The 112,339-nt window shown below is 73.5% G+C and carries 109 protein-coding genes, 2 pseudogenes and 1 riboswitch (2 of these 112 running past the window's edge); of the genes and pseudogenes, 41 read left to right on the top strand and 70 right to left on the bottom strand.

Going from position 1 to position 112,339, the window contains the following annotated elements; all coding sequences use genetic code 11:
* The 9 genes in view from ACFYON_RS09220 to ACFYON_RS09180 are tightly spaced (at most 18 nt apart) and all read left to right on the top strand, a layout consistent with a single transcriptional unit that may run on beyond the window.
* Nucleotides 1-240: the 3' portion of a hypothetical protein gene (locus ACFYON_RS09220; protein ID WP_354863759.1), read on the top strand. The gene continues 519 nt to the left of window position 1, outside the view; the window shows 240 of its 759 coding nt (coding positions 520-759); its start codon lies beyond the left edge, outside the window; it ends in the stop codon at nucleotides 238-240.
* Nucleotides 237-1,808: a phage baseplate assembly protein V gene (locus ACFYON_RS09215; protein ID WP_354863761.1), complete on the top strand. Its 1,572-nt coding sequence runs from the start codon at nucleotides 237-239 to the stop codon at nucleotides 1,806-1,808. The genes ACFYON_RS09220 and ACFYON_RS09215 overlap by 4 nt, the downstream gene beginning before the upstream one ends.
* Entirely contained in the window at nucleotides 1,808-2,146 is a 339-nt protein-coding gene (locus tag ACFYON_RS09210; RefSeq protein ID WP_354863763.1) for a hypothetical protein, read from the top strand. Before ACFYON_RS09215 ends, ACFYON_RS09210 begins: the two co-directional genes overlap by 1 nt.
* On the top strand, nucleotides 2,143-2,583 hold the full coding sequence (locus tag ACFYON_RS09205) for a GPW/gp25 family protein (protein WP_354863765.1): 441 nt from the start codon (nucleotides 2,143-2,145) through the stop codon (nucleotides 2,581-2,583). The genes ACFYON_RS09210 and ACFYON_RS09205 overlap by 4 nt, the downstream gene beginning before the upstream one ends.
* Nucleotides 2,580-5,201, top strand: coding sequence for a putative baseplate assembly protein (locus ACFYON_RS09200; RefSeq protein ID WP_354863767.1), 2,622 nt, complete (start codon nucleotides 2,580-2,582; stop codon nucleotides 5,199-5,201). Before ACFYON_RS09205 ends, ACFYON_RS09200 begins: the two co-directional genes overlap by 4 nt.
* Complete coding sequence (locus ACFYON_RS09195; protein WP_354863769.1) at nucleotides 5,182-5,874, top strand: phage tail protein; 693 nt, start codon at nucleotides 5,182-5,184, stop codon at nucleotides 5,872-5,874. The genes ACFYON_RS09200 and ACFYON_RS09195 overlap by 20 nt, the downstream gene beginning before the upstream one ends.
* Nucleotides 5,871-6,791 (top strand): hypothetical protein, encoded by a 921-nt coding sequence (locus ACFYON_RS09190; protein ID WP_354863771.1) that lies wholly within the window; start codon nucleotides 5,871-5,873, stop codon nucleotides 6,789-6,791. Before ACFYON_RS09195 ends, ACFYON_RS09190 begins: the two co-directional genes overlap by 4 nt.
* Complete coding sequence (locus ACFYON_RS09185) at nucleotides 6,788-7,264, top strand: hypothetical protein (RefSeq protein WP_354863773.1); 477 nt, start codon at nucleotides 6,788-6,790, stop codon at nucleotides 7,262-7,264. The genes ACFYON_RS09190 and ACFYON_RS09185 overlap by 4 nt, the downstream gene beginning before the upstream one ends.
* An 18-nt stretch (nucleotides 7,265-7,282) precedes the next feature.
* Nucleotides 7,283-8,044 carry a hypothetical protein gene (locus tag ACFYON_RS09180; protein ID WP_354863775.1) on the top strand — a complete coding sequence of 254 codons (762 nt, stop codon included), beginning with the start codon at nucleotides 7,283-7,285 and terminating at the stop codon, nucleotides 8,042-8,044.
* Nucleotides 8,045-8,163: 119 nt separating this feature from the next.
* Here ACFYON_RS09180 and ACFYON_RS09175 read toward each other — a convergent pair whose 3' ends face one another.
* The 8 genes from ACFYON_RS09175 to ACFYON_RS09140 all read right to left on the bottom strand — a co-directional run bounded on the left by ACFYON_RS09175 (nucleotide 8,164) and on the right by ACFYON_RS09140 (nucleotide 15,751).
* On the bottom strand, nucleotides 8,164-8,778 hold the full coding sequence (locus ACFYON_RS09175) for a bifunctional 4-hydroxy-2-oxoglutarate aldolase/2-dehydro-3-deoxy-phosphogluconate aldolase (protein WP_354863777.1): 615 nt from the start codon (nucleotides 8,776-8,778) through the stop codon (nucleotides 8,164-8,166).
* Nucleotides 8,775-9,800, bottom strand: a complete 1,026-nt coding sequence (locus ACFYON_RS09170; RefSeq protein ID WP_354863779.1) for a sugar kinase — start codon at nucleotides 9,798-9,800, stop codon at nucleotides 8,775-8,777. Before ACFYON_RS09170 ends, ACFYON_RS09175 begins: the two co-directional genes overlap by 4 nt.
* Nucleotides 9,797-10,672 carry a PmoA family protein gene (locus tag ACFYON_RS09165; protein ID WP_354863781.1) on the bottom strand — a complete coding sequence of 292 codons (876 nt, stop codon included), beginning with the start codon at nucleotides 10,670-10,672 and terminating at the stop codon, nucleotides 9,797-9,799. The genes ACFYON_RS09170 and ACFYON_RS09165 overlap by 4 nt, the downstream gene beginning before the upstream one ends.
* Nucleotides 10,669-11,340, bottom strand: coding sequence for a hypothetical protein (locus tag ACFYON_RS09160; protein ID WP_354863783.1), 672 nt, complete (start codon nucleotides 11,338-11,340; stop codon nucleotides 10,669-10,671). The genes ACFYON_RS09165 and ACFYON_RS09160 overlap by 4 nt, the downstream gene beginning before the upstream one ends.
* Nucleotides 11,337-12,206 carry a carbohydrate ABC transporter permease gene (locus ACFYON_RS09155; protein ID WP_354863785.1) on the bottom strand — a complete coding sequence of 290 codons (870 nt, stop codon included), beginning with the start codon at nucleotides 12,204-12,206 and terminating at the stop codon, nucleotides 11,337-11,339. Before ACFYON_RS09155 ends, ACFYON_RS09160 begins: the two co-directional genes overlap by 4 nt.
* A gap of 55 nt (nucleotides 12,207-12,261) precedes the next feature.
* Nucleotides 12,262-13,242, bottom strand: a complete 981-nt coding sequence (locus tag ACFYON_RS09150; protein WP_354863787.1) for a sugar ABC transporter permease — start codon at nucleotides 13,240-13,242, stop codon at nucleotides 12,262-12,264.
* Between the two features lie 21 nt (nucleotides 13,243-13,263).
* Complete coding sequence (locus ACFYON_RS09145; protein ID WP_354863789.1) at nucleotides 13,264-14,607, bottom strand: extracellular solute-binding protein; 1,344 nt, start codon at nucleotides 14,605-14,607, stop codon at nucleotides 13,264-13,266.
* 97 nt (nucleotides 14,608-14,704) lie between these two features.
* Nucleotides 14,705-15,751 carry a LacI family DNA-binding transcriptional regulator gene (locus tag ACFYON_RS09140; RefSeq protein WP_355047358.1) on the bottom strand — a complete coding sequence of 349 codons (1,047 nt, stop codon included), beginning with the start codon at nucleotides 15,749-15,751 and terminating at the stop codon, nucleotides 14,705-14,707.
* Nucleotides 15,752-15,992: 241 nt separating this feature from the next.
* Here ACFYON_RS09140 and ACFYON_RS09135 point away from each other — a divergent pair, with 241 nt between their 5' ends.
* The 8 genes from ACFYON_RS09135 to ACFYON_RS09100 all read left to right on the top strand — a co-directional run bounded on the left by ACFYON_RS09135 (nucleotide 15,993) and on the right by ACFYON_RS09100 (nucleotide 25,460).
* Nucleotides 15,993-17,321: a Gfo/Idh/MocA family oxidoreductase gene (locus tag ACFYON_RS09135; RefSeq protein WP_354863793.1), complete on the top strand. Its 1,329-nt coding sequence runs from the start codon at nucleotides 15,993-15,995 to the stop codon at nucleotides 17,319-17,321.
* Nucleotides 17,322-17,337: 16 nt separating this feature from the next.
* A complete protein-coding gene (uxaC, locus tag ACFYON_RS09130) occupies nucleotides 17,338-18,771 on the top strand; it encodes a glucuronate isomerase (protein ID WP_354863795.1) in 1,434 nt (477 codons plus the stop codon).
* A complete protein-coding gene (locus ACFYON_RS09125; protein ID WP_354863797.1) occupies nucleotides 18,768-20,069 on the top strand; it encodes an enolase C-terminal domain-like protein in 1,302 nt (433 codons plus the stop codon). Before uxaC ends, ACFYON_RS09125 begins: the two co-directional genes overlap by 4 nt.
* Entirely contained in the window at nucleotides 20,060-21,544 is a 1,485-nt protein-coding gene (locus ACFYON_RS09120) for a mannitol dehydrogenase family protein (protein WP_354863799.1), read from the top strand. Before ACFYON_RS09125 ends, ACFYON_RS09120 begins: the two co-directional genes overlap by 10 nt.
* Nucleotides 21,541-22,707, top strand: coding sequence for a Gfo/Idh/MocA family oxidoreductase (locus ACFYON_RS09115; protein WP_354863801.1), 1,167 nt, complete (start codon nucleotides 21,541-21,543; stop codon nucleotides 22,705-22,707). Before ACFYON_RS09120 ends, ACFYON_RS09115 begins: the two co-directional genes overlap by 4 nt.
* A gap of 28 nt (nucleotides 22,708-22,735) precedes the next feature.
* On the top strand, nucleotides 22,736-24,079 hold the full coding sequence (locus ACFYON_RS09110; protein WP_355047359.1) for a pectate lyase: 1,344 nt from the start codon (nucleotides 22,736-22,738) through the stop codon (nucleotides 24,077-24,079).
* Between the two features lie 189 nt (nucleotides 24,080-24,268).
* Nucleotides 24,269-24,727 carry an ATP-binding protein gene (locus tag ACFYON_RS09105; protein WP_355047360.1) on the top strand — a complete coding sequence of 153 codons (459 nt, stop codon included), beginning with the start codon at nucleotides 24,269-24,271 and terminating at the stop codon, nucleotides 24,725-24,727.
* A 7-nt stretch (nucleotides 24,728-24,734) separates the two neighbouring features.
* Nucleotides 24,735-25,460 (top strand): HD domain-containing protein, encoded by a 726-nt coding sequence (locus ACFYON_RS09100; protein ID WP_355047361.1) that lies wholly within the window; start codon nucleotides 24,735-24,737, stop codon nucleotides 25,458-25,460.
* A gap of 18 nt (nucleotides 25,461-25,478) precedes the next feature.
* Here ACFYON_RS09100 and ACFYON_RS09095 read toward each other — a convergent pair whose 3' ends face one another.
* The 9 genes from ACFYON_RS09095 to ACFYON_RS09055 form a co-directional block, all read right to left on the bottom strand.
* A complete protein-coding gene (locus ACFYON_RS09095; RefSeq protein WP_355047362.1) occupies nucleotides 25,479-25,967 on the bottom strand; it encodes a barstar family protein in 489 nt (162 codons plus the stop codon).
* Between the two features lie 58 nt (nucleotides 25,968-26,025).
* Complete coding sequence (locus tag ACFYON_RS09090) at nucleotides 26,026-26,466, bottom strand: ribonuclease domain-containing protein (protein WP_355047363.1); 441 nt, start codon at nucleotides 26,464-26,466, stop codon at nucleotides 26,026-26,028.
* 186 nt (nucleotides 26,467-26,652) lie between these two features.
* Entirely contained in the window at nucleotides 26,653-29,562 is a 2,910-nt protein-coding gene (locus tag ACFYON_RS09085; RefSeq protein ID WP_387188553.1) for a M36 family metallopeptidase, read from the bottom strand.
* A 242-nt stretch (nucleotides 29,563-29,804) separates the two neighbouring features.
* Complete coding sequence (locus ACFYON_RS09080; RefSeq protein WP_354863815.1) at nucleotides 29,805-30,257, bottom strand: hypothetical protein; 453 nt, start codon at nucleotides 30,255-30,257, stop codon at nucleotides 29,805-29,807.
* 7 nt (nucleotides 30,258-30,264) lie between these two features.
* Nucleotides 30,265-30,624 carry an AAA family ATPase gene (locus ACFYON_RS09075; protein WP_387256777.1) on the bottom strand — a complete coding sequence of 120 codons (360 nt, stop codon included), beginning with the start codon at nucleotides 30,622-30,624 and terminating at the stop codon, nucleotides 30,265-30,267.
* Nucleotides 30,625-30,734: 110 nt separating this feature from the next.
* Nucleotides 30,735-31,985: a hypothetical protein gene (locus tag ACFYON_RS09070; protein ID WP_354863817.1), complete on the bottom strand. Its 1,251-nt coding sequence runs from the start codon at nucleotides 31,983-31,985 to the stop codon at nucleotides 30,735-30,737.
* A gap of 73 nt (nucleotides 31,986-32,058) precedes the next feature.
* Complete coding sequence (locus ACFYON_RS09065; RefSeq protein WP_354863819.1) at nucleotides 32,059-33,009, bottom strand: DUF7008 domain-containing protein; 951 nt, start codon at nucleotides 33,007-33,009, stop codon at nucleotides 32,059-32,061.
* Nucleotides 33,010-33,115: 106 nt separating this feature from the next.
* Nucleotides 33,116-33,961 (bottom strand): alpha/beta hydrolase, encoded by an 846-nt coding sequence (locus tag ACFYON_RS09060; RefSeq protein WP_354863821.1) that lies wholly within the window; start codon nucleotides 33,959-33,961, stop codon nucleotides 33,116-33,118.
* Between the two features lie 85 nt (nucleotides 33,962-34,046).
* A complete protein-coding gene (locus ACFYON_RS09055; RefSeq protein WP_357708008.1) occupies nucleotides 34,047-34,286 on the bottom strand; it encodes a winged helix-turn-helix domain-containing protein in 240 nt (79 codons plus the stop codon).
* 299 nt (nucleotides 34,287-34,585) lie between these two features.
* Between ACFYON_RS09055 and ACFYON_RS09050 the strand changes: the two genes are divergently transcribed.
* Entirely contained in the window at nucleotides 34,586-34,861 is a 276-nt protein-coding gene (locus tag ACFYON_RS09050) for a cell division protein DivIVA (protein WP_354863824.1), read from the top strand.
* A 149-nt stretch (nucleotides 34,862-35,010) separates the two neighbouring features.
* Here the strand turns inward: ACFYON_RS09050 and ACFYON_RS09045 are convergent, their stop codons facing one another.
* A complete protein-coding gene (locus tag ACFYON_RS09045; RefSeq protein ID WP_355047414.1) occupies nucleotides 35,011-35,556 on the bottom strand; it encodes a hypothetical protein in 546 nt (181 codons plus the stop codon).
* 360 nt (nucleotides 35,557-35,916) lie between these two features.
* Between ACFYON_RS09045 and ACFYON_RS09040 the strand changes: the two genes are divergently transcribed.
* Complete coding sequence (locus ACFYON_RS09040) at nucleotides 35,917-36,576, top strand: hypothetical protein (protein WP_355047415.1); 660 nt, start codon at nucleotides 35,917-35,919, stop codon at nucleotides 36,574-36,576.
* A 110-nt stretch (nucleotides 36,577-36,686) separates the two neighbouring features.
* On the opposite strand, the gene ACFYON_RS09035 is transcribed toward ACFYON_RS09040, so the two are convergent.
* Together ACFYON_RS09035 and ACFYON_RS09030 are read right to left on the bottom strand one after the other, a co-directional pair.
* Nucleotides 36,687-37,313 (bottom strand): VOC family protein, encoded by a 627-nt coding sequence (locus ACFYON_RS09035; protein WP_355047416.1) that lies wholly within the window; start codon nucleotides 37,311-37,313, stop codon nucleotides 36,687-36,689.
* Nucleotides 37,314-37,409: 96 nt separating this feature from the next.
* Entirely contained in the window at nucleotides 37,410-37,967 is a 558-nt protein-coding gene (locus ACFYON_RS09030; RefSeq protein ID WP_354863831.1) for a M23 family metallopeptidase, read from the bottom strand.
* 168 nt (nucleotides 37,968-38,135) lie between these two features.
* Here ACFYON_RS09030 and ACFYON_RS09025 point away from each other — a divergent pair, with 168 nt between their 5' ends.
* The gene (locus tag ACFYON_RS09025; RefSeq protein WP_387320693.1) at nucleotides 38,136-41,036 is read left to right on the top strand and encodes an AAA domain-containing protein; all 2,901 of its coding nucleotides are present in this window, start codon (nucleotides 38,136-38,138) and stop codon (nucleotides 41,034-41,036) included.
* On the opposite strand, the gene ACFYON_RS09020 is transcribed toward ACFYON_RS09025, so the two are convergent.
* A complete protein-coding gene (locus ACFYON_RS09020; protein ID WP_387188067.1) occupies nucleotides 41,015-42,796 on the bottom strand; it encodes an ABC transporter ATP-binding protein in 1,782 nt (593 codons plus the stop codon). The two genes, ACFYON_RS09025 and ACFYON_RS09020, sit on opposite strands and share 22 nt — an antisense overlap.
* A gap of 106 nt (nucleotides 42,797-42,902) precedes the next feature.
* Here ACFYON_RS09020 and ACFYON_RS09015 point away from each other — a divergent pair, with 106 nt between their 5' ends.
* A complete protein-coding gene (locus ACFYON_RS09015; protein WP_354863837.1) occupies nucleotides 42,903-43,319 on the top strand; it encodes a MarR family transcriptional regulator in 417 nt (138 codons plus the stop codon).
* Between the two features lie 18 nt (nucleotides 43,320-43,337).
* Here ACFYON_RS09015 and ACFYON_RS09010 read toward each other — a convergent pair whose 3' ends face one another.
* From ACFYON_RS09010 to ACFYON_RS08975, 8 genes are all read right to left on the bottom strand, one after another.
* Nucleotides 43,338-43,964, bottom strand: a complete 627-nt coding sequence (locus ACFYON_RS09010; protein ID WP_354863839.1) for a TetR/AcrR family transcriptional regulator — start codon at nucleotides 43,962-43,964, stop codon at nucleotides 43,338-43,340.
* A gap of 89 nt (nucleotides 43,965-44,053) precedes the next feature.
* A complete protein-coding gene (locus tag ACFYON_RS09005) occupies nucleotides 44,054-45,325 on the bottom strand; it encodes an ABC transporter substrate-binding protein (protein WP_354863841.1) in 1,272 nt (423 codons plus the stop codon).
* Between the two features lie 50 nt (nucleotides 45,326-45,375).
* Nucleotides 45,376-46,521 carry a branched-chain amino acid ABC transporter permease gene (locus ACFYON_RS09000; RefSeq protein WP_354863843.1) on the bottom strand — a complete coding sequence of 382 codons (1,146 nt, stop codon included), beginning with the start codon at nucleotides 46,519-46,521 and terminating at the stop codon, nucleotides 45,376-45,378.
* On the bottom strand, nucleotides 46,518-47,396 hold the full coding sequence (locus ACFYON_RS08995; RefSeq protein ID WP_354863845.1) for a branched-chain amino acid ABC transporter permease: 879 nt from the start codon (nucleotides 47,394-47,396) through the stop codon (nucleotides 46,518-46,520). The genes ACFYON_RS09000 and ACFYON_RS08995 overlap by 4 nt, the downstream gene beginning before the upstream one ends.
* 13 nt (nucleotides 47,397-47,409) lie before the next feature.
* A complete protein-coding gene (locus ACFYON_RS08990) occupies nucleotides 47,410-48,126 on the bottom strand; it encodes an ABC transporter ATP-binding protein (RefSeq protein WP_354863847.1) in 717 nt (238 codons plus the stop codon).
* Nucleotides 48,123-48,935: an ABC transporter ATP-binding protein gene (locus tag ACFYON_RS08985; protein ID WP_355014837.1), complete on the bottom strand. Its 813-nt coding sequence runs from the start codon at nucleotides 48,933-48,935 to the stop codon at nucleotides 48,123-48,125. The genes ACFYON_RS08990 and ACFYON_RS08985 overlap by 4 nt, the downstream gene beginning before the upstream one ends.
* A 116-nt stretch (nucleotides 48,936-49,051) precedes the next feature.
* Nucleotides 49,052-50,278, bottom strand: coding sequence for a sigma-70 family RNA polymerase sigma factor (locus tag ACFYON_RS08980; protein ID WP_355014838.1), 1,227 nt, complete (start codon nucleotides 50,276-50,278; stop codon nucleotides 49,052-49,054).
* A complete protein-coding gene (locus ACFYON_RS08975) occupies nucleotides 50,275-50,625 on the bottom strand; it encodes a YciI family protein (RefSeq protein ID WP_354863853.1) in 351 nt (116 codons plus the stop codon). Before ACFYON_RS08975 ends, ACFYON_RS08980 begins: the two co-directional genes overlap by 4 nt.
* A gap of 324 nt (nucleotides 50,626-50,949) precedes the next feature.
* On the opposite strand from ACFYON_RS08975, the gene ACFYON_RS08970 reads away from it, so the two are divergent.
* The 3 genes from ACFYON_RS08970 (at nucleotide 50,950) to ACFYON_RS08960 (ending at nucleotide 53,132) form a co-directional block, all read left to right on the top strand.
* Entirely contained in the window at nucleotides 50,950-51,696 is a 747-nt protein-coding gene (locus ACFYON_RS08970; protein ID WP_354863854.1) for a lysozyme, read from the top strand.
* Nucleotides 51,697-51,785: 89 nt separating this feature from the next.
* Nucleotides 51,786-52,460, top strand: coding sequence for a peptidoglycan recognition family protein (locus tag ACFYON_RS08965; RefSeq protein WP_355047421.1), 675 nt, complete (start codon nucleotides 51,786-51,788; stop codon nucleotides 52,458-52,460).
* Between the two features lie 162 nt (nucleotides 52,461-52,622).
* Entirely contained in the window at nucleotides 52,623-53,132 is a 510-nt protein-coding gene (locus ACFYON_RS08960) for an NUDIX domain-containing protein (protein WP_354863858.1), read from the top strand.
* Between the two features lie 34 nt (nucleotides 53,133-53,166).
* On the opposite strand, the gene ACFYON_RS08955 is transcribed toward ACFYON_RS08960, so the two are convergent.
* Nucleotides 53,167-54,333 (bottom strand): LLM class flavin-dependent oxidoreductase, encoded by a 1,167-nt coding sequence (locus ACFYON_RS08955; protein WP_355047422.1) that lies wholly within the window; start codon nucleotides 54,331-54,333, stop codon nucleotides 53,167-53,169.
* A 143-nt stretch (nucleotides 54,334-54,476) separates the two neighbouring features.
* Here ACFYON_RS08955 and ACFYON_RS08950 point away from each other — a divergent pair, with 143 nt between their 5' ends.
* The 6 genes from ACFYON_RS08950 (at nucleotide 54,477) to ACFYON_RS08925 (ending at nucleotide 60,405) form a co-directional block, all read left to right on the top strand.
* The gene (locus tag ACFYON_RS08950) at nucleotides 54,477-55,448 is read left to right on the top strand and encodes a sulfonate ABC transporter substrate-binding protein (RefSeq protein ID WP_354863862.1); all 972 of its coding nucleotides are present in this window, start codon (nucleotides 54,477-54,479) and stop codon (nucleotides 55,446-55,448) included.
* The gene (locus ACFYON_RS08945) at nucleotides 55,445-56,281 is read left to right on the top strand and encodes an ABC transporter permease (protein ID WP_354863864.1); all 837 of its coding nucleotides are present in this window, start codon (nucleotides 55,445-55,447) and stop codon (nucleotides 56,279-56,281) included. The genes ACFYON_RS08950 and ACFYON_RS08945 overlap by 4 nt, the downstream gene beginning before the upstream one ends.
* Nucleotides 56,254-56,979 carry an ABC transporter ATP-binding protein gene (locus ACFYON_RS08940; RefSeq protein ID WP_354863866.1) on the top strand — a complete coding sequence of 242 codons (726 nt, stop codon included), beginning with the start codon at nucleotides 56,254-56,256 and terminating at the stop codon, nucleotides 56,977-56,979. Before ACFYON_RS08945 ends, ACFYON_RS08940 begins: the two co-directional genes overlap by 28 nt.
* A 16-nt stretch (nucleotides 56,980-56,995) precedes the next feature.
* The gene (locus ACFYON_RS08935; RefSeq protein WP_355047423.1) at nucleotides 56,996-58,402 is read left to right on the top strand and encodes a selenium-binding family protein; all 1,407 of its coding nucleotides are present in this window, start codon (nucleotides 56,996-56,998) and stop codon (nucleotides 58,400-58,402) included.
* A complete protein-coding gene (locus ACFYON_RS08930) occupies nucleotides 58,399-59,037 on the top strand; it encodes a hypothetical protein (RefSeq protein ID WP_354863870.1) in 639 nt (212 codons plus the stop codon). Before ACFYON_RS08935 ends, ACFYON_RS08930 begins: the two co-directional genes overlap by 4 nt.
* Before the next feature lie 84 nt (nucleotides 59,038-59,121).
* Nucleotides 59,122-60,405 carry a sulfite oxidase gene (locus ACFYON_RS08925; RefSeq protein WP_355047424.1) on the top strand — a complete coding sequence of 428 codons (1,284 nt, stop codon included), beginning with the start codon at nucleotides 59,122-59,124 and terminating at the stop codon, nucleotides 60,403-60,405.
* 7 nt (nucleotides 60,406-60,412) lie between these two features.
* On the opposite strand, the gene ACFYON_RS08920 is transcribed toward ACFYON_RS08925, so the two are convergent.
* The 3 genes from ACFYON_RS08920 to ACFYON_RS08910 all read right to left on the bottom strand — a co-directional run bounded on the left by ACFYON_RS08920 (nucleotide 60,413) and on the right by ACFYON_RS08910 (nucleotide 64,290).
* Nucleotides 60,413-60,955, bottom strand: a complete 543-nt coding sequence (locus ACFYON_RS08920) for an RNA 2'-phosphotransferase (protein ID WP_387320691.1) — start codon at nucleotides 60,953-60,955, stop codon at nucleotides 60,413-60,415.
* 267 nt (nucleotides 60,956-61,222) lie between these two features.
* Nucleotides 61,223-62,272 (bottom strand): aldo/keto reductase, encoded by a 1,050-nt coding sequence (locus tag ACFYON_RS08915; protein WP_387320688.1) that lies wholly within the window; start codon nucleotides 62,270-62,272, stop codon nucleotides 61,223-61,225.
* A gap of 77 nt (nucleotides 62,273-62,349) precedes the next feature.
* Entirely contained in the window at nucleotides 62,350-64,290 is a 1,941-nt protein-coding gene (locus tag ACFYON_RS08910) for an ABC transporter ATP-binding protein (RefSeq protein WP_354863878.1), read from the bottom strand.
* 250 nt (nucleotides 64,291-64,540) lie between these two features.
* Here ACFYON_RS08910 and pgi point away from each other — a divergent pair, with 250 nt between their 5' ends.
* Complete coding sequence (gene pgi / locus ACFYON_RS08905) at nucleotides 64,541-66,175, top strand: glucose-6-phosphate isomerase (RefSeq protein ID WP_354863880.1); 1,635 nt, start codon at nucleotides 64,541-64,543, stop codon at nucleotides 66,173-66,175.
* Nucleotides 66,176-66,222: 47 nt separating this feature from the next.
* On the opposite strand, the gene ACFYON_RS08900 is transcribed toward pgi, so the two are convergent.
* A complete protein-coding gene (locus ACFYON_RS08900; RefSeq protein ID WP_355095921.1) occupies nucleotides 66,223-66,633 on the bottom strand; it encodes a type II toxin-antitoxin system Phd/YefM family antitoxin in 411 nt (136 codons plus the stop codon).
* 38 nt (nucleotides 66,634-66,671) lie between these two features.
* Complete coding sequence (locus ACFYON_RS08895) at nucleotides 66,672-67,214, bottom strand: GNAT family protein (RefSeq protein ID WP_354863884.1); 543 nt, start codon at nucleotides 67,212-67,214, stop codon at nucleotides 66,672-66,674.
* 59 nt (nucleotides 67,215-67,273) lie between these two features.
* Here ACFYON_RS08895 and ACFYON_RS08890 point away from each other — a divergent pair, with 59 nt between their 5' ends.
* Together ACFYON_RS08890 and ACFYON_RS08885 are read left to right on the top strand one after the other, a co-directional pair.
* Nucleotides 67,274-68,608 (top strand): SWIM zinc finger family protein, encoded by a 1,335-nt coding sequence (locus ACFYON_RS08890; protein ID WP_355095919.1) that lies wholly within the window; start codon nucleotides 67,274-67,276, stop codon nucleotides 68,606-68,608.
* The gene (locus ACFYON_RS08885) at nucleotides 68,605-71,130 is read left to right on the top strand and encodes a hypothetical protein (protein WP_354863888.1); all 2,526 of its coding nucleotides are present in this window, start codon (nucleotides 68,605-68,607) and stop codon (nucleotides 71,128-71,130) included. The genes ACFYON_RS08890 and ACFYON_RS08885 overlap by 4 nt, the downstream gene beginning before the upstream one ends.
* Nucleotides 71,131-71,337: 207 nt before the next feature.
* Here ACFYON_RS08885 and ACFYON_RS08880 read toward each other — a convergent pair.
* From ACFYON_RS08880 to ACFYON_RS08840, 9 genes and pseudogenes are all read right to left on the bottom strand, one after another.
* Nucleotides 71,338-71,707: pseudogene (locus ACFYON_RS08880) on the bottom strand (DNA-formamidopyrimidine glycosylase family protein); the annotation flags it as partial.
* A 32-nt stretch (nucleotides 71,708-71,739) separates the two neighbouring features.
* On the bottom strand, nucleotides 71,740-73,656 hold the full coding sequence (locus tag ACFYON_RS08875) for a TOMM precursor leader peptide-binding protein (protein WP_354863890.1): 1,917 nt from the start codon (nucleotides 73,654-73,656) through the stop codon (nucleotides 71,740-71,742).
* On the bottom strand, nucleotides 73,653-75,617 hold the full coding sequence (locus tag ACFYON_RS08870) for a TOMM precursor leader peptide-binding protein (RefSeq protein WP_354863892.1): 1,965 nt from the start codon (nucleotides 75,615-75,617) through the stop codon (nucleotides 73,653-73,655). Before ACFYON_RS08870 ends, ACFYON_RS08875 begins: the two co-directional genes overlap by 4 nt.
* Nucleotides 75,614-76,498 carry a TauD/TfdA family dioxygenase gene (locus tag ACFYON_RS08865; protein WP_354863894.1) on the bottom strand — a complete coding sequence of 295 codons (885 nt, stop codon included), beginning with the start codon at nucleotides 76,496-76,498 and terminating at the stop codon, nucleotides 75,614-75,616. Before ACFYON_RS08865 ends, ACFYON_RS08870 begins: the two co-directional genes overlap by 4 nt.
* Entirely contained in the window at nucleotides 76,491-78,077 is a 1,587-nt protein-coding gene (locus ACFYON_RS08860) for a hypothetical protein (protein WP_357708030.1), read from the bottom strand. The genes ACFYON_RS08865 and ACFYON_RS08860 overlap by 8 nt, the downstream gene beginning before the upstream one ends.
* A gap of 58 nt (nucleotides 78,078-78,135) precedes the next feature.
* Nucleotides 78,136-78,942 carry an ABC-2 family transporter protein gene (locus tag ACFYON_RS08855; RefSeq protein WP_355047562.1) on the bottom strand — a complete coding sequence of 269 codons (807 nt, stop codon included), beginning with the start codon at nucleotides 78,940-78,942 and terminating at the stop codon, nucleotides 78,136-78,138.
* Nucleotides 78,935-79,729: an ABC-2 family transporter protein gene (locus tag ACFYON_RS08850; RefSeq protein WP_354863900.1), complete on the bottom strand. Its 795-nt coding sequence runs from the start codon at nucleotides 79,727-79,729 to the stop codon at nucleotides 78,935-78,937. The genes ACFYON_RS08855 and ACFYON_RS08850 overlap by 8 nt, the downstream gene beginning before the upstream one ends.
* A complete protein-coding gene (locus ACFYON_RS08845) occupies nucleotides 79,726-80,730 on the bottom strand; it encodes an ATP-binding cassette domain-containing protein (RefSeq protein ID WP_354863902.1) in 1,005 nt (334 codons plus the stop codon). The genes ACFYON_RS08850 and ACFYON_RS08845 overlap by 4 nt, the downstream gene beginning before the upstream one ends.
* Before the next feature lie 47 nt (nucleotides 80,731-80,777).
* Nucleotides 80,778-82,127 carry a glycosyltransferase family 2 protein gene (locus ACFYON_RS08840; RefSeq protein ID WP_387188570.1) on the bottom strand — a complete coding sequence of 450 codons (1,350 nt, stop codon included), beginning with the start codon at nucleotides 82,125-82,127 and terminating at the stop codon, nucleotides 80,778-80,780.
* 258 nt (nucleotides 82,128-82,385) lie between these two features.
* Between ACFYON_RS08840 and ACFYON_RS08835 the strand changes: the two are divergent.
* A pseudogene (locus ACFYON_RS08835) lies at nucleotides 82,386-83,169 on the top strand (transposase family protein).
* A gap of 7 nt (nucleotides 83,170-83,176) precedes the next feature.
* Here the strand turns inward: ACFYON_RS08835 and ACFYON_RS08830 are convergent.
* The gene (locus ACFYON_RS08830) at nucleotides 83,177-83,446 is read right to left on the bottom strand and encodes a hypothetical protein (RefSeq protein WP_387256640.1); all 270 of its coding nucleotides are present in this window, start codon (nucleotides 83,444-83,446) and stop codon (nucleotides 83,177-83,179) included.
* A gap of 499 nt (nucleotides 83,447-83,945) precedes the next feature.
* On the opposite strand from ACFYON_RS08830, the gene ACFYON_RS08825 reads away from it, so the two are divergent.
* Nucleotides 83,946-84,377, top strand: a complete 432-nt coding sequence (locus tag ACFYON_RS08825; protein WP_354863908.1) for a transposase — start codon at nucleotides 83,946-83,948, stop codon at nucleotides 84,375-84,377.
* A 136-nt stretch (nucleotides 84,378-84,513) separates the two neighbouring features.
* Here ACFYON_RS08825 and ACFYON_RS08820 read toward each other — a convergent pair whose 3' ends face one another.
* From ACFYON_RS08820 to ACFYON_RS08805, 4 genes are all read right to left on the bottom strand, one after another.
* Entirely contained in the window at nucleotides 84,514-84,966 is a 453-nt protein-coding gene (locus ACFYON_RS08820) for a DUF4383 domain-containing protein (protein ID WP_354863910.1), read from the bottom strand.
* Between the two features lie 79 nt (nucleotides 84,967-85,045).
* On the bottom strand, nucleotides 85,046-85,447 hold the full coding sequence (locus ACFYON_RS08815; protein ID WP_387188575.1) for a hypothetical protein: 402 nt from the start codon (nucleotides 85,445-85,447) through the stop codon (nucleotides 85,046-85,048).
* Nucleotides 85,447-85,590 carry a hypothetical protein gene (locus tag ACFYON_RS08810; protein ID WP_387188576.1) on the bottom strand — a complete coding sequence of 48 codons (144 nt, stop codon included), beginning with the start codon at nucleotides 85,588-85,590 and terminating at the stop codon, nucleotides 85,447-85,449. The genes ACFYON_RS08815 and ACFYON_RS08810 overlap by 1 nt, the downstream gene beginning before the upstream one ends.
* A 64-nt stretch (nucleotides 85,591-85,654) precedes the next feature.
* Complete coding sequence (locus ACFYON_RS08805; protein ID WP_387188579.1) at nucleotides 85,655-87,007, bottom strand: hypothetical protein; 1,353 nt, start codon at nucleotides 87,005-87,007, stop codon at nucleotides 85,655-85,657.
* 313 nt (nucleotides 87,008-87,320) lie between these two features.
* Between ACFYON_RS08805 and ACFYON_RS08800 the strand changes: the two genes are divergently transcribed.
* From ACFYON_RS08800 to ACFYON_RS08780, 5 genes are all read left to right on the top strand, one after another.
* On the top strand, nucleotides 87,321-88,796 hold the full coding sequence (locus ACFYON_RS08800) for an NAD(P)/FAD-dependent oxidoreductase (protein WP_354863916.1): 1,476 nt from the start codon (nucleotides 87,321-87,323) through the stop codon (nucleotides 88,794-88,796).
* Between the two features lie 69 nt (nucleotides 88,797-88,865).
* A riboswitch (SAM riboswitch) is annotated at nucleotides 88,866-88,976 on the top strand.
* Between the two features lie 33 nt (nucleotides 88,977-89,009).
* Nucleotides 89,010-89,135: a hypothetical protein gene (locus ACFYON_RS08795; RefSeq protein WP_354863917.1), complete on the top strand. Its 126-nt coding sequence runs from the start codon at nucleotides 89,010-89,012 to the stop codon at nucleotides 89,133-89,135.
* 108 nt (nucleotides 89,136-89,243) lie between these two features.
* Nucleotides 89,244-90,098, top strand: coding sequence for an ABC transporter substrate-binding protein (locus ACFYON_RS08790; protein ID WP_354863919.1), 855 nt, complete (start codon nucleotides 89,244-89,246; stop codon nucleotides 90,096-90,098).
* Between the two features lie 38 nt (nucleotides 90,099-90,136).
* Complete coding sequence (locus ACFYON_RS08785) at nucleotides 90,137-90,913, top strand: amino acid ABC transporter permease (protein ID WP_354863921.1); 777 nt, start codon at nucleotides 90,137-90,139, stop codon at nucleotides 90,911-90,913.
* Nucleotides 90,910-91,647, top strand: a complete 738-nt coding sequence (locus tag ACFYON_RS08780) for an amino acid ABC transporter ATP-binding protein (RefSeq protein ID WP_354863923.1) — start codon at nucleotides 90,910-90,912, stop codon at nucleotides 91,645-91,647. The genes ACFYON_RS08785 and ACFYON_RS08780 overlap by 4 nt, the downstream gene beginning before the upstream one ends.
* A gap of 26 nt (nucleotides 91,648-91,673) precedes the next feature.
* Here ACFYON_RS08780 and ACFYON_RS08775 read toward each other — a convergent pair whose 3' ends face one another.
* The 21 genes from ACFYON_RS08775 to ACFYON_RS08675 all read right to left on the bottom strand — a co-directional run bounded on the left by ACFYON_RS08775 (nucleotide 91,674) and on the right by ACFYON_RS08675 (nucleotide 111,759).
* A complete protein-coding gene (locus ACFYON_RS08775) occupies nucleotides 91,674-92,594 on the bottom strand; it encodes a carbohydrate ABC transporter permease (RefSeq protein WP_354863925.1) in 921 nt (306 codons plus the stop codon).
* Complete coding sequence (locus ACFYON_RS08770; protein ID WP_354863927.1) at nucleotides 92,591-93,616, bottom strand: ABC transporter permease subunit; 1,026 nt, start codon at nucleotides 93,614-93,616, stop codon at nucleotides 92,591-92,593. Before ACFYON_RS08770 ends, ACFYON_RS08775 begins: the two co-directional genes overlap by 4 nt.
* Nucleotides 93,613-95,292 (bottom strand): extracellular solute-binding protein, encoded by a 1,680-nt coding sequence (locus ACFYON_RS08765; RefSeq protein ID WP_354863929.1) that lies wholly within the window; start codon nucleotides 95,290-95,292, stop codon nucleotides 93,613-93,615. The genes ACFYON_RS08770 and ACFYON_RS08765 overlap by 4 nt, the downstream gene beginning before the upstream one ends.
* A 107-nt stretch (nucleotides 95,293-95,399) precedes the next feature.
* Nucleotides 95,400-96,089 carry a RibD family protein gene (locus tag ACFYON_RS08760; RefSeq protein ID WP_354863931.1) on the bottom strand — a complete coding sequence of 230 codons (690 nt, stop codon included), beginning with the start codon at nucleotides 96,087-96,089 and terminating at the stop codon, nucleotides 95,400-95,402.
* The gene (gene ribA, locus ACFYON_RS08755) at nucleotides 96,086-96,715 is read right to left on the bottom strand and encodes a GTP cyclohydrolase II (protein ID WP_354863933.1); all 630 of its coding nucleotides are present in this window, start codon (nucleotides 96,713-96,715) and stop codon (nucleotides 96,086-96,088) included. The genes ACFYON_RS08760 and ribA overlap by 4 nt, the downstream gene beginning before the upstream one ends.
* A 69-nt stretch (nucleotides 96,716-96,784) precedes the next feature.
* Nucleotides 96,785-97,705, bottom strand: a complete 921-nt coding sequence (locus tag ACFYON_RS08750) for a lysylphosphatidylglycerol synthase transmembrane domain-containing protein (RefSeq protein ID WP_354864488.1) — start codon at nucleotides 97,703-97,705, stop codon at nucleotides 96,785-96,787.
* Between the two features lie 123 nt (nucleotides 97,706-97,828).
* Nucleotides 97,829-98,638 (bottom strand): class I SAM-dependent methyltransferase, encoded by an 810-nt coding sequence (locus ACFYON_RS08745; RefSeq protein ID WP_354863935.1) that lies wholly within the window; start codon nucleotides 98,636-98,638, stop codon nucleotides 97,829-97,831.
* Nucleotides 98,635-99,672: a glycosyltransferase family 4 protein gene (locus ACFYON_RS08740; RefSeq protein WP_354863937.1), complete on the bottom strand. Its 1,038-nt coding sequence runs from the start codon at nucleotides 99,670-99,672 to the stop codon at nucleotides 98,635-98,637. Before ACFYON_RS08740 ends, ACFYON_RS08745 begins: the two co-directional genes overlap by 4 nt.
* A gap of 4 nt (nucleotides 99,673-99,676) precedes the next feature.
* Nucleotides 99,677-100,075, bottom strand: a complete 399-nt coding sequence (locus ACFYON_RS08735; protein WP_030499242.1) for a 6-carboxytetrahydropterin synthase — start codon at nucleotides 100,073-100,075, stop codon at nucleotides 99,677-99,679.
* A 2-nt stretch (nucleotides 100,076-100,077) separates the two neighbouring features.
* Complete coding sequence (locus ACFYON_RS08730; protein ID WP_387188584.1) at nucleotides 100,078-101,097, bottom strand: zinc-binding alcohol dehydrogenase; 1,020 nt, start codon at nucleotides 101,095-101,097, stop codon at nucleotides 100,078-100,080.
* A 49-nt stretch (nucleotides 101,098-101,146) separates the two neighbouring features.
* Nucleotides 101,147-101,419 carry a hypothetical protein gene (locus tag ACFYON_RS08725; RefSeq protein ID WP_354863941.1) on the bottom strand — a complete coding sequence of 91 codons (273 nt, stop codon included), beginning with the start codon at nucleotides 101,417-101,419 and terminating at the stop codon, nucleotides 101,147-101,149.
* A gap of 95 nt (nucleotides 101,420-101,514) precedes the next feature.
* Nucleotides 101,515-102,570: an ABC transporter ATP-binding protein gene (locus tag ACFYON_RS08720; protein ID WP_354863943.1), complete on the bottom strand. Its 1,056-nt coding sequence runs from the start codon at nucleotides 102,568-102,570 to the stop codon at nucleotides 101,515-101,517.
* Nucleotides 102,567-103,364 (bottom strand): ABC transporter permease, encoded by a 798-nt coding sequence (locus ACFYON_RS08715; protein WP_354863945.1) that lies wholly within the window; start codon nucleotides 103,362-103,364, stop codon nucleotides 102,567-102,569. Before ACFYON_RS08715 ends, ACFYON_RS08720 begins: the two co-directional genes overlap by 4 nt.
* Nucleotides 103,361-104,143: a molybdate ABC transporter substrate-binding protein gene (gene modA, locus ACFYON_RS08710; RefSeq protein WP_387188588.1), complete on the bottom strand. Its 783-nt coding sequence runs from the start codon at nucleotides 104,141-104,143 to the stop codon at nucleotides 103,361-103,363. The genes ACFYON_RS08715 and modA overlap by 4 nt, the downstream gene beginning before the upstream one ends.
* Nucleotides 104,140-104,541 (bottom strand): MerR family DNA-binding transcriptional regulator, encoded by a 402-nt coding sequence (locus tag ACFYON_RS08705; RefSeq protein WP_354863949.1) that lies wholly within the window; start codon nucleotides 104,539-104,541, stop codon nucleotides 104,140-104,142. The genes modA and ACFYON_RS08705 overlap by 4 nt, the downstream gene beginning before the upstream one ends.
* A gap of 95 nt (nucleotides 104,542-104,636) precedes the next feature.
* Nucleotides 104,637-106,706, bottom strand: coding sequence for a heavy metal translocating P-type ATPase (locus tag ACFYON_RS08700; protein ID WP_387188590.1), 2,070 nt, complete (start codon nucleotides 106,704-106,706; stop codon nucleotides 104,637-104,639).
* A 55-nt stretch (nucleotides 106,707-106,761) separates the two neighbouring features.
* The gene (locus ACFYON_RS08695; protein ID WP_354863953.1) at nucleotides 106,762-107,145 is read right to left on the bottom strand and encodes a DUF1622 domain-containing protein; all 384 of its coding nucleotides are present in this window, start codon (nucleotides 107,143-107,145) and stop codon (nucleotides 106,762-106,764) included.
* A 76-nt stretch (nucleotides 107,146-107,221) separates the two neighbouring features.
* Nucleotides 107,222-107,887: a TcmI family type II polyketide cyclase gene (locus tag ACFYON_RS08690; RefSeq protein ID WP_354863955.1), complete on the bottom strand. Its 666-nt coding sequence runs from the start codon at nucleotides 107,885-107,887 to the stop codon at nucleotides 107,222-107,224.
* A gap of 52 nt (nucleotides 107,888-107,939) precedes the next feature.
* Complete coding sequence (locus tag ACFYON_RS08685; protein WP_354863957.1) at nucleotides 107,940-109,166, bottom strand: cytochrome P450; 1,227 nt, start codon at nucleotides 109,164-109,166, stop codon at nucleotides 107,940-107,942.
* The gene (locus ACFYON_RS08680; protein WP_354863959.1) at nucleotides 109,163-109,483 is read right to left on the bottom strand and encodes an antibiotic biosynthesis monooxygenase family protein; all 321 of its coding nucleotides are present in this window, start codon (nucleotides 109,481-109,483) and stop codon (nucleotides 109,163-109,165) included. Before ACFYON_RS08680 ends, ACFYON_RS08685 begins: the two co-directional genes overlap by 4 nt.
* Nucleotides 109,480-111,759, bottom strand: coding sequence for an FAD-dependent oxidoreductase (locus ACFYON_RS08675; protein ID WP_354863961.1), 2,280 nt, complete (start codon nucleotides 111,757-111,759; stop codon nucleotides 109,480-109,482). Before ACFYON_RS08675 ends, ACFYON_RS08680 begins: the two co-directional genes overlap by 4 nt.
* A 182-nt stretch (nucleotides 111,760-111,941) precedes the next feature.
* Between ACFYON_RS08675 and ACFYON_RS08670 the strand changes: the two genes are divergently transcribed.
* On the top strand, nucleotides 111,942-112,339 hold the 5' portion of the coding sequence (locus ACFYON_RS08670) for a class I SAM-dependent methyltransferase (protein ID WP_354863963.1). Its footprint extends 361 nt past the window's final position; 398 of the gene's 759 nt are visible here — the first part of the coding sequence; the start codon lies at nucleotides 111,942-111,944; the stop codon falls past the right edge of the window.

Genomic DNA, 112,339 nt, shown 5'->3' with positions numbered 1-112,339 from the left:
GCGCCCGGGTCGGCGGTGGTCGCCGCCGCCGACGGGGCGGCCGAGCCGGGCTGGTCCGGGGTGCGTTTCGACCTGCTCGCCCACGACGCGCTGGGTTCGCCGCTGCGCTGGCGGCTGCTCGCCGAGCACAACCGGATCACCGACCCGCTCACGGTGCCGGCCGGCACCGCACTCGCGGTACCCCCGGCCGGCGCCGTCATCGTCCCGCCCGACGCCGCCACGACGGGAGGCACACCGTGAGCCGGGCCGCCCTCGTGACCATCGACGGCCGGCCGCTGGCCGACCCGTCCCGGCTGCGCGGCATCCGCGTCGCCGCGCGGCTGGACCGGCCGGCGCAGTGCGAGCTGACGCTCACCGCCGCCCCCGGCGCGGGCCCGTTCGACCCGCCGGTACGCCCCGGCGCCACCGTCGGCGTGCGCCTCGACGGGCAGGCGGAGGCGCTGTTCACCGGCGAGGTCACAGCGGTCGAGCGGGAGTACGCCGGTGACGGCGCCGCGCTGGCCCGGATCCGGGCGTACGACCCGCTGCACCGGCTGCGCAAGCGGCAGGAGCTGCGCGTGTTCGAGTCGGTGACCGCCACCGAGCTGGCCGCCGAGCTGTGCGCCGGGCTCGGGTTGAGCGTGGCGGCCGAGGACGACGGGCCGCGCCTGGACCGGCTGCTCCAGCACCGGCACACCGACCTTGACCTGCTGTGCGAGGTGGCCGGCCGGGCCGGGCTGCACCTGAGCGTGGACGGCGACCGGGTACGGCTGTTCACGCTGGACGGGTACGGGGAGCCGCTGTCGCTGACGCTCGGCGAGACCGTGCACGCGCTGCGGGTCACCGAGAACCTGGACCGGGCGGGCGCGGAGTGCGCCGTACTGGGCTGGCATCCGCAACGCGCCGAGCCGCTGGGCCAGCGGGCCGACGAGGCGCGCAGCGGCCGGCGTATCCCGCTGCGCCCGGACCCCTGCGACGTCGGCGCGGACGGCGTCCGCACGGCCGTCGACCAGCCCGGCCGCAGCGACGACGAGCTGGCCGCGCTGGCCCAGGCCGGACTGGACGCCCGGGTGGCGGCGCTGGTCACCGCCGAGGGCACGGCCGAGGGCGACCCGGCGTTGCGGCCCGGGCGGCGGATCACCCTCGCCGGTGTGCCGGAGCCGGTCGCCGGGGTGTACGTGCTCACCGAAGTGGTGCACACGGTGGACGCGGACGGGCACCTGAGCCGGTTCTCCACCGTGCCACCCGGCCCGCCACCGACGGCCGCGCCACCGGCGGCGACCGTCACGCTCGGCACCGTCACCGACGTCGACGACCCGGACGGGCTGGGCCGGGCCCGGGTGGCGCTCCCCGCGTACGGCGACCTCGACGCCGGCTGGCTCGCGGTGCTCTGCCCGGGCGCGGGCCGGGGCAAGGGGATCGTCGCGCTTCCCGACCCGGACGACACCGTGCTGGTGGCGCTGCCCGGCGGCGAGCCGGCCTCGGGCGTGGTGCTCGGTTCGCTGTTCGGCGCGGTCGAGCCGTACGACACCGGGATCGTGTCCGGGCGCTCGCGCCGCTGGTCGATGCGGACCGGCACCGGGCAGTCGATCGTGATCGACGACGACGGGCGGACGCTGCGGCTGGCCACCGACGCGGGCAGCTTCGTCGAGCTGCGCCCCGAGCTGACCACCGTGCACGCGGCCGGTGACCTGGTGCTCTCCGCGCCCGGCCGGGCCGTCGTGGTGCGCGGCCGGACCGTGGACTTCCTGCACGCCCCGGCGGCCGAGGACGCCGAGACCGCTGCCGCGCAGGCCCGTACCCTCGCCCGTTCCGCCGGAGGTGGCTGATGCGCTGGATCCACCGCGACTCGCTGATCACCTGCGGGCACGACGGGCGGGTGCGCAACCACCCGTCCCAGGACTGGGTCACCGTCCGGGGTGTGCCGGTGCTGGTGCGGCCCGACCCGGAGGGGCGCGACATCACCGCCTGCCCCAACTACGGCCCGACGGTCAAGCCGTGCCTGCACACGCTGACCGTCACTGTGGGTTACAGCACGTGGGTGCGGGTGGACCGGCAGCCGGTGGTGCTGTCGCACCTGGACGGGCTCACCGACGGCACCCCGCCGGGCACCGTGCACCACCAGGTCCGCGACGTGCGGCAGGGATTCCTGGGGGCGGACGCGTGAGGGCGTTCCGCTTCGTCGGCGCCGGCTTCGACGCCGGCCGCGCCGGTGGTCTCGCGCTCACCGCCGCCGGCGGGCTCGCCATGACCGACGGCGACGAGACGGTACGCCAGGCGCTGTACCTGCTGCTGTCCACCACGCCCGGGGAACGGCTGATGCGTCCCGGGTACGGGTCGCGGCTGCACCGGCTGATCTTCGCGCCGAACGACGACACCACCGCCGGGCTGGCGATCCACTACGTGCGGCAGGCGATCCGGCGCTGGGAACCCCGGGTGGAGGTGCTGGACGTGGACGCCGGTCCCGACCCGGACGACCCGTGGCGGCTGGTGATCCGGCTGGACTACCGGATCCGGGCCAGCCTCTCCCCCGGCCACCTGGTGTTCTCCGTCGACCTGCTGCCCGCCGACGAGGAGACCGCAGACGAGGAGGGCACGCCATGACGCTGCCGGTGCCGCACCTGGACGACCGCGCCTTCCTCGACCTGGTCACCGAGGCGCGGGAACGCATCGCCCGGTCCTGCCCGGACTGGACCGACCTGTCCGCGCACGATCCGGGCATGGCGCTGCTGGAGGCGTTCGCCTACCTGACCGAGGTGATGATCTACCGGCTGAACCAGTTGCCGGAGAAGGCGTACGTCGCGTTCCTGAACCTGCTCGGCGTCACCCGGCACCCACCTGCGGCGGCCTGGGCGGACGTGCGCCTGACCCGCACCGGCCCGGACCACGGCCCGGTGCGGGTGCCGGCCGGCACCCGCGTCGCCGCGGCCCGCGGCGCCGACAGCCGGCCGGTCGTCTTCGTGACCACCGAACCGGCGGTGCTACCCGCCGGGGAGACCACCACGACGGTACGGGTGCACCACTGCGAGCCGGTCGAGGCGGAGCTGCTGGGCACCGGCACCGGGCAGCCCGGTCAGGTGTTCCGGGCCGCCCACGCGCCGCTGACGCGGACCACCGAGGCGCTCGACCTGCTGCTCGGGGTGGAGGTGCCGGCCGGTTCGGTCGAGTTGGGCGCGGCGGCCCGCGAGCACGAGGGGCGCACGTACGAGATCTGGCGGCCGGTGGACAGCTTCGCCGGCGTCGGCGCGCAGGCGAAGGTCTACCTGGTGGACCGGGCCTCCGGGGTGGTCACGTTCGCCCCGGCGCTGGACCTGCGCCCGGACGAGGGCGCCCCGGCCGTCGAGGGGTCGGCCGGGGTGACCACGGTGGCGGCGGCGCCGCCGGCCGGGCGGCAGGTGCGGCTGTGGTACCGCTGCGGCGGCGGGCCGGCCGGCAACGTGGCGGCGGGCGTGCTGACCAGCCTGCGCGACCCGCTGCCCGGGGTGACCGTGGACAACCCGGAGCCCGCCACCGGCGGCCGGGAACTGGAGTCGCTGGAGTCGGTGCTGGCGCGCGGGCCGTACGAGTTCTTCGCCCAGCAACGCGCGGTGACCGCCCGGGACTTCGAGATCCTGGCCACCGGCTCCGGGGCGGTGGCGCGGGCGCGGGCGTTCACCCGGGCCGCCGTCTACAGCTTCGCCCGGCCCGGCGAGGTCGAGGTGGTGCTGGTGCCGTACGTGCCGGAGGCGGCCCGTCCCGGCGGGCGGCTGCCGGTGGCGGTGCTGCGTGAGCACGCGGTGGAGGAGGCCCGGCGGCGGGTCGAGGCGGACCTGGAACGCCGCCGCGCCCTCGGTACGGCGGTTCGGGCGGGCTGGGCCCGCTACAAGGCGGTGTCCATCCAGGCCCGGGTGGTGGTCCGTCGCGAGGAGGACGTGGACGCCGTGCGCCGTCGCATCCACGACCGGCTGCACCAGACGCTCAGCCCGCTGCCCACGCCGCTGAACCCGGCCGGGTGGGCGTTCGGGGAGCCGCTGCGCGCCTCGAACGTGTACCGGATGCTGGAGCACGCCGAGCCGGGCGTGCGCTACGTCGAGTCGGTGCGGTTCGTGGTCGACGAGGCGCCCGACGCGCAGGTGCGGACCGTGGCGGTGGACCAGTACCAGGCCGACACCTGGTACGCGGGCGGCGGGCCGGTGCTGTTCCGCTCCACGAACGCCGGTGCGGGCTGGGAGCCGGCCGGCCGGTTCGACGGCGAGACCGTGGTCCGGGTGGTTCCCGCGCCCGCCCCGGTACGCCCCGGCGTCGTCCCCCGGGCCGGTTCGGTGGCGGTGGTGACCACCCGCGACGCCGGCGGCTCCCGGGTCCGGCTGAGCACCGACCTGGGCGAGACGTGGACGCTGCTGACCGACCTCGACTCCGGCGTCCGCGACCTGGCCTGGATCGACCGGGACGGCACCGGCGCGTTGCTGCTGGCCACCGACACCGGGCTGTACGAGGTGCCGCTGCTACCGGGCGCGGTGCCGTTGCAGATCCTCGTCGACCCGGCCGACGCGGATCGGGGCTTCTACGCGGTGCGCTCGTTCGTCTCGGAACGCGGCGCACCCGGCGTGGCGGTGGCCGCGCAGGCCGGATTCGGGGTGTACCTGTCCACCGCTGCGGGACGGCCCGGCACGTTCGCCCACGTCGGCCTCGCCAACGTGGACAACCGGGTCCTCGCCGTGCAGTACGACGGCCCGGCCACGTTGCTGTGGTGCGGCGCGGGCGAGCCGGACCCGAAGAAGCCCGGCCAGGGCTGCCACCGCACCCGGCTGTTCGAGTCCGACGTGAAGTGGCAGTCGATGGCGTCCGGCTGGATCGGCGGCACCTGCCGGGATCTGGCGTTCAGCGGCCCGCTCGCGCTCGCCGCGACGCAGAGCGGCGGCGTGGTCCGGCTGGACACGCTCGCCGGGCAGCCGCAGTGGTCGCCGGTGATGGTCAACTGCGGCCTGCCGCTGCGGGACCGGACCCGGTTCGTCCCGGTCGACGCCATCGCCGCCACCGCGCCCACCGGCACGTCCGGCACTGGCCGGCTCGTGCTGGCCGGCGGCGAGCGCGGCGTGTTCCGCAGCGGCGACGGCGCGGACTGGACGGCGAGCGCCAACCAGGCCACCGCCGATGTGGTCACCGTCCCCGGCACCTGGCTGCTCTGCTCCGGCGAGCACGACATCGAGGTGGTGCGGCAGGATGCGCCGAGCGGCGATTGAGCGGCTGCTGCCCGCCGCGTACCAGCGGGCCGCCGGGCCGGGCAGCGTGCTGGGCGCGCTGCTGGACGTGATGGAGGCGCTGCACGCGCCGGACGAGGCGGTGCTCGCCGACGTCGACGCGCTGTTCGCGCCCTACCGGACGCCGGACGGGTTCGTCGCGTACCTGACCCGCTGGGTGGCGATGGACCACGTGGTCGCCGCGCCCCGCGCCGACGCTCCGCTGCCGTTGCCGGTGGGCCGGCTGCGGGACCTGGTCGCGCACGGCGCGCTGCTGGCCCGCTGGCGCGGCACCCCGTACGGCATGCGGACCGCGCTGGAGCTGGCCACCGGCGTGACCGGGTTCGTGCTGGACGAGCCGCCCGAGCGGCCGTTCCACCTGGTGGTGCGGGTGCCACCGGCCGCCGCCGACCGGCTCGCGCTGGTCACCCGCATCGTCGAGGCGGAGAAACCGGCGGCGGTCACCGTCGAGGTCGTCGCCACCCCGGCCGACACGCGCCTCGACCCGGCGCCGGACGGAACCGGCCCGGCGGCCGCAGGACCGCCCGAACCCGTCCCGCCCGACCCCACGCCGGACGCCGCCGAGCCCGCCGCCGGGGTGGCGACGGTGCGCGCGGTCGGCCGGGCACACGTCCCCGCACCCCTGCCCCACGAGTCACCCGAGGAGCCGTCATGACCACCGAATGGACAGTCGTCGCCGCCGCCGAACAGTTCACACTGGACGCCCGCAACGCCGGTGAGCTGACGTTCACCGTGTCGAACCCGGGCACCGCGCCGGACACCGTCGTCTTCGACGTCGCGCCCGGGGAGGGCAGCCAGCGGGCCTGGTTCACGGTGGCCGAGCCGCAGCGGGTGGTGCCCGGGCAGGGCTCGGTGTCGTTCCTGGTCCGGCTCACCGTGCCGCCGGGCACGCCGCCCCGGCGCTACGACATGACCGGGTTCGCGTACTCGGCGAACACCGCACCGGAGGAGAGTTCCCGATCCAGCGGCCGGGTCACGTACGACGTGCGGGCCGTCGTACCCCCGAAGCGCGCGCCGTGGCCGTGGATCGCGGCCGCCGCGGCGCTGGTGCTGGTCGTGGCCGGGGTGGTGGCCTGGTTGGTGACCCGCGGACCGGACACCCCGGTGCCCCCGCAGGCCGGTGCGGTCGCGGTGGAGGCGGAGACGCTCGTCTCCGGCGCGGCGGTGCAGTCCACCGGCGCCGTGAAGGCGGAGGTGGTGGCGCAGGAGAACTGCTGCGACGTGGAGTGGTCCGGCGGCGCGCAGCTGTTCTTCCTGGGCCGGGCGGTCGGTGACCGGGTGACGGTGCGGGTGGACGTGCCGTCCGACGGCACGTGGCGGTTCTCCACGGTGCGCACCATTTCGTTCGACTACGCGAACACGATCTGGCTGATCGACGGCCGGCAGGTCGGCGACACGTTCTTCGGGTTCAGCCCGACCGTGGTCCGCACCGGCGAGGTGGACGTGGGCACCGTGGCGCTGACCCGCGGGCCGCACACGCTGATGCTGGTGGCGGTGAGCAAGACGCAGGGCACCGACAGGTACTTCGCCGGGGTGGACGAGATCCGCTTCACGCCCGTCGTCCGGCCATGAGCACCAAGCAGAAGGTGCTGCTGGTGGCGGTGGCCGTGCTGCTGGTGGCGCTGTACGTGGTGGCGGTGGCCGGGCGCCGCGACGACCCGGGTGACCCGGCGGGCGGGCCGGGGGCGCTGGCCCGGCTGGGACGCGGGACCGGGACGGTGGACCCGGCGACGGTGGCGGTGACGTGCCTGCCGCCGGCCGCCGATCCGGCCACCACCGCCGACGGGGTGACGCTCGCCTTCGGCACGGCGTGCCGGCTGCGGGTGGCCGACCCGGGAGCGCTGCGCACGCTGGTGCTGCGCGGTACGACACCGTTCGAGGTGACCGCCCCCGCACCCGGCGACGCGGACGTCACAGTCACCGACGAGGTCGCCCCCGACGCGGACGGCCCGGCGGTGGCGAAGGTGGCCGTGGACCGGGAGACCGAGGTGCTCCTGCGGTGTCCGGGAGGTGGCGGATGTTCGGTCACGCTGGCCCGGTCCTGACCGGGACGGAGACGCGGAATGGGTGAGTTGCGCAAGCCGTTCCTGCTGCTGGCGCTGTTCGCGGTGGCGCTGGTGGTGGGCGTGGAGCTGGGCGCGGCGGCGCTGACCGGCGGCGGCGACGCGAGCGGCGCGCTGCGGGGCAGCGCCGGGCAGCTCGGCGTGGAGCTGGGCGACGTCGGCGCGGTGTCCGAGCCGTCCGGGCGGGGCATCGGCTACCTGGCGCTGATCGACGTGGTGGCGCTGTGGACGACAGGGCTGTTCTGCCTGAGCCTGGTGCTGCCGGACCGGGTCCAGGGCCGGGTGCAGGGCGTGGCCACGCTCGTCTTCTCGATCGTGCTGCTGCTGGTGTCGCTGGTCCTGCTGATCGTCGCGTTCGTCGAGCTGACAGTGATGGTCTCGCTGTTCCTGGCGCCGCCGTTCGGCACGCTGGCGTACCTCGCGGTCTGGGGGTTCTTCCCGGTCGACGACGCGGCAGTGCTGCTCGGGCTGGCGTTGCTGCTCAAACTGGTCTGGGCCGCGCTGCTGCTCGCCGCCGAGCCCCGGTTCCTGCGCAACAAAGGGCTGGTGCTGCTGGCGCTGACCACACTGCTGTGCACTGTGGTGCTGCAGTTCCTGCACGGCCTGGTGCCGGTGATCCTGGTCAGCATCCTCGACGACCTGGGCGCCGTGGTGTTCGCCGTGGTGGCGTTGATCTGGGCGCTGGTGCTGCTGATCGGGTCGATTCCGGCGATCGTCAAGGCGGTCCGGACCACCACCACGTCCGGCCGTACGGTCCGGTGACCGCGCGGCCGGCGTCGGCGTGCCTGGCAAGAGCGCGGATCAGGTCCTCCTCGGCCGCCGGATCCTGGTGTCGGCTACGACGATACGGCCGTCGCGCCACCGGACCCGCCACGCGACGGTCAGGTGACGGCGCCGCCGGTCGCGAGCGTGGCCAGGCGCGGCAGTTGCGCCGGATCGGTGAGCGCCGACCCGACCGCCACCACGCGCGCCCCGGCCGCGAGGAAGTCACCCGCGTTGCCGGCGTCGACACCGCCGGTGGCCACGAACCGGGCCTCCGGCAGCGGGCCGGCGACCGCGCGGAACCACGCCGGGCCGAGGCTGACCGCCGGGAACGCCTTGAGCCACACCAGGCCGTGGTCGAGTGCCCGCAGAGCCTCGGTCGGGGTCGCCACGCCGGGCAGGTGCGGCACGCCGAGACCGGCCGCCGCGTCGGCCACCGCCAGGTCCAGGCCCGGCGCCACCGTGAACGCCGCCCCGGCGGCCACCGCCTGACCGACCTGCGCCGGGGTGCGCACGGTGCCCGCGCCGACGATCCGGTCCCGCCGCCGTCCCGCTGTCACGGCAGCGCGCAGCGCCGGCACCGCTTCCGGGGTACGGATGGGCACCTCGACCACGGCGATGCCGAGATCCCACGCCAGTTCCGCCAGCCGGACCGTCTCCTGCGGCGGCAGGTCGCGCAGGATCACCATCACCCGCGCGTCGCCGAACAGAGCCTCGAAGTCGTGCCCGCTCATCTCCCGCTCCCTCCGCTGACCTGCGCGGTCCACATCGTCTCCGACAGCGCCAGCGCACGCGCGATCGTCTCCGGGTCCGGCGGCGGCGCGGTGTCGCCCGCCACGGCCAGCACCGGCGCGGCGGTCAGGTGCCCCAGCCGCAGACAGGCTCGCAGGTCGAGGCCGCGCAGCAGCCCGGAGAGGAACCCGGCGGCGAACGCGTCCCCGGCACCGACCGGCTCCACCACGTCCACCGGCAGCGCCGGCACGAACACCGCCGGCCCGGTACGCGGCAGCGCCGTCGCGCCGACCGGACCGTCCTTGACCACCACCAGTTCCGGGCCGGGCAGCAGGTCGCGGACGGCGGCCGGATCGTCCGCCGACCAGAGCACGGCCGCCTCGTCCAGCCCGACCAGCACCACGTCGGCGCGGCCGGCCAGGTCGCGCAGGGCCGGGCCGGCCCGGCCGGCGGGCCAGAGCGCCGGGCGGTGGTTCACGTCGAAGCTGACCCGGGCGCCGGGCAGCGTCCGCCCGTCCAGCGCGGACACGAGCAGGTCACGGCAGGTGCCGGAGAGCGCGGCGGTGATCCCGGACAGGTGCAGCAGGCGCACACCGGCCGGCCCGGAACGCCCGAGGTCGGCCGGGCCGAGGCGGCTCGCGGCCGATCCGGCCCGGTGGTAGTGCACGCGGGTGCCGCCCGGCCCCGGGTCCTTCAGATAGAGCCCGGTCGGCGCGTCCGGGTCGACGGTGACCAGGGAGACGTCCACGCCCGCGGCGGCGACCTCGGCCACCACCCGCCGGCCGAACGGGTCGTCGCCGACCCGGCTGACCCAGGCAGCGCGGTGCCCGAGACGGGCCAGCCCGGCCGCCACGTTGGACTCCGCGCCACCCACGCCGACAGTCAGCCGCGTGGCGTGCTCCAGCCGCCCGCCGTCGGCCGGGGCGAGCATCACCATGGTCTCGCCCACGCAGACCACCTCCGGCCCGCCCCGGGCGCGGCCTCGGCCCGCGACAGCGGCGCCGGAACCGAGCGGCTCGCTCACCGGGCGACCGCCGCGTCCACCCGGGCCGGCACGTCGGCCGGGTCGAGGTGGCCGTCGGCGACGAGCACCCGGTGCCGGTTGTGCCGGGGCCGTCCGGCGGCGACCACGGCCGGACTGTCGAACGCGTACGCGACGCAGACGCCCGGGTACATCGCGGTGCGCACGAACCACCTGTCGCCCGGCCCCAGACCGGTGAACACCAGCGTGTACGCGCCACCGCCGGGCGCTGAGGCGGACAACGCCAGCCAGGGCGCGGCCGACCCGTTCACCGTCTCCTCGCCTTCCGCCTCGGCGGTGCGCACCAGCGGTTCCCCGTCGGCCGCCGCCCGCCAGAAGAAGCCGCCGTACCCGGCCCCGCCCGGGCGGCCGTTCGTGGCCGGGCTGCCCAGGTGCACGTCAGCGCCGGTGGCGGAGGTGAGCGTGGCGGACAGGTCCAGCCACCAGGCGTCCTCCCCGGCCGGTGCGGCGATGATCCGCCGGTGCTCGCGCAGCAGCACCCGGCCGTGCCGGTCACGCCATTCGAGGTCGTGGTCGAGCCGGTCGGCGGTCCGCTCCCGCCAGCCGGTGTGCGCGATGACGCCGTGGTCGTCGCGCCAGGTGTAGCCGGTGCCGCGGACGTACGTCCGGCCGCCCCACAGGTTGGCGCCGTCCACGTCCTGCACGGCCAGTGAGGCGCCGAGGTGCCAGACGTGGTCGGCCGGGAGCGCGTCGGTGACCGGGGCGCCGGCCCGGGTACGCACCGGGTGCAGGTAGGGCCGGGGCCCGTGGCGCGGGTCCAGGTCGGGCCGGACCACGTACCGGGCCACCTCGGCGCCGCCGACGATCAAGCACTGCTCGGCCTCGGCCTCGAAGGACCCGGCGGCGGCGGTCACGACGGCTCCGGCGCGGCGACCGGGCGGCGGGCGTCCAGCGCGTGCAGCGCGGCGAGGGCGTACCCGCCGAGGATCGGCACCGCGACCGGCGTGACCAGCACGCCCAGCAGAACTGCCAACGCGCAGACGCCGGAGGCGGCGGCCCACACGCCGGGGCGCTCCGGGCAGGCGCGCGCCACCCGGCGTGCTGCCGCCCGCCAGCCCCGGCCGCCGGTGCGGCCGACCGCGACGGTGACCAGCCCCGCGTACCCGAGCAGGGCCGCCACCACGACGGCGGTGAGCGTCAGCGCGGGCCCGCCGCCGGGCACCCGGCCGGTGGCGAGCGCGACCAGGTCGGCGGCGACCAGCCCGGCGGCGGCGAGGGCGACGGCGCCGGCCGCAACCCCGGCCGGCAGCGCGCGGCCGAACCGGGTGAGGCTGGTCCGCGCGTCGGGCCAGGCGCCGGTGACCGACCTGTCGTGCAGCGCGGCGGCGGCGGTGGCGAGCGCCGGGGCGAGCGTGAGCACCGGCAGCGCGGTGAGCGCCACGGCGAAGCCGAGCAACGCCAGGTCGGTCGCCTCGCGCAGCGTGTCCCGCCAGCCGGCGTGGGCCGGCCCGGTGTCGGGTTCGACGGGCACGGTGTCGGGGTCGGCGGGCACGGTGTCGATGGCGGCGGGCACGGCGGTCATCCCTTCAGCCCGCTGGTGTTGATGCCCTCGACGAGCATCCGCTGGAAGGCCAGGAAGAACAGGAACACCGGCAGCAGGGACAGCACCGACATGGCGAACATCGGGCCGACAGCGCTCTGGCTGGTCGAGTCGATGAACAGGGTCAGCGCCACCGGGACCGTGTAGTCCTCCAGGCTGGACAGGAACACCAACTGCCGGAAGAAGTCGTTCCAGGTCCAGATGAACGAGAAGATCGCCGTGGTGACCAGCGCCGGGCGGCTCAGCGGCAGGATGACGTGCCGGAAGACGCCGTACGGGGACGCGCCGTCGATGGTGGCCGCCTCGTCCAGCTCACGCGGGATGCCGCGCATGAACTGGACCATGAGGAAGACGAAGAACGCCTCGGTGGCCAGGAACTGCGGCACCAGCAGCGGCAGGTACGGCCAGTCGCCGCCGACCAGGCCGAGGCTGCGGAACAGGATGTACTGCGGCACGATCAGCACGTGCCCGGGCAGCAGCAGCGTGCCGACCATGACGGTGAACCACAGCTTGCGCAGCCGGAACCGCAGCCGGCCCAGGGCGTACGCGGCGAGCAGGCAGGACAGCGCGTTGCCGACGACGGTGAGCACGCTGACCACAGCGCTGTTGAGGAAGAACCGGCCGAAGCTGATGTCGAAGTTGGCCCAGCCGTCGAGGTAGTTGCCGGGGGTGAACCGTTCGGGTAGCAGACCGACGTTGTTGGCGATCTCGGCCTGCGACTTGACCGAGGTGCCGAGCATCCAGAACAGCGGGTAGAGCACCACCGCGACGATCGCGACGAGCACTACGAGCCGCAGCGCGTTCCGGCCGCTGCCCGGGCGGCGGCGGGCCGTGGCGAGCGCCGTCACAGCGCCTCCTTTGTTCGCGACTGCGGGGCTCGCAGGACCGGCTCACTCCTCGCGCTCACGCGTCATCTCCGTCCGAGTAGTGCACCCAGAACCGGCCGGTGCTGAAGAAGACGGCGGTGACCACGCCGATCGCCACCAGGAACACCCACGCCATCGCCGACGCGTAGCCCATCTCCAGGTCGGTGAAGCCGGAGATGTAGAGCTTCAGCGTGTACATCAGCGTGGAGTCGACAGGGCCGCCGGTGCCGTTGCTGAGCACGAACGCCGCGGTGAAGCCCTGGAAGCCGTTGATGGTCTCCAGCACCAGGTTGAAGAAGATCACCGGGGAGAGCATGGGCAGCGTGACCGCGCGGAAGCGCCGCCACGCCCCGGCGCCGTCCACGGCCGCCGCCTCGTACAGCTCGGTGGGCACCTGCTTGAGCCCGGCCAGGAAGATCACCATGGGCGCGCCGAACTGCCAGATCGCCAGCACCATCAGCGTCTCCAGCGCCCAGTCCGGATCGTTGACCCAGGGCAGCCCTTCGACGCCGAACAGGGCGAGGAACGAGTTGAAGGCGCCGTCCCGGTTGAACATGTTCACCCAGACGATGGCGAGCGCGACGCTGCCGCCCAGCAACGACGGCAGGTAGAACAGGCTGCGGAACAACCCGACGCCGCGCCAGGCGCGGTTGAGCAGCAGCGCCACACCGAGCGCGGCGGCCAGCTTCAGCGGCACCGCGACCAGCGCGAACGTCAGCGTGACCCGGACCGCGTGCCAGTACGACGGGTCGGCGGTGAACATCCGTTCGTAGTTGGCCAGCCCCACCCACCGCACCTCGGACAGCGGCGTGAGGATGTCGTAGTCGGTGAAGCTCAGCCAGAGCGAGAGCAACATGGGGATCGCCGTGACGCCCATCAGTCCGATGAGCCAGGGCGAGAGGAAGACGTACCCCGCCAGGCCCTCGCCGAGCCGGGCCCGGCCGGCCCGACGCCGCGTGGGGCGAGGGCCGGCCGGTCCGGTGCGCGGGGTCCGGCCGGGCGCCGTGGTGAGAGCCACGGGACCGGTCCTTTCCTGGGGTCAGGCGATCGCGGACTTGCAGGCGGTGACGAACTGCTCCGCCGCCTGAGCCGGGGTGGCGCGGCCGTACTGGGCGTTCTCGGCGGCCTTGGTCAGCTCGGACTTGACCTTGCTGTGCCCCTTGATCGGCACCTGGGGCGAGGCGCCGAACTTCTGCGCCAGCTCGGCCTCGACCTGGATGGACTGCTTCATGGCCGGGTCGGTGGCGGTCTCGCTGACCTTCGCCCGCAGGTCCATGTTCGAGGGCAGACCGCGGTCGGTGCCGAGCAGCGCGACCGCCTCCGGGTCGTTGGCCAGGAAGTTGATCACGTCGATGGCGACGTCCTTGTGCTTGCTGCCCTTGAACACCGACCAGTACATCGACGCCCGCGCCCACTGCGCGCTCGGGTCACCCGGGTACGCGACCACACCCAGCTCGTCCTTGGTGTTCTTCTTCAGGTCCGGCATCTGATTGGCCCAGACCCAGGAGGTGGCCGCCTTGCCGGTGACCACGAGCTGCTTGGTGATGTCGGTGGCGTTGCCCTCGTGGATGACGTCCGGCGTCGGGGTGGCGCCCCGGTCCCGCGCGCCCTTCCACAGCTCGAACCACTTCGTCACGTCCTCGGCGGTGAAGCCGAGTTCCTTGCCCTTGTACAGGTCCTTGCCCTGCTGGCGCAGCCACACCCAGAGCGCCTTGTAGTCGGCGCTCGGATCCTGGGTGCCGGGCACCTTCGTCTTCTTCGCCACCTGCTCGGCCCAGGCGATGTGCTCCTCCCAGCTCATCCCGGTGGTGGGCTCGGGCAGCCCGTTCTTCGTCAGCAGGGTCTTGTTGTAGACCAGGCCCTGGGTGTTCTCCCCGGCGGCCACCCCGGCGAGCTTGCCGTCGACCACGCCGTACTCCAGCAGGCTCTTGGGGAACTTCGACACGTCGAGCTTGCCGGAGTCGCGATAGCTGCCCAGGTCGAGCGTCGTGCTGCGGCCGGCGTACTCGGCCAGGTAGTTGTCGTCGATCTGGAACAGGTCGGGCGGGTTGCCGCCGGCGGTCAGCGTGGCGAGCTTGTCGAAGTAGCCCTGGTTGGCCTGCCAGGTCTTCTCGAACGTCACATCGGGGTGCTTCTTGGTGTAGAGGGCCAGGGCGTCCTCGGTCAGCTTCGCCCGGGCCTCACCGCCCCACCAGAAGACGGAGAGTTTGACCGGGCCGCCGTCGCCGCCGGCGGAGTCGTCGCCGCAGCCCGCCGCGCCCAGGGCGAGCGGCACGGCGAGCGCGACGGCGGCCAGGCCGCGGACGAGTCGGCGTCGGGTCAGGGGGGTACGGTGATCCCGCCCGGCGGGTGCGCCGGCGGTGGGGGACGTTGCGGGGTGCATCTGCGCTCACTCCTCGGATGTGGGAGGCGACGACGTCACCGGCGACCGTCCACGGGCCGCCCGGGTCCGCAGTGCTGTGCGGGCCCGGGCCACCTGGTCAGGCTCCGGTGCCGTCCCGGCCGGGCGCGGGGACGGGCCCGGTCGAGTCGCGGACGACCAGTTCGGTCTGGAGCATTACCTGTGCGGTGGTGCGACGGTCGCCGGTCGCCGCGCCCCGGCCCCGGGCGCCGCGCGGCGCGTCGGAGTCCAGTTGCAGCAGCATGTCGACGGCCGTCCGGCCGGCGGCCGCGGTCGGCGTGGCCACCGTCGTCAACTTGGGTCGGGTGAGCCGGCTCAGCGCGATGTCGTCGACGCCGACGACGCTCACGTCGTGCGGCACCCGCGACCCGAGCGCGTCCAGCCCTTCGATCAGGCCGATCGCCATCAGGTCGTTGTAGGCGAGCACGGCGGTGACGCCGCTGCGGCGTACCTGTTCGGCCAGGGCGCCGCCGCCGGTCTCGGTGGGCTGGTTGGGTCCGAGGACTGTCAGCTCCGCTCCCCCGCCCCGGGCGGCGGCGGTCGCGGCGCGGCGCATCTCCCGGGCGGTCCAGGAGCCGCGCGGGCCGCCGAGCAGCGCGATCCGGCGGTGGCCGAGCCCGAGCAGGTGCTCGATCGCGGCCCGGGCGCCCTGCCCGACGTCCATCATCACGCAGGGCAGGCCGGCGACCTGACGGTTTATCACCACCACCGGGACCTCGCGGCTGACCTGCTCGATCAGGCTGTTGCTCATCCGAGGGCTGCACAGCAGCACGCCGTCGACCTGCTTGGCCAGGGCGTGGACCAGGTCCTCCTCGGCGACCGGATCCTCGTTGGTGTCGGCCACGAACACGTGGTAGTCGCGGTGCCGGGCCTGCCCCTCCGCCGCCTTGATCAGCGGCGGGAAGAACGGGTTGGCGATGTCGGCCACGATCAGGCCGATGTTGTGCGTACGGCCGGTGATGAGGGCCCGGGCGGCCCGGTTGGGCCGGTAGCCGAGATCCTCCGCACAGGCCAGCACCCGGACCCGGGTCTCCGGGTTGACCAGGTGCGGGGCCGAGAACGTCCGGGACACGGTGGAGATGTGCACACCGGAGGCGCGGGCGACGTCCCGGATGGTGGCTGGCACGGCGGGCTCCCTCGTCCGATGTGGTGGGGGTCACGGGTGCCGCCCATTAATGCAAACGGTTGCGTCCGTGTCAACGGTCCATTGTTGCGGGTCGATTGCACCGGTGGTCCCAGTGAGCGCGTGAAACCACACCAATGTGGATGGATGGGACGGCTTGGCCGGGAACCGTTGACGACGCATCCATCGTCATGGTTTCTTCGGCTGCAAACCTTTGCAGCCGACTGCCGGGGAGGCCGACGACATGTCACCACCGGCCCGGGAACGGGTCCGCCACGCCCTGGTGGGTGCCGGGGCACGCGCCGAGATGTTCGTCCGCGCCCTGGCCCTCGACCACGCCGACACCGCCGAACTGGTCGCGCTCGCCGACGTCAACCAGAGGAGGATGGACGCGCACAACCGCTGGCTGGCCGAGCTGGGCCGGCCGCCGGTGCCCACGTACGCCGCCCGCGACTTCGCCGCCATGCTGGCCGAGGAACGGGTCGACGTGGTGCTGGTGACCAGCGTGGACGCCACCCACGACGAGTACGTGACGGCGGCGCTGCGGGCCGGCTGCGACGTGGTCGTGGAGAAGCCGATGACAGTCGACGCCGACCGGTGCCGCCGCATCCTGGACGCGGTGGCCGAGACCGGCCGGCGCGTGACAGTCGCATTCAACTACCGCTACAACCCGCTGCACGAGCAGTTCCGGCGGCTGCTCGCCGACGGCGCGGTCGGCGAGATCGGTTCGGTGCACTTCGAGTGGCTGCTCGACGTGCGCCACGGCGCCGACTACTTCCGCCGCTGGCACCGCGACAAGTCCGTCTCCGGCGGCCTGCTCGTGCACAAGTCCGGGCACCACTTCGACCTGGTCAACTGGTGGCTGGACGCCCGCCCGGTCGAGGTGCACGCGTACGGCCGGTTGTTCTTCTACGGCGCGGACGGCCGCCGGCACGGCTACGCCCGCGACTACGACCGGGCGCACGGCTCCCCCGCCGCCGACGGCGACCCGTTCGCGTTGCGCCTGGCCGACCACCAGCGGCTGCGCGAGCTGTACCTCGACGCCGAGGCCGAGGACGGCTACCAGCGCGACCGCAACGTCTTCGCCCCCGGCGTGACCATCGAGGACGACATGGCGGTGCTGGCCCGCTACGACACCGGCGCGACGATGACCTACCACCTCACCGCGTACGCCCCCTGGGAGGGCTACCGGGTGATGGTCAACGGCAGCCGGGGCCGCCTCGAACTGGAGGTGACCGAGAGCGACCACGTCAGCCCGTCCGTGGCCGGGGCGCTCAAGGGCGCGGCGCTGCACGGCGACGAGGCCACCGTGGAACAGGGCGCGGCCCGGCTCACGCTGCGACCGTTCTGGGCGCCGCCGGTGGAGATCCCGGTCGAGGGCTGGACCCGGCGCGGGCACGGCGGCGCGGACGCCCGGATGACCCGGGTGCTGCTCGGCGGCGAACCCGACCCGCTCGGCCGGGCCGCCACCGCCCGCGACGGCGCGTTGGCGCTGCTCACCGGCCTGGCCGCCAACCGCTCGCTGGAGACCGGCGCACCCGTCCGGGTCGCCGACCTGCTCACCCTGCCCTGACCGAGGAGCCCTCGCTGTGCCGATCATCTCCCGCGGCGACCTGCTGCTGCCCGCCGAGCCCGGCCTGCGCGCCCTGGCCCGCGAGCTGTACGCGCACGCCGCCGAGCAGCCGATCATCTCCCCGCACGGGCACGTCGACCCCGGGCTGCTGGCCGAGGACCAGCCGTTCCCCGACCCGGCCCGGCTGCTGATCGTGCCCGACCACTACCTGACCCGGATGCTGCTCAGCCAGGGCGTACCCCCGGCCGACCTGGGTGTGCCCAGTGTCGACGGCAGCCCGGTGGAGACCGACGGGAGGACCATCTGGCGGCGCTTCGCCGCGCACTGGCACCTGTTCCGCGGCACCCCGTCGCGGCTGTGGCTGGAGCAGACGTTCCGGAACGTGTTCGGCATCGACACGCCGCTGGGCCCGGCCACCGCCGACGCCGTCTACGACGCGCTCGCCGCCCGGCTGGCCGAGCCCGGCTTCCGGCCCCGGGCGCTGTTCGAGCGCTTCGGCATCGAGGTGCTCGCCACCACCGAGTCGCCGCTCGACGACCTGGGCCGGCACGCCAAGCTCGCCGCCGACGGCTGGGGCGGGCCGGGCGGCCGGGTGGTCACCACGTTCCGCCCGGACGACGTGGTGGACATGGAGTTCGGCACCTGGTCGGCGAACGTGGACCGGCTCGCCGAGGTCTCCGGCGAGGACACCGGCACGTACGCCGGCTATCTGGCCGCGCTGCGGGCACGGCGGGAGGCGTTCGCCGCCGCCGGCGCCACGTCGTCCGACCACGGGCACCCCACCGCCCGTACCCTCGATCTCGGCCCCGCGCAGGCCGCGGCGCTGTACGACAAGGGGCGGCGCGGCCTGGCCGACGCCGCCGACGCCGAGGCGTTCCGGGCACACATGCTGCTGGAGTTCGCCCGGATGTCGCTCGACGACGGCCTGGTCATGCAGTTGCACCCGGGCGCGGTGCGCAACCACAACCGCTGGCTGCACGCCCGGCACGGCCGCGACGTCGGCGGCGACGTGCCGCAGGCCACCGAGTACGTGCACGGCCTCGCGCCGCTGCTCGACGCGCACGGCAACGACCCGCGGCTCACCGTGGTGCTCTACACGCTCGACGAGGACACGTTCACCAGGGAGCTCGCGCCGCTCGCGGGCGGGTACGCGGCGCTGCGCCTCGGCGCGCCCTGGTGGTTCCTGGACTCCCCCGAGGTGCTGCGCCGGTTCCGGGAGGCGGTCACCGAGACGGCGGGCTTCTACAACACCGCCGGGTTCGTCGACGACACCCGCGCGTTCTGTTCCATCCCGGTACGCCACGACGTGGCCCGCCGGGTCGACGCCGGTTTCCTGGCCCGCCTGGTCGCCGAGCACCGCCTCGGCGAGGACGAGGCCGCCGAGACCATCGTCGACCTGGCGTACCGGCTGCCCAAGCAGGTCTTCAAGTTCGGAGGCGGGTCCGCATGACCACGATCGTCGACGTCGAGGTGCACGACGTACGCTTCCCCACCGCCGCCAGCGGCGACGGCTCGGACGCGATCAACCGGGGCGACTACTCGGCCACGTACGTGGAGCTGACCACCGACGGCGGCCCGACCGGCACCGGGTTCACGTTCACCAACGGGCGGGGCAACGAGATCACCTGCGCGGCGGTCCGCGCGCTCGCCCACCACGTGCGGGGACGCACCGTCGCCGAGATCGCCGCCGAACCTGTCGCGTTCTGGCGCTCGCTGACCGCCGACGTGCAACTGCGCTGGCTCGGGCCGGAGAAGGGGGTGATCCACATGGCCACCGGCGCGCTCGTCAACGCGGTCTGGGACCTGCGCGCCAAGCTGGCCGGCAAGCCGATGTGGCGCTTCCTCGCCGAGGCGCCCACCGACGAGCTGGTGGCGACAGTCGACTTCCACCACATCACCGACGCGCTCACTCCCGACGAGGCGGCGGCCATCCTGGACAAGGGACGCGACGGGCTCGGCGACCGGCTCGCCGCGCTGGAACGCGACGGGTTCCCCTCGTACACCACCTCCGTGGGCTGGCTCGGCTACCCGGACGAGCGGGTGCGCGCGCTGACCCGCGACGCGTGCGCGCAGGGGTGGCGCGCGATGAAGATGAAGGTCGGCGGGCGGATCGAGGACGACCTGCGGCGGGCCCGGATCATCCGGGAGGAGATCGGCCCGGACGCGCTGCTGATGATGGACGCCAACCAGGTGTGGGACGTGGACGAGGCGATCGCCGCGATGGGGGTCCTCGCCGAGGTCGACCCGTATTGGATCGAGGAGCCCACGCACGCCGACGACGTGCTCGGGCACGCCCGGATCGCCCGCGCGGTGACCGACCTGACCGGCGGACGCTGCCGGGTCGCCACCGGCGAGGTCGCCGCCAACAAGGTCATCTTCAAGCAGCTGCTCCAGGCCGAGGCGATCGGCGTGATGCAGATCGACGCCTGCCGCGTCGGCGGCGTGGACGAGGTGCTCGCCGAACTGCTGCTGGCCGCGAAGTTCGGCGTGCCGGTCTGCCCGCACGCCGGAGGGGTCGGCCTGTGCGAGTACGTGCAGCACCTCGCGGTCTTCGACCACCTGCGGGTCGGCACGAGCCTGGACGGCCGCATGGTCGAGTACGTCGACCACCTGCACGAGCACTTCACCGACCCGGTCCGCACCCGGGACGGTCGCTACCTGCTGCCCACCGTGCCCGGCTACAGCGCCACCATGCGCCAGGAGTCGATCGCGCAGTTCCGCTTCCCGGACGGGCCGGCATGGCGCTGACCACGGACCGGCTCGGCCTGGCCACGCTGCGCCGCCTGCCGCCGGAGTCCCGGCCGTTGCTGCGCCCCGGCACCGTGCCGGCCGGCATCGTCCACCTCGGCGTCGGCGCGTTCCACCGCGCCCACCAGGCGGTGCACACCGAGGCGGCGGTCGGCGCGGCCGGCGGCGACTGGGGCATCATCGGCGTCGCGCCGCGCAGCGCCGACGTGGTCGAGGCCTTGGCCGCGCAGGACTGCCTGTTCAGCGTCACCACGCTCGCCGCCGAGGGCGCGGCCACCCGGGTGGTCGGCGCGCTCGCCGGGGTACGGCACGCCGCGAGCGACCCGGAGGCGGTGGTCGGCCTGCTCGCCGACCCGGCGATCCGGGTGGTCACGCTGACGGTGACCGAGAAGGCGTACCGGATGGACCCGGTGACCGCCGCGCTGACAGTGGACGCGGACCTGACCGCCGACCTGACCAGCGACCGTCCTCCGCGTACCGTGCCGGGCCTGCTGGTGCGCGGGCTGCTCGCCCGCGCCGCCGCCGACGCCGGGCCGATCGCGCTGGTCTGCTGCGACAACCTGCCCGCCAACGGGCGCCGACTGCGCGGCCTGGTGGAGCAGTGCCTCGCGCTGGCCCGGGTGCCGGACGCGAGCGCCGAACGGGTGCTGACGGCGGTGACCTGCCCCGGCACCATGGTCGACCGGATCGTGCCGGCCAGCACCGAAGAGACCCGGGACACCGCGCGGCGGGCGCTGGGCGTGACCGACCTGGCGGCGATCGCCGCCGAACCGTGGTCGCAGTGGGTGATCGAGGACGACTTCCCGGGCGGACGCCCGGCCTGGGAACGGTCCGGCGCGATCCTCACCGGCGACGCCGGCCCGTGGGAGCGGCTGAAACTGCGGGCGCTCAACGGCGTGCACTCGGCCACCGCGTACCTGGGGGCGCTGGCCGGCGCGGAGACGGTGGCCGAGGCGCTGGCGCTGCCGCACCTGGAGGCGGTGCTGCGGCGGCTGGTCGCCGAGGAGATCGCGCCCAGCTTCACCCCGCCACCCGACGTCGACGTGAGCGCCTACGGCGAGCAGGTGCTCGCCCGCTTCGCCAACCCGGCGATCCGGTACCGGACGACGCAGGTCGCCATGGACGGCTCGCAGAAACTGCCGCAGCGGGTGCTGCACACCATCGCCGACCTGCGCGCGGCCGGCCGGTCCGCGCGGTGGAGCGCGCTCGTGGTGGCCGCCTGGCTGCGGTTCCTCCTCGGGTACGCCGACGACGGCCGCCCGCTGCCGCTGGACGACCCGCTCGCCGACCGGCTGCGTGCCGCCCTCGCGGCCGGGGCGCACACCCCGGCCGGGGTGGTGGACGCGGTCTTCGCGCTGCGCGAGGTGTTCCCGGCCGACCTGGCCGCCGACGACGAGGTCCGCGCCGACGTGACCGGCTGGCTCACCGCCCTGGAACGGCACGGTGTGCGGGCCACACTGGCGGACGCCCGGTGACCGGCGACGCGCCGCCCCGGGTGGCGCTGGTCGGGTCGAACGGGCACGGCCGCTGGCACCGCCGGACCATCGCGGAGCTGCACGCCGCCGGGCGGGCGCGGCTGGTCGCGCTGGTCGACGTGCGCCCGCTGGAGGCCGAACCGGACGCGCCGGTCCCACCGGAGGCCGGCGTGTTCACCGATCACCGGGCCATGCTCGCCGCGTCCGGGCCGGACGTGGTGGTGGTCTGCACGCCGCCGCACACCCACCTGCCGATCGCGCTCGACGTGCTCGCCGCCGGGGCGGACCTGCTGCTGGAGAAGCCGCCGGTGCTCGACCTCGCCGAACACGTGACGCTCGCCGAAGCCGCCGCCGCTTCCGGCCGGGCCGTGCAGGTCAACTTCCAGGCGCTCGGCTCGGCCGCGCTCACCGAGCTGACCGGCACACTCGGGCGGCTCGGCCCGGTCACCGGCATCGCCACGCTCGCCGCCTGGCACCGCCCGGACGCCTACTACGCCCGCTCCCCCTGGGCCGGACGGCGGTCGCTGGACGGCCGTCCGGCGCTGGACGGCGCGCTGGCCAACCCGCTCGCGCACGCGCTGATGCAGTGCCTCGCCGTCGCCGCGTCGGTCACCGGCGCACCCGTACGCCCGGCCCGGATCGAGGTGGAGCGCTACCGGGTCCGCCCGATCGAGGTGGACGACACCACGGTGCTGCGGCTGACCCCGCACGCCGGGCCGCCGGTGCTGGCCGCGCTCACCCTCGCCGCCGAGGAACACGTCGCCGGGGAGGTGCTGGTCACCGGGGAACGGGGGCGGGCCGTGCTGGAGTACCCGACCGACCGGCTGTGCCTACCCGGCGACGACGCCCCACGGTTGGTGCCCGGCCGTCGGGGGCTGCTGGCGAACCTGCTCGACCACCGCGCGGACGGCACACCGCTGATCGCGCCGGTGGCGCGTACCGAGCCGTTCACCGCGGTGCTGGACGCGCTGCGGGACGCACCCGTTCCCACGCTGCTCGGCGGGGACCTGGTGCGCGTGTCCGGCGACGGCCCGCACCGGGTGCGGATGGTGCGGGGCATCGGCGCGGTGCTGCGGGCCGCCGCCGAGTCCGGCGCGCTGCCGTCCGAGGCAGGCGTCCCGTGGGCGGTCCCGCCGTACGTGGTGGACCTGCCGGTGCGGTGAATGTCCCTCAAGGAGAACGGAGCGAGTCATGCGCACCCGAACCGCAGTCGTCGCGGCGCTGGCCGCCGCGCTCGTCCTCACTACCGCCGCGCCCGCGCCGGCCGCGCCCGGTGAGCCGTCCCGGGCCGCCGGCCTGATCGGCCGCCAGGCCCTCGCCGCGAACGACGGCTGGGCCGCCGCCGGCGCCGGCACCACCGGCGGGTCGGCCGCCGCGCCGGACCGGGTACACGTCGTGCGTACCCGGTCCGAGCTGGTCGCCGCGCTCGGCGGCGACAACGCCACGAACGCCGCCGACGCCACCGGAAAGATCGTGTACGTGGCCGGTGCCGTCGACGGTTTCGAGGGCCCGGACGGCACGCCGCTGGACTGCGCCGACCTGGCCGACCCGGAGTACTCGCTGCCCGCCTACCTGGCCGCGTACGACCCGGCGACCTGGGGCCGGACGAACCCGAGCGGGCCGCTGGAAGCCGCCCGGGCGCGGTCCGTGGCCAACCAGACCCGGCAGACCCAGATCAACGTCGGGCCGAACACCACGATCATCGGGCTGCGCGGCGCCCGGCTCGCCGGCCTGACGCTGATGATCGACCGCGCGGACAACGTGATGGTCCGCAACATCGAGTTCGCCGACGCCCGGGACTGCTTCCCGGCCTGGTCCCCCACCGACGGCGACACCGGCAACTGGAACTCCCAGTACGACCAGATCTCGGTACGGCGCAGCGAGCACGTCTGGATCGACCACAACACGTTCACCGACGGCGACAACCCGGACAGCGACCAGCCCGTCTACTTCGGGCGGCCCTACCAGGTGCACGACGGCTCGGTGGACGTCACGCACACCGCCAGCCTGGTCACCGTGTCCTGGAACCGCTTCACCGGCCGGGACAAGGTCATGCTGATCGGCTCCTCGAACACCGTCGGCCCGGACGTGGGCCGGCTCAACGTCACGGTGCGGCACAACCTGTTCGACGGCACGCTGCAACGACTGCCCCGGGTACGGTTCGGCCAGGTCGACGTGCACAACAACCACTACCGGCTCGGCGGCCCCGGGTTCGCGTACGCCCTCGGCCTCGGCGTGCAGTCCGCGCTGTACGCGGAGAACAACTTCTTCACGCTGACCGGCGGCGCCACCCCGGCCGACCTGCTCCACGACTGGGGCGGCACCGCGCTCACCGAGCGGGGCACCTGGGTCCGGCAGGCCGGCCGCCCGGCCCGGCCGGTGGACCTGATCGCCGCGTACAACGCCGCCCACGACCCGGACCTCGGCGGCGACGCCGGGTGGACGCCCACGCTGCGCGCCGCCCGGCCACTGCCGGCTCCGCTGGTCCCGCTCGTCGTCGACGCCTGGGCGGGTGCCGGGAAGCTGCCGCTCTGACCTGCGCCCGAGCCCTCTGCCGGGCCACCGGCTGACGTGCCCGCCCGGATGCGCGATGATCATGTCTGACGGACATCGCCGCCGGGGGAATGAACCGGCGGCGACCGGGGACAACAGGGTGAGAATCAGGCGGTGACAGCGCGAGTGGGTGCCCAGGCCCGGGGACGGGCACGGGACGGAGGGCCGGACGTGACGGGTGGGACATCCGGCGACCTCGGCCCGGTCCTCACCATCGACCTGCCGGCCGACCCGGCCCGGCTCGCCGGCATCCGGGGACGGCTGCGCGGCTGGCTGCACGCCCATGGCGTCGGCGCCTGGGACGTCGACACGGTGCTCATCGCCACCGGCGAGGCGTGCGCCAACGCCATCGAGCACGGCTACCGCTTCGCCCCGGAGGGCATCACCACGCTGCGGGCCGAGCTGCGCGGCGACCGGCTGGAGATCGAGATACGCGACCAGGGCGGCTGGCGGCCGGCCGACGGCGACGACACCGGCGACCGGGGCCGCGGGCGGCTGATCATGGCGCGGGTGATGGACGAGGCCACCATCGTCGGCACGCCGGAGGGCACCTGCGTACGCCTGGTCAAGCGCCTCACCGGCGACGTGAGCGGCCAGGCGGGCACCGGATCTAGCGAAGATCAGCTATAAGGGACGCATGGAGTTCCCCGCGTACCTCGCCACCATGCCAATGCACGCGATCACCGAGATCCACGGTGAGCCCGGCCTGCTGGCCCGGTTCCGGCTGGAGATCGAGGCGTTCGACGAGGCCGCCCGCGACCGGCTGACCGAGGCGCTCGACCTGGCCGCCGACCTGCACCGCGACGACCGGCGGGTACGCGAGCCGTACCTCAACCACCTGCTGCGGGTGGCGATCCGGCTGATGCACCACTACCAGGTGCGGGACGTGGACGTGATCGTCGCCGGGCTGCTGCACGACGCGGTCGAGGACCACCCCGCCGAGCTGGCCGGGCTCGACCCCGGCACGTACGCCGACGTGACCCCGGCGGCGCTCGCCGCGCTGTCGGACCGGTTCGGCGCACGGGTCGCCCGGCTGGTCGCGGCGGTCACCAACCCGGCGTACGACCCGGGACGGGACCGCGACGAGCAGTACCGGGAGCACGTGGCGGCGAGCCTGGAACGGGAGCCCTGGGCCCGGGTGATCAAGGTGTCCGACTTCACCGACAACGGCGTGGGCGTGATCCACACGGTCGGGCCGAAGGTGGCCCGCGCCGCCACCAAGTACCGCCCACTGGTGCCAGTCTTCCGGGACCTGGTCGCCCGCCCGGACACGCCGCTGTCGGCACCGGTCAAGCAGCACATCCTCGCCCAGCTCGACCTGGCCGAGGAACGCTTCAGCGCCATCCTCGACCAGCCCACCTGACGCCCCACGGTGGTGGGCTCAGCCGGCGGGGGGCGGGGTGCCGACCCGACCGCTGAGCACCGCGTCGACGCGGTCACGCAGGGCGCGTAGCCGGTCGGGGTGGTCGCGCAGCACCACCCGCAGCGTCTCGTGGCCACCGGCGGCGACCGCGCCGAGCACGTCGAGCATCGTGCCGAGCTGGGCGGGCGGCTCGTCGGCCAGCAGGTCCGCCGCGTCGCCGACGACCACTGTCAGCGGACCGGCGTCGAGGCGGTCGGCGAGCGCGTCGGCGAGGGCGTCCCAGTTGCGGCCGTACCAGCCGGGCAGCGCCAGCGCCCCGGCCAGCGTCTCGTGCAGCCCGGCCCGGGTGCGGCTGGCCGTGCCGGAGACCGCCACGCCGTCCGGCAGCGGCCCACCGCCTGGTAGCGGCTCACCGACCGGACCCGGCACGGTCGCGGTGCCGGCCGGCTCGGGCGACGTGCCGTCGTACACGAGCCAGGCCGGTGCCTGCACGGACGCCGCGCCCATGGATCCGTCCTTTCCCGGCGGCCGCCGGACGGGGAGTTGCCGGCCGCGCCGAGGCTGCTCAGAGCCGGTAGAAGTTGGCGTAGTGGTCGGGTGAGAACCAGGTCGCCCCGGTGCTCTTGTTGACCACGATCCGGTACGCGTCCCGGGAGGCGTTGCAGGCGCGCGGGTAGACGTCGTACTCGTAGTAGGTGGCGCCGGTGGGCAACTGTCCCTCGTAGTTGTAGAACCGGCCACCGGCGAAGTTGCACTGGCCGCCGCTCCACGAGTACCAGCCGCGGCTGGTCGGGAAGCTCCTGGCCGACCAGCCGGACCGCGCGGTGCGCGCGTCGGCGCAGCGGGACTGCGTGCAGGAGCCGTACACGGCGGCCGCGGCGGGCTCGGCGAGACGGGTGGAAACCGTGGACGGCGCGACGAGCGCGGCGGCGGCCACGGCGGTGACCAGGGCGGACGCGGCGAGGGCGCGGCGTACGCGGGCGACGGCGGCGCGGAACGGGGTCAAGGGATCCTCCTTGAACGAGACGACTGCGCATCGACCGGCATTGATGACCGGCTGCCGCTCAGTCTGTCGGGGATCCCGCCCGCCGTACAGGCCCGATCCGGCGACGACGCCGGCGAGTCGACTGTGGACACGCGATGACGGATGCGGACGGGCGACCGGGCCGCCCGTCCGCACCCGCCGGGTGGATCAGCGCGGGAACGCCTGGAACTCGGCGATCCGCACGTTCTGCGCCTGCGGGCTGGCGGTGGCGCAGTCGGTCGCCGCCTGCGGGTCGTCGTCCTGCTCACCGGCGTAGTCCGGCGCGCCCGTGCACTGGTTGGTCAGCACCTCGACGCGCAGATGCGTGGCAGTGGTACGCGGGATGTCGAACGACCGCATGATCAGCTCGGGCGCCCGGGGACGCGGCGCCACAGCCGGGAACGCGTCCGGCCGGCTGGTGTAGACCGGGCGGAAGTCCGCCGCCTCGGCGCAGGTCACCGGCCCGGTCGCGGTGCACGCCAGGACCCGGAACTGCCGAACCGCGGAGTACCGGCTCTGCGTGCCGGCGTCCGCGTCACCGGTGACCGGGGGGCGCAGCATGGCGCTCACCTGCACCCGCCGTACCCGCTGGACGCCGCCGGCCAGGTCGACGGTGACCTGCCGGCCGGCGACCGGCGCGCCGAGCGCGGCCCAGTTGGTGGCCTCGTCGTCGTCGGCGATCCGCTCCAGGTTGAGCCCGTCACCGGTGACCGTCGCGCCCGCGGCGGCCGAGGCCAGATTGGGGCGCAGGTTCACCGCCAGCGTGCGGTTCTGGCCCGCCTTGACCGTCACCGGACCGATCCGGGTGTGGCCGTGGCCGGGTGCCCGCACCACGAACTCGTACGTGCCGGGCACGAGCTCCACCCGGTCGGTGAGCGGGGTGGCCGCGTCGGTGTCCGCCACCGGCACGGCCCGCGCCTGGTAGCGCCCGACGAACAGCTGCGCCCCGGCGACCGGCCCGCGCTCGCCGACCGGCAGGAACCGCAGGGCGCCCTCACGCGCGTACGGCGAGGTGAAGCCCGGCGTGGGGTCGGCGTCGGTGTGGCCGACGCTGGCCGCCGCCTCCCCGAGGCCGCGCCCGGCGAACGCGTTCCAGAGCAGGTCCTGGTTGGCCCCGCCGAAGCGGATCCGGTCGGCGGCGAGCATCGCGTCCCGGGCTTCGACCATGCTGACCTGGCTGACCGACATCAGCAGGAAGGAGTCGAAGACCAGTTGGATCCAGCGGCGGTTGCCCGGGCAGGCGGTCACGTCGCGGGCGCCGGTGGCGCACGCCTTCTGCACGGCCGGGGTGCCGCTGCCCCAGCGGCGCATCATGGCCGCGCGGATGTCGGTGTTCGTGGCGCTCCACACCTCGCCGGAGGCGTGCACCTGCAGACCGGCGAGGTCGTAGTCGAGGGAGCTGTAGTTGAGCGGGCTGTCGCTCATGTTGTAGTTGCGGATGCCCGCGTTCGGGTCGCCGGTGGTGTACTCGCCGATGGTGAAGCCGCGCCGGCCGGGCGCGGCGTACCCGTGCTCGAACAGGTACTCCATGGCGAGCTGGTCCGACCAGCTCTCGCTCATGCCCTGCGGCGAGCTGACCCCGGCGCTCGGGCCGGCGATCATGCGGTTGGAGACCGCGTGGCCGTACTCGTGGGCGATCACCGACATGTCGAAGTCGCCGTCGACGCAGGGCGCGTAGAACGAGCCCGCGATCGGCTGCCACAGGTACATGTTGGTGGTGGGCGCGACGCCGTCCGGCGGGGTGATCTGGTTGGCGTTGTTGCGGGCCGCGAACGTGGGCGGGCCGCCGCTGACGCCGCCGGCCTGGGCGTTGCCCTGCTCGGGGTCGTTACCGAGCCCGCCGCGGCCGAGGTTGTCCTGCTGCATGTTCCAGGTGTCCTCGGTGAACCCGAGGTGGTAGGTCCAGTCGTGCATCCGGTTGTGCATGGCGAACAGGTTCGCCCGCGCCGCGTCGATGTCGTTCGCCTGCGGCGAGGTGAACACCTCAGGGTTGCAGCGCTGCTCCTGCCACTGGTTCGTCCACGGGTAGGCGTACCTGCGGTCCGGGCGCGGCGTCGCGGTCTCGGTGCCGACGCTGAACGGGTCGTTGCTGTACCAGTTCTGCACGGCGATCGCGTTGTTGCCCTTGGTCGTGCTGGTGGACTGGCCGGTGGCCGGGTCCACGTCCCACGCCGGGTGCCCGGGCACGCCCACCACCTCGGCGCAGCCGCGCGCCCGCACGGCACACCACCGCTTGCGGGTGTCGGCCGAGGACCTGTCGACCCGCGGCGAGTTCGGGAAGACCTCCCACGAGGGGTGGTCGGCGTCGTGGTCGATCAGATCCTCGCGGACCAGGACCGCGCCGTCGCGGGCGTCCACGTAGGTGGAGTAGGCCGCCGGGTCCGCGCCGGTGGTGTCCGCGCCGAGGACCACCTCCCACGCCGCACGCGGCCCACGGTCCGCGGTGGGCACCGCGACCAGTGAGGTACGCACGATCTGCGCGTCGGAGCGGCCGGCGTCGGCGATGGCGGCCTTGCGGGCCTGCTCGGCGCTGATCGTGGCCGGGGCCGGCGTACCGGCGTCACGGGCCAGCGAGGAGCTGACGTGCCACACCGCTCCGTCACGTACACCGATCGACAGCATGCCGTCGACGGCGGCCGGCAGGTCGCCGAAGCGCTGCCGGAACAGCACCGTCGCGCCCTGACCCATCGGCGCCACGGTGAGCAGTTCCAGCGCGGCGGCGCCCTCGGCGGTCAGCCCCAGCACGTCCCGGTTGGCGGCCACGTAGGCCCGCGCGGCGGCGGCCGGGTCGGCGGGCAGCCCGGTGGCCAGGGGCTTGCCGGTCGAGGTGAGCGTGGCCGGCGTACCGAAGTCGGTCCAGCGCACGCGCGCACCGAGCGCGGCGGCGCGGTCCCGCTGCCGCTCGGTGGCGGCGACGCGGCCCTTGCGGTTGTCAGTGGCCTTGCTGTCGTGCCGGTCGCCCGGCAGGTGGTCGGGTGGCGCCTGGGTACGGGTCTGTTCCCGGGGTGCCGCCTGGCCGCCGCCTGCGGCGGTCAGGACCAGACCGGCTGCCAGCAGCAGCGCGGTGGTCCCCGTCAACGCACGGGATGGTGTGCGCACGGTCCCTCCTGTCATCGTCGAACGGCGATGTCCGTTCCGCCATCCGACCAGGACGATCGACGCACCGACACCAGCCGAACATCCATAAACGTTGCTGCGTCGATTTCTCTGCGGATCAGAGGAGATGGGTCAGGCCAGCCCGCAATCGGACCGAGGCATCATCAGGGCGCTGGACCGGTCACCGCGACCAGCGCCCGTCCGGGACGATGCTCCGCGATGAACTACGCGCCGGCCGTCTGGAACATCTCGTGAATGGCGACGAACCTTCGCCGCACCTTCGCCGGATCACCCGTGCCCTGCGAGATGGCCGCCATGAAGTCGACATCCGACATCAGGCTGAGGAATTGCTTTTCAACCCGTCGATAGCGCTTGGCGAGCACGGCGATCTCCTGCGGACTGAGGGCGGCGAGGTTGACCGCGATGGCCTCAAACAATGCCTTGTTGATGGGAAACCGCCGGCTGCCACCATTACGGTCGACTTTTCGGAAAGCCCAGTTGCCGAAGATGTCGTACGAGGCATTCAACGCTTTGTCGAACTCCTCACGCAGCACCTGGATCTTCGTCGCGCCCAACCGATCGAGCTTGCGCATCGACTTGCGCAGGAAGGCGTCGAAGTCATCTTCCGCATAGGTAAAGGGATCCGTCAAGCGGAAGGCGAGGAACCGCAGGATCATCTCCCGATCAGTCCTCCTGGCGGCGGATCATCGACTGGCGCGGGTTGTCGGGCGAACGGACGGAGGTGAAGGAGAGCGCGTAGGTGTCCTGGGCTTCACCGCTGGGGCTGGTGGTCGTTTCCACCTCGATCCGGACCGGGCTGCTGGCGTCGGGGTCCCCGCGGAAATGCACCCGCGAGAAGCCACCCCGACGAGCAAGCGCAGGTTCCAGGTCACCACGGGTCGCGTCGCCGAGAAAGGCGATCACGTCGAGCAGGTTCGACTTACCCGCCCCGTTCGGTCCGACCAAGACGTTGAGCGGGGCGAGATGCACCTCAACGGCCCGCAGGCTACGGAAGTTCTCCACCGCAAGCCTGCGGAGAAACAGCGGGGTGCCGGTCAGTCACAGGCGCAGCCTACCGCGTAGGCAGACGGCAACTGTCCGCGACGCCATGCGTGAGGGCAGGTTGCGAGCGTCAGCCGCATCCTCCCTTCTGATCACGCGTCGTCCCTCTTCTCGTCGGACTCGTCGTCACCGCGCCGACGCAGGGCCCACCCGCCGACCCGGCCGGAGAGCTTGCCCGTCGCCCATTTGGCCCGACCGAGGGTGTCGTTGCCGAGGCGCTTGGCGACATCAACGCCGTCCGCTCCGGTCTCGAGCGCCTTGTCTCTCGCCTCCTTGGCCGCGTCCGTCCACCGTCTCGCCTCCGACGACTGCCGATCGCCCTCGATACCGAGTCGCCCGTGGAAGGTGACGATGGCTGTCGAGACGTGGTTGCTCGACTTCACCACCGCCGGTGAGTCCAGCGGGTTCAGCAGCACCTTGGCATTTGCCCTGCCCGCAGCCGCTTCCATGCGTGCCACCAGGCGCTCGGTGCACCGGGAGACGAGTTCGAGCCGGTTCTGCCGGGCGTTCCTCAGCCCGACGCGATGCCCGTCCAACTCGTCCGGCGACGCATCCAGTACCCGGTCGAGTTCGAGCACGGCGATCGCGTCCTGCAGTTGGAAGCAGCGGGCCAGGACGACGAGCCACTCCTGCGCCTTGGACTCCGCCTCCCTGGCCGCCTTGGCGAGATCACCGATTGCGGCCTTACGCTCAAGCTTCTCCGCGAGCGCGTCGAGCTGACGCAACGCGTACGCCTGGGTCTCCGCGATCGTCGCCGGCGCGCCCTGCACCTTCGACCACGTAACCTCGTCGACCCGACCCCGCTGCTCGCGGATGGTCATGGACTCCTCGATGACGAAGCCCACGCCGATCATCCGGGCCAGCACCGCGTCCTTCTGGGCGCGGAGCACATCGTCGACCTTCTCGTCGATCGTGGCGAGATAGTCGGTGATCTCCTTCATGCTCTGCTGCATCGCGAGCTGCGCCATGAGCCCCGCCGCGCCGGCCAGCACCGCCGGGTTGCCGACCATCGATGCCTTGTCGATCTGGAGCCATTTGTGGATCGAGCCTGGATCTCCCACCATCGCGTGGCTGACACCTGGGGTCTTGGTCGGCGTCAGACCGAATTTGTGCATGAGATGGGCCGACTCCTTTGTCAGCTGCACCCAACGACCCGAGTTGGCGGCGATTTCGGAACCAGCCTGTGCCGCTGTCGCCCCGACCTTGAGGACAGACCCGAGCCGAGGCAGCCCGAGGTCCTTCGACGGCAGGCCCTCGGAGACGAGGAAGCGCTCGACAGCCGTCGGATCTCCGATGACCGCCAGCCCGTCACCGTCGCTGAACAGCTGAATCTCGTTACCCATTCTCGGCTCCTGACAGGTGGGGAGGGTGGAGATCGAAGCTGTCCACCCTGTTCGCAGCTTGAAGTGCAGGCGGTCAGTGGTCTCGGTGAGGAGCTGGGTGCTCGTCGGCGATCAGGTCGGCGATCACCTGGCCGAGATCCTGGCCGGGGGCGTAGATGCCCGCGACGGTGAGCACGTCCGCGTCGCGGCGCAGCTCGTCGGCGAGCTGAGCGGTGGTCAGCGGGCGCGGCTGCTCGAGGCCGTCGACGTGGTGACACCACAGTTCCCGTGCCTCGCACCGGTCGAGCAGCCAGTCCCGCAGCGCCTTGTGCTGCATCACGTCCCAGCCCTCGCTGGCCCACCGCCGCTTGTACTCCGGCCGCTCTACCAGCCCGATGGTGCGGTTGCCCTCGATGACCGCGATCCGACGTTCCACGATCGCCCGGTACTCAGGCCTCCAGTACGCCGGCAGTTCGGTGATCGGCTTCGACCGGTGCCGCTCGAACCACTGCGTCTCCAGGCCCCCGTCACGCATCTTGCGTGCGAGCACGATCTCGAACGCCCGCTCCCCCAGCGCTTGCATCGGCGGCCGGACGCTCTCCGGCGCGGTCAGGTCGTCGTCGAGCAGCCCGTAGAGCGAGTAGATCTGCCAGTCCAACTCCTCCTGCAATCCGATCATCACGCCACGCACGCAGTGCCACTCGTAGCCGGCGGCATCCAGCCGCTTGCGGGTCGGCACCCCGGAGGCGGCAACCGCCACCGGGGTCACCCTGGCGAGCCGCCGCGCCAGATCGTCGATCTCCTGGCTCAATTCCACGGGGTACGCCGTTGAACGGTTGAAGACCGTCCCTCCCGGATCTGGCAGGCAGTGGTGATGCGTCGCCACAAACTCAGCGGCCAGCGACCAGGAATGCGCACGCTCATCCTTCGGTAGCCGATGGTTGAGGCGCATCTCATCGACCGAATCGGCCCGCTCCCGCAGGGCCCTTTCCCGCCTCTTGACCTGCTTCTGCAGGTCGGACAAGAGCAGTTTCCGGTCGATCACGCGAAGACCCTAGCCGTCCCGCCGCCGGGACCGCAGCACCCGTAAGTACCGATCTCCTCGACAGACCGCTACCGATGGCTTCCGCGTTCAGCTTTCGGACGTCGGCTCACACCGTCGCGTCGAGGAAGGTGGCCACCGCCCGACGGAAGTCGTGTGGATTCTCGACCCACGGCAGATGACCGGATCCGGGGAGGCTGACCCGCTCGCAGTTCGGCAGCGCCTTCTCCAGCGAGTCGACGGCCCAGCGGGGTCGGATGTCCTCGGGGCCGTCGATAATCAGCACCGGCAGGTCGAGCGCTCGGCACCGCGCCGCCAACTCGGACGTGCGCAGTTCCCGCTTGACCTCGGCGTTGACGGCCCGGTTGCAGTCGCTGTTGATTCCCAGCCATGGCGTGGCCATGTCCTCGGCGTGCGCCACGGCGGCCTCGGGGTCGGCGAAGTCGGCCGACCACTGCAGGACCGCCCGTTCGCGTTCCTCCCCCGGGGTGCGGGCTGCTGCGCCAAGCGCCTCCCACCGGTCCAGGTGCGGCCCGAGCCGCCGCCGCAGATTGCGTTCGTAGTGCGGATGCCAGCCGCGATCGGCGTCGATGCCGGTGCCGGTGACGTAGATCAGGTGACTGACCCGTTCCGGGTGCTCGATCGCGTACCGCAGCGCCAGGTGCGCGCCCCACGAGTGGCCCAGCACCGCCGTTCGCGGCCCGGCCAGGTGTTCGCGCACCGCGTCGAGGTCGGCGACGAAGCGGCCGACCGAGTACGGACCGCGCCGCTGTGAGCGTCCGCAACCACGCTGGTCCCACCGGATGACACGGGCGTGCGCGTCGAGCAGCCGGGCGACCGGGCCGAGGTAGTCCCAGAGGCCCGGACCGCCGTGACAGAGCACCAGCGGCGTCCCGGCGCCGACCTGGTCGGCCCACAGGCGACAACCGTCTTCGGTACGCACGTCAGCAGTCATCGCCGACAGTATGGCGAGTCGCACGGCTGCGGGTCGGAGGTCGAGCCCTGGGCGACCCACTGCGGCACTTCTGGACTGACGCCGGTTACGGCTCTCTCATCCAGGTCTTCGGGTCGGTCACGAAGACGCCCTTGCCCTGCTGGCGCCGGATCACCCGCAACGCTTCGAGACGCGCATACGCCATCTGCACGGTCCCGTGACTGACGTCGTAGCGATCGCGCAGCTCAGCGATCGAGGGCAGCTTCTCCCCCGGCTTCAGTTTCTTTCCCCTGACATCGGCGATCACATCGTCGGCGATGCGCCAGTAATCCGGCACTTCTCGCATGGCACTCCTCGCGTGGCGATTCGATTCGATCACACCGCGACTCGCCTAACAAGCAGCGTTGACTTACCTGACATGTCTAGATAAGTTGATTCCGGGCCGATCCTCGCGTGGCAACGAGCTCGGCTCATCCCCCGGTCGGGGCGGGTGTGCGTTCCCGTCCCGACCCTCCGGACTGCTCCGCCTCCGTACCGCCGATCCGGGCTGCGAGGGCGGAGCGGGCGGGTCGTCCGCGGCCGGCGTGCGGACGGCCCGCCCTTCCAGACCCGCCGCACCTGTCCCCTGCTCCTGGAAGGACCGCAGTGACACCGCATCGATCCGACCGGCTCCACCTGACCGGCCTACCGGCCCGGCTGACCCCGCACGAGGTGCGTACCCACGCCTTCGACGCCCGCAGGTGCGGCGTCGACCCCGACCAGGTGCGCGCTTTCCAGACCCTGGTCGCCGACGAGCTGACCGACCTGCACCGGCAGGTACGCCTGCTCGCGCAGGAGAACGGCAGGCTGAAGCGCGCCCTGCGCGACTGGCAGACCATGCACGCCCGGGAGTGCCGCCCGCCGAACGACGGCCCCTGGTAGCGGTGCGCCCGCAGCCCGGTGACCTCCTGCGGGTCGACGGCCGAGCTGACCGGCTACGTGCTCAACCGTCGTGGCACCGCGACCGCGAAGCGGGACATCTTCGTCCAGGTCGCAGGGCTGCGTCGAGCCGGCGAGCCGATGCCGTCCGATCAGTCCTGTGTGCCGGCGAACAGGGTCCAGGCGTCGATCTCGGTCGGCGCCAGCGGCCGCGCCGGCAGGTAGGAGACAAGGTCGCGGAAGTCCGCCACGGCGTTGTGTACGCACACCGCCAGCGAGAAGTGCAGCAGTTCCCGCACGACGTGCGCGTCGGGCGCGGTCACGTCGTCGAGCAGCGGGCCGCGCACGTCGAGCGCGAACACCACGTGGCAGGCGCTCTGGTCGGCCTTGACGACGCAGTAGTAGCGCCCGGCCTCGGCCAGCCGGTTGCGGATGTTCGCCCAGGCCATCGCCCCGGAGATGTCCGGCACGTCGGCGCCGGCCGCGCATGCCATCCGGAACACCCAGCGGGCCGGGTCGTCGGGTGACACCGCGCCGTAGACCAGCACCAGGCCGCCGCGATGGAAGACGGCGAAGCCCTGCACGCCGGGGGTGAGATGCAGGAAGTCCGGGGCCCAGACCCGGTCGTACTGCCGCTCGGCCAGGGACCGCACGAACTGCACGGTCCGGCCGGCGGCGTCGCGAGCGTCTACGCCCATGTGGTGTGTCCTCCCCGAAGGATGACGGAGCCTCACGCTACGAAGCGCGACGGAGCCCGATCAAGGCGTGATCATCGAGTCTGGATGGTCGGTCCCGTGAACGGGACCGAAACCGCTCCGAGTCCCACGGATAGGACTACGGGACGGCTCGTCCGATCGGTCAGCCTCCAGCCCCGCACCGGACCGGAGCGCGCAGCACCGGGCGGAAGCGCCGTGCGCGCGGCTGCACGCGTACACCGGTCGGGGTTGTTAGCGTGGATCGCGGACCGTCACGGCGGTCCGGCCACCCCTCGCCCGACGGCCCGCGCGTCCCGTGACGCCGCGGGACCCGATGCTGCGATCCGGCATGGAGGGGGTGCGATGACCGCGGTGCCGGAGGGACCCGAGCCGGCCGGCGGCAGGCCGAAGCCCGGCGCGCCGGTGGACAGCAGCCGGCGGCGGTGGGCCGGACGGGCGCGGGCGTTCGGCGAGGCGGCGCGCGTACGGGCCCGGCGCTTCTGGGACGGTGCGCAGCCGACGCTGCGGCAGCTCTGGTGGACCGAGGAGCCGGTGACGCCGGCGCCCACAGTCGACCGGCGCGTCCCGGATCCGCTCGTGGTGCCGGCGCAGGGCGAGGTGTACGTGTTCCTGGTCCGGGCCACCTACACCTGGTCGTCGGACTCCGCCCGGCCGGAGCTGTTCGGCTGGTACGTGGACTACTTCCAGCGGCAGGCCACGCAGCGCCTGCGCCGGCTCGCGGTCCGGCACGCGGTGGAGGTGCCGCCGCACCGCCCGCGCGACCTGCACGCCGCGTTGACCACCGCCCTCGCCGGCGACGACCCGCCGCCCTGGACGTACGCGCACGGCCAGGTCACCTTCACCTGTGAGCCGGACGTGACCGTGCACCTGGACGAGCGGGTGCGCAAGCTGCTCCAGCCGTACTGGGAGCAGCGCATCGCGCTGGAGTGCGAGCGCGACCTGGCCCGCCGCCGCGCCGCGTACGCCGAGGAGCACGACCGGCAGGACCAGCGCGACCGTTGAGTCGTTCACCCCGTTGGAGCCGCTGCTCCCCCCGCCCGCGCCGCGTCCGGCCCGGGGACAGCGGCCACGGCCGGACGACCCGGAGCCGCCAGAGGTCTGAGCCCGGCCGGTCAGGCCGGGACAGCGGCGCTGGGCCGGGCCTGCCGGGCGGCCAGGTACGCGGCGAGCCCGGTGCCGTCCTCGGTGGCCAGGAACGCGCCGCGTGCGTTGACCAGGGCCTCGTCGGCGTGGGCCAGGCAGCCCCACGCCGTGTCGCCCCAGGAGTCGGCGAGCTTGACCTCGGCCGGCTCGGCGCAAGGTTCGCCGCGCGGCCCGCCGATCTGGCAGTGCCTGGGAGCGCCGTCGCGCCGGGCGGCGACCCGGGCGGCCCGGCGGACCGGCGCGGGCCGCCCGTCCGGTTCGGCCTGCGGGACCGGAGCGGTCTGCGAGCGGACGAACAGAACCGTGTTGCCGTCGGGATCGACCGTGCGGCACTCCCCGCCGGGAGTGGGCTCGACCGGGTGACCGGCCGCGACGAGACGCTCGGCGGTCGCGAGGACGTCGTCGACGTGCAGGTAGAGCGCGGCCGGCGCCGGAGCGGCGTCGACGAGCAGGAGGGTCAGGTCGCCGCAGCGCAGACGCGTCCGGCCGTTCTCGCCGGGCTGCCCGGTGTAGCCGAACAACGCGTAGAACCGGCAGGCCGCGCCGACGTCCGCGACGTACAGCACCGGCACCTGAGCTTGCACTCCCCTGGGCACCGCGCCACTCTACCCACTTGCGTTCCGCAAATCACGTCTTGCAGATCGGGTTTTCGCCGCCGACGCCGAGCGGGACCCGCCGGCGCGGGCCGCGTGTCAGCAGCCGTTGGTGCTGGTCTGGTTGCGCTTGAGCCCGTCGGACCAGGTGACGCCCTGCACGACCGCCACCACGACGCTGCCGTCGTGGATCTGCTCGTAGTGCAGGTGCGGGCTGAGGTCGTACTTCGCCGACGTCGCGCCGACCCGCCCGATGACGTCGCCGCGCTTCACGGTGTCGCCCGCGGCCACCGCCCGTGAGTCGAGGTGGGCGTACCGGGTGCGCCAGCCGTCGCCGTGCCCGATGACGATGGTGTTCCCGTAGCCGGAGGTGGTGGAGTAGTACGACTCCAGCACGGTGCCGGCGGCGCTGGCGACCGTCCGGCGGCCCAGGTCGTCGGGGCTGCCGTTGGCGTCGTAGTGGTTCCAGTCGATGGCGTGGTCCGGGCTGTGCCCGTTCCAGTTGTTGCCCTGCCAGGTCTGGTCGCACAGGAACGGCATCCGGAAGCCCGGCCGGGCGGCCTGCGCCGGCTGCACGCCGAGCATCGCACCGGCGACGACGGCGACCGTGAGCACTGCGGGCACGCGCATCCGGGCCGCGGTGAACGTCAGGGACATCGACCTCTCCTCTTCTCGACAACGATGTAGATCGATGCTAGGACCGCCAATCTGTCAGGTAAATAGCTACAGAGATGAATGTCTGGGCAAAAGTTTCCTACATCCCGCCGCCCGGCGGCGTCGTTCGGCGATGGCCGGGCCGGAGCACGTACGGCAGAATCGCGGGCGATGGAGACGGCCAAGATCCTCACCGCGCTCGCCGACCTGGCCCCGGCCGGCGCCGAGCGGGCCTTCGACGTCTCCGGCGCCGGCCGGCCGCTCATCTGGCTGCCCGGGCCCGACCGCGCGCCGCGCGACGCCCGGCTGGACCGGCTGGCCGCCCTCGACGCGCTGCACCGCGACCAGCGGATCCTGCGCCGGGGTCTGGCCTTCGTCGTCGGCGGCGCCGACCTCGACGGCAGCCGCCGGCGGGTCCGCGTGCCGTTACTGGCCCAGCCGGTACGCCTGGAACGCACCAGCCGCACCTACCGGATCGTGCCGGCCGGGGACCTGGAACTGACCACGCTGATCGAGGATCGGGACCTCGCGGGCCGGCTGGAGGCCGCCCCGGGGCTGGCCGGTCCCGGTTGGCTCGGCGCGCCCGGCACCAAGGCGTGGATCACCGCCGCCGCCGAGGCCGCCGGCTTGACGCTCGCGACGGTGCAGGCGCGACCGCCCCGCCGCATCGACGACGAGACGCTCGTCGGCGTCGCCGCCGCGGCGCTCTTCACCACCCGCGATGTGCTGGGCGGCCGGCTGCGCGACACGCTGCTCGCCTGGGCGGTCCGGCCCGGGCTGGCGGACACGGCGCTGAACCGCCTCTACACCGGCCGGACCGGCGACACCGTCCGAGGTGACGGCGCCGTCCCGGGCAGCGACAACGGACGGCGCGAGGACGACGGACGGCGCGCCGGCCCCGGCGGCCGGGCCGACGAGGCGGAGGTGCTGTCGCCGCTGCCGTTGAGTCCGGCCCAGCGCGACGTGGTGCGGCGCACCCGCGTCGAACCGGTCGTGGTCGTCTCGGGCGCACCGGGCAACGGCAAGAGCCACGCCCTGGTCGCCGCCGCGCTGGACGCTGTGGACCGGGGCGGGTCGGTGCTCGTGGCCACCCAGTCGGTGCACGCCGCCGACGTGCTGGGTGAACTGCTGCGCCGGCACAGCGGCCCGGCGCCGGTGCTGTTCGGCGACGCCGAGCGCCGGGAGACGATCGCCGCCGACCTGGCCGGCGGTGCGGCCGCCGGGACGGACGAGGTGACGCTGCGGGACGCCGAGGCCGCCGTGGCTTCCGCCGACGACCGGGTGCGGGCCCTGTCGGACGCGATCACCGCTGCCCTCGACCAGGAACGCCGGGCCGCCACGCTGCCCGACTGGCAACCGCTGCTGCCCGCCCTGAGCCGGGACCTCCCCCGCCTGTTCGACCCGGACACCGACCTGGACGCGGTCCACGCCGCGCTGGCGGCGACGACGGCACCCGGCGACGGCTGGTGGCGGCGCTGGCGGCGGTCGCGGGCCGGGACACGGCTGCGCCGGCTCACCGGCGGTGACGTACCCCTGGAACGGTTGCGGACCGCGGTGGAGGCGGCGGGCGCGGTACGGGCGGCGGCCCGGCTGGCCGCCACCGGTGGCACCGACCTGGCCGACTCCTGGCGTGCCCTGGCCACCGCGGAGGCGGCGCTCGCCGAGGCCGTCGGCACGGCGATGCGCCACCGGGCGACGAGCGCCCACCGGTGGAGCGACGCGGCGCGGCGGGCCACGGGTGGCCTGGCCGCCGCGCTGCGGGCCGGACGGAACCGCCGCCGCGAACTGCTCGCCGGGCTGGACGCCCAGGCGCTGGTACGGGCGCTGCCGCTGTGGGTGGGCACGGTCGCCGACGTCGAGGACCTGCTGCCCCCGATGCCGGGGATGTTCGACCTGGTGGTGCTCGACGAGGCCGCGCACATCGACCAGTTGCGGGCCGCTCCGGCGCTCGCCCGGGCCCGGCGGGCGCTGGTGGCCGGCGACCCCCGGCAGCTGCGGTTCGTGTCGTTCGTGGCCGACGTGGACGTGTCCGCCACCCTGCGCCGGCACGGTCTGGAACGCTTCGGCGACCGGCTCGACGTACGCCGCTCCAGCGCCTTCGACGTGGCCACCGGCGCCGCCCCGGTCACCTGGCTGGGCGAGCACCACCGGTCCGTGCCGCACCTGATCGGGTTCTCCGCGCGCCGGTTCTACGGCGACCGGCTGGAACTGGTCACCCGGCATCCGCGCAACGAGCGCGCCGACGTCATCGACGTGCTGACCGTCGACGGGGCGAGCGTTGTCGACGGCGTCAACCAGGCCGAGGTCGCCGCCGTCCTCGATCTCGTACGGCGGCTCGCCGCCGATCCCCCACCGGGCGGCATCGCGGTGGTCACCCCGTTCCGCGCGCAGGCGGACGCGATCGAGGCGGCGCTGCTGGCCGCGTACGACGTCGACGAGATCGAGCGTCTCGGCCTGCGCTCGGGCACCGTGCACGCGTTCCAGGGCAGCGAGGCGGACGTGGTGATCGCCTCGCTCGGCCTGGTGGACGGCGACCCGCCGGCACGGCACCGGTTCGCAGCCGGGCCGAACCTGTTCAACGTGCTCGTCACCCGGGCCCGGCGGCGACTGACGGTGGTCACCTCGCTGCGCTCGCCGGAGGGCCTGGTGGGCGACTTCCTGGCCTACGCGGACCGGCCACCCGTGGCGCCGCAGGCGGAGCCGGCCACCGGCTGGACCGCCGAGCTGGCCGAGGAGCTGCGCCGGCTCGGGCTGGCGGTGCGGCCCGGATATCCGGTCGGCCGGTGGCGCGTCGACCTCTGCGTGGGCGCGGACGCCGACGCGGCCGGGGTGATCTGCGCGGTGCACCCGGACGGCGCGGCGGCGCACCTGGAACGGCAGCGCACGCTGATCCGGGCCGGGTGGCGGCTGCACGAGGCGTTCGCCAGCCGCTGGGCGGGCGACCCGATCCGGGCCGCCCTGAACCTGGCGTCGGGCATCGGCGCCGGCGGGCCCGGCACCGACAGCGGACCCGGCGGGCCCGGCAGCGGCGGCGCTGCGCCTGCCGGCGCTCAGCCGACCAGGGCGGCGTAACGGCCGCGCCGGTCCAGCAGCGCGTCGTGGGTGCCGGACTCGACGATCCGGCCGTGGTCGAGCACGGCGATGCGGTCGGCGTCGCGAACCGTGGAGAGTCGGTGCGCGATGGTCACCACGGTCCGTCCCCGGGCCAGCTCGTCCAACGCCCGCTGGACCGCACGCTCGGTCTCGGTGTCCAGCGCGCTCGTCGCCTCGTCCAGCACCAGGATCCGCGGGTCGCGCAGCAGCGTCCGGGCGATCGCCAGGCGCTGCTGCTCGCCGCCGGAGAACCGGTGGCCGCGGGAGCCGACCATGGTGTCGTACCCGTCGGGCAGCGCGGTGACGAGGTCGTGGATGCGGGCGGCGCGGGCGGCGGCCTCGATCTCGGCGTCGGTGGCGTCCGGGCGGGCGTACCGGAGGTTGTCCCGCACGGTGCCGTGCAGCAGGTACGTCTCCTGGCTGACCACGCCCACGACGGCGGCCAGGTCGGCCGGGCGCAGGTCGCGCAGGTCGATCCCGTCGATGGTGATGCGGCCGGCGTCCGGGTCGTGCAGCCGGCTGATCAGCGCGGCGAGCGTGCTCTTGCCGGAGCCGGTCTCCCCCACCAGGGCGAGGCTGGTGCCGGCCGGGACGTCCAGGCTGACTCCGGCCAGGGCGGCGGTGTCGCTGCCCGGGTAGCTGAAGGTGACGTCCTCGACGCGCAGATGGCCGCGGGCGGTGGCCGGGTCCAGCGGGACCGGGCGGGCCGGCTCGGCGACCTCCACGGGCAGGTCGAGGTATTCGAAGATGCGGGCGAACAGCGCCAGCGACGCGGTGAGCGTGACGCCGACGTTGAGCAGGCCCATCAGCGGCCGGAACAGGTTGCCCTGGAGCGCGGTGAACGCGACGAGCGTGCCGATGGTGAGCGTGCCGGCGGTGCCGGGCAGGCCGGCGCCCAGGTAGATCACCGCCGGGATGGCGGCGAAGACGATGCTCATGGCGGCCATCCGCCAGCGTCCGGCCAGCTCCGAGCGCAGTTCCAGGTCGACCAGGCGGGCCGACGAGGCGGTGAACCGGTCGACCAGGGCCGGGCCGGTGCCGAGCGTCTTGGCCAGCCGTACGCCGCTGACCGACAGCCCTTCCTCGATGGTCACGGTGAGGTCGGCCAGTTCGCGCTGGCGCTGGGCGGTGATCTCCCGGCGCAGCCGGGCGACCCGGCGGGTGAGCCAGAGCGCGGGCGGCAGCACGACCGCCGAGACGAGCGTGAGGCGCCAGCTCAGCGCCAGCATGGCGATGGTGGTGGCGACCACTGTGGTGAGGTTGGCGGCGAACGAGGTGGCGGTGGAGGTGACCACCGACTGCATGCCGCCGATGTCGTTGGTGATGCGCGACTGGACCTCGCCCGTGCGGGTGCGCACGAAGAAGCCGATCGACTGCCGCTGGAGGTGGGTGAAGACGTCGGTGCGCAGCCGGTGCATGACCTCCTGGCCGACGCGGGTGGAGATCCAGGTCTGTGCGACGCCGAGCACGGCGGTCACGGCGGCGACCGCGACCATGCCCGCGACCAGCCAGGCCAGCAGCGTCAGGTCACGCTCCGGCAGGGCCCTGTCGATCACGGTACGCAGCAGGAACGGCGTGGCCATCGCGATGATCGAGGACGCCACGATGATCGCCACCACGGTGGCGAGCGGGTTGCGGTGGGCGGTGAACAGGCCGCCGATCCGGCGCAGGGACACGTCGCGGGCCTGGGCCTTCTCGGCCGGGGATACGGTTCGGCCGTCGCGGCGGCCGTCGGGAATGCGATCCAAGGGTGCTCCTCATGTGGGGGACGATGCTGAGGTTACCGATAATGCTGAGGTTACCTCAACATGAGGGAACAACACGAAAGCCTGTTACCGTATTCCCGTGAGCGGCAGCGACGAGAGCCTGGCCGAGACGTTCTGGGCGGTGACCCGCCGGCTGCGGCACCAGACCAAGCGCGCGCTGGAGCCGTGGGAGATCAGCCCCGGGCAGGCGCGGGCGCTGGGCGTGCTGATGCGTCACGGCGCGCTGCGGCCCGGCGCGCTCGCCGAGCACCTGCGCATCGCTCCGCGCTCGGCCACCGAGGTGATCGACGGGCTGCAGGAGCGCGGGCTGGTGCAGCGGCGGCCCGACCCGGGCGACAGGCGGGCCACGCTGGTCGCACCGACCGCCGAGGGCGAGCGGGTGGGCACCGCGATCCGGAAGGCGCGGGCCACCGAGGCGGAACGGTTCTTCGGCGCGCTCCCACCGGGCGACCGGGCCGAACTGAACCGGATCCTGCGCCTGCTGCGCGAGGACTGAGCCGGCGGCCGGGTGCGGTCAGCGCAGGCCGGCGGCGATCGCGTCGACCAGCAGCGCACCCAGGGTGCGGGCCATCACGGCGCGGGCGGCGTCCACGTCCAGCCCCAGCGAGTCGCGCATCATCGACCAGGCCGACCAGGTGCCGGACACGGTGAGCGCGTCCAGCAACTGCGCTTGTCCCGGCCCGGCCTGCGCCAGCTCCGGGGCGAACACCGTCTCGATCTCCTGGCGGGCCCGGGCGACGGCCGCCTCCCGGTTGCGCCGCAACTGCGGGGAGAACGGCTCCCGCAGCGCCGACGCGCGGGCCGAGGGCGCCAGCACCTCCAGCAGCCGGGCTCGCTGGTCGCAGAACGCGGCGATCCGGGCGGTCAGCGGCAGGTCCGGCGACACCGGCTGCCAGAGCGCGGCCTGCCGCTCGCCGACCCGCCGCCCGGTCGCGGCGAACAGCGTCTCCATGTCCTTGAAGTTGGTCCAGAGCGTGCGCAGCGACACCCCGGCCCGCTCGGCGATCCGCTCCCCGGTGGGTCGCAGGTCACCGGCGTCGATCAGGGCCAGGTGCGCCTCCACGATCGCGGCCCGGGTGCGCTCGGCCCGCGCCGCGCGGCCGTCCACCCGCTCCGGCGGGTCGGCCTCCACCTCGATCATGGGTACGGAATCTCCTGTGCTCGGATACCGGCGGCCACTCTACGTGTGTGCCGCCGGGCGACCGGCACCCGGCCGCCCGGCGGGACGCCTCAGGCGGTCGGCACCGCGTCCGCGGGCGGGTTCGTCGGCGGCTCGGTGAACTCGGTGACCGCGCCGTCACCGTCGTCGGTGGTGTACGCGGGACCGAAGTACGCCTGCACGCCGTTGCTCACCTTGGTGAGCCGGACCCCGCCGTAGCCCGCGTGCACGCCGTCGGCGTACCGGAAGGGGACCAGGCCCGGGCCGCGGAAGCCGCCCTTGCGCACGGCCTCGACCAGCTTCTCCCTAGTGGGATCGGGCCCGGCGGCGAGCATCGCCTGGACGAAGGTGTACGCCATCGAGTAGCCGTAGATCGCGTTGCCGTCGACCGGGTTGCCCGCGTTGTACTTCTGGTGGATCTTGGTGAACTCGGCGATCCACGGGTTAGCGGTGTCGGCCACGTTGGGCAGGTAGTTGTCGGCCACCATGCCCTCGAGGATCACCTTCTTGTCGCCGAGCTGGGCGGCCAGCGTGGTGTAGTCGGCGCCCACGTTGGAGACCACCCACTGCGCCTTGAAGCCCTGGCCGGCGGCCTGGCCCATGGCGAGCGCGGTGAAGCCGGGGATCGTCGCCGAGATGACCACCTGGCAGCCGGCCGCGCGCAGCGCGCCGATGGCCGGGCCGACCTGCTGGTTGGTGGTGGTGTACGTCTGCTTGGCCGCGACCGGGCCGAGGACCTGTTCCACGCCGACCAGCGAGTCGCGCCCGAAGTCGTCGTTCTGCCCGAAGTGGCAGACCTTCGCACCGGGGAACTCGCGCTTGACGTAGGCGGCCAGGATCTTGCCCTCGACCGTGTAGTCGGGCTGCCAGCCGAACGTCGTCGGGTACTTGTCCGGCTGGTTCCAGTTGCGGCTGCCGGAGGCGACGAACAGGTCCGGCACCTTCTGCGTCTTGACGAACTCCAGCACGTTCGTGTGGGTGGGCGTGCCGAGGCCGCCGAGCAGCGCGAAGACCTTGTCGTCGAGCACCAGCTTGCGGACCACGTTCTCGGTGTTGGCCGGGTTGTAGCCGTCGTCGACCGCCTTGTAGACGATCTTCCGGCCGTGTACCCCGCCCTTGCTGTTGACGTGCTCGAAGTACGCCTTCGTGGCGGCGGAGATCTTCGAGTAGCCGGGGGCGGCCGGTCCGGTGAGCGGTTGGTGGGTGCCGATGACGACCTCGGTGTCGGTGACACCGGGGACGTTCTCGGCGGCCTGCTGCTCGTCGTCGGCGCAGGCAGGCAACGCGGCGAGCAGGGCAAGCCCTGCGGCGGCCGCGAGAACGCGGCGGGTGGTGGTGCGCATGGTTCTCCAATCCGGGGCGGCGGTGCGAACGGTGGGTGGAACCGGTGAGGTCAGCGGTCCGGCGACCGGTGGGGGGCGGAACGGCGGCGTACGGTGCCCCGCAGCCGGGCGCGGGCGGCGCGGACACCACCGGCGATCCCGCCCGGCGCGGCGAGCATGACGACGATGAGCACCAGGCCGAACACGGCCAGCGCGAGGTTGCCCTCCAGTCGCTGGGCCAGCCCGGCGGACAGGTTGAGGTGCTCGGTGAGCAGGGCGGGCAGATCCTGGAGCGCGACCAGCAGCACCGCGCCCCAGACCGCGCCGGCCAGGCTGCCCAGCCCGCCGATCACGATGGCCATGAGCAGGAACAGCGACAGGTCCAGCGGGAACTTGCCCGGGGCGACGGTGGCGGTGAGCACGGCGTACACGCCGCCGCCCAGCCCGGCGCAGGCGGCGCTGACCACGAACGCGAGGACCTGGGTACGTGCCACCGGGATGCCGGCGAGCCGGGCGGCGACCTCGTCGTCGCGTACCGCCCGCAGGGACCGGCCGAAGCGGCTGCGGACCAGGTTGGCCAGCAGCAGCATGGTCAGCAGCGCGGCGGCCAGCGCGATCCAGGCCAGCCAGCGCTCCGGTTGGAAGTAGGCGCCGAGCGCCGCCGGTGGCGTCTGGGCCGGGAAGGGCAGTCCCTGCTCGCCGTTGAACACGCCGGTGAAGATGGTGGTGACCGCCGGGACCAGCGTCGCCACCGCCAGCGTCACACCGGCCAGGTAGGGGCCGCGCAGCCGGGCCGCGGCCAGCCCGACCACCAGCCCGCCCAGCGCGGTCAGCACGACGGCCGCCAGCAGCGCCGCGGGCAGCGTCCACCAGCCGGACACGGCCTGCCCGTCCAGGGCCCGCAGGGTCAGCGCCACCGTGTAGGCGCCGGTGGCCATCAGCGCGCCGTGCCCGAGCGAGAGCTGGCCGTTGAGACCTACCAGCACGGTGTGCCCGGCGGTGACGCAGAGGAACGCGCACACGCGCGCCACCTGCAGGTTCTGGTACGGCGCGAGCTGGTTGGTGACCAGCACGACGAGCGTGCCGGCGAACACCGCCAGGGCCAGGTGGCGCAGCAGCGTGGAGCCGCGCGCCTCGCGTCCGGCCGGAGCGCCGGGAAGCAGGCGGCGCAGCGGGGACGGCGCCGCTGCCGCGATCTTGGTGGGGGTGGTCGTCACACGTGCCTCGCTCTCGCCGCGGAGAAGAGCCCGCCGGGGCGGACCAGCAGGACGGACAGCAGCAGCACCAGGACCGCCAGCGGCGTGGTGTCCGGTCCCAGGTAGCCGGTGACGTAGGACAGGATCAGCCCGACCAGCAGGCCGCCGACCACCGCGCCGACCGGGCTGTCCAGGCCGCCGACCACGGCGGCGGTGAACGCGACCACGAAGACCAGGTCCATGGCGTGCGAGTGCAGGCCGAGCCCGGTGGGGACGACGAGCATCCCGGCCAGCGCGCCGACCCCGGCTGCCAGCGCCCAGCCGAGCGTGAGCATCCGGCCGACGCTGACGCCGAGCAGCCGGGACACCTCGGGGGCGAACGCGGCGGCCCGCATCCGCAGTCCCACCGGGGTACGGGTGAACAGCAGCGCGAGCAGCGCCACCACCGTGAGCGCCGCGCCGAGCACCCACAGGTCGTACGGGGACAGCGTGGCCACCCCGCCGATGGTGAGCGCGTCGGTGTCGAACGGCGCCGGGGCGGGCCGGTAGTCGTTGCCGAAGACCATGCCGAGCACCGCCTGGATGACCAGCACCAGCCCGAGCGCGATGATCACCTGGTTGAGCGGGCCGCCGGGCCCGGCGAAGCGCATCAGCAACCGTTCCACAAGCGCGCCCAGGGCCAGCCCGGACAGGATCGCGGCGGCCAGGCCCAGCCAGTACGAGCCGGTGGCGGAGACCACCGCGTACCCGATGTAGGCGGTGGCCACGGCCATCGCGCCCTGGGCGAAGTTGACCACCCGGGCGGCCCGCCAGATGAGCACCAGCGCGAGCGCGAACGCGGCGTAGACCGCGCCGGTGGCGAGCCCGTCGAAGGTGAGGAACCAGAACCGCTGCATTCGCGACCCCTTCCTAGAATCCGAGGTACGCGTGCCGGAGCTGGTCGTCGTCGCGCAGCCGGGCGGCCGGCGCGGCCGTCACCACGCGCCCGAGCGACATGACGATGCCCTGGTCGGCGACGGACAGCGCGCTGCGCACGTTCTGCTCGACCAGCAGCACGGTGAGCCCTCGTTCGTCGCGCAGCCGCCGCAGCAGCGCCATGATCTGCGCGGTCACCTTGGGCGCCAGCCCGAGCGACGGCTCGTCGAGCAGCAGCAGCCGGGGCCGGGCGATGAGCGCCCGCCCGACGGCGAGCATCTGCCGTTCCCCGCCGGAGAGCTGGTGCCCGGCGTGGTCGCGGCGGCGGGCCAGGGCGGGGAACAGCTCGTACACCTCGTCCTGCGCACGCCGCGCGTCGGCCCGGTCGCGCCGCCAGAGCCCGCCGAGGCGAAGGTTCTCCGCGACGGTCAGCTCGGTCACCACGCCGCGCCCCTCCGGCACGTGCGCCAGGCCGCGCCGGACCAGGTGTTCCACCCGGACGCCGCGCAGGTCCTCCCCCGCGTACCGGATCCGGCCGCCGGTGGGCCGCAGCAGACCCGAGAGGGTACGCAGCAGCGTGGTCTTGCCCGCGCCGTTGGCGCCGAGCACGGCGGTGACCGTGCCGGCCGGGACGGTGAACGCGACGTCGCGCAGCACCGGCACCGGTCCGTAGCCGCAGCTGAGCGCCTCCACCTCCAGCACCGCGCTCACGCCGCGCTCCCCTCGGCCGGCACGTCGGCCCCGAGGTACGCCTCGGTGACCCGCGGGTCGTCGCGGATGCTCTCCGGCGGGCCGGCGGCGATCACCTTGCCGAAGTCGAGCACCACCAGCTCGTGGCAGACGGACATGACCAGGTCCATGTGGTGCTCGACGAGCAGCACGGCGCAGCCGTCGTCGCGTCCGGGCAGCGCGCGGACCAGGTCGGCCAGGTCGGCCACGTCGTCGGCGCCGAGGCCGCCGGCCGGTTCGTCGAGCAGCAGCAGCCGGGGCCGGGCGATCAGCGCGCGGGCCAGCGCCACGCGCTTGCGCACCGGGTAGGGCAGGGTGGCCGGCACGGCGCCGGCGTACTTCTCGATGCCCAGCTCGGCGAGCAGGTCCATGGCCCGGGCGCGCAGCCGCCGCTCGTCCCGGTCGCTGCGCGGCAGGCCGAACAGCGCGGCGGCGAACCCGGCGCGGGCGGTGTGACTGGCGCCGGCGACGACGTTCTCCAGCACGGTCAGGCCGGCGAACAGGCCGACGCCCTGGAGGGTGCGGGCGATGCCGAGCCGGGTGAGGGCGTGCGGGCGGGGCCGGAACGGCCGGCCGTCCAGTGTCAGCGATCCGCCGGTCGGCCGGACGAACCCGCAGACCACGTTGAACAGCGTGGTCTTGCCCGCACCGTTGGGCCCGATCACGCCGACGACCCGGCCGGGCGGCACCCGCAGCGAGACGTCGTCGAGGGCGGTCAGGCCGCCGAAGCGTACGCCGACGTGGTGCAGCGCCAGGCCCTGATCGTCGGTGGTCGTGGCCGGTGGGCTCATCGTCACCTCGTGCCGGTCGACGGAGCAGAAACTAATTACACCGGGAGTGTACTTTTCTCTGCCACCGCGTCAATGCCCCAATGATCACGGGGGCCTTTTCGCCTGTCACGAGCCTCCTACGTGCACGGTCGGTGCGGTGATCCCGGCATCCGGTCGCGGGCGCGACGCAGGAACGTCTGCTCCGCCGCGTTGCCGGTGCCGGCGATCGCCGCGTCGTACGCGGCCCGGGCCTGCGCCGGACGGTCCAGCCGGCGCAGCAGGTCGGCCCGGATCGCGTGCCACACGTGGTAGCCGGCCAGGTCCAGACGTTCCACAGCGGCCAGTCCGGCCGCCGCTCCGCGCACCTCGGCCAGCGCCACCGCCCGGTTGAGCGCCACCACCGGTCCCGGCGCGACGGCGGTCAACTGGTCGTACAGCGCGAGGATCTGGGTCCAGTCGGTGGCCGCGGCGGTGGGCGCGTCCGCGTGCACAGCGCCGATCGCGGCCTGGATCTGGTACGGGCCGGGCCGGTTCCGGCGCAGGCAGCGGCGGACCAGCTCCTGAGCCTCGGCGATCAGCTCCCGGTCCCACCGGCCGCGGTCCTGCTCGGCCAGCGACACCGGCACGCCGTCCGGGCCGGTCCGGGCAGCCCGGCGGGCCTCGGTGAGCAGCATCAGCGCGAGCAGGCCGAGCGCCTCCGGCTCGTCCGGCATGAGCGTCACCAGCAGCCGGCCCAGCCGGATCGCCTCGGCGCCCAGCTCGGCGCGGCCCAGACGGTCCCCCGCGCTGGCCGTGTGCCCCTCGTTGAAGATCAGGTACACCACCGCGAGCACCCCGCGCAGCCGGTCGGGCAGGTCCGCGTCACGCGGCACCCGGTACGGGATGCCGGCGTCGCGGATCTTCGCCTTGGCCCGGACCAGGCGCTGGGCCATGGTGGACTCCGGGACCAGGAAGGCGCGCGCGATCTCGGCGGTGCCCAGTCCGCCGAGCAGGCGCAGCGTCAACGCCACCCGGGCGGGAGCGGCGAGCGCCGGGTGGCAGCAGGTGAAGATCAGGCGCAGACGGTCGTCGGGCACGGGCCCCTCCTCGGCGGGCGGGTCGGCGGCGTGGATCAGGGCGGCCTCAACGTGCCGGGCGGCGCGGGTGGCCTCGCGGCGCAACCTGTCGATCGCCCGGTTGCGGGCGGTGGTGATGATCCAGCCGGCCGGGCTGGGCGGCGGCCCGTCGGCGGCCCAGCGCGTCACCGCGATCTCGAACGCCTCCTGGACCGCCTCCTCGGCGAGGTCGATGTCGCCGAGGAGACGGACCAGGACGGCTACCGCTCGGCCGTACTCGGCCCGGAAGACCCGTTCGACAGCGGTCATCCCTCGCCCTGGAACGGGCGGACCTCGATCGGCAGCGTGGTGGCCAGGGCGTACCGGCGGCCCCAGTCCAGCGCGGCGTCCAGGTCGGACGCCCGGATGACGGTGACGCCGCCCAGGTACTCCTTGCCCTCGGCGAACGGCCCGTCGGTGACAAGCACCTCGTCACCGGCCGGACGCAGCACGGTGGCGGTCTGCGGGTCGTGCAGGCCGTTGCCGAACACCCAGCAGCCCGCCTCCCGCAGCTCGTGGCCGATGGCCTCGACCTCGCGCATCACCCCGGCCAGGAACTCCGGGTCCGGACGGCCCCGGCCGGCCGGCTGGTACATGCTGATCAGGTACTGCTTCATCGGTCTCTCCTCGTCACCGCCGGACGGCCCCGCGCCGTCCCCTCACCCTCCACACGAACGGGCGACGCCGGTTTCGACACGCCGGGCCGGGTGAAGTGGGCGGGCGTCGAGACCGCGACCCGGTGGATCGGCTGCCGGGAGGGCGCGGTGACCGCCGGCGAGCGCGCCGCCACCGAGGCGCTCGCCCAGCTCGGCCGAGCACCCTATCCAGTGAGATTCTTCGATGAATTCTATTGAAAAGTTTCTCCGCCCTATGCCCTAATGACGACAGTTCCCTTCGTCATACTCCCGCCGCCGGAGCGCGGCAACCCCCAGGGAGGACAGATGCACAGATCGATCCGATCGGCGCTGCGCGCGGCCGGAACCGCGCTGCTCGCCACCGCCACCGTGGCCGCCGCGGCCCTGTTCGGGGCGGCCCCCGCCGGCGCCGCCCCGGCCGGACTGCCCGGCATGGACGTCTCCAGCTACCAGGGCAACGTGAACTGGTCCGGAGCGTGGGCGAACGGCGCCCGGTTCGCCTACGTCAAGGCGACCGAGGGCACGTACTACACCAACCCGTACTTCGCCCAGCAGTACAACGGCTCGTACAACGTCGGGATGATCCGCGGCTCGTACCACTTCGCCCGCCCCGACACCACCAGCGGCGCGACCCAGGCCAACTACTTCGTCGACCACGGCGGCGGCTGGTCGAAGGACGGCCGTACGCTGCCCGGCGCGCTGGACATCGAGTACAACCCGTACGGCGCCACCTGCTACGGGCTGAGCCAGGCGTCGATGCGCAGCTGGATCGCCTCGTTCGTCAACCAGTACTACGCCCGCACCGGCCGGTGGGCGACCATCTACACCACCACCGACTGGTGGAGCACCTGCACCGGCAACACCTCGCAGTTCGCCGCCAACAACCCGCTGTGGATCGCCCGGTACTCCAGCAGCGTCGGCGCGCTGCCGGCCGGCTGGGGCACGTACTCGTTCTGGCAGTGGTCCTCCTCCGGGGTCTTCCCCGGTGACCAGAACGTCTGGAACGGCTCGCTCGACCGGCTGCGCGTGCTGGCCTGCAACGGACCCTGCTGATCCGGCCGACCGGGCGTGGCGGGCAGTGCCGGTCCCGCCACGCCCGGCGTACCGGCCGATCCGGCGCCCCCTTCAGCCAGGAGGCTGCGATGCCTGTTCCCGTTCCCCGCCGGACCGTGCTGCGCGGCGCGGTCCTGCTCGGCGCCGCCGCCGGCGTCGGTGCGCTGACCCAGATCGGCGCCGGTCCCGGCGCGCGGGCCGCCGCCACCCGCGTCGACCAGCCGACGATCGCGAACTGCGCGACCTGGGGCGCCCGCCCGCCCTCGTCGCCGGTGAGCGTGGTGTCGAGCCGGCCCAACAAGATCATCGTCCATCACACGGCGTTCCCGAACACCACCGACTACAGCCTGGCCCAGGCGTACCGGAACTCCCGCGACATCCAGAACCTGCACATGGACGGCAACGGCTGGCTCGACTCCGGGCAGCACTTCACGAACAGCCGGGGCGGCTACCTGACCGAGGGCCGGCACGGCAGCCTCTACGGGCTGCTGCACGGCCAGAGCATGGTGCAGGGCGCGCACTGCGTCGGGCAGAACAGCCAGGCCATCGGCATCGAGAACGACGGCATCTACCTGGACGTGCAGCCGCCGCAGGCGCTCTGGAACAGCCTCGTCACCTTCTGCGCGTTCACCTGCCAGCAGTACGGCATCGCGCCCAGCGAGATCTACGGGCACAAGGACTTCAACGACACGCAGTGCCCGGGCCTGCTGCACGACCGCCTCCCCGAGCTGCGCCGTACCGTCGCCGCCCGCCTCGGCGGCTGACCACTGGGGTACGCGGGGCGCCCGGGTGCGACGGGCGCCCCGGTCGGCCGCCTCCACGCCGTGGATCCCGCCCCGCTGCGCGACATCGACGCGTGGCTGGACGGGTCCGCCGCTTCCGGACGCCTGACCGCCGCCTCCGGGATGCGGGTAACGTGCTGCGGCGTGACCGCGTACTCGCACTGCTCGTTCTGCGGCACCGCCTACCCGGCGGGCGCCGGATGGCCGCGCGTCTGTCCCTCCTGCGGCGAGACGGTGTGGCGCAATCCCCTGCCGGTGGCGGTGGCGGTGCTGCCGGTCCGCACGCCGGACGGGCTCGGCGTGGTGGTGGTACGCCGCGACATCGAACCGGCGCGTGGGCAGCTCGCGCTGCCGGGCGGCTTCATCGAGTACGGCGAGGAGTGGTCCGAGGCGCTCGTGCGTGAGTTGCGGGAGGAGACCGGGCTGCTGGCGGAGGCCGGCGAGGCGCGGCTGTTCGCGGTGCACGGCGCCCCGGGGGGCGGCACCATGATGGTCTTCGGTGTGCTGCCCGAGCGGTCGGCCGGTGACCTGCCGCCGTCGGCGCCGACCGAGGAGGCCACCGAGTGGCTGGTGCTGACCGATCCGGTCGAGCTGGCCTTCTCCACGCACACCCGGGTGCTCGCCGACTTCCTCGCCGGTCGACGCCCACTCTGACCGGGGCCGCTCCGGCGTGCCGGGAGCGGCGCGGTCAGCCGCGGGCCGGGACCGGCTGGGGTGAGAACGGCACGGCGGCGGGCGCCTCGGTCTCCGGCTCGCCGGCCGGGTGCCGCCACAGCCCGCGCCGCCGCAGGATCGGCAGCACGCCCTCGCCGAACCAGTACGCCTCCTCCAGGTGCGGGTGGCCGGAGAGGATGAACTCGTCCAGGCCGAGCGCGTGGTACTCGGCGATCCGGTCGGCGACCTCGGTGTGGCTGCCGACCAGCGCGGTGCCCGCCCCGCCGCGGACCAGCCCGAATCCGGCCCACAGGTTCGGCGACACCTCCAGCCCGTCGCGGGAGCCGCCGTGCAGGTCCAGCATCCGCCGCTGCCCCTCGGACTCGCTGCGCCGCAGCCCTTCCTGCACCGCGCGCACGTCGGCCTCGGGGATGCCGTCGAGCAGCTTGCGGGCCTGCGCCCACGCCTCCTCGGCGGTGTCCCGGCTGATCACGTGCAGCCGGATGCCGTACCGCAGCTCGCGACCGGCCTCGGCGGCGAGCCCGCGGATCCAGTCCAGCTTGCCGGCCACCTGCGCGGGCGGCTCGCCCCAGGTCAGGTACACGTCGCTGTGGCGTACCGCCACCGGCCCGGCCGCACCCGACGATCCCCCGAAGTAGACGGGTGGCACCGGGTCGGGCAGCCGGTTGAGCCGGGCGCCCTGGACCCGCAGGTGGGCGCCGTCGTGGTCGACCGTCTCACCGCGCCACAACGCCCGCACCACGTGCAGGAACTCGTCGGTACGCGCGTACCGGGCGTCCTTGTCCAGGAAGTCGCCGTACCCGCGCTGCTCGGTGGACTCGCCGCCGGTGACCACGTTGAGCAGCAGCCGCCCGCCGGACAGGCGCTGGAACGTGGACGCCATCTGCGCGGCCAAGGTGGGTGAGAGCAGGCCGGGCCGGAACGCGACGAGGAACTTCAGCCGCTCGGTCACCTCGGTGAGCATGGCGGTGGCCAGCCAGGCGTCCTCGCACCAGGCGCCGGTGGGCGTGAGCACGCCGGTGAAGCCGAGCTGCTCGGCGGTGCGGGCGATCTGTCCCAGGTACGCCACAGTGGCCGGTCGGGCGCCACCGGCGGTGCCGACCGGTACGCCGTGTCCGCCGCCCACGATGTCCCGGCTGTCGCCGTAGGTCGGCAGGAACCAGTGGAAGGTGAGCGGCATGGTGTACCTCCGGTGCGGGGTCGGACGGATCGCCTCCTGAGTGGTGGGACGACCACTGCGACACCCTACCCATAAAACCTATCGGGTTGGTAGGTTGCTGTCGCCCGCCGACGGCCGGGTCCATACCTCCCCGAGGAGTCGCCATGCGTACCCCCAGATCGCGCCGCCGGCCGGTGGCCGCGCTGCTCACCACCCTCGCGCTGGTCGCCGCGACGGCACTGACGGCCTGCGGCGGCGAGACGGCCGACGCCAGCGGCGGCGGCGACCGCCCCCTGCGGATCGGCTACCAGCGCTTCGGCGGGCTCAGCCTGGTCAAGGCGCGCGGCGAGGCGAAGAACGTCACCTGGTCGCTGTTCGAGAGCGGCCCGGCCCTGACCGAGGCGCTCAAGGCCGGCTCGATCGACATCGGTCAGGTCGGCGAGGCGCCGCCGGTGTTCGCCGCCGCCGGGAAGGTCCCGTTCTCCGTGGTCGGCACGTCCGAGCCGATCCCGCAGGGCGAGGCGGTGCTGGTCAAGGCGGACAGCCCGTATCGTGGATTCGCCGACCTGCGCGGGAAGACGGTCGCGCTGAACAAGGGCTCCAATGTGCACTGGCTGCTGGTGAAGCTGCTGGAGGCGAACAAGATGACGCTCGCCGACATCGACGTCAGGTACCTCAAGCCCGCCGAGGGGCGTCCCGCGTTCGACAACGGGCAGGTCGACGCGTGGATCATCTGGGATCCCTACTTCGCGCTGGCCGAGCAGCCGGGCGTGCGGGTGCTCGCCGACGCCACCGGCCTGGCCGGCAACCGCGAGTACGTGCTGGCCGCGCCGGACGCGGTGAAGAACCGCACCGCTGACGTGCGGGCGTTCCTGGACACGTACCGGCAGACCACCGACTGGGGCATCGCCCACCCGACCGAGCGCGCCGCCGTCCTCGCCCCGGAGCTGAAGATCCCGCTCGACGTGACCACCCGGGCGCTGGCCCGCAGCGCCAAGCCGCTCGCCCCGGTCACCCCGGAGATCGGCGCGGAGTTGCAGGCCATCGCGGACAGCTTCGTGGAGCTGAAGCTGGTGCCCGGACCGGTCGACATCGCCGGGCGGGTGGACGGCCGGTTCAACGAGGCGTTCCAGTGAGTGGTCCGGCCCTGGCCGAGGCGACCGCGCCTGTCGTACCCGACCGGGCGACGCCGCGGCGGTCGCGGGCCCGCGCGTCGCGGCGGTGGCGGCGCGCGGTGAGCCCGGTCGTGCTGGTGCTGGTCTGGGAGGCCGCCGCGGGGTTCGGGCTGCTCGCCCCCGAGAAGCTGCCCGCGCCCAGCGCGGTGCTGGCCGCCGGGTGGCGGCTGGCCCGGGACGGCACGCTCGGCGTGCACCTGCTCGACTCGCTCACCCGCGCCGCGCTCGGCCTGCTCATCGGCGCCGGCCTGGCGCTGGTGCTCGGCGCGGCGGCCGGTCTGCTGCGTCTCGGCGACGACCTGGTCGACCCGCCGGTGCAGATGGCCCGGATGCTGCCGCACCTGGGCCTTGTCCCGCTGCTGATCATCTGGGTCGGCATCGGCGAGTCGCTGAAGGTCACGCTGGTCGCGCTCGGCGCGTTCTTCCCGATCTACTTCAACACGTACGCCGGCATCCGCGACATCGACGAACGGCTGGTGGAGGCGGCGCGCACCTGCGGCCTCGGCGCGGCGGCCCGGCTGCGGCACGTGGTGCTGCCGGGCGCGCTGCCGTCGCTGTTCCTCGGGCTGCGGCTGGCCATCGGCGCGGCCTGGCTCAGCCTGGTCGTCGGCGAGCAGGTGAACGGGCAGACCGGTGTCGGATTCCTGATGATGGAGGCGCGCGAGTTCAGCCAGACTGACGTGGTCGTGCTCGGCCTGCTCGTCTACGCGCTGCTGGGCCTGGCCTCCGACCTGCTCATCCGGTACGCGGAGAGGAGGACGCTGGCGTGGCGACGCGGACTGCGCGCGACCTGACCGGGCCGGTGCTCACCGCACGGGCGGTGACCCGCTCCTTCGGCCCGGCGACGGTGCTGGCCGGGGTCGACCTGGCCATCGCCGCCGGGGAGACGGTGGCGCTGCTCGGCGGCAGCGGATCCGGCAAGAGCACGCTGCTGCGGGTGCTGGCCGGGCTCGACGGTGACGCGGGCGGCGAGCACGCGGTGCACGGCACCGCGGCGGTGGTGTTCCAGGAGCACCGGCTGCTGCCGTGGAAGCGGGTGGCCGGCAACGTGGCGCTCGGCCTGACCGGTCCGGACGTGAGCGGGCGCGTGGGCCGCGCGCTGGCCGAGGTGGGGCTCGCCGACCGGGGTCGCGCCTGGCCGGCCGAGCTGTCCGGCGGGCAGGCGCAGCGGGTGGCGGTGGCCCGCGCGCTGGTCCGCGAACCGGACCTGCTGCTGCTGGACGAGCCGTTCGGCGCGCTCGACGCGCTGACCCGGCTGCGCATGCAGGGACTGCTGCGACGGCTGCGCGCCCAGCACGGCTTCGCCGCGCTGCTCGTCACCCACGACGTGGAGGAGGCGCTGCTGCTGGCCGACCGCGTCCTGCTCCTCGACGACGGCGTGATCGCCGAGGAGGTGCCGGTACGCCTCGGCCCGGCCCCGGGCCCCGACGACCCGGCCCTCGGCGCGCTGCGCCGCCACCTGCTCGACCGTCTCGGCGTACCCGCCGCCTGACCGCGAGGGAGACCCCATGACCCGCTGGACCCCGGACCCGACCTTCTACCCCTCCCCGACGCTCGCCGCCACCGCGCCGGCCGAGAAGCTCGCGTACGTCGCCGCGTTCGACCGCGCCGGGCAGCGCCCCGACGCCATCGCGGTGCTCGACACCGACCCGGACTCCGACTCGTACGGCCGGGTGGTGGGCTGGACCGAGCTGCCGAACACCGGCGACGAGCTGCACCACTTCGGCTGGAACGCGTGCAGCAGCGCGCTCTGCCCGACCGCGCCGCACCCGCACGTGGAGCGCCGCTACCTGATCGTGCCGGGGCTGCGTTCGTCCCGGATCCACGTGCTCGACACCAAGCCCGACCCGCGCCGCCCCGAACTGGTCAAGGTGATCGAGGCGGAGGAACTCGGCAAGCGGGCCGGGTACTCCCGCCCGCACACCGTGCACTGCGGGCCGGACGGCATCTATGTCTCCGCGCTCGGCGGCGCGGACGGGCAGGAGGGGCCGGGCGGCATCGCCGTGCTCGACCACACCACGTTCGAGGTACGCGGCGCGTGGGAGGCCGACCGGGGGCCGCAGTTCCTGGCGTACGACTTCTGGTGGCACTACACGCAGGACGTGCTGGTCACCAGCGAGTGGGGCACGCCGTCGATGATCGAGGACGGCATCGTCGGGGAGCTGCTGCTGGGCCGCAGGTACGGGCACGCGATCCACTTCTGGGACCTGGCCAGGCGCCGGCACGTGCAGCGCGTCGACCTCGGCGACCAGTACCAGATGCCGCTGGAGCTGCGCCCCGCGCACGACCCGACGAAGTCGTACGGCTTCGTCGGCGTGGTGATCAGCGTCGAGGACCTGTCCGCCTCGATCTGGCTGTGGCACCGCGACGGCGACGCCTGGGCGGTGACCAAGGTGATCGACATCCCGGCCGAGCCGGCCGACCCGGCCGACCTGCCGGACCTGCTCAAGCCGTTCGGGGCGGTGCCGCCGCTGGTCACCGACATCGACCTGTCGGTCGACGACAGGTTCCTGCACGTGTCCTGCTGGGGCACCGGCGAGCTGATCCGCTACGACGTCAGCGACCCGTTCCACCCGGTACGCGTCGGCTCGGTACGCCTCGGCGGCATCGTCAACCGCACCCCGCACCCGGCGTTCCCCGACGAGCCGCTGGCGGGCGGACCGCAGATGGTCGAGATCAGCCGCGACGGCCGCCGCGTCTACGTCAGCAACTCGCTCTACGGCGCCTGGGACGACCAGTTCTACCCCGACGGGGTGGGCGCCTGGGTGGCGAAGCTCGACGTCGACCCGGAGAGCGGCGGCCTCGTGCCGGACCCGCGGTTCTTCCCGCGCGGGGAGGAGTTCCGTGGCCGGCGCGTGCACCAGACCCGGTTGCAGGGCGGCGACGCCTCGTCCGACTCGTACTGCTTCCCGTGACCGGCGCGACCTGGGCGGCGCTGGCCGGCCTCGGCGCGTTCCACGGCCTGAACCCGGCGATGGGCTGGCTGTTCGCGGTGGCCCGGGGCCTGCAGGAGCGCCGCCGGGCGGCGTTGCTGGCGGCGCTGCCGCCGATCGCCGCGGGTCACCTCGCGTCGGTGGCGGTGGTCGCCGCGCTGGTGAGCGCGACCCGGTCGGTGACGGCGAGCACAGTGGTCGCGGTCACCGGCGGGGTGCTGCTCGTCGGGTTCGGGCTGTGGCGGCTGCTGTCCGAGCGGCACTTCCGGTGGGCCGGGATGCGGCTGTCGGCGGCGCAGCTCACCGCCTGGTCGTTCCTGATGTCGGCGGCGCACGGCGCGGGCCTGATGCTGCTGCCGGTGCTGCTCGCCGAACCGGCCGCCGGCGCCGGTCCGCACGCCGGGCACCTGGCCGCCGCGCCGTCCGGCGCGTTGACCGGCCTGCTCGCCGCGGCCGTGCACACCGTCGCCATGCTCGGCGTCGCGCTGGCCGTGGCCATGCTGGTGTACGAGGTGCTCGGCGTCGGTGTCCTGCGCCGGGCCTGGTTCAACGTTGACCGGCTCTGGGCCGGCGCGCTGGTGGCGGCCGGGGTGGTGACGCTGATCGGCGCGACGTGAGCCATCGCCCCACCTGGGCTGGATCGACGGGAAGTCCTACTGATTGAATAGGAAAGGCAGCGTCGCCTATCCCGGAGGTCAGCCGTGAGTCAGTCCCCGTCCCCCGTCGAAGCCGTCCACGACGCCGACCGGAGCCGGCAGTGGCTCGCCGGGCAGGCACACGGGCCGGGCGTCGACCGCGAGCGGCTGCTGGAGGTGGGGGCGGCGATGGCCGCGGTGACCGCCGCCGCCGCGGAACGCGAGCCGGTGGCGGTGGCGTCCGCGCCGGTCGGCGTCGACCCCGGCGCACCGGTCGTCAAGCCGCTGCCGCCGGAGCTGCTGCGCCCGCTGGACACCAACGCCGAGATGCACTGGTCGGCGATGGCCGGCCAGGGGTACGTGGTCCCGATCGACCGTTTCTTCGTCCGCAACCACACGGTCACCCCGCACGTGGACGCGGCCACCTGGCGGCTGCGGCTGTTCGGCGACGGCCTGCGCGGCGCGCCGAGCCGGGACAACGCGGTCGAGTTCGACCTGGACGAGCTGCGCCGGCTGCCCGCCGAGGAGCACGCGGCCCTGCTGGAGTGCGCCGGCAACGGGCGGCGCTACTTCGCCGAGCAGCAGGACGAGCCGGCCCCGGGTGTGGCGTGGGGCCTGGGCAGCGTCGGGGTGGCCCGATGGCGGGGGGTCCGGCTCGGCACCGTGCTGCGCCTGGCCGGGCTGCGCGACGAGGCGGTCGACGTGATGCCCGAAGGACTCGACCCGGACTACGTCAGCGGCGGGGTCAACCTCGGCCGGGTACGCCGTCCGATGCCGGTCGCCAAGGCGCTCGACGACGTGCTGCTGGCGTACGAGATGAACGGCGAGCCGCTGCCCGCCGACCACGGGTTCCCGGTGCGGGTCGTGGTGCCCGGCTGGGTCGGCATCTCCTCGATCAAGTGGGTGGGCGCGATCGAGGTCGCCACCACACCCCTGTTCTCGCCGTGGAACACGCAGTTCTACCGGATGTTCGGCCCCGGCCACCCGACCGACGGCAGCGTGCTCACCGCCCAGCCGGTGCGCAGCGCGTTCGAGCTGGCCTGGGACGCGCGGGTGCCGGCTGGCGCGGAGGTGCTGCTGACCGGCCGTTCCTGGTCCGGAAACGGCCCCATCGCGCATGTCGAGGTGGACACCGGCGACGGGTGGCGCCCGGCCGATCTGGTCGAGGCCGACCGGGGTGGCGCCTGGCAGCGCTGGACCGCGCGCTGGCGCCCGCCGGTCGCCGGCCGGCACGTCCTGCGCGCCCGCGCCACCGACAGCACCGGCGCGCGGCAGCCCGACCGGGCCGCGCCGAACGACCTCGCGTACCTGTTCGACGCCGTGGTGGCCCACCCGGTGACCGCCTGCTGACCGCCGCTCAGGTGGTGCTGAGGTAGGGCGGCGGCACGGTGTCGGTCAGCCACACCCCGTTGGCCGATCGGTAGAACAGGTACCCGGCCGCTGCCATCGCCGCCGCGTCCACGGTCAGCACCACCACCGCGCCGCCCCGGCGCGCGCCGACGCGCCGGGCCGTCGCCACATCAGGCGACAGGTGTACGTGGTGCCGCCCGCCACGGCGCAGCCCCTGCGCCCGGATCGCGTCCAGCACGGCCTCGCCGGTGCCGTGGAACAGCCGGGGCGGCGGCGCGGCCGGGGTCAGGCCGAGGTCGACCGGGACGGAGTGCCCCTGGTTGGCGCGGATGCGGTCGGCCCCGTCCGGGCCGGGCTCCACCGCGAACCGCTGCTTGTCGTTGCCCGCGACCACGGCGTCCAGTTGGGCGCGGCTGATCCCCAGCCCGGCGAGCACGTCGGCGACCGGCACCCAGCCCGCCCGGTCGAGCCGCAACCCGAACGCGTCGGGCCGGTGCCGCAACGCCAGCGACAGCCGCTTGCTCACCCGAACGAGATCCCGATGTTCCACCCGCCCAGTCTGATTCCGTCCTCGTCCCTTGTCGACGCAGTTCCCTGCCGACTCCGCCCTCGCCCTCGCCCTCGCCCCGCCCCGCCCGCCCCGCCTCGTCGATCTTGCGGTTCCGGCCCCTTGGGCGCCCGATTCGCGCTCTTTGCCGGGACAGGAACTCCATGATCGACGAGCCGGGGAGCGGAGGGTCGGGACGGAGGCGCGACGGGCGGAAGGGCGGGTGGCGGGTGGGCGGGACCGGAGGGAAGAGCGGGAGGGGCGTGTGGGTCAGGCGGCGGCCCGGTCCGGGAGGGGGCGGCGGCGGTGGGACGGGTCGGTCAGGGTGGGCGGGGACCAGGCGCCGTCGGGCTGGTAGAGGTTCGTGCCGGGCGGGACGATCTCGTCGATGCGGTCCAGCACCGCGTCGTCGAGCGTCAGCTCCGCCCCGGCGAGCAACGCGTCCAACTGGTCCATCGTGCGCGGTCCGATGATGGTCGACGTGACCGCCGGGTGCGCGGCGGTGAACGCCACGGCGAGCTGCGGCAGCGTGCAGCCCACCTCGTCGGCGAGCGCGACCAGTTCCTCCACGGCGGCGTACTTCGCGGTGTTGCCCGGCAGCGCCGGGTCGAACCGGGCCGGGGTCAGTGCCGGGCGGCCGGCGCCGAGGTCGACGGGCCGGCCCTGCCGGTACCGGCCGGACAGGAACCCGGAGGCCAGCGGGCTCCACACCAGCACGCCCATCCGGTGGCGGCGGCACACCGGCAGCACCGACGCCTCGACGCCGCGCGCCAGGATCGAGTACGGCGGCTGCTCGGTGCGGAACCGGCCGAGCGCCCGCCGCTCGGCGACGTGGTGCGCCTCCACGATCTCCTCGGCCGGGAAGGTCGAGCAGCCGAACGCGCGGATCTTCCCGGCCCGGACCAGGTCGGTGAGCGCGGCGAGCGTCTCCTCGACGTCGGTGGTGTGGTCGGGACGGTGCACCTGGTAGAGGTCGATCCAGTCGGTGCCCAGCCGGCGCAGGCTGTCCTCCACCGCCCGGACGATCCAGCGTCGCGAGTTGCCGCCCCGGTTGGGCCCCTCCCCCATCGGGAAGTGCACCTTCGTGGCGAGCACCACGTCGTCGCGCCGGCCGCGCAGGGCCTTGCCGACGATCTCCTCCGACTCGCCGGCCGAGTACATGTCGGCGGTGTCCACGAAGTTGATCCCGCCGTCGAGTGCCGCGTGGACGATGCGGGCGCAGTCGTCGTGGTCGGGGTTGCCGACCGCGCCGAACATCATGGTGCCGAGGCAGTGGACGCTGACCTCGATGCCGGTGCCGCCGAGGACGCGATAGCGCATGTGAACTCCCTGGGTTGCACCGCGCCGGCCGGATGGCGCGCGGTCCGGCCACGGTAGGAGTTCGAGTGCGCTGGAGGTCAACCGTCGGCGGGTTCCGCGCTGCCGGCGAGGTAGCCGGCCGCCTGCAACTCGAACAGCTCGCGGTAGAGCCCACCCTGGGCCATCAGCGTGTCGTGGTCACCTGACTGCACGAGCCGGCCGTGGTCCATCACGAGGATCCGGTCGGCGTGCCGGACGTTGGCGAGCCGGTGGGTGATCAGCACGACGGCCCGGTCCGGGTGCCGACGCAGGTGCTGGAAGAGGGCGTGCTCGGCACGTGCGTCCAGCGCGGCGGACGGCTCGTCGCAGATCAGCAGCCGGGCGTCGCGGTAGAGCCCGCGGGCGGCCACCAGCCGTTGCCACTGCCCGCCGGACAGGTCCTGCCCGTTCTTGAACTGCCGGTCGAGCAGCGTGTCGTACCCGAACGGCAGCTCGCTGATCATGTCGTGCGCCGCGGCGTCGCGGGCGGCGGTCTCGACGCTGGGGCCGGGCCCGCCGGCGCGGTCGTGGCGGCCGGCCCGGATGTTCTGCCGGGCGGTGAACGGGAACTTCCACCAGTCCTGGCTCATGACCGCGACCTGGGCGGCGGTCTGCCGGGGGTCCAGCTCGGCGGCGTCCACGCCGTCCCATCGGATCGTGCCGCCGGTGGGACGGTAGAGGCCGGCGATCAGCTTGGCGAGCGTGGTCTTGCCGGAGCCGTTCTCCCCCACCAGCGCGATCACCTCGCCGCGCCGGACCGTCAGACTCACCTCGTCGACAGCCGCCGTGTCGGTGTCCGGGTAGCGCAGGCTGACCCGCTCGACGTCGATGCGCGCGAACCCGGCGACCGGCAGGTGCCCGCCCGCCGGGATCCGCCGCGTCGCCCGGTCCAGGAAGTCGCGGTAGTCCTGGTAGTAGAGGGCGTCCTCGTAGAGCGAGTTGGTGGCGAAGACCGCCGTGCGCAGGCTCGTCCGCGCGGACTGGAGCGCGAGCAGCGCGGTGGCCGCCGCCGCGAGCGCCACCACACCACCCACCAGCAACGCGCCCAGCACCACGTAGAGCCCGAACGTGGCGATGCCCGTGATCGACAGGCCGATCGCCCGGGTGACCGTCTGCGCCCGGGCGAGGCGCAGCTCGGCGCGGGTCTCCAGGCGCGTCATGAGGTGGTATTCCGAGAGCAGGAAGTCGCGCATCTGGTAGGCGCGGATCTCGGCCGCGGTGTGCCGGTTGGCCATCAGGTCGCCCAGCATCCACTTGCGTCGCCGCCGGGTGATGCGGGCGAGCCAGTCGACGTGCTGGCGGCGGGCCATCCGTACCGCCGTCACCGCCTCCGGCGCGGCGGCGACGACCAGGCAGGGCAGCAGCAGTGGGTGGATGATCGTCACGGCGGTAGCCGTGGCGATCACGCCGACCACGCCGGTGACCAGATTGACCGTGTCGTTGACCAGGGAGCCCGCCTCGGCCAGTCCCCGGTCGCGGGCGCGGTCCATCTCCTCGGCGAAGCCGGCGTCGTCGAAGGCCGCCAGTTCCACGGCGGACGTCGTCTCGAACAGCCGCCGCTCCACTGTGAAGTTGATCTGCGGTACGAGCCGGGCCTGCGCCCATCCGGCGGCGATGGTCAGCGCGCCGCGCCCGGCGACGGCGGCCGCCGCCACTGCCAGGGCGGGCAGCGCCGCCCGGATCCGGTCCGGTGTCGGACCCGCCGCGAACAGTTGGTGGAGCACCCCGGTGGTGGCGAGCAGGCCCAGCGTGGTGAGCACGCCGGCGGCGACGTTGAGGCCCAGCGAGGCGGCGGTGTCCCGGCGGCTGGTCGCCCAGGCGAGACTGATCGCCTCGCGGATCAGCGCGGGCAACCGGCGCGCCACCGACCAGAAGCCGGTGTGGGCCAGTTCGGTGGCCCGGTGCATCCAGTGCGGATCGACGAGCTCGGGCAGGGTGGTCTCCCCCGCCGGCTCCTCCTGCGGGTCGGACGGTGGACGAGGGTGGATCACCCCGGCCATGGCACCCCCTCGGCGCGCGATCAGGCAGCAACGCTGGATACTACGTTCCGCTATCGACCGATGTCATTCTGTGATCGGCGTGTCGTGCAGGCGTCCCGACGGGCGTGTCCGCCGCCGGCGGCCGGAAAGTCCCGCCCGCACGGTGATCGCCGCCGGGTCGCGTCGCGCATGAGCGGTCCGGGTGGCAGGCTTGTGGGGTTCGCCGGCGCAGGCCGGCCGACCGCCCGTCGTGAAGGAGAAGATCGACCCGATGGCTGTGGACGTCACCACCACCGACGAATGGCAGGCGCTGCGCAAGCACGCCGAGGCGATGCGCGGCACGCACCTGCGCGACCTGTTCGCCGCCGACGGGCAGCGGGGTGAGCGGCTCACCGGTGAGGTCGCCGACCTGCACATCGACTACAGCAAGAACCTGGTCACCGACGAGACCATCGCGCTGCTCGGCGCGCTCGCCGCCCGGGTCGGCCTGGAAGACCGGATCGCGGCCATGTTCGCCGGGCGGCACATCAACGTCACCGAGGGCCGCGCGGTGCTGCACACCGCGCTGCGCCTGCCCGCCGACGCGTCGCTCACCGTGGACGGCCAGGACGTGGTCGCCGACGTGCACGCCGTACTGGAGCGCATGTCGGCGTTCGCGCAGCGCGTACGCTCCGGGTCGTGGCGGGGCCACACCGGCGAGCGGATCACCACCGTGGTCAACATCGGCATCGGCGGCTCCGACCTCGGGCCGGTGATGGCGTACGAGGCGCTCAAGGCGTACCGGGACGCGGGCATCAGCTGCCGGTTCGTGTCGAACATCGACCCGACCGACATCCACGACAAGACCGCCGACCTGGACCCGGCGAGCACGCTGTTCGTGGTGGTGTCCAAGACGTTCTCCACCCAGGAGACGCTCGCCAACGCCGACCAGGCGCGGCGGTGGCTGCTTGCCGGACTGGACGCGGACGACGACGCGATCGCCCGGCACTTCGTCGCGGTGAGCACAAACGAGCAGCGGGTCCGGGACTTCGGCATCGACCCGGAGAACATGTTCGGCTTCTGGGACTGGGTGGGCGGACGCTACTCGCTGCCGTCGGCGGTCGGCCTGTCGGTGATGCTGGCGATCGGGCCGGACCGGTTCCGCGAGATGCTGGCCGGCTACCACGCGGTCGACGAGCACTTCCGGTCCGCCCCGGTGGAGCGCAACGTGCCGGCGCTGCTCGGGCTGCTCAACGTCTGGTACACCGACTTCCTCGGCGCGGAGACCCACGCGGTGCTGCCCTACTCGCAGTACCTGCACCGGTTCCCCGCCTACCTGCAGCAGCTCACCATGGAGAGCAACGGCAAGTCGACACGCGTCGACGGCTCGCCGGTGACGTACCCGACCGGGGAGATCTTCTGGGGTGAGCCGGGCACCAACGGCCAGCACGCCTTCTACCAGCTCATCCACCAGGGCACCCGGCTGATCCCGGCGGACTTCATCGCGTTCAGCCGGCCCAACCACGACCTGGGCGACATGCACGACCTGTTCATGTCGAACTTCTTCGCCCAGACCGCCGCGCTGGCGTTCGGGCGGACCCGGGAGCAGGTGGAGGCCGAGGGCACCGCGCCCGCTGTGGTGGCGCACCGGGTGATGGCGGGCAACCACCCGACCACGTCGATCCTCGCGCCGAAGCTCACCCCGGCGACGCTGGGGCAGCTCGTCGCGCTCTACGAGCACATCACGTTCACCGAGGCCGCGATCTGGGACATCAACGCCTTCGACCAGTGGGGCGTGGAGCTGGGCAAGGTGATGGCCAACCAGCTCGCGCCGAAGCTCACCGGACCGGAGGCGGACCTGGCCGACGTGGACACGTCGACCGCCGAGCTGATCCGCCGCTACCGGGCCGAACGCGGCCGGAGCTGACCGCACGCCCGTGGCGTCCCGCGTAGACCGGGCCGGGACGCCACGGGTCAGCGGCGCAGCAGGTCGGCGTGCGCGGCGCGCAGCCGGGTCAGCCCCAGGTCACCGGCCGGGGCACGGCGGTCCAGCTCGGCCCACGCCTCGGCGAGCGCGTCGGCCAGCGCCCGCAGCTCGGCGGCGTGCCGCCGGGCGGACTGCCGGTGCAGCTCCTCCAGGCGACGGGCCCAGCCGGCGCTGATCGCGGCGACGCGTTCGGCGTCGGCACGTGCCTGGGCGCCGGTGCGGGCGGCGGACGCGGGCACGATCGCGGCCACCGGCCGGGGATCGCCGTCGCGGGTGACGAGCGTGACGGTGTCCGTCAGCTCGGCCAGAGAGACGAGTTGGGTGAGCCGGGTGCGGACCTCGCGCAGCGGCAGGGCGCGCGGCTGGGGGGACCGGTCGGCCAGTGCGGGGACAGCCATGGACACATGTTCACGTCCGGGTACGACAGTTTCGGCGGTCAGGCGGTCCACTCCGGCGCCAGCACCGACCAGACCTCCATGTCGGCGCGGCCCTCCGGCGTCGCGGCGGCCCCGCGCAGGACGCCGTCGCGGCGCATGCCGAGCCGCCGGGCGACGGCGATGCTGCGGTCGTTGCCGGCCTTCGTGATCCACTCGACCCGGTGGATGCCGCGCTCCCGCACCGCCCAGTCGATGACGAAGCGGGCGGCGCGGGTGACCAGGCCCTGCCCCTCGGCGCCCGGTTCGAGCCAGCAGCCCGCCTCGCACACCCCGCGGGCGGTGCTGAGCGACACGAAGAGCACGCCACCGACGAGCGTGCCGCGCTGCCAGATGCCCCAGAGGCCCCCGTCGTCGCGGGCCCACCGGTCGGCGTACGCCTGGAGGACCTTGCGGGCCGACTCGGCGTCGGTGGCGACGAAGGACGCGCCGACCCAGGGTGCGATGTGGTCGCGGCAGCGGTCGAGGTTGGCCAGGAACTCGTCGGCGTGCCAGGGCGACAGTGGACGCAGCTCGGCGTCGTCGGTGAGGGCGTGGGCGAACATTTGAGGAAGCTAGCAGGACCGTCGCGCTTTTGTCGGTCGGTCCCTCTACGGTCTGCGCCGTGAACGCCGCTCAGACGTACCGATACCTCCAGCCGTCCGCGCTGCGCGCCACCGGTCTCGATCTGCAGACCTGCGGCGGCCCGGCGGCCAACCCGCGCTTCTTCGCCGGGTTCCTCACCGCCCCGGCCGCTGCGGCGGCCGGGCTGCTCGCCGTCGCCGAGGTGGCCCGCACCCGCTACCACCAGCCGGTCAACCCGGCCAGCCTGGATCCGGTGGTGACCGGCAGCCGGGGCCGCCTGCGGTTCGAGTCGTTCTCCGGCTGCTGCGGGGTGTACGCGCGGATGGACGTGCTGCCGGCCGGGCTGGACGGGGAGATCAGCGGCCACGGCACCACGAACGTGGACGTGAACCCGCCGCTGCGGGAGGCGCTGGCCCGGGTGGGCGGCATCGAGCCGCTGCACGTGGCGGTGGGCCCGGACGACCTGACGGTCTCCACCATGGACGGCTCCGTGGTCGAGCGGAAGGTGCCGCTGCCCGGCCGCTGGCTGCGCGGCTTCGCCGAGGTGCACGTGCTCACCTCCGGCTTCGAACCGCGCGCCGAGATCCCGGCGGCGGAGGCGGCGGCGTTCCTGCGCCGGCTGCCCGCCGCGAACGACCGCAGCGTGCTGTGGGCGGTGCCCGCCGGGCGTACGCTGCGGCTGACCTCCCGCCCGGCGCCGGGCGCGGTCTGCCTCGCCGGCGCGGGCCGGCTCGCGGCGCTGCGCGGCGTGCTGCGGCACGCGCGCACGCTGCGGGTGTACGGCCCGGCGGTGCGGGCCGGCTCCCCCGCCGTGCCGAGCACGTGGGAGCTGGACACCGGGGCGCTGCGGGTGTCGCTCACCCTCTCCCCCGAGCCGTACCGCGGTTTCTCCGGTGAGGGCGCGGCCCTGGCGGCGCTCGCCGGTGACGACGTGGTCGACGACGCGGAACTGGTCGGCGCGCTGCTCAACTGGGATCCGACGATCGACGTGGCCGCGCTGGCCGACGCCGCCGCGCTGCCCGACGAGCGGGTGCGTGCCGCGCTCGCCCAGCTGGGCACCGCCGGGCGGGTCGGGTACGACGTGGCGGACGGGGCGTACTTCCACCGGGTGATGCCCTACGACGCGGGCCGCGCCGAGCGGGACAACCCACGCCTGCTCGGGGCGCGGGCGCTGGTCGAGCGCGGCGCCGTCGAGCGCGACGGCGAGGACGCGACGGTACGCACCGACGCCGAGACCTACCGGGTACGCCGCCACCCGGACGGCGCGTACTCCTGCACCTGCCGCTGGTGGGCGCGGCACCGCGGGCAGCGAGGGCCGTGCCGGCACGCGCTGGCCGTGTCGATGGTCGCGGCGCCGGTGGAGGCGCTGTCGTGACCGGCTTCGTCGAGGCGGTGGTGAGCGGCAAGATGTCGGAGGTCCGGTCCGCCCTGGCCGGCTTGGACGAGCCGGCCCGGCGGGCGCTCGGCGACGAACTGGTCGCCGACGTGCGCCGCAGGCGGGACGCCTGGTGGTGGCAGGGCGAGGCGGCGACGCTGGCGGTGGCCGCGGTGGGGACGCTGAGCACGCCGACGAAGGTGGCCGCGCTGCTCGGCCGCCGCTCGGTCTGGCTGAGCGGCGTCGACGCCGCGCCGGTGGTCGACGTCGCCCGGGAACGCGGGGTGACCTGGCTGGCCGACGTGGCGTACAAGCTGGCCGACCGGCTCCCCCGGGACCGGATGGTCGTGGGCTGGCGGTTCGTCGCCGGGCTCCTGCTGGCGGAGAAGGCGCCGCCGCCGACCGGGGACGACTTCGTGCGTGGCTGGGCCGCCGCGCAGGGCTGGCCGGCCCCGCGCGGGACGCGCCTGCCGACCGTGGACCGGCTACGCGCGGACCCGTTCCTGGACGCGCTGCTGCCGCGCCTGTTCGAGGTGGACGGCGTGGGTACCGAACTGGCCCACGGCGACGGCACGGGCACGGACTCGAATGCGCTGCCCCGGGCGCTGGCGGCGCTGGCGGCGGAGGGCCGGCTCGATCGGGCGGTCCTGCTCAACGGCGTCCTCGGCCGGCTGCTGCGCGGTGACCGGCCGGGCGCGCTGCGCCCGTTCCTGGTCCTGCACGACCTGCTCGCACCGACCCCGGACGAGGTGGCGGTGCGGTCGAACGCCTATCTGCGGCTGCTCGCCGACGGTCCCGGGCCGGTGGCCCGCACCGCCCAGCGGACGCTCCGGGAGGCCGGCGACGCCGCCGAGCCGGAGGCGCTGTGGGAGGCCGCCCGGACGGTGCTGGCCCGGCCGGAGAAGGCGTTGGTCCGGGCGCAGGTGTCCTGGCTCGACCGGCTGGCCCGGCAGCACCCGGGTCAGGCTCCGGCGATCGGCGCGGTGCTCGCCGTGGCCGCCGACCACCCGGACGCCGGCCTGCGTGAACGCGCGCTGACGCTGGCGCAGCGCCACGGTCACCGGCCGGTCGCCGTCACCACGGTGGCCGAGGCCCGCGACGACCTGCCGCCGCCGCTGCCGGCAGCGGCCGCGCCACCGCCGATCGACGACGTGGACGAGCTGGTGGAGGAGGTCGCGGCGGCGCTGCGCGGGCAGTGGCCGACAGGGGTTCTCGAACGGGTCATGGACGGCCTGGTGCGGCTGGGCACCCGCGAGCGCGACCGGGTCGGTGCGGCGCTGCGCCCGGTGCTGCACCGGGCGCACGTCACCGAGTACCACCAGAGCTGGGCCCGGTTCATGCCCGCGGCGCAGGTGAACGGGATACTGCTGGCCGCCGCCGGGATCGGGGACGCCACCCGTCGCCGGGACTACTGGGCGTCGGTGCTGGCGACGTCCCGGTCCGACCAGGCGACGTCCGGCCGTCCCGCGCCGATGTGGCTCTACCGGTTGCGCCTGGCCGAGGCCGGGCAGCGGATGGACGGACACGACGATCCCGGGCTGTTGTCCGCGCCCACCTCGGCCACCGGGGCGATCGAACCGGCGGTGCTCTACGAGCGGCTGGCCGCACTCGGCGACCGGCCGTACTGGCAGTGGGACTGCGGGCAGGCGTTCCTGCGCCTGCCGGCAGTCGTCGACGAGCCGCTGGCGGCACGCGCGGAGGCGCTCGGCACGACCGCCGGGATCGAACTGGCGGCCTGGCTGCGCGGCGAGATCGTGCCGGTGCCGGCGCAGGAGGTGGTGACGGTGGGCCGGCGGGAACGGTCCCGCGGACGCGACTGGAGCTACGACTCGTTGCCGGAACGACGCCGGCTGGTCGCGCTCACCCCGTCGGCCGACGTGGACGACCGGTTCGGCCTGCTCACCCTGACGCCCCCGGCGATCGGCAGCCGGACCTACGGCACCGCCGACCTGTGGCCGGCCGTCCTGCCCGGGCACCGGGGCGTGGTCGCCGCCCACGTCCTCCCCGAGCTGGCCATGGCCGCACAGGAGGATCTCGGCGGAGAAGGCCCGGTCCTGCTGACCCTTGCCGAGTGCACGGGCGCGGGCGGGCCGGCGCTGGACCTGGCCATGGCGTACGGGCTGTGTGCCCGGCACGAGGCGGACCGGGTCGCCGCGCTCGACGCGCTGCTGCTCCTGGCCGCCGCCGGTGACCTGGACGCGCCAGCGGTCGGCGGGCACCTGGGCGAGATCGGAGCGCAGGGGCAGGTGATCCTCACCCGGGCCGTCACGCCGCTGCGCGACGCGCTGGCGGCGGGCGCCCGGCTGAGCGTCTGGCGGCTGCTCGCGGCGGCGTTACCGCCGCTGCTGGCCGCGCCGACGCCACCCCGGGGCACACCGGACCTGCTCGCGCTGGCGGCGGAGGCGGCGACCACGACGGGCGTCCGGATCGAGGTGCCCGGACTGGCCGACGTGGCGGCCCGGGGCGGCGGCAGCCGGCTGGTCGCCGAGGCCCGCCGGCTCACCGCCACCCTGGCCGCCTGAACCGGCGACTCGTCACCGGGACCGGCACCTCGGCGGCCGAACGCACGGCGGTCCGGCATGCGGACGCGCACCGGCCCGCCTGTCGTTCGGGGCAGGCTCGCCGGGCGGACCGGTCAGGTAGCGCCGTCGCGGGGCAGGTAGCGCCGCAGCGCCTCGAATTGGGCCACGGTCAGGTAGGACGAGTTTGCCGCCTGCGGCTGCCGGAGCACCTCCGCGCCGGCCAGCCGCTGCCGCCTCGGGTGGGGTGAGCAGTTCGCAGGCGGTCGGCCCGCGCAGGTCGAGCCAGTGCCGGTCGGTGGTTAGCCGCAGCCGGATCTGCCCCACCCGGCGCCGGTGGCGGCCCGCCGCCGTCGGTAACTTTGCCGCACAGCCCGAGGTGCACGTGCAGGATCAACTCACCGGCGTAGTGGTGCAGCAGACACTTGCCGTACGCCTCGGTGCGCTCCAACACGGTGCCGGAGAGCAGCGCGGCTCCCTCGGCCAACCGGCCCTGCGGGCTGGTGGCGAGCACCTTGTCCCCGGCGAACAGCTCGGCGTGCCGGGCCGCCAGGCGATGAATCGTGTGTCCCTCTGGCACGGGTGCCAAGCGTAGCCAGAGGGACACCCAGATCACGGGAACGGGTGCGGATACGGGTTGATCTCCTGCGGGTCCAGCGGCGTGTCCCGGTGGCCGAGGCGGACCGGGAGATCGAGCAGCCGGGGCAGGTCGGCCCGGCGGTTGCGGTATCCGAACACCATCGGCAGGAAGCCGGGCACGATCACCCGGACGGCGGTCAGGTCGGCGGCTGCCTGCTCGACGGCGGTCTGGTCCACCACCACCACGTCGTAGCCCTCGCCGAGGTAGCGGTCGACCACCCGGTTCAGGTCGTCGAGCAGGTCGTCGGCGGGTTGGTGGCGGTCGGCGACCGGGAACGCCTGCTCCATCGACAGGATCTCGTCCCGCTGGTAGAGGAAGTCGAACCGGTGCCAGCTCTCCGGCGAGGCGGCCACCAGCATGTGGTCCTCCATCCGCACGACGAGTTCCGGGTCGGCGACCATGCTCGGCGCCGTGGTGTCGGCGGCCACCTCCTCCTTGGTCGCGTCGGCGACGCTGGCCAGCTCGACCAGTCCGGCCCAGAGCGCCCGCTCGGGGTCGAGGTGAGCGCCCGCCCCGCAGAACGCCTTCGGCTGGCCCGGCCGGCCCTCCTCGTCGACGAGCATCAACCACAGCGAGGGGATCTGCTCCGGCATGGTGATGTCGAAGACGTGCAGCCGGCTGCCGGTGGTCCGCTCCAGCCACTGCACCAGCAGTCGGGTCATCGGGTCGGCGGACGTCATCGGGTCGATCCGGGGCACCGGCAGCCGGGCGTACCAGGTGGCCAGGAAGGCGTCCCGCTCGGCGATCTCGAAGATGCCGTGCAGGATGGCCTCCTCCATCGTCCCGCCGAGGGCGCAGCCGTTCGAGCTCTCCCCGCCGAACGTGGTCTGGTGGGCGCCGTAGTAGGCGAAGGTCTCCGGCACCAGCACCGGACCGCCGCGCCGGAACGAGTAACCGTACACCCACTCGACGGGCAGGTCCGGGTGGTACCGGACGGCGTGGTGGGTCGACGGCGCGGGCGGCAGCCCGAGGGCCACCGGGTCGACGGCCCGGTCCGGCCCCAGTTCCCGGTAGGAGGCGGTGACGCAGGTACGCCGGGCCCGGGGCAGCGTGCCGGCGAAGCGTTCCAGCGCCTCGGCGATGGCGACCGCCACGCTGGCCGGGTAACTGAAGGTCCGGCCGTACCCGGACAGCTCGCTGCAGCAGACGGGTCCACCGAGCGCCCCGACGAGGATCATCGGATGGTGGTGGTGGGCGGTGACCGTCGAGATCAGGCCCGTCTCGCTGTCGACCATCAGGTCGAGCAGTTGTTCGTACTCGGCGGTGAGGCTGCGTGCCCGGTAGTCGTCGGGGCGGCGCTTGGGTCGGGAGACCAGGGTCAGGCTGCCCGCCGCCGGGCTGTCGTCGGGCAGGCCGCCGCAGAGGGCGCACTCCGGCTCGGCGATGAACCGGTGCCGGCTGATCTCCAGAGTCGCGGTGTCGACCTCCAGCACCGCGCCGGCGCACCGAGGTCCGGTGCCGGCGTTCGCACGGGCCACCTCGTCGGCGACCAGGGCGGCCACCACGGACCGTACCGGGGGCGCGAGGACAGGCGAGGGCGGCTGCACAGTGTCGGCGTAGAGGGCTTTCCACAGCTCCGACCGCCAGGAGGTGCCGGCGATCCTGGCCCGGCCTTCCCTGCGCTGGACACAGCTGTGGCAGCCGGGCGTACCGGCGACGGTGTACGGGCCGATCCGGATGCCACGCGGGGTCGGGTAGACGGGGAGGAAGTCCCGCCCGGCCTGTTGCGCCGCAGTCGCGGCGGCGAGCAGCCGGTCGGTCTCCGGCTGATCGAGCACGATGAGGTCGAGGTTCGGCGCCTGCTGCGGGTCCAGCTGTGCGGTCACCGCCGCGTGCAGGTCACCTCCCTCACCGAGGGTACGCAGGGCCGCCGCGATGGTGCTTGTCATCGGTTTCCTCCGGTGCCGTCGGTGAGGGTCGCCTCGACGATGAACGGGAGCACGGCCCGCAGCGCGGGCAGGTCGTCGACGGGACGCAGCAGCAGGCGTCGCCCACCGGTGGTGAACCCCTTGAGCAGGGTCTCCAGGTCGCCCTCCCAGGAGTCCGTGCCGACGTCCGGTCCGATGTCGGTGCCGGTCGGGACGCGGTCGGTGAGCAGGGCAGCGGCGGTCTGGGTGGCCAGTTCCAGCGCGGTCTCGGCGTCGGTGGCGCAGGCGTGCGACAGCCAGCGGTCACCGGTGCCGACGAAAACTGTCGGAACGTCGGAGACGTCCCGCCAGGCGTGCAGTTCGTGACCGAGGACGGCCATGTCGTCGGCGAGGTGCCGGACCGCGGTCGGCCAGGTGTCCCGGCTCCACTCGCCGCCGGCATCGGCCGATGCGGGCAGCGGAGGTTCACCGGCGGTGGCGTACGCCAGCCGCAGCGCGGCCCGGCCCTGGGCCTCCGCCCAGCTGAGCCCTCCCGCCACCACCTTCGGGTACGTCGCCCCGCCGGGCACCGCCACCACGGCTCCGGTCAGCGGATCCCACCAGGTGTCGGTTGGCGACGGCGTGGAATCGGCCGAGGGCGTGGCGGACCCGGTCGGAGGCGGGGCAGCCTCGGCCGCTAGCAGTTCGAGCCCGGCGACTGTGGCTCGGACGAGTGCCTGCCGACGGTCGTCGCCGACCGCGGTGACGGCCCGGGGGCCGGTGCCCGCGCCGGTCAGGTCGGCGACAGTCGCGGTCAGGCAGCTCACCGAGAGTTGGGAATACTCGCCGGTGCCGACCTCGATGACCGGTCCGAGCCGCCTGTCGATCACGGCCATCACCCGGGTGGCGAAGGTGTCCCGATCGATCGGCGTCCGGCCGGCGACCGTGGCCACCCGCTCGGCGAGCGGCGTCGGTGCGGTCCGTTCGGCGCAGCTGCCGCAGCGCGGGTGTGCCCCGAGCGGGTGCCCGCTGGTTTGACCGGAATCCAGGTCGAGGCGGGTCATGATGTTCGGTGCGGCGCCCGGTCCGCCAATCGCGGCGCGGAAGTGGACGAAGCCCAGGATCCCGCCGATCAGCGCGGCCATTGGTGCGGTCAGCTGCTCCGACCGGTGCTCCGGCCGGTCCAGCAGGGCGAGCGTGGCACCGGCCGGGCCGGTGCCGTGGGCGGCGCGTACGCCACACTCCCAGCAACCGGCGGCGACATCGCCGCTGCTCGGCCCGACCCAGACGGAGTCGCCGTTCGGTACCGCGTGCAGGGCGGGGATGCCGGCGGCCCGAGCCGCCCGGGTCACCGCCACGGCGCGGCCCGCCAGCTCGCGGCCGGTGCAGTGCAGCACCGCGTCGAATCCACCGAACACCGCAGTCAACGCCGCCTCGGGTCCCGCCGTGGCGTCCGGCACCCGGGTCAGGGTCACCGTCGGGTCACCGTCCCGGCAGCGGTCCAGGATCCGCTGGTACGCCTCGTCGTCGGCCGGCTCCTCACCGGTCTCCATCACCGTCGCAGCCCGCAGCCCCAGGTCGAACAGGGTCTGCACCAGGCTGTGCAGGGGCGCCCCGGCACCGACGAGCAGCACCCGGGCGTTGCGGAAGGCCTCGAAGCGGTGCACCGGAGCGTCGGCGACGTGTTCGGCGTACGAGATCGCCTGCCGGTACCGGTCCAGTTCCCAGTCGAGCAGGCCGTGCGGCGACTCGGCGTCCAGATCACGGGCGAAGCCGCGGCGGACCAGCATGCCCACCATGTCGGCGACCAGCCGCTGCTGGGCCGGTGGCAGGCCGCCGGTCAGCTCGTCGAGCGTACGGCTGCCGTCCAGATGCGGGGCGAGCTGCGCGACCAACTGGTACGCCGAACCGCCGGTGATCTCGGTGCTGCCCCGACCGGTCTCCATGTAGACGCCGTTCTCGACCGCCACGTAGAGCAGGTCGTCGCGGAGCTTCGCCCTCATGCCTCCTCCTTCTGGTGCAGGTGTCCCATCCGGACCATCACCGACCGGCCGGTGTCGGTGAACGACTGCCGACCGTGCAGGTATCGGGAGTTGTCGACGATCAGAACGTCGCCGGCCTGCCAGGGCACCGCGACCGTCAACCGCTGCGCCACCTCCGCCGCGATCGACAGCAGCCGCGCGGGCAGGGGTGCGCCCGCCGCCGTACGCACCCGCAACCGCTGGTCGTGGTATTCGTCCTCGTCCGGTCGACTGACGAACAGCGAGTTGCAGAACGCCGGTACGCCGCCGAAGCGGGTCGGCGGCGTACACCGGGTGCCGAAGCCGAGGACCAGCCCGGTGCCGGCGGTGTGCACGCCGACCGACTCCCACGGCCGCAGGTAGGGCTCCCACTGGCTCAGCGCCAGTCGGACCGTCTCCGGGTCGTCGGTGTCGAAGGTGCGCTGCCAGTCCTCGGCGGGCAGCGTGTTCTCCCAGACGATCTCCATCTGCTCGAACTCGACGCGCACCTCGTCCGGTAGCGCGTCGAGCAGGGCCACGCCGTCGCAGAGCGTGGTCCGGCCGCCGTCGTCGGCCGGCCGCTCGCAGAAGAAGGTGAGCAGATCGGGCGAGCCCGGCCCGTAGGAGGCCTCGCGGTGCAACGGCATCCCCATGGTGCCCCGGGTGACCGAGGTGGTGGTGCGGTCGCCGCCGATGACGTCTCGCTCCTGCTGGAAGCCGCCCGCGTACGCCACGGGCTCCATCAGCGCGTCGCCGAGTGCCACGAAGGTGTCCCGCCGCCTTCCGCCGTCGCGGAGCAGCACCACCCCCTGCGCGGCGAGCATCGCCAGGACCTCTGGCGGTTCCGGTGTCCCGGTGAGTACCGGGACCTGGCTGTCATGCATCCGCACTTCCCTCCGTGAGCGTCACGACCAACGCGCCGGCTCGTGGTTTCGGTCTGCCGAGCAGCAGTTGCAGCAGGGGGACGGCGCCGGGCGGTAACCTCAGCGCCTCGGTCGCCGCCTGCGTGTCGAAGCTGCCCAGCGGCCGGGTGGCCGCTCCGACTGTCGCTGCGGCCAGCGCGGCGAGTTGGGCGGTCACCCCGGTGCGCAGGTACAGGTCCCGCAGGGCGAGCGGGTCGAGCCGGTCGATCGGCGGCTGCCCCTCGGCCACGACGAAGAGGCTGGCACCGGCCATGCTCATCGCGGTGTTCACCCCGCTGAGCATGCCGACCGCGGTCGGGCTGGTGGCCGGGGCGGCGGGCGTCAACCGGTGCCGTTCCCGGTCGTACCGGTAGCCGCCCGGGGCCAGCCCGTCGACCTGGGTGACCAGGCACCACAGGGCGGGATGGTGCCGGTGTCCGGTCAACTCGGCCAGTGCGCCATCGGGGCGATGGCCGCCCGCGTACGCGCAGATGGCGGCGAGTTGTCCGACCGTGAGGCCGGGTGCGAGGTCGGTGGCCGACGCCCGGCGGGCGGTGGCCCCCCGGGACGGCGCCGCCGGCGGCGGCAGCTCCACCTGCGGGGGTCCACCCTCCGCCGGCTCGCGACCGGGCACCGCTGGCCAGCCCGACTCCGGTGCCGCGAGCGGTACGGAATCGGCGCCGGAGCGGATCGCCTGGTGCAGGGCGACGGCGGCGGCGGCGGCTCCAGGCCGGTTGCGCCGGTCGCCGTCCAGGCCCACCGGAGCCGGCAGTACGCCGGCCGGCAGCGGATCGGCACCCGGCACCGACAGATCGGGTGCGGTGACGTCACCGCACCCGGCGACGTCACCGAGGTCGGGTGGCGTGGCGTCGCCGAGGTCAGCCGCCGGCAGCTCGACGACCGCCACCGCGGTCTCCATTTCGCCGTCGAGCCCGAGCAGGGCGTCCACCGGCGCCGGGTGGCGGAGCAGGCGGACCCGGCTGGCCAAGGGTGATCCGGCGAGCTGGCCCAGCAGCACCCCGCTGTCCATCATGGACAATCCGTAGCCGATGGCTCCGTACTTGCCGGCGTTCTTCCAGACCCGGCAGGTCACCACCACGGCGTGGCGCGGCTGCGGGCCGGTGTCACCGAGCAGGAGATCCAAGCCGGTGGCCGGGTCGCCGGGGCGGATCAGTTCCAGCGCGTGGTGGACCGGATCGTGGTGGTACACCCCCGCCGGCAGCCCGGCCGTGCCTCCCCATACGACGTACAGTTCGGCCGGGTAGAACGCGCCTCCGGAGGGCACCCCGCACCGGGTGGCGATCCACAGCGGCAGCAGTCGCATGTACGAGGTGACGGTGGCGGGTTGTCCGGTCAGCGTGGCGAAGGCGGCATCGGTGATCAACTCCAGCCGACGGGGCGCGTACCCGAGCAGCAGGGCGCTGAGCCGGTCGACGGCGGTGCGACCCAGCGGCGGAGCGCCCGGTCCCGGCCAGTGCAGCGGCCACCGGCGGCTGTCCGGGTACTGCTTGCCGCGCGGCGACGGATAGTTGGCCGGCAGGTCCCGGGACTGCACCGCCACCGCCGCAAGGTAGCCCGCCACAACGCCGTCGGGGTGCGGTGCCCACTGTCCGGTCATCTCAGTTGCCTGCGCTTTCGTAGCGGCGTAGCCCGAGACTGAACAGCGCCAACGCGACCCCGGCGGCGGCCAGCGCGACAAGCGGGCTGAACGCGCCGACGGCGGCCGGCCCGCCCCTGCCCAGCAGAGCTGCGGCCGGGAAGTAGCCGACGAAGGCCACCGGGATCACGGTCAACAGCGATCGCATCCCCGGGCCGTACACGGTGAGTGGATAACGAGCCAGGTCACCGAGCATGTGCACGCTGACCGCGACCGAGTTCGACGGGCTGAGCAACCAGAAGGCCAGGGCGTTCGTGGCGAGGCTGATTCCGGTCTTGACCAGCACCCCGCTGACCAACAGCACACCCGCCCAGAGCAGGGTGAACGGCGTCCAGGCCACCTCGATCCGCCCGGCGGAGAGGCCGAGCAGCGACACCCCGATCACCACGTTGCCCAGTCCGTTGACGCCGACCGCCGAACCCGTCACCTGGAGCACCACCGGATAGGGGCGGACCAGGAAGTAGTCCAGCGCACCCATGTTGACCATGCCGCTCAGTTGCCAGGCGCCCTCGCAGAACAGCGACCCGACCCCCTCGGCGAGCATCACCATCCCGGAGACGCAGAGCACCTCCCACCTGGTCCAACCCATCAGCACCGGGGTCTGGGCGAAGATCGTCACGACGAACACCAGCCCGGCGAGTTGGCCGAGCACCGCGGCGGCGATGGTGAGCAGTGCGTCGGCGCGGTACTCGAGCACAGCTCGCAGGTGGGCGCCGAGCAGTCGGCGGTAGAGGCCCAGGGTTCCCGGTGCCCGGAAGCGATCATCCACCGTGCACCACCAGCCGGCGCAGGGCAGCCCGCCACAACAGCCGGGTCGCCAGCCAGAGCAGCACGATCCACAGCAGTTGCAGCCCGACCAGGGAGAGCGCCTCGGCGCCCTGGACCTCGCCGAGGAAGATCAGTGCGGGAGTGGAGACGATGCCAGGAAAAGGAGAGAACACGCAGATCGTCTGCAACCACTGCGGGTAGAGGGCGATCGGCACCAGCGCACCGGAGAGGATGCTCGTCACGGCGATCCGGGACAGGGTGAGACCGGTGAAGTTGCCCGTCCAGAAGCAGGCCAGCCCGACCGCGTACACCAGGGCGAACTTCAGCGGCACGACGGCGGCGAGGCTCACCAGGAACAGGGCGGCCTGCGGCGCGTCGGGCAGCGGGGCGCCGCCGAAGACCATCAGCAGGACGCCGCCCATCACCACGACGACCATCAGCTCGCCGAGCAGGTAACCGATCGCCTCGGCGAAGCGGGCGAGCTGGTAGTCGATCGGTCGGACCAGGTCCAACGCCACCGAGCCGTCCAGCACCCGCAGTGCGAGCTGGCCGTCGGTGAAGCTGGACAGGATGGTTCCGGTGAGGAACGAGACGAACAGGTATCCCTTCATCTGGTCCCAGGAGAGCCCGGCCAGACTGCCGTCCGTGTCCCCGACGAACAGCGCCCGCCACACCGCGAACAGCGCCACCGCCTGGACCGCGCTGCCGACGAGTTGCAGCAGGAACTCGGTACGGTAGGCGAGCACCGTGGACCAGGCCATCCGGCTCAGGCTCAGATAGGCGATCATCGCGGTCCGACCACTCCGACCGGTCCGGGCGCTCCGGGCGCGCTGGGCGTCCGGGACAGCTCGCCGGCGTACGCACGACGCACCACGTCCTCCAGGGACGGCTCGTCGATGCGCAGGTCGACCACCTCGACCACCGCCGAGACCACCGAGACCACCTCACCGGCACCGAGCCGGTCCCGATCGAACGTGATCGACAGCTGCCGGGGCGACTCCCCGACGGCGACCCTGGTGCCCGGCAATCCGACGTCGAGGCCAGCGGGCCAGTCCCGGTCCAGACAGAGGTGCAGCGTCCGGTCCCGGGCCAGCATCTGCCGGACGGACTCCATCGGACCGTCGAAGATGACCCGCCCCTCGTCGAGGACGACCAGGCGGCGGCACACCTGCTCGATGTCGCCGATGTCGTGGGTGGTGAGCAGCAGTGCCGTGCCGGCCTGGCACTGGGCCCGCAGGAAGTCCCGGACCGTCTGGCGGGCGATGATGTCCAGTCCGATTGTCGGCTCGTCCAGGAAGACCACCCGGGGCGAGTGCAGCAGCGCGGCGGCCAGATCGGCGCGCATCCGCTGCCCCAGCGACAGCCGCCGCGCCACCACCGGCAGCAGTTCGCCCAACCCGAGGAGGTCGTCGAACTCGGCCAGCCGCTGCGCGTACCGCCGCTGCGGAATCCGGTGGATGTCCCGCAGCAGCGCCAGGGAGTCCCGCACCTGTAGGTCCCACCAGAGCTGGCTGCGCTGGCCGAAGAGCACCCCGATGTTGCGGGCGTTGGCGTGCCGGTCCCGGTGCGGGACCACCCCACACACCTGCACCTCCCCGGAGGTCGGATGCAGGATGCCGGTCAACAGCTTCACCGTCGTCGACTTGCCGGCACCGTTGGGTCCCACGTACGCCACCGCCTCGCCGGGACCGATGTCCAGGTCCACCCCGTCGACGGCGGTGCGCTCGTGGTGTCGCGGCCGGACCAGATGCCGCAGCGAGCCGGCCAGGCCGGGGGGTTTGTCGGGCATCCGGAAGGTCTTGGTCAGGCCGCGAGCCTGAATCAGCGGCGTGGTCGTCACGGTCCGGCCGGTTCGACGAGGGCCGACCCGTCGGCAGCCGGCAGGGGATGCAGGGTGAGCACGTCACCGAGCCCGTCCACGCGGGCGAGTTCGATGGTGAAGGCCGTCTCGAAGGCCCGGCGTACGTAGTCGAGCGCAGCCACTCCCGGCGGCAGGGACGCCGTCGCGGGATCGTCGGTGCGCACCAGGTGCACCTCGGCGGCCAGCCGGCCGGCGACGTTGACGAAGTGGCAGAAGTCGCTCCACCGCAGGTACCGCCAGAAGTCCACGCTGACCACCGCGTCGAGGCTGCCCGGTGCGATCGGCGGGTTCATGCCGATCAGGTGGTAGTTGGTCGGGCCGGGCGGAGCGGAGTAGTCGAACGTGATCGCCTCGGCCGGTAGGCCGGCCTCCGCGCTGCCGGTGCCCACCCAGAGCACCCGCGGACCGGGAAGAGCATCGGCCAGCCGCTGCACCGCCGGCCCGATCCGGCAGGTGGACTGTCGTACGCAGTCAGTGATCGCGGCGCGGTATCGCAGGATCCGCTCGACTGACCCGTACACCTCCATCATGCCGAAGAACTCCCACTCGATCACCTGCTCCACGATGAGTTCGCGGTTCGCGGCGAAATCGTCCCAGTCGCGCTCGATCCGGCGGTGACGCGGCAGATGGAAAACGCGCGCCTCCTCGTCGAAGGCGAAATTCAGCTCGTTGACCCCGAGCTGCTTGTGCACCCGATAGAACAGTTCAATGTCCTCCAGCCCCCAACGCAGTCCGAAAGCTTCATTGAAGCCACCAGCCAGGTCGAAAAGGCGCCGGGAAAGCGAGATGTTGTGGGTGTAACTGAACAGCCAGCCCACCCGCAGCCATTCCTGTCCCATCGGCTCGCCGCCGGGAAATCGCAGGTCACCACCGCCCTCGATATGCAGTCGGGGCAGGTCGAGGAAATCTTTGCCGTCAAGGACGGTCTCGATGTGTTCCAGGTGCAGCTCGTCGCGGCGACCCAGCAGCACGGGGGGGCGACCCGGGATCGCGTGGTGGGCCAGGTGGCGCTCCAACAGCTGTGGTGAGGTGTAGGAGTCGGCGTCGAGGAAGAGCAGCAGCGGCGCCCGGCTGAGTCGGACCGCCTCGTTGCGCGCGGCTGCCCGGCCCCGCTGCTCGGTGGCGTGCACCAGGTTCAGGTTGATCCCGGGGAAAGCGGTGGCGAGGTCCTCGTACCCTGCTGGGGAGCCGCCGTCACGAACCACGACGACCTCGAAGCGTTCGGGACTCAGCGTCTGCCGCGCCAACGAGCGCAGCGTCAACTCCAGACAGTGAGCGTCCTGGTGCGTGGGTATGACCACACTCAGCTCGATCACGTCGTCCACCCCTGTCGCCATCCGACTTCCTCCCGTGACTGGTCGTTTCGTGACGGCGGGGGCCGGCGACGCCGACATCCCGCCTCCGACACGTGCCCGGTGCCGGCAGTTGCCGACACCGGACACGCCGGTCACCGGATCAGTGAGCCATTTTCATCGTGACGGCGCAGGTCACGGGCGGTGTGGGAGGCCGGTGTCCAGGTAGGACGAGGCTCCCGGTAAGACAGCAATCGACCAAGATCAGATGCCCCAACCGGGAGCCTCGCTGTGCTGTCTTACCCTGCCGCGATTCCGTTGTCCACCCGCAGCCTGAACCACCTCGCCCGCCCTCATCCGAACCCGCCGCCAGCAGCGACGGTCCCGGTGGCGACGCCTCGACCCCGGCCGGCAAGCCCTGCTCGCCCTGGCCCACCTGCGCAACGGCGACACCCTGACCTGCCTGGCCACCGGATTCGAGATCAGCGTCACGACCGCCTGGCGTGATGTCCGCGAGGCCATCGACCTGCCCGCCGCGACCGCCGGCGACCTGGCCACGGCCATGACCAGGATCCGGCTGCTCGCCTACGCAATCCTCGACGGCACCCTGATCCCGATCGACCGGGTCGCCAACCAGAAGCCGTACTACTGCGGAAAGCACAAGCGTCACGGAGTGAACGTGCAGGTCATCGCCGACGCGGCCGGGCGTCTCGTCTGGGCCTCGGCCGCGCTGCCCGGCTCGACGCACGACCTGACCGCCGCCCGCACCCACGGCATCATCGACGCCCTGGCCAGCACCGACGTGATGACCTTCGCGGACAAGGGCTATCAAGGCGCCCCCGGCAGCGTGCGCACCCCGTTCAAGCGGCGCCGCTTCCGGCCGAAGCTGTCACGCCGGCAGAAGGCCGTCAACCGAGCGCACGCGAAGATCCGCGCCCGCGGCGAACGCGCGATCGCCACCCTCAAGACCTGGAAAATCCTGGTCAAGCTGCGCTGCTGCCCACGCCGAGCGACCGCGATCGTGCAGGCCATCCTCGTCCTGCACCGCGTCGAAGCCGACCGCTACGCAGGATGAAAATGGCTCAATGACAGTTGACGCAGCACCACGTGTGGCTGGGACGCCCTGCGCAGCTGCAGCCGCCGCAGGTGCAACCACAGCTCCGACCGTCGATCGCACCATCGGTGACCTCGACGCTGCCGGTGGGGGTGGCGGCGTACAGGTTGTTCGACTCCCCGCCCTGCTCCGCCCAGGACACCTCAGTGATGTCCAGAGCGGTCAGGTCAAGCGGACCCTTCATGTCCCACCTCCAGTTGACGAGATTGTCGTAGACGATCGTAGGGATCGATTCCACTGCATCACACCATTCGATGGTCACAGAATGGTTAACCGGAAAATAAATCAGCGGAGAAGCCTGGCGGCACCCTCTCGACACCTCCGCAACGGTGACAGCGAGTGAAGATACGATTACTCGAAGCACCCCTTCCGGATGGCTATGTGGCTTTCGCCGAAGGCGCGACTTAGTCAATTGAATCGGATGGTGCGACCGCCTTCCGAAACCTTGATAAACTTGCCGCCACAGTTTTGTCGCCCAGGCCACCGATCCCGCTGCCAAGCTGCGCGAGCGGGTTTACCAGACCATCGACGTCGGCCTGTCCGAGCTGCGCAAGGCCGGCGGTGGCCCGAAGTGCTGCACGTTACGACTCCGGCAGGAAAAGGCGCGCCAGCCCTTTTCATCCTGAGTAGCGGCTGGTCTCGACGCGGCGCAGGACGAGGATGGCCCGGACGATGCCGACCATGCTGGACGCCCAGTCGATCAAGTCGAGCGAAGGCGGCGAGTCTCGCCGTTCGACATGGGCAAGAAGACCACCGGCCACAAACGGCACCTCATCGTCGACACGATGGGGCTGATCCTGGTCGTGATGGTCACCTCCGCGTCGGTCAACGACCGCCCCGGAGGCCGGCGGATCCTCGCACGGCTGGCCGAGGCGTTTACCACCATCGCCCTTGTGTGGGCCGGCGGCGGCTATGCCAACAGCATCGACTCCAGCCTGCTGGCCTGGGCGAAAGAGCAACTCGGCATCCTGGTGGAGATCGTCAAGCGCACCGACGACGTCACGGGCTTCAACTACGAACGGCTGACCGTCAACTCAGAAACCACGATCAAGGTCGCGATGACTCGACTCATGGCGATACGTCTGGCCCGTCAAGCGACTCGTTGGAACAACGCCACCGAGCGCGAAGCCACCCGACGCATCAACGCCGAACGACTTCTCACCGTGTAGCTGGCTGGTAACCCGAAATTCTATGAGAGGGCAGCGGTAGTCGCCTGGTCGAGGCGGCGCACTGTCTGGGCTGGTACGGCCGGGCCGGCTGCGCCCGCCGAAGGACCAGTCGCACTTCGAGGCGCCGGCCCGGCCGTCAGGCGCGGCGCGCCGGGCGGCGGGTGAGCGCCACCCCGAGGGCGATCATGCCGACGCCGAGGAACAGGTGCAGCCAGTTGTCGGCGCCGTTGAGCGGCACGAAGTTGGCGCCGCTGTCGTGGTCGATCACCAGGCCGTAGAGCCAGAGCACCAGGTAGACGGCGCCGCCGCCGATCAGGTACGCCCGGGCGCCGGAGACCGTCCGGGACAGCGCCAGCCCGGCGACGCCGAAGAGCAGGTGCACGATGTTGTGCAGGACCGACACCTGGAACAGGCCCAGCAGCTTCGCCCGGGACTCGTGCCCGGCGAACATCATCGTGTCGTAGTTCGTGGTGATGCCGGGGATGAACCCCAGCACGCCCACCACCAGGAAGACGATGCCGACCACCTGGGCGGCCCGGCGTACCGGGGACGCGGGCGCGCTACGGGCGACGCGGGAAGAACCGGCCATGACTGACACCTCCGTTGGCAAAGTCTTCCGCGTCCGCGGCGACCAGGAAGCCGAAACCGTCCGGATCCCCGGATCGAGATCAGCAACTCAGCCGGCCTCGCCGGCTCGCCGGTGCGCCAGCAGGAGCACGGGGGTCCACGGCCGCCCGTGCGCCGACCTGTCCGACGAATCTCGGACCACGCGCCCCGTCGGGCAGGTAGCCGCGCAGCGCGTCGAACTGGGCCACGGTCAGGTACGACGGGTTCGCCGCCTGCGGCTGCCGGAGCACCTCCGCGCCGGCCAGCCGCGGATCGGCGCGCAGCAGGTCGCGGCGTACCCGCAGCGGCTCGTCCAGGATCGTCAGGTCCAGCGGCGCGGTCCACGCCTCGCCCGGCGCACCCGGCTCCGGCGGGGCGGCGATCCGGCCGACGCCCCAGACGCCGTACGGCGCCCGGCCCCGGCTGCCGCTGGCCCAGAACACCACCGGCTGGCCGGCGCGCATCAGGCGCACCCGGTAGCCGGGGGGACGCACCAGCCGGTGACGTGCGGGTCGGCGGCGAAGCGGGCCGCCAGGTCCACCGCGTCCGCGTTGCCCTTGATCAGCCAGGCGCCGAGGTCGTCGAGTGTCACCCGCCGGTCGCTCATCCGCCCATTCTGCGGTTCGCCCGGCCGTCCCGCAGGACTGCGCCCACGGCCACGCAGGCGGCGGTCAGATGATCAGGTGGGTCCAGTAGGTGAGCCAGACCGCGAACAACGCGCCTTGCAACAGCGCCAGCGCGGCGGTGAGCCAGCCGTCGAGGCCGGGCCGCCGCGTCCAGCGGGCCAGCACGAACGCGACGGGGAAGACGGCGAGCAGGTAGCGCAGCAGACTCTTGTAGACCGGCGGCCCCATCGACAGCGGCACCAGCACCACGACGAGCGTGTAGACCAGGTACGGCCAGTCGGCCCGGCGGCGCAGCCCGACGACCGCCACCGCCACCATCGCCACCGCGATCCAGACCCGCAGGGCGTCGGCCGAGTTGTCGCCGGTCAGCGCGGACGTGGCCGTCGTGATCGGGTTCTGCAGCCGGATCCCCCAGCCGGTCTCCTGGGCGTGCTGGTAGGCGAACCAGTCGCCGCCCTGCCAGCGGCAGAACGCCATGAACGTCAGCCAGCCCGCCGGGACCAGCAGCAACGGCCAGCCCTGCCGCACCAGGCGCGGCCACCGGCGGGGCCCGGCCCGCCACCCGTGCTCGCGCAGCAGCACCAGCGCCAGCGGCACCATCACGAGGAAGCCGACCGAGCGGCTCATCGCCAGGAAGTAGCCGATCACTCCGACGAGCAGCGAGCGGCCTCGCTCGGCGTACCAGAAGGCGGCCAGCGCGAGGCAGACGAACAGCGACTCGGTGAGCGCCGCCTGGAACAGGAAGGCCGTCGGCAGGAGCAGCAGGTACCGGACCGCTCGCCGGCCGTCGCCCGGTTCCGCGCCGCCGACCAGCCGGCCCCCCAGCCGGTACGCGTAGTAGAGCTGGAACACCAGCGCCACGTTGCTGACCAGCAGCAGCGCCCAGGCGGTGTGCCCGCCGAGCAGCGGCGCGAGCGGCCGGGCCAGGAACGGGTAGAGCAGCGGGAAGCCGAAGTCGGTCCACGGCCGGTTCAGCGGCAACCGGGCCAGGTGGTCGTAGAGGAACGAGTCCCAGGCGAACCAGAGCGAGAACCAGCGGTGCGACGAGATCGCGCGCTGCTGCTCCCACATGCCGGTCTCGTCGGCCGGCGGCGTGCCCGGCACCCCGTCCCACGCGGCGAGCACCAGTACGCCGACCAGGCTGAGCACGAGCTTCGACCCGACGAAGACGGCGGCCACGAACCCCCACGGCTCGGGCACCCGGCGGACGACCGACGCCCCGCGCGACCACCCGGTACGGCCGGAGCGCGCCCCGCCGCCGAGGCCGGCGGCACGGTCGGGCCCGACCATGCCGTGCTCGACCGCAGTGCCGTGCTCGGCTGTGCGGTCGGGCGCGGGCTCAGCCGCCTCGCCACGCTCGGCCGCGCCGTCGGCGTCGGCCCGCCGCTCGTCCGCCATCGTCCTCCCACCGATCGACCCCGGCCGAACGCCCGGCCGGAAACCCGGCCCGCATTCCCCGTCCGGCCCCGCCCACACCCGTCTGCCCCGACCGGCACCACCCGCCCCGGCTCCCCCCTGCGCCGTCGATCATGAGGTTGGCGGCGACAAATCGGACGCCCCGCACCGTCAACTTCATGATCGACAGGGCGGGACGGGCTGTTGAGGGGTGGGACGAGCGGCAGATCGGTGGGGCCGGGCAGGTGAGGACCGCGGCGGGGCGGGTATGCGCGCTGCCGCATCGGCAGGCTGGCGGCGGGGGGGCGCGGACGGCATGGGAGGCGGTGACGGGACCGCGATCATCGGGGCGGGGCCGGCAGGGCTCACCGCCGCATACGAGCTGCTGCGGCACGGCGAGCCGGTCCGGGTCTACGAGGCCGACGACGTGGTGGGCGGGATCAGCCGGACGGTGGAGCGCGACGGGTGGCGCTTCGACATCGGCGGGCACCGCTTCTTCACCAAGGTGTCCCGGGTCGAGGACTTCTGGCACGAGATCCTGCCGGACGAGGACTTCCTGCTCCGGCCGCGGATGAGCCGGATCTACTACCGGGGCGCGCTGTTCGACTATCCGCTCAGCGCCGGCAACGCGCTGCGCAACCTCGGCCTGCTGGAGGCGGTGCGCTGCCTCGGCTCGTACGGCCGGGCCCGGCTGCGCCCGCCGAAGGACCAGTCGCACTTCGAGGGGTGGGTGTCGGCGCGGTTCGGCTGGCGGCTCTACTCGATCTTCTTCAAGACCTACACGGAGAAGGTCTGGGGGATGCCGGCGGACCAGTTGCAGGCCGACTGGGCCGCCCAGCGGATCAAGAACCTGTCGCTGGCCACGGCGATGCGCAACGCGCTGCTGCCCCGGCGCAACCGCACGGACGTGACCAGCCTGATCGAGGAGTTCCAGTACCCGAAGCACGGCCCGGGGATGATGTGGGAACGCTGCGCCGAGGAGGTCGCCAGGCGGGGCGGCACGGTACGCACCGGCGCCTGGGTGACCGAGGTGCACCGGGATCCGGCCGCGCGGCGGGCCACCGCCGTGACGGTCGCCGACGCGGGCGGGGAGCGCACCGAGCCGGCCGCGCACGTGATCTCCTCGATGCCGATCTCGGCGCTGGTGCGGGCGATGCGCCCGGAGGCGCCGCCCGAGGTGCGGGCCGCCGCCGACGACCTGCGGTACCGGGACTTCCTGACCGTGGCGCTCGTGGTGCCGGAGGAGTTCTCGTTCCCGGACAACTGGATCTACGTGCACGACCCGGCGGCCCGGGTGGGCCGGATCCAGAACTTCGGCTCATGGTCGCCGTACCTGGTCAAGGACAGCCGGACCTGCCTGGGGCTGGAGTACTTCGTGTTCGAGGGCGACGAGATGTGGCGGACGCCGGACGCCGAGCTGATCGCCTTCGCCACCGGCGAGCTGGAACGGCTCGGCCTGGTCAAAGCCGGCTGTGTGGAGGTCGGCTACGTGGTCCGGATGCCGAAGGCGTACCCGGTCTACGACGAGCGGTACCAGCGCAACGTCGACGTGATCCGGGACTGGCTGGCCGCCAACGTGCCGAACGTGCACCCGGTGGGCCGCAACGGCATGCACCGGTACAACAACGCCGACCACTCGATGCTCACCGCGATGCTGACCGCGGAGAACATCGCGCACGGCGCGGAGCACGACGTCTGGACCGTCAACGTGGAACAGGACTACCACGAGCAGCGCAGCCCGTCGCGGCACGGCACCGGCCGGGACGCGCCGGTCGTCCCGGCCCGGCGGTGAGGCGCCGCGCGTGAGGGTGGTCATAACGGCTGGACGGCCGCCAGTGTGGTGCTGCTAGCCTTCTGGGCAGGTCATGAGCGCCAGCGTCAAGCCCCGGCTCGCTGGCCGGCAACCCTCCTCCGCGGTGGGGTGCCCCGGGTGAAGACCAGGCACCGGCAGCCGCCGGTGCAAGCGTGGCCTGGCACCCAGGTCAGCACCAGACCAGGGAGACCGATGTCCGCACCACCCTCCACCCCCTCCGGCGACGTCGCCGCATGCCCGGCCCGCTTCGCGCTGGTCAAGCGCCGCCACGTCGACCTGATGCGGGTGTGCAGCGACGGCTGTAGCAGCGCGCGCTGAGCTGACGCCACCCCTTCTTTCCCCGATCCACCCTTCTCCGGCCCGGCCGTCCGTCCGGCGGGCCGGCGTCGACGCGCGCCGCGCGTCCGTCCACTCTGGAGAGACATCGTGCGTTTCCGTACCGTCCTGACCCGTGCCGCCGCCGTCGGCGCGGCGGCTCTGCTCGCCGTCACCGCGCTCACCGCCTGCGGCGGCGACGACACCGACGCGGCCGACAACCCGTACGGCCTGCTGCAGCCCGGCGTGATCCGCGCCGGCACGCTCACCGACGCCCCGCCGAACGTCTTCCTCAAGGACGGCGAGTTCACCGGCTTCGACAACGAACTGCTGCGCGCCGTGGCCGACAAGATCGGCCTGAAGGTGGAGTTCGTCGGCACCGACTTCTCCGCCCTGCTCGCCCAGGTCAACAGCGGCAAGTTCGACGTGGGCAGCTCCTCGATCACGATCACCGAGGCGCGGAAGAAGACGGTCGACTTCGGCAACGGCTACGACTTCGGCTACTTCGGCCTGGACGTGCCGGCCGGCTCCCCGATCACCGGCTTCGACCAGCTCGCCGGCAAGCGCGTGGTGGTGGTCCAGGGCACGGTGCAGGACGACTACGCCACCAGGCAGAACCTCGACCCGGTGCGGGTGCCGGACTACAACAGCGCGATCAACCAGCTCAAGGCCGGCACCGCGGACGCCTGGATCGCTCCGGCCGAGATCGGCGACAAGTCCGCCGCCGACAGCAACGGCAAGATCAGGATCGCGGCGAAGCAGCTCAGCCCCACCCCGACCGCGTACGCGGTGGCAAAGGGCGACGACAAGCTGCGCGAGGCGCTGAACAAGGGCCTGGACGAGGTCATCGCCGACGGCACGTGGAGCCGCCTGCAGGCCGAGTACTACCCGGGGCGCCCGGTCCCGGCCGACTTCAGGCCGGGCAGCGGGTCGGTGGCGGTGCCGTCGCCGACGGCCGCCTCCTGACCCGGTAACCGAGCACGAGCAGGGCGGACGGAGCGGACATGGATCCACTGAGCACCCTCTGGGAGACGTTCTTCGACTGGGACTCGATGCGCGAGGCGTTGCCCGAGATGCTCACCGTCGGGCTGCCCAACACGCTGACCCTGGCGGTCTCCGCCGCCCTGCTCGGTTCGGTGCTGGGCATGCTGCTGGCCGTCGCTGGCATCTCGCGTACCCGATGGTTGCGGTGGCCGGCGCGGGTCTACACCGACGTGTTCCGCGGCCTGCCGGCCGCGGCGACCATCCTGCTCATCGGCGTGGGCCTGGCGCCGCTGGGCATGCGGGTGTGGGGGCCGAACCCCTATCCGCTGGGCGTGCTGGCGCTGTCGCTGATCGCCTCGGCCTACCTCGGCGAGATCTTCCGAGCCGGCATCCTGAGCGTGGAGGCCGCCCAGTTGGAGGGCGCACGGGCGCTGGGCTTCTCCTGGGGTGAGGCGATGCGCCTGGTGATCATCCCGCAGGGCGTACGCCGGGTCCTGCCCGCCTGGGTCAACCAGCTCATCTCGCTGATCAAGGACTCCAGCCTGGTCTACTTCCTCGGCCTGCTGGCCAGCCAGCGGGAGTTGTTCCGGATCGGGCAGGACTACGCGGCGAACACCGGCAACCAGTCCGCGCTGCTGCTGGCCGGGTTGTTCTACCTGCTGCTGACCGTGCCGCTGACCCACGCGGTCAACTGGCTGGACCGGCGCCTGCGGCAGGGCCGCCCGGCCGCGCCGCCCGAGCCCGAGCCGGACGACGAGCCGGCCGGCCTGACCCCGTCCGGAAAGGACCCGCGATGACCACCACGACCTCGGTCAGCCTGGCCGTCCGCGACGTGCACCTGGCCTTCGGCGCGCACCGGGTGCTGCGCGGCGCGGACCTGGACGTGGCCCGGGGCCGGGCGGCCTGCGTGATCGGCCCGTCCGGCTCCGGCAAGTCGACACTGCTGCGCACCATCAACCGGCTGATCGAGCCGGACCGGGGTGACGTGCTGCTGGACGGGCGCAGCGTGCTGCGCGACGACCCGGACGCGCTGCGCCAGCGCATCGGCATGGTGTTCCAGCAGTTCAACCTGTTCCCGCACCTGAGCGTGCTGCGCAACATCACGCTGGCGTTGCGCAAGCTCAAGAAGCTGAGCGAGGACGAGGCGGTGTCGCTCGCCCGCGCCCAGCTCGACCTGGTCGGCCTGGCCGGAAAGGCGGACGCGCGGCCGGCGCAGCTCTCCGGCGGCCAGCAGCAGCGCGTCGCCATCGCGCGGGCGCTCGCGCTGCGCCCGCAGGTGATGCTGTTCGACGAGGCGACCAGCGCGCTGGACCCGGAGCTGGTAAAGGGCGTGCTCGCGGTGATGGCGGACCTGGCCGCCGCCGGGATGACCATGGTCGTGGTGACGCACGAGATGGGCTTCGCGCGCAGCGTCGCCGACACCGTGGCGTTCATGGACGCGGGCGTGGTGCTGGAGGCCGGGCCGCCGGAGGCGGTGTTCGAGGCGCCGGAGCATCCCCGGCTGCGGCGTTTCCTGTCCCAGGTGCTCTGACGCGCCCGGCGCGGTGAAGCGCCGCGTCAGCCCTTCACCGCGCCGATCAGCACGCCCTTGACGAAGTGCCGCTGGATGAACGGATAGACGGCGACGATCGGCGCGACGGTCAGCACCACCACCGCCATCTTGACCGCCTCGGTCGGCGGCATGGTCACCCCGCTGCTCGCGCCGGAGGTGTGCGGGGCCTGCCCGGCCAGCAGGTAGCTCTGCAGCACCCGCTGGATCGGGTACATGTCGTTGCGGTCGATGAACAGCAGCGCGTCGAACCAGACGTTCCAGTAGCTGACCGTGTAGAACAGGCCGACCACGGCGATCACCGCGCGGGACAGCGGCAGCACGATGCGCGCGAGCGTACGGAAGTCGCTCGCGCCGTCGATGCGGGCGCTGTCCAGCAGCTCCGACGGGATGCCCTGGAAGAACCCGCGCACCACGACCAGATTGAACACGCTGATCGCCGGCGGCAGGACCAGCGCCCAGATGGTGTCCTTCAGGCCCAGCCCGGTGACCACCAGGTAGCGCGGCACCAGCGGCGGGTAGACCAGGAACGGGATCAGGAAGTACGCGAGCAGCCAGCGGTGCCCCAGCGAGCCCGGCCGGGACAGCCCGTACGCGGCGAGCACGGTGACCGTCAACGCGATGGCGGTGCCGAAGACGGTCACCAGCGTGCTGATCCACAGCGCCCGGGTGACCGCGCCACCGGCGAAGATGGTCTCGTACGCCGAGGTGTCGACGCCCCGGGGTACGACCACCAGGCCGCCGGCCCGCGCGATGGTCTCCCGGGAGGAGAGGCTGGTCACCAGGATCACCCAGAGCGGGAACAGCACGCCCGCCACCAGCACGGTGAGCAGGACGGCCTTGAGCCCCTGCCCGAGCGGGGTGGGCGGTTCCTGCCACACCGCCCGGCGGGATCGGTCGCCGGCGGCCCGGCGGATGAGCGTGGTCATGACTTCGAGTAGATCCCTCGTTCGCCGAGCATGTGCGCCACCCGGTTCGCGGCCAGGATGAGAACCAGCCCGATGACGGCCTTGAACAGTCCGGCCGCCGCGCCGTAGCCGTAGTTCCCGGTGGCGATGGAGAAGTGGTAGACGAAGGTGTCGAGCACCTCGGCGGCCTGCCGGCCGACGGCGTCGCGTTGCAGCAGGAACTGCTCGAAGCCGACCGAGAGCGCGTCGCCCAGGCGCAGGATGAGCAGCAGCACGATCACCGGCCGCAGGCCGGGCAGCGTGATGTGCCACAGCCGCCGCCACCGGCCGGCGCCGTCCGCGGCGGCGGCCTCGTAGAGGTTCTGGTCGATGGTGGACAGCGCGGCCAGGAAGACGATCGTGCCCCAGCCGATGTCCTTCCACACCGCCTCGACGGTGACCAGGACGATGAACGTGTCCGGGTTGGTCATCACGTTCCACGGCTGCATCCCGGCCTCACGCATGCTCTGCGCGAGCAGCCCGGCACCGCCGAGCATCGCCACGAAGAACGTCACCACCAGCACCCAGCTGAAGAAGTGCGGCAGGTAGACGATGGTCTGGATCAGTCCCCGCAGCCGGCTGGACAGCAGGTTGTGCAGCGCGATCGCCAGCAGGATCGGCAGCGGGAAGAAGAACACGAGCTGGAACGCGGTGATCGCCAGCGTGTTGCGGAACGCGTCCCAGAACGCCGGGTCGTCGAACAGGAGCTGGAACTGCCCGAAGCCGATCCAGTCGCTGTGCAGGAACGCCTGCCACGGGTTGTCGCCCAGGTAGGGGTTGTAGTCCTGGAAGGCGATCACGTTACCGGCGATCGGCAGGTAGCTGAAGATCAGCAGGATGAGGAAGCCGGGCGCCACCATGGCGAGCAGTTGCCAGTCCCGGCGCAGCCGGGTGCGCAGCGGCACCCGGCGACGGGACGGGCGGCGGCGGGGCGGGCGGCCCGGTGGGGCCGGCGCGTCCGGCCGGGTCCGCTCGGACCCGGCCAGGACGGCCGGCTCGTTCACCGGCCCTCCTTGGGCAGCGAGTCGGCGAGCAGCTTGCGGGCCTCCTCGCCGCCGTTCGCCTTCCACTCCGCGACGATGCCGTCCACGTCGGCGATCGGACGGCGACCCCGCAGCACGTCGGTGAACTTGTCCTCGGTGGGCACCTGGTTGGCCTTGTACGCGGCCGGCATCTCCAGCTTCACTCCCGCCCAGGGGTTGGGTTCCATGTGCTTCACCATCTCGTTGGAGTACGCGAGCACGTCCGGCACGAAGCGCGGGGTGTCCGGGAACGGCCCGATGGTGGGGTTGCGGCCGCTGATGAAGAAGTACTGGTTGGCGATCTCCTTGAACGCCAGGTCGGTCTTCACCGGGCCGTTCGGCGACGGGGTGTGGTGCTTGCCCGCGACGCCGAAGTCCCGGAGCTGCGCCTCCTGGCTGCCGAGCGGCGCGGAGCACCAGTTGATGATCCGCAGCAGTTCCTGGACCCGGTCCTTGCCGAGCCCCTTCTTGACGAACGTGTAGGAGATCGGCTCGTCGTCGCCCCAGACCAGCGGGTCGCCGCCGGTGGCGGAGAAGATCGGCACCGGCTGGATGTTCAGCTTGGGGTTGGTCTTCTGGTGCTCGGCCTGGGCGCCCTGCCAGAAGCCGACGCCGTCCTGGTGGAACACGATCGCGCCGCTCTTGGCGAACAGTTGCTTGGCGTCCGCGCCCCTGCTGGCCACGATGTCCGGGTGGACCAGGCCGTCGGCGTAGATCTTGGCCATCACCTCGAGCGCGCGGCGGAACTCTGGGGTCTCGTACTTGAACTCGGGGGTGCCGTCAGACTTGACCCGCCATCCGCCCTTGTGGCCCGGCACCCGGTGGAACATCTGGATCATGGCGAAGACGTCGTTGAACGCCCACACCTTGCGCGCCGGGTCGGTGACCTGCTTGGCCACGGCGAGCAGGTCGTCCAGGTTCGCCGGCACGGCCAGGCCGCGCGCGTCGAGCAGGTCCTTGCGGGTGAACAGCGCCCAGGGGAACGGCCCGTCCGTGGGGTTGGGCACGGACATGATCCGCTCGTTCCAGACCGCGCGCCGCCAGGCCCCGGTGGGAAAGCTCGCCAGCATCGGGTACGTGGCGGCGGCGTCGCCCTTCAGGTGGTCGGTCAGGTCCTCGAAGAGCACCTTGATCGCCTCGGCGAAGCGCGGGATCTTCTCCACCTCCCACCCCGGCACGCACAACAGGTCGGGCACGTCCCGCGCGCCGAGCATGGCGTTGAGCTTGTCGGCGTACGTGGCGCCGTCCTGGATGGTGAAGTTGACCGGGGTGCCCAGCTCGGCGTTGACCGCCTGGAGGTAGGCGCTCTGCGCCACCCCGGGCGGTGCCGGGCCCCAGGCGGGGGTCATCGCGGTGACCTGCTTACCGCTGGTGCCGGGCTTGTCGGTGATGGCGTCGACGAGGTTCGCCGGGTAGCTGGTGTAGCCGTCGGGCACCGGGCGGGTGCCCACGATGTCGGGCTTGACGGCCCCGGGCAGGTCCTTGCGGGTGGGCAGCAGGCCGGAGACGGCGTCGAGGTCCTGGGCGGCGCCGGAGCCGGACGGCTTCTCCGAGCAGCCGGCGAGCAGCGGGCCGGTGGCGGTGGCGGCCACGCCGAGGCCGACCATGCCGAGGAAGCGGCGGCGGGATGAGCCCGGGTCGGGGTGGTGCGCGGTCATCGGTCCCCCTTCGGGAAGGGAAGCGCAGCGGATTAGTTCGTATGGATGGTCAACAAACTAATCACGACCGTGAGCTTGCACAAGGGCGGACCGGATCAGACGGGCGGTCAGGCCGGGCAGCGGTCGGACAGCGCGTAGCGGGTGAGGACCACGTCGCCGATCTGGCGCACCTCGACCACCCGGGCCCGGCGCCCCGGGTGCCACGGGAAGCGGCCGTCCCCGACGAACCGCGGCGCCCGCCCGTCCCCCACGAAGAACGGCGCCACCACCAGGTGCAACTCGTCCGCCAGGCCGGCGGTCAGGAACTGGCGGTGCATCGACCCGCCGCCCTCCACCATCAGGCGCGTCACCCCGCGCCCGGCCAGGTCGGCCACCACCGCCTCCGGGGTGGCCGGATCCCCCGCGTCGACCACCGTCGACACCGCGCCCACCTGCTCGCGTGCCTTGTCCACCACGCCGCTCGGGCAGTACACCAGCTTGAGCCCGTCGCCGGTGGTGAAGAACCGCGCCCCCGGATCGAGGTCGCCGCTGCCGGTGACTGTCACCTTCACCGGCGACGGCGGCAACCCGCGCGCCGCCCGCTCGGCCCGCCGGTGCTCGCTGCGCACCAGCAGGCGGGGGTCGTCGCGACGCACGGTGGCCGCGCCCACCAGGATCGCGTCGCACCCGGCCCGGGTGGCGTCGACCCGGTCCAGGTCGTCGTCGTTCGACAGCAGCAGCCGCTCGGCGCTGGCGTCGTCGATGTAGCCGTCGATCGACATCGCGCAGCTGAGCAGCACGTACGGGCGGGTGGTCACGGCACGAACGGCAGGTCGAGGGCGTGGTCGGCGCGGGTCACCTTGGCCGCCAGATAGCCGGCGTTCGCCGGGGACAGGTGCACGCCGGTGGACACCCGGTCGGCCACCGTCACGCCCAGCCGTTCGATCTGGGCCGCCTTGTCCGGGTTGTTGCTGAGCAGGGCCACCCGGTCCACGCCCAGCGCGGCGAGCATCTGCGCGGCCACCGTGTAGTCGCGCTCGTCGGCGCCGCGCCCGAGCGCCAGGTTCGCCTCGTACGTGTCCAGCCCGTCGTCCTGCAGGGCGTACGCGTCGAGCTTGGCGTACAGGCCGATGCCGCGCCCCTCCTGCCGCAGGTAGAGCAGGTAGCCACCGGCCTCGGCGATGCGCTGCACCGCCTCGCGCAACTGCGGCCCGCAGTCGCAGCGCTGGCTGCCGAACACGTCCCCGGTGAGGCACTCGCTGTGCGGGCGGACCAGCGGCGGGTCGGCGTCGGTGTGCTCACCGAGCCCGAACGCCAGGTGCTCGCGTCCGTCGACGAGACCGTGGAAGGTGTGCACGCGGGCCGTGGTCACGTAGCCGTCGGGGAACCGGAGCGGAACCGTCACGCGGGTCCGGACCGTCGCGGTGGGCAGCGTTTTGTCCATGGTTCTCCTGTCGTCCGGTCGCCGGGCGGACCCGGCGACGCACACCTCGCTCCCCCACCGTAGGCGGGATCACCGACAGTTGCCGGGCTCGGGCCGGGGCATCCGCCGTGCCAGCAGCACCGCGGCGCCCGGCAGGCTGGCCACCAGGACCAGCGCGCCGTACACGGTGCCGGCCGCCACACCCTGTGCGGCGGTCAGCCCGGCCGAGGCGAACGCCCACGCGGCCACCCCCTCGCGCGGCCCGAAACCGCCCACGTTCAGCGGCACCGCCATGGCCATCAGGGCGAGCAGCGTCAGCGGCAGCAGGTGCGACAGCGGGGCATCAGCGCCGGCCGTGCGGGCGGCCACCACGAACGTGGCCAGGTGACCGGCGAACACCACAGTCGAGGCGACCACCACACCGGCCCAGGTCCGGCGGCCCAGCAGCCCGGACCGGACGTCGGCGACCGCGGTCCGGGCGGCGCGGGCCCAGCGCGACGCGCCGGAGCGGGGCACCGCGCGGGCGGCGAGCACCAGCGCGAGCGCGACCACGGCGAGCGCGGCGGCCAGCGCGGGCAGGTACCGGCGCACCGGCGACGGGAACGCGGCGAGCAGTGCCACAGCGATGACCACCTGCACCACCTGCCCGGCGGTGCGTTCCCAGACCACCGCCCGCACGCCCCGGGCCACGTCCCCGGCGTCGCGACCGTGCCGGACCGCCCGGTGCACGTCGCCGAGCACGCCACCGGGCAGCGTGGAGTTCAGGAAGACCGCCCGGTAGCAGTGCGCCACCGCCGCGCCCATCGGCAGCCGTACGCCCAGCCCACCGGCGACAAGCGACCAGCGCCAGGCGCAGCAGACGGTGGTGACCACACCGATGCCGAGCGCGGCGGCCAGCGCGGGCGCGTCGATCAGCCGCAGCCCGGCCAGGAATGGGCCGGTGCCCACCGACGCGACGAGCGCGGCGAGCACCGCGAGTCCGAGCAGCGGACGTACCCATGCTCCGTTCAGCCGGGCCCGGCGCGGCCGGGCCGGTAAGGATGCGACGGCCGGTACGGGCCCGGCGACGGCGACGTGTGACAAACGGTCCTCCCTTGTTCCCACCGGTTGTCACGTGCCAGCGACCGGTACGGTTCAGCCGGCGAGCAGGTCGGCGTGGTGCAGCACCACCCCGAGCCGTCCGGCGGCGGCCTCGGCGAGCCGCCACTTGTGATACGTCGCGGAGGGCCCGGACAGATGCGGTCGTTCCTCGATCGCCGCGCCGACCCACCCGGTGAGCCACTCGGCGGCCAGCTCCGCCTGCTCCGGGCCGAGCCGCCACGGGGCCGGCCGCACCACCGTCTCGACGCCGTGGCGGCGGAACGCGGCCACCGTCACGTCCAGGGCATCCGGGCCGAGCAGGACCCGGCCGTCGACGGTACGGCGCTGGTGGGCGTTGAATGCGGCGGTCAGCTCGGCGTCGAGCGGGTCCGGCGGGGTGAACTCGACCCGCCCGGTCACGGTGAGCGCGAACAGCGTCGGGTGGCCGGCGCAGGCCGCCGCCATCCGCTCGACCTCCTCGGCGGTGAGCATGTCCAGCAGCGCGGACGCGGTGACCAGGTGCGCGTCGGCCAGGTCGGCGGCGGTCAGCCGGGTGACGTCGGAGCCACGCGTGGTCACGGTGACCTCGGCGCCGTCGGCAGCGGTGAGCCCTCCGGCCCGGGCCAGCGCGAGCAGGTCCGCGTCGCGTTCGTGCAGCACCCAGCGTTGCGGGCCGGGCAGCCGGGGCGCCAGCCAGCGGGCCATCGAGCCGGTGCCGCTGCCCAGGTCGTGCACGACGAGCGGGCGGCCGGCAGGCAGCCGGTCGCGGACCGCGTCGGCCAGCTCGGCGCTGCGGGCCGCCGCGTCGGCGGGCTCCCGCAGTCGCAGCCAGTCCGCGAAGCCGGGCGGGAGTGAGGTGGTCATGCCGCTGTCGCCTCCTTCAGTGCCGTCGCCAGCCGGTCCACTGTGGCCGGCCAGCCGGTGAGGGTGTGCCGCCGCTGCCGGGCGGCGTGGCGCAGCCGGTCCCGCAGGCCGGCGTCGGTGAGCCAGCGGCGCAGCGCCGCGGCGGTCGCGCCCGGATCGGCCGGTGGCACCAGCAGGCCGGGCCGGTCGCCGCCGGGGGCGTGCCCGAGCGTGTCCGGCAGGCCGCCGGTGTCGCTGGCCAGCACCGGTACGCCCCGGGCCAGCGCCTCGGTGACCACCATTCCGTACGTCTCCCGCCGGGAGGGCTGAACCAGCAGATCGGCGGCGGCGTACGTGGCGGCCAGGTCGGTGCCGGCGCGCGGCCCGGTCAGCCGGACCCGTCCGCCGAGGCCGGTGGCGTCGAGGCGCCCGCGCAACCCCTCGGCGAACGCCCGGTCCCGGTCCAGCGGACCCACCCAGTCGCAGGTCCAGTCCAGGTCCGCCACCTCGGCGAGCGCGTCGGCCAGCACGTCGTGGCCCTTGACCGCGGTGACCGCCGCGACGCAGAGCAGCCGTCCCCCGCCGGGCGTGCCGGCGGCGACCGGCGCCGGGTCGACGCCGGGCGGGGCGACCGCCACCCGCTGCGGTGGCAGCGCGTACCGGTCGAGCAGGCGGCGCCGGGTCCACTCGCTGGTCGCGACCACGGCGGTGGCCGCCGCCAGCGACCGTGCCTCCGTCTCGCCCTCGATCGGCAGGTGCACCAGGACGACCAGGCGCAGCCGCGCGGCGTGCGGGGCGAGGACGTCCGGCACGGTCGAGGCCACCAGGCCGTCGAGCAGCACCGGTACGCCATCGGGCAGCCCGCCGAGCAGGCCGGCCAGGCCGGCGCGCTCCCGTGGCCCGGGGTGCGGCCAGCCGCCGGGCACCTGGTGTTCGCGTACCGTCCAGCCGCGTTCGGCCAGGCCCCGGCAGACCTGGCGGTCGTAGGCGTTGCCGCCGCTGGGGTCCGCCGGGTCGTCGATGTCGCCCGGCAGCACCACGTGAACGACGCTCATCCGGTCAGAGCGACCGCTCGTAGCTCGCCCAGGCGATGTGCGACTCGTGCAGGGTGACGGTGATCCCGGTCAGGCCGCGCGCGCCCTCCCCCAGCCGGCCGGCCGCCACCGCGTCGGCGAGCCGGTCGGCCACCGTGCGGGCCAGCACCTCGGTGGTGGTGTTCACCCCGGTGAAGGCGGACTCGTCGTCGAGATTGCGGTAGTTCAGCTCGCCGAGCACGGCCTTGAGCTGCTCGGTGGCCAGCCCGATGTCGACCACGATCCCGTCGTCGTCCAGCTCCGGCCGGCGGAACGTGGCGTCGACGACGAACGTCGCGCCGTGCAGTCGCTGGGCGGGGCCGAAGACCTCGCCGCGGAAGCTGTGGGCGACCATGATGTGGTCCCGGACGGTCACGCTGAACACGTTCACTCCTCGCCGTAGGTGATGAGATGGCACAGCGCCGGCAGACGGCCCGAGGCGAGCCGCTCCAGCACGTCGGGCAGGTCGTCGAAGCGGGAGCGGCCGGTGAGCAGCGCGTCGAACGCCGGGTCGGCCAGCAGGTCCAGGGCGAGCGCGAGCCGGTCGGCGTAGCTGCGGTCGGCCCGCCGGGGCGACACGGTGCCGACCTGGCTGCTGCGGATGCCCAGCCGTCGGGAGTGGAACGCGCCGCCCAGCGCCAGCGTGACCGGCCGGTCGCCGTACCAGCTCAGCTCCAGCACGGTGCCCTCCGGGCGCAGCAGCTCCAGGCCGCGTTGCAGCCCGTCGGCGGTGGCGCTGGCGTGCACCACCAGGTCGCGCTCCCCGGTGGCGTCGGCGGGGGTGGCGAAGCCGGCGCCGAGCGCGGCGGCCACCTCGGCGCGGGCCGGGTCGGCGTCGACCAGTTCGACGCGTACGCCGGGGAAGCGGGCCAGCAACGCGGTCACCGCACAGCCGACCATGCCGCCGCCGATCACCGTGACCCGGTCGCCGACCAGCGGCGCGGCGTCCCACAGCGCGTTCACCGCGGTCTCCACGGTGCCGGCCAGCACCGCGCGCTGCGCCGGCACGCCGTCCGGCACGACAGTCACGGCGTCGGCCGGGACCACGTACGCGCTCTGGTGCGGGTAGAGGCAGAAGACGGTACGGCCGAGCAGCCGCTCGTCGCCCGCCTCGACGGTGCCGACGCTGAGGTAGCCGTACTTCACCGGTGCCGGGAAATCGCCCTCCTGGAACGGCGCACGCATGGCGGCGTGCTGGTCGGCCGGGACGCGCCCGGTGAAGACCAGCGTCTCGGTGCCGCGGCTGACCCCGGAGAAGCGGGTACGGACAAGCACCTCGCCCGGGCCGGGCGGGGCGAGCCGGACCGGCCGGATCTCGCCCTCACCGGGGGCACGGAGCCAGAACGCGTGGGCGTCGACCGTCACGAACTCTCCTCTTCCCCGCATTCCGACCGAGTTGTCGATCATAAACACGGAAGCGGGGCGCCAGCGGTTCGAACCGCCCGCGACCCGGTGCTCAGGCGGCGCGCCGGCGCTGCTCCGTACGCCAGGTCTCGGACTCGGCCCGGCCGTCGTGCCGGTCCCCGGCCAGCTCCATGGCCCGGTGGGCCGCGGTCAGCGCGTCACACGGCGCGACCTGGCCGTCACACAGCAGGCTCTCGCACCGGCCGGACTCGTCGGGCCGGTGGGCGGCGGCAACGTCGTACGCGGCACGCCACAGCAACGGATCGGTCACGCCCTGTGGCAGAGCGGCGTCCTGACTGGACCTGTTGCGGATCGTGTCGGGCACCGTGTTCCCCTTTGCGTCGTCGCTACCGTCCCAGTGACCGGTTGAGCGCAGATCAAACCTCTCACCTGCGCACACGTCCTGACCAGCGGTGTTTGTCACGCCGGATAGGCACGCGTCTCGGCTGCCTTGACCGCTGCCCAGACCGGCCGGCCGGGGATCAGTCCGAGATGGGCCGCCGCGGCGGGCGTGACGTCGGCGGCCATCTCGACCGGCCCGGTGAGCTGCACGCGCAGGTTGTCGCCGTGGCGCTGCACGCCGGTCACGGTGGCCGCCCAGACGTTGCGCGGGCTCCCCTCGGGCCGGGAGGGGTGCAGCGCCACGGCCGACGGCGGGTACGCCACGAACGCGTCACCGTGGACGGTGTCGGCGACGGTGAGCGTCAGCTCACCGACAGTGACCGAACGCCCGTCGGCGTGGCCGCGGTGCAGGTTGAGACCGACGAGCCGGGCCACGTAGTCGGTGCGTGGCCGGGCCGTGACGGTGGCGGCGTCGCCCTCCTGCACGACCCGCCCGTCCTCCACGATGACCAGTCGGTCGGCGAGCACCAGGGCGTCGAGGGGGTCGTGCGTGACCAGGAGCGTCGCGCCGGGGTGCGCGCCCAGGTGGCGCTGGAGTTCGGCGCGGGTGTCCAGCCGGGTCCGCGCGTCGAGCGCGGCCAGGGGCTCGTCGAGCAGCAGCAGGGCCGGGTCGACGGCGAGCGCGCGGGCCAGGGCGACCCGCTGGGCCTGACCGCCGGAGAGCTGCCGGGGCCGGCGGCGGGCCTGGTCGCCGAGGCCGACCCGGTCCAGCCACCGTTGGGCCAGGGCGCGGGCGGCGCGCTTGTCGGCGCCCCGGCGGCGCGGTCCGAACGCCACGTTGTCCAGCGCGCTGAGGTGCGGGAACAGCAGGTAGTCCTGGAACACCACGCCGACGGGCCGCCGCTCCGGCGGCGTCCACACCCGGCGCCCGGGCCGGTCCAGGTCGGCGCCGTCGAGCGTGAGATGCCCGGCGCGCAGCGGGTGCAGCCCGGCGAGCACCCGCAGCGCCGTGGTCTTGCCGGCGCCGTTGGGGCCGAGCAGCGCCACCACCTCACCGGCGGCGATGCGCAGCGGCACGTCGAGGGTGAAGCCGTCCCGCTCGGCGACCAGATGCGCGTCCAGCATCACCGTCATGTGCTGCCGACCCACTTGTCGCGCAGCGCGGCGAGGATGACCACAGAGACGGTGAGCAGGATCAGGCTCAGCACGATCGCGGCCTGTAGGTCGGTCTCCAGCGCCAGGTAGACCGCCAGCGGCATGGTCTGGGTGCGGCCGGGATAGTTGCCGGCGAACGTGATGGTGGCGCCGAACTCACCGAGGGCGCGCGCCCAGCAGAGCACCGCCCCTGCCGCCACGCCCGGGGCGACGAGCGGCAGCGTGACCCGGGTGAAGGTGGTGAACCGCCCGGCGCCGAGCGTGGCGGCGGCCTCCTCGTACCGGGGGTCGGCTCCGCGCAGCGCCCCCTCGACGGCGATGACCAGGAACGGCATGGCCACGAACGCCTCGGCCAGCACCACCCCGGCGGTGGTGAACGGCAGCGTCACCCCGAACGTCTCGTCCAGCCACGACCCGATCAGCCCGCGCCGGCCGAAGACCAGCAGCAGCGCCACGCCGCCGACCACCGGCGGCAGCACCAGCGGCACGGTGACCAGCGCCCGGACCAGCCGTCGGCCGGGGAACTCCACGCGGGCCAGCAGCCAGGCCAGGGGTACGCCGAGCGCCACGCAGAGCAGCGTGGCGACGGTGGCGGTCTCCAGGGACAGCCGCAGCGCGGTGAGCACACCCGGCTCGGTCAGCCGCCGGGGCAGCGTGGTCCACGGCGCGCGGAGCAGCAGACCGGCGAGCGGCAGGACGAGGAAGGTCAGGCCGAGCCCGGCGGGCACGAGCAGGGCCACCGGCACCCGCTGCCGGCGTACGGTGCGGCTCATGCGCCGGGCGGCGCCTGGAACCCGGCGGCGGTGAGCACGGCGAGCCCGGCGTCGGAGCGGACGAAGTCGACGAAGGCGCGGGCGCCGGCCGGGTTGCCGGCGGCGCGCAGCACCACGATCGGGTAGTCGTTCACCGCGCGTGCGGACTCGGGGAACTCGACCGCGTCGAGCCCAGGTGCGGCGCGGACGTCGGTGCGGTAGACCAGCGCGGCGTCGACCTCGCCGAGGCGCAGCTTGGCCAGCGCGCCCTTGACGTCCTGTTCGAGCGTGGCGGGGGTGAGCCGCACACCGGCGGCGTCCAGCGCGGTGCGCGCGGCGGCGCCGCAGGGCACCTGCTCCGCGCAGAGCGCCACCTTGACGCCGGGACGGGCGAGGTCGGCCAGGCCGCCGACCCGGGCCGGGTTGCCCCGGGGCACGGCGACGACGAGCTGGTTGCGTACCAGCACCGCCGGTTCACCCGCCGCGTCACCGGCGTCGGTGACCGTCTTCATGGTGGCCGGGGACGCGGCGGCGAACACGTCGGCCGGTGCGCCCTGGGTGATCTGGGTGGCCAGCCCGGAGCTGCCGCCGAAGTTGAACCTGACGGTGCTGCCCGGGTGCGCGGCCTGGTACTCCTTGCCGAGCGTGGTGAACGACTCGGTGAGCGAGGCGGCGGCGAACACGGTCACCGGACCGGTCCCGTCGGGTCCGGCCGGTTCGTCGGCTCCGCCGCAGGCGGCCAGGCCGAGCGCCGCCACCAGCCCGGCGGCGAGCGCGGCGCGGATCCACCGTACGGTCACGGGCCTGTCCTTCCCCTCGGGTTGACGGCGCGTTCGACCACCACGGTGGTCGACTTGATCACCGCGACGGCGACGGAGCCGACCTGGAGGTCGAGGTCGTCGACGGCCTCACGGCTCATCAGCGACACCACCCGGAACGGCCCGGCCTGGATGTCCACCTGGGCCATCACGGTGTCCTTGACGACGGCGGTGACGATGCCGCGCAGCCGGTTGCGGGCCGAGGACAGCTCGGGGTGGCCGGGGGCGCGGACGAACGCGGCCACGTCCGCGCCGTCGAGCACCCGGTGGCCGTGCTCGTCGCGGCTGGCCGGCAGCTTGCCGGCGTCGATCCAGCGGCGGACCGTGTCCGCGCTGACCCCGAGCAACTCCGCCGCCTCGCCGATCCGGAACACCGTCACGCCGCCCACCCTAGCGGCCCGCAGGTGCGAGCTGGAAGGGGCACAGCGGCTTGCATCCGCGAACCGTCCGGCCACTCAGGAACCGGAACTGCGGTTCAGTCGACCGGCGCGATCCGGACCCGGCGCAGCAGTTGGGCGTTGAGCGCGACCACGATGGTGGAGGCGGACATCAGCACCGCGCCCAGCGCCGGGCTGAGCGCGATCCCCGCCCACGCGAGGACACCGGCGGCGAGCGGAATCGCCACCACGTTGTAGCCGGCCGCCCAGGCCAGGTTCTGCCGCATCTTCCGGTACGACGCGCGGGACAGCCGGATCACGCCGCCCACGCCGCGCGGGTCGGAGCCGGCCAGCACCACCCCGGCGGACTCGATCGCCACGTCGGTGCCGGCGCCGATGGCCAGGCCGACGTCGGCGCGGGCGAGCGCCGGTGCGTCGTTCACGCCGTCGCCGACCATCGCCACGGTCAGGCCGCGCTCGCGCAACCCGGCCACCGCCTTGTCCTTGTCGGCCGGGAGGACCTCGGCGAACACCTCGTCGACGCCGGGCCGGAAACCGAGGTCGGCGGCGACCGCCTCGGCGACCGGGCGCGCGTCGCCGGTGATCATCACGATCTTGCGTACGCCGAGGTCGCGCAGCTCGGCCACGGCGGCCCGCGCCTCCGGGCGGACCTGGTCCTCCAGCCCGAACGCGGCGGTCACCTCGGGCGGGCCGCCCTCGGGCAGCCGGATCAGGTGCAGCACCGCCGCACCGCGGCCCGACCACTCCCGCGCGGCCCGGGCCAGGTCGTCCGGCACCGCGGCGTCGAGTTCGCGCAGCAGCGCCGGCCCGCCGACCGCCCAGTCCACGCCGTCCACAGCGGCGCGCACACCCCGGCCGGCAAGTGCTCGGAAGCCGCACGCGGCGGGACGGGCGCCGCGGGCGTCGGCGGCGGCGACCAGCGCCCGGGCCAGCGGGTGCTCGCTGTCGGCCTCCACCGCGCCGGCCAGGGCCAGGGCGCTCGTTTCGTCCATCCCGCCGGTGGTGGCCACCCCGGTCACCGTGTGCCGGCCGGTGGTGAGCGTGCCGGTCTTGTCGAACAGGACCGTGTCGACGGTGCGCATCCGCTCCAGCGCGAGCCGGTCCTTGACCAGGATGCCGGCGCGGGCCGACAGCGCTGTGGACAGCGCCACCACCAGCGGGATGGCCAGGCCGAGCGCGTGCGGGCAGGCGATCACCAGCACGGTCACGGTGCGTACCACCGCCTGGTCGGGGTCGCCGAGCAGCGCCCAGACCGCGAACGTGGCCAGGCCGGCGAACGCCGCCAGGTAGAACAGCAGCGCGGCGAACCGGTCGGCGAGCACCTGCGCGCGTCCGCCGGACGCCTGCGCCTCGGCCACCAGCCGTCCGATTCCGGCCAGCGCGGTGTCCGCGCCGACCGCCTCGACGCGTACCCGGAGGGTGGAGTCGGTGGCCACGGTGCCGGCGACCACCCGGTCTCCGGCGGCGCGGGCCACCGGCCGCGACTCCCCGGTGATCATCGACTCGTCCAGTTCGGCGGCGCCCTCGACGACCCGGCCGTCGGCCGGCACCCGCCCGCCGGGGCGCACCAGCACCAGATCGCCCACGTGCAGCTCGGCGACCGGCACCGGATGCGGCCGCCCGGCCTCGTCCAGGCGTTCGGCGTCGTCGGGCAGCAGCGCCGCGAGGGCGCCGAGCGCGCCGCGCGCCTGCCCGACCGCCCGCATCTCCTGCCAGTGACCGAGCAGCATGATGGTCACCAGTGCGGCCAGCTCCCACCAGAAGTCCAGGTCGAACAGGCCGAGGCTGGTGGCGGCCGAGGCGAGATACGCCACCACGATCGCCATCGAGATCAGCAGCATCATCCCGGGGCTGCGTTCGCGCAGCTCACGCAGCCCGCCGGTGAGGAACGGCCAGCCGCCGTAGGCGAACACGACGGTGCCGAGCACCGGGCCGACCCAGCGCACGCCGGGGAAGTCCAGCGAGTAGCCGAACCAGTCCATCACCATGTGGCTGGTGGCGACGATCGGCACGGTGAGCGCCAGGCTCAGCCAGAACCGGCGGCGGAACTGCTCCGGGTCGTGCCCGGCGTGCGCGCCGCCGTGGCCGCCGTGGCCGCCGTGGTGGCCGGTGTCGTGGCCGCCGTGGCGGCCAGGTCCGTGCTCCATCGAACGTCACCTCCGCCGACCACCATACCCCCAGGGGGTAATCGGCGGCGTCCGGTCAGCGCTGGGGCCGGGCACCCACGCTCGGCCGGTCCACCGGAGGGCGGCCCTGCCAGGGCCAGCGGCCGTCCAGCTCCACCTCGAGGGAGAAGCTGAGGAACGTGCGGACCAGCACGATCAGCGCCAGCACACCGACGCTGGTGAACGTCGGCGACACCGCGACCGTACGGATGATGTCGCCGCCGACCAGGAACTCCAGGCCGAGCAGGATGGCCCGGCCGACCCCCTGCCGGTACGCCCGGTAGTGCGCGACCACCGCCCGGGTCCGGGCGCAGCGCACCGCGAACACCGCCGTGGCGACCGCGACGCCGGCCGCGATGACGAGCACCCCGGCCAGGTCCAGCAGCGCCCCGACGTGCTGGACGATCTCCTTCGTCGACACCCGGCACCCCCGCCCCAGCCTGGCGTACGGCCGGTAGCGGGGGTGGCGTTTCCGCGCTCCCGGGCGACGGGAGGGCTCAGTCCTGGGCCTGCCAGCGGTAGAAGACGGTGGCCAGCGAGTCCTGCGGGCCCTGCCACTGCTCCGGCCGGTACGGCTCGATGTACGGGCCGAGATCCTGCATCACCTTGCCGAAGGCCGGCTTGTCGCCGTGCCGGTCCCGGGTCGCCTCGGCCGCCGACGACTCCTGTTCGAGCAGGTGCACGTACACGTCGTCGATGGAGTAGAGCCACCGCCCGGTGACGCCGAGGTCGGCCGGGAGCGAACCGGCGTCGGACTCGGCGAAGACCCGCGCGACGTCCGGTTCGGCGCCGGGCTTGATCCGCCCGACGATCACGGTGAGCGTGGTGTCGGCGGGCGGCTCGCCCTCGGGCGCCCAGTGGTAGAACTCCTTCGCCACCGAGTCCGACGGGTTCTTCCAGTAGCGCGGGTACGGAGTCACGTACGGGCCGATCTCCTCGGCGATCTTCTGGAAGGCGGGCAGCCCTCGGGTCTGCCCGGAGATACGCGGGTCCTGCTCCCGCTCGATCACGTGGATGTAGAGATCGTGGTGGGACAGCAGGTACCGGCCGATGACGCCCAGATCCTGCGGGCGGGTGGCCTGGTCGTAGTGGCCGAACACGCCGCCGACGATCTGCTCGCTGCCGGGGACCATGTGACAGACGATCACGTTGCGGAAGACCATGACTGCTCCTTGGTGATTGCGACGGGGGCGGCGGCGCGAGGTGGCGGCGCCGTCAGACGGTGAAGGTGACAGGCAGTTCCAGCAGACCGCGGAACGGCGAGGCGGCGGGGAGCCGGCGTACCTCGGCGAGCGGCACGCCCAGGCGCAGGCCGGGCAGCCGGCGCAGCAGCGCGCCGAGCGCGAGTTCGGCCTCCATCCGGGCCAGCGAGACGCCCAGGCAGTAGTGGACGCCGTGCCCGAAACCGAGGTGCGGGCCCCGGACCCGGCGCAGGTCCAGCCGGTCCGGGTCGGCGAAGTGCGCCGGGTCGTGGTTGGCCGCGTTTATCGCCACCCCGACGATCGCGCCGCGCGGGATGCGTACGCCCTGGTAGTCGACGTCCTCGGTGGCGATGCGCGGGCTGGCCACCGGCAGCGGCCCGTCGAAGCGCAGCAGCTCCTCGATCGCCGCGGGCAGCAGGCGCGGCGAGTCGCGCAGCAACTCCATCTGCTCGGGGTGGGTGAGCAGGGCCAGCACGGCGTTGCCGAGGAAGTCGGCGGTGGTCTGGTGCCCGGCGAACAGCAGCAGGAACGTGGTGGTGACCAGCTCCGCCTCGGACAGCGTCCCGTCGCGGTCGACCGCCTTGATGAGCGCGGCGATGATGTCGTCGGCCGGGTCGTCGCGCTTGGCGCGGACCAGGTCCGCCAGGTAGTGGTGCAACCGGAGCTGGGCCTCCTGCACCGCTGCCCGTTCCTGCTCCGGCGGCCGGCTGCCGGAGCCGGAGGTGCGGATGACCTGGGTCCAGTCGAGCACCCGGTCGTGGTCGGCCGGCGGCACCCCGAGCAGTTCGCAGATGACTGTCATCGGCAGCGGGATGGCGAACTCGTGCATCAGGTCCGCCTCGCCGTGCGGCGCCATCTTGTCGATGAGCTGCTCGACGATCGACGCCACCCGGGGGCGCAGCGCCTCGATCCGCCGGGGCGCGAACGCCTGCGACACCACCCGGCGCAGCCGGGTGTGCTCGGGCGGGTCGGAGTTGAGCATGTTGCGGTTCAGGCCCTCGGAGTTCGGGCCGAAGATCTTCAGGTAGTGCTGCTCCGGGCCGTACAGGTCCTTGGACAGGCGCGGGTCGGTCAGCGCGGTGCGCGCGTCGTCGAAGCGGGTGATCAGCCAGGAGTCGAAGCGCGGCGAGCCGACCGGGCAGACCGGCCGGTCCGCGCGCAGCCGGGCCAGCGCGGGGTACGGGTCGGCCGCGAACGCGTCGGTGTAGAGCTGGCTCGCCGGCACCACGTCGTCGGTCATCGCCCCTCCCTCATCTCGCCGGTCACGCTGTGCAGCACCTGGTAGGTGTGCCGGTCGGCGGACTCGCGCAGCTCGCGGATGATGCTCAGCAGCCGGTCGCGGTGCGTGCTGCGGCCGAACGCGTCCAGCCGCTCGCGGTCCGCCCAGTCGCTGATGATCAGGTAGCTGCGCGGGTCGTCGGCGTCGCGGACCAGGTCCTGGTGCAGGCAGCCGTCGAGCGTGCGGATCTGTTCGGCGGCGGTGAGCCACTCGGCCTCGAAGCGCTCCTCGCAGCCCTCCCGGGTCCGCATCGACAGCACCGTCCGGACCCGGCTCACCTCGCGCTCCCGAACACCAGGTGCAGGTGCTTGCGCAGCGCGTCCGGGTCGACCGGGGCACCCCGAAACCCGACGTGCCCGTCCGGGCGGATCAGGTACAGGCCGGTGCCGTCCAGCCCGTACGCGGCGCGGAAGCGGCGCCCGGCGTCACGCACCACTGGCGGGTCGAGCAGTCGCGGCTCGTCGGCGTCCGGGTCGAGCAGCAGGTACGCGTCGAGTTCCCCACCGGCGAGCCGGCGCGCGTCGGCGCACAGGCCGGTGAACGCGGCCAGCTCCCCCGCGTCGGCCGTGCGGTCGGCGTAGAGCAGCAGCGCGTGCCGGGTGCCCCGGGTCAGGTCGCGCAGCCGCAGCGGGTGGCCCACCCCGCGCCGTCGCAGCCCGTCCACGTCGGGCGCGATGTCACCGGGGCGGGGCGCGTCGCCGAGCGCGGCCGGGTCGGCGACGGTCTCCCCGACCAGCGGGCTGCCGGCGTAACTGAGCAGCATCGACATCTCCTGGAGGAACTGCCGTTCCAGGTCGGCGCGGTCCACCTCCTCGGTGCCGGCCATCCGTACCGCCCGACCGACGATCTCCTCGCCCTCCGGGCGGCGCTCGGTCTCGTAGCTGTCCAGCAGACCGGGCGCGGCGAGCCCGCGTACCGCCAGCGCCAGCTTCCAGGCCAGGTTCCAGGTGTCCTCGATGCCGGTGTTCATGCCCTGGCCACCGGCGGGCGGATGCAGATGGGCGGCGTCCCCGGCGACGAACACGCGGCCGTCGCGGTAGCGGTCGACGATGCCGTGGCTGATCCGGAACACCGACGACCAGCGCAGGTTGGTCGCCCGGGTGCCAGGTGGCGCGAGGCGGTCCAGCGCGGCCTGCACGTCCTCGATGGTCGGCTCGTCGAGCTCCTCGCTGAAACCGGGCGGGGCGTCGCGCCCGCCGGTCTGGGCGAAGAACCGGGGCGGGGCCAGGGTGGCGATGCGGTAGCGGTGCTCGCCGCGCAGCGGCACACAGACGAGCATCCCGTCCATCTGCCCGTCGGTCATGTGCAGGAACCGCAGCAGGTGCCCGTCCGGCATGTCCCAGTCCACGTCGACGTCCACCAGCATGAACAGTTGCGGGAACCGGCCCAGCCCGCCGGTGAAGGTGAGCCCGAGCCGCTCCCGTACCCGGCTGTGCGCGCCGTCGGCGCCGACCAGGTACGCCGCGCGTACCGTCTCGGTGCCGCCGTCGGCGGTGCGGACGGTGGCTGTCACACCGTCGGCGTCCTGGGTGAAGTCCACGAGTTCGGCGCCACGCTGCGGGCGCACCCCGAGTGTGGCCAGCCGGCCGGTGAGGATCCGCTCGGTCTCGTACTGGGGCAGCCCGAGGTGGGCGTACGGCAGGCCGGGCAGCTCCCAGCTCATCCGGTGGGTCTGCGCGCCGTTGACGAAGACCATGTTGCCGGTGAGCCAGATGCCGGCGTCCATGGCCTCCCGGACGACGTCCTGTTCCTCCCAGATCTCCATCGTGCGGCAGTGCACGCCGATCGCCTTGTCCGCGTGGCCGGGCGGGGTGACCTGTTTGTCGATCACCAGGCAGCCGATGCCCCGCCGGGCCAGTTCGACGGCGGCGGTCAGCCCGGTGGGTCCCGCCCCGACGACGAGTACGTCTGTTGTCCTGTGCACGTCGGCCTCCCAGCCCGTAGTGGGGTGTCGGCGGCCGTCCACGTCGGGAACGACGTGGAACAGCCGACGCCGGATGTCGAGAAGGAACGGCGCGATCGGCCCGGCCTGCGCGGAGGCGTGGGCCGGGTCACCGATCCAGGCGAGGAACGGCGCGCGGCCGTCCCACTCGGCGAAGATGTGGTGGATGTCCGAACCGGGCTGGCGCAGCAACTGCTCGCGGCGGTAACCGGGGATGGCGGTCATCCGCCGGAGCACCTCGGGGTAGCCGCGGTGGAACTCGGCGAGCCGGTCGAGCGGCACGGTCAGCTCGACGTCCACGTAGACCGGGCCGTCGCCGTCCCCGGTCTCCCGCAGAAGCGGATATCCGGGATCGTCGGCCGGCTCGGTCAGCGGCCGGAGCAGGTCGGCCAGGCGGGCCGCCACCGGCCCCCGCCGGTACGCGCGCAGCGCCACCTCGTCGGTCCATTCGGTGACGACGACGAAGCCGCGCGGGTCGAGGGCGTCGCGCAGCAACTCGTGCCGCAGGTTGCCGGCCAGCGCGCCGAGCTGCCCGGCGACCGTCTCGAACGCCGGTCCGACCGCGGGCTCGCAGCCGGGGCGCGCGCGCAGCCGGAGCATCGTTCTGATCATGCAGCCCCCTCGGACGGTGCCGTCGTCGTGCCGCGACCCTGCCGCAGCGCGCGTCACCCGCTCGTCACCGTCGCCCCGGCGCGCGTCCGGTCCCGGTGACGGCGCCGGGACGGCCCGCTCTTATTGCAAAACTTTGGCAACAAGCCTCGACAGGACCGCGACGTGTAACTATCGTCAGCGGCATGACTCCTTACGACCTGGATGTGCGTGCCTGGCAGGAGAGCTGGGACCGCCAGCAGGAGACGTTCATGCCGGACCGGGAGCACCGCTTCGACGCGATGCTCGACGCCGTCGAGGCGGTCGCCGGTGACCGGCCGCCCCGGGTGCTCGACCTGGCCGGCGGCACCGGGTCGATCAGCCTGCGGACCCTGGCCCGCCGGCCCGACGCCGAGGTCACGGTGCTCGACCTCGACCCGGTGCTGCTCACCCTCGCCGGGGCGGCGCTGTCCGGGCGGGCCACCGTGGTGACCGCCGACCTCAACCGGCCCGACTGGGCCGCCGTGCTGCCGCACCGGGACTACGACGCGGTGCTCACCGCCACCGCCCTGCACTGGGTGGACGCTCCGCGCCTGGCCGAGCT

It is taken from the genome of Micromonospora sp. NPDC005686 (genome assembly GCF_042871665.1).
Classification (GTDB): Bacteria; Actinomycetota; Actinomycetes; order Mycobacteriales; family Micromonosporaceae; genus Micromonospora.
This window is presented reverse-complemented; position numbering and strand designations above follow the sequence as displayed.

Coding starts and splice junctions, on each gene's coding strand:
- ribA (WP_354863933.1), bottom strand. CDS start 96,715: ATGGACAAAACGCTGCCCACCGCGACGGTCCGGACCCGCGTGACGGTT.
- ACFYON_RS09045 (WP_355047414.1), bottom strand. CDS start 35,556: ATGGGCGTAGACGCTCGCGACGCCGCCGGCCGGACCGTGCAGTTCGTG.
- ACFYON_RS08950 (WP_354863862.1), top strand. CDS start 54,477: ATGCGTACCCCCAGATCGCGCCGCCGGCCGGTGGCCGCGCTGCTCACC.
- ACFYON_RS08850 (WP_354863900.1), bottom strand. CDS start 79,729: ATGATCGCCTATCTGAGCCTGAGCCGGATGGCCTGGTCCACGGTGCTC.
- ACFYON_RS09125 (WP_354863797.1), top strand. CDS start 18,768: ATGACCACGATCGTCGACGTCGAGGTGCACGACGTACGCTTCCCCACC.
- ACFYON_RS08955 (WP_355047422.1), bottom strand. CDS start 54,333: ATGCCGCTCACCTTCCACTGGTTCCTGCCGACCTACGGCGACAGCCGG.
- ACFYON_RS09060 (WP_354863821.1), bottom strand. CDS start 33,961: ATGACTGCTGACGTGCGTACCGAAGACGGTTGTCGCCTGTGGGCCGAC.
- ACFYON_RS08875 (WP_354863890.1), bottom strand. CDS start 73,656: ATGACAAGCACCATCGCGGCGGCCCTGCGTACCCTCGGTGAGGGAGGT.
- ACFYON_RS08800 (WP_354863916.1), top strand. CDS start 87,321: ATGGGAGGCGGTGACGGGACCGCGATCATCGGGGCGGGGCCGGCAGGG.
- ACFYON_RS08915 (WP_387320688.1), bottom strand. CDS start 62,272: ATGCGCTATCGCGTCCTCGGCGGCACCGGCATCGAGGTCAGCGTCCAC.
- ACFYON_RS09055 (WP_357708008.1), bottom strand. CDS start 34,286: ATGCGAGAAGTGCCGGATTACTGGCGCATCGCCGACGATGTGATCGCC.
- ACFYON_RS09160 (WP_354863783.1), bottom strand. CDS start 11,340: ATGACCGCCGTGCCCGCCGCCATCGACACCGTGCCCGCCGACCCCGAC.
- ACFYON_RS08795 (WP_354863917.1), top strand. CDS start 89,010: ATGTCCGCACCACCCTCCACCCCCTCCGGCGACGTCGCCGCATGCCCG.
- ACFYON_RS08970 (WP_354863854.1), top strand. CDS start 50,950: ATGCACAGATCGATCCGATCGGCGCTGCGCGCGGCCGGAACCGCGCTG.
- ACFYON_RS08865 (WP_354863894.1), bottom strand. CDS start 76,498: ATGCATGACAGCCAGGTCCCGGTACTCACCGGGACACCGGAACCGCCA.
- ACFYON_RS08980 (WP_355014838.1), bottom strand. CDS start 50,278: ATGACCGCTGTCGAACGGGTCTTCCGGGCCGAGTACGGCCGAGCGGTA.
- ACFYON_RS08740 (WP_354863937.1), bottom strand. CDS start 99,672: ATGAGCGTCGTTCACGTGGTGCTGCCGGGCGACATCGACGACCCGGCG.
- ACFYON_RS09080 (WP_354863815.1), bottom strand. CDS start 30,257: ATGATCCTGCGGTTCCTCGCCTTCCGCTTGACGGATCCCTTTACCTAT.
- ACFYON_RS09185 (WP_354863773.1), top strand. CDS start 6,788: ATGAGCACCAAGCAGAAGGTGCTGCTGGTGGCGGTGGCCGTGCTGCTG.
- ACFYON_RS09040 (WP_355047415.1), top strand. CDS start 35,917: ATGACCGCGGTGCCGGAGGGACCCGAGCCGGCCGGCGGCAGGCCGAAG.
- ACFYON_RS09070 (WP_354863817.1), bottom strand. CDS start 31,985: ATGGGTAACGAGATTCAGCTGTTCAGCGACGGTGACGGGCTGGCGGTC.
- ACFYON_RS08895 (WP_354863884.1), bottom strand. CDS start 67,214: ATGTTCGCCCACGCCCTCACCGACGACGCCGAGCTGCGTCCACTGTCG.
- ACFYON_RS09145 (WP_354863789.1), bottom strand. CDS start 14,607: ATGCACCCCGCAACGTCCCCCACCGCCGGCGCACCCGCCGGGCGGGAT.
- ACFYON_RS08910 (WP_354863878.1), bottom strand. CDS start 64,290: ATGGCCGGGGTGATCCACCCTCGTCCACCGTCCGACCCGCAGGAGGAG.
- ACFYON_RS09030 (WP_354863831.1), bottom strand. CDS start 37,967: ATGTCCCTGACGTTCACCGCGGCCCGGATGCGCGTGCCCGCAGTGCTC.
- ACFYON_RS08675 (WP_354863961.1), bottom strand. CDS start 111,759: ATGATCAGAACGATGCTCCGGCTGCGCGCGCGCCCCGGCTGCGAGCCC.
- ACFYON_RS08845 (WP_354863902.1), bottom strand. CDS start 80,730: ATGCCCGACAAACCCCCCGGCCTGGCCGGCTCGCTGCGGCATCTGGTC.
- ACFYON_RS09095 (WP_355047362.1), bottom strand. CDS start 25,967: ATGGGCGCGGCGTCCGTGCAGGCACCGGCCTGGCTCGTGTACGACGGC.
- ACFYON_RS08765 (WP_354863929.1), bottom strand. CDS start 95,292: ATGACCGCGCACCACCCCGACCCGGGCTCATCCCGCCGCCGCTTCCTC.
- ACFYON_RS08720 (WP_354863943.1), bottom strand. CDS start 102,570: ATGACGGTGATGCTGGACGCGCATCTGGTCGCCGAGCGGGACGGCTTC.
- ACFYON_RS09210 (WP_354863763.1), top strand. CDS start 1,808: ATGCGCTGGATCCACCGCGACTCGCTGATCACCTGCGGGCACGACGGG.
- ACFYON_RS08985 (WP_355014837.1), bottom strand. CDS start 48,935: ATGAGCCCACCGGCCACGACCACCGACGATCAGGGCCTGGCGCTGCAC.
- pgi (WP_354863880.1), top strand. CDS start 64,541: ATGGCTGTGGACGTCACCACCACCGACGAATGGCAGGCGCTGCGCAAG.
- ACFYON_RS08870 (WP_354863892.1), bottom strand. CDS start 75,617: ATGAGGGCGAAGCTCCGCGACGACCTGCTCTACGTGGCGGTCGAGAAC.
- ACFYON_RS08825 (WP_354863908.1), top strand. CDS start 83,946: ATGGGCAAGAAGACCACCGGCCACAAACGGCACCTCATCGTCGACACG.
- ACFYON_RS08995 (WP_354863845.1), bottom strand. CDS start 47,396: ATGCAGCGGTTCTGGTTCCTCACCTTCGACGGGCTCGCCACCGGCGCG.
- ACFYON_RS09025 (WP_387320693.1), top strand. CDS start 38,136: ATGGAGACGGCCAAGATCCTCACCGCGCTCGCCGACCTGGCCCCGGCC.
- ACFYON_RS08745 (WP_354863935.1), bottom strand. CDS start 98,638: ATGACCACCTCACTCCCGCCCGGCTTCGCGGACTGGCTGCGACTGCGG.
- ACFYON_RS08965 (WP_355047421.1), top strand. CDS start 51,786: ATGCCTGTTCCCGTTCCCCGCCGGACCGTGCTGCGCGGCGCGGTCCTG.
- ACFYON_RS08700 (WP_387188590.1), bottom strand. CDS start 106,706: ATGGAGCACGGACCTGGCCGCCACGGCGGCCACGACACCGGCCACCAC.
- ACFYON_RS09005 (WP_354863841.1), bottom strand. CDS start 45,325: ATGCGCACCACCACCCGCCGCGTTCTCGCGGCCGCCGCAGGGCTTGCC.
- ACFYON_RS09200 (WP_354863767.1), top strand. CDS start 2,580: ATGACGCTGCCGGTGCCGCACCTGGACGACCGCGCCTTCCTCGACCTG.
- ACFYON_RS09135 (WP_354863793.1), top strand. CDS start 15,993: ATGTCACCACCGGCCCGGGAACGGGTCCGCCACGCCCTGGTGGGTGCC.
- ACFYON_RS08690 (WP_354863955.1), bottom strand. CDS start 107,887: ATGGTCTTCCGCAACGTGATCGTCTGTCACATGGTCCCCGGCAGCGAG.
- ACFYON_RS08935 (WP_355047423.1), top strand. CDS start 56,996: ATGACCCGCTGGACCCCGGACCCGACCTTCTACCCCTCCCCGACGCTC.
- ACFYON_RS08775 (WP_354863925.1), bottom strand. CDS start 92,594: ATGACCACGCTCATCCGCCGGGCCGCCGGCGACCGATCCCGCCGGGCG.
- ACFYON_RS08785 (WP_354863921.1), top strand. CDS start 90,137: ATGGATCCACTGAGCACCCTCTGGGAGACGTTCTTCGACTGGGACTCG.
- ACFYON_RS09010 (WP_354863839.1), bottom strand. CDS start 43,964: ATGATCGAGGTGGAGGCCGACCCGCCGGAGCGGGTGGACGGCCGCGCG.
- ACFYON_RS08820 (WP_354863910.1), bottom strand. CDS start 84,966: ATGGCCGGTTCTTCCCGCGTCGCCCGTAGCGCGCCCGCGTCCCCGGTA.
- ACFYON_RS09100 (WP_355047361.1), top strand. CDS start 24,735: ATGGAGTTCCCCGCGTACCTCGCCACCATGCCAATGCACGCGATCACC.
- ACFYON_RS08900 (WP_355095921.1), bottom strand. CDS start 66,633: ATGGCTGTCCCCGCACTGGCCGACCGGTCCCCCCAGCCGCGCGCCCTG.
- ACFYON_RS09175 (WP_354863777.1), bottom strand. CDS start 8,778: ATGAGCGGGCACGACTTCGAGGCTCTGTTCGGCGACGCGCGGGTGATG.
- ACFYON_RS08810 (WP_387188576.1), bottom strand. CDS start 85,590: ATGAGCGACCGGCGGGTGACACTCGACGACCTCGGCGCCTGGCTGATC.
- ACFYON_RS08805 (WP_387188579.1), bottom strand. CDS start 87,007: ATGGCGGACGAGCGGCGGGCCGACGCCGACGGCGCGGCCGAGCGTGGC.
- ACFYON_RS08780 (WP_354863923.1), top strand. CDS start 90,910: ATGACCACCACGACCTCGGTCAGCCTGGCCGTCCGCGACGTGCACCTG.
- ACFYON_RS08815 (WP_387188575.1), bottom strand. CDS start 85,447: ATGCGCGCCGGCCAGCCGGTGGTGTTCTGGGCCAGCGGCAGCCGGGGC.
- ACFYON_RS09110 (WP_355047359.1), top strand. CDS start 22,736: ATGCGCACCCGAACCGCAGTCGTCGCGGCGCTGGCCGCCGCGCTCGTC.
- ACFYON_RS09180 (WP_354863775.1), top strand. CDS start 7,283: ATGGGTGAGTTGCGCAAGCCGTTCCTGCTGCTGGCGCTGTTCGCGGTG.
- ACFYON_RS09195 (WP_354863769.1), top strand. CDS start 5,182: ATGCGCCGAGCGGCGATTGAGCGGCTGCTGCCCGCCGCGTACCAGCGG.
- ACFYON_RS09190 (WP_354863771.1), top strand. CDS start 5,871: ATGACCACCGAATGGACAGTCGTCGCCGCCGCCGAACAGTTCACACTG.
- ACFYON_RS08730 (WP_387188584.1), bottom strand. CDS start 101,097: ATGATCGACAACTCGGTCGGAATGCGGGGAAGAGGAGAGTTCGTGACG.
- ACFYON_RS08685 (WP_354863957.1), bottom strand. CDS start 109,166: ATGACCGACGACGTGGTGCCGGCGAGCCAGCTCTACACCGACGCGTTC.
- ACFYON_RS08715 (WP_354863945.1), bottom strand. CDS start 103,364: ATGAGCCGCACCGTACGCCGGCAGCGGGTGCCGGTGGCCCTGCTCGTG.
- ACFYON_RS09120 (WP_354863799.1), top strand. CDS start 20,060: ATGGCGCTGACCACGGACCGGCTCGGCCTGGCCACGCTGCGCCGCCTG.
- ACFYON_RS08975 (WP_354863853.1), bottom strand. CDS start 50,625: ATGAAGCAGTACCTGATCAGCATGTACCAGCCGGCCGGCCGGGGCCGT.